Source organism: Streptomyces sp. NPDC001796, assembly GCF_042892355.1.
Classification (GTDB): domain Bacteria; phylum Actinomycetota; class Actinomycetes; order Streptomycetales; family Streptomycetaceae; genus Streptomyces.
The window spans coordinates 1-113471 of sequence record NZ_JBIAUC010000012.1; the positions used below are offsets into that span (position 1 = coordinate 1).

The window sequence follows — 113471 nt, forward strand, 5'->3', positions numbered from 1 at the left end:
AGCGTGAGGGAAACGCCCGGTTACATTCCGAACCCGGAAGCTAAGCCTTACAGCGCCGATGGTACTGCAGGGGGGACCCTGTGGGAGAGTAGGACGCCGCCGAACAATCTTTGGAGGACCCTTGGTCCCAGCGACATGCTGGGACCAAGGGTCCTTTTTCGTTTTCCCCGGGCGCGCCGGGTACCCGGCCGCGCGACAATGATTTTGCGGTACCGAAGACAGGAGTCACCCATGTCCACCAACTCTCCCGACGAGCGTCCTGAGCGCGACCAGCGCCGCCGGGACAGTGGTGACCGTGGCGGCTACCGCGGTGGCCCGCGCCGCGGCGACGACCGTGGCGGCTACGGCCGGCGCGACGACCGCCGTGGCGACGACCGGCGGGTCGGCGACCGGGGCGAGCGCGGCGACCGAGGCGGATTCCGTGGCCGTGACGACCGCGAGCGTGGTGGACGTCCTTCCTTCCGCGGGGACGACCGTTCATCCGGCCCGCGCCGCGACGACCGCGACCGGGGCTTCCGGCGCGACGGCGACCGCCCCTCCTTCCGTCGTGATGACGACCGGGGCGCATATGGCCGTCGGGACGACGACCGTGGTGGCTACGGCCGTCGGGACGACGACCGCGGTGGATCCCCCCGCCGTGATGACGATCGAGGCGGTTACGGCCGCCGCGACGACCGCGGCTTCCGTCGTGACGACCAGCGCGGTGGCCACCGAGACGACCAGCGCGGTGGCCACGGACGTCGTGACGACCGCGGCGGTTACGGCCGCCGTGACGACCGGCGCGACGATCGCCGTGATGGCGACCGCGGCGGCTTCCGTCGGGATGACCGCCGTGACGACCGGCCGTCCGGCCCGCGGCGTGACGACAGTCGCGAGGACCGTGGCTACCGCCGTGACGACCGGCCGTCCGGCCCCCGGCGTGACGACAGCCGCGACGACCGTGGCTACCGCCGTGACGACAGCCGTTCCGACCGCGGCTACCGCCGTGACGACAGCCGCGAGGATCGTGGTTACCGCCGTGACGACCGGCCGTCCGGCCCGCGGCGTGACGACAGTCGCGAGGATCGTGGCTACCGCCGTGACGACAGTCGCCAGGATCGTGGCTACCGCCGTGACGACCGGCCGTCCGGCCCGCGCCGTGACGACAGCCGCGACGACCGTGGCTACCGCCGTGACGACAGCCGTTCCGACCGCGGCGGTTTCCGTGGGCGTGACGACCGCGGTGGGCGTCCCGGTGGCTTCCGTGGGCGTGACGACCGCGGCGGTCGCCCCGGAGGCTTCCGTGGCCGTGACGACCGGCGTGGCGACGACCGGCGCGGTGGCGGCCGGTTCCGCGAGGAGCGGGACCGGGACCGGGACCGCGAGCCGATCAAGCGGCTGCCGATCCCCGAGGACGTCACCGGGGAGGAGATCGACAAGGACGTACGGCAGGAGCTTCAGAGCCTGCCCAAGACGCTCGCCGAGGACGTCGCCAAGAACCTGGTGATGGTCGCCCGGCTCATCGACGAGGACCCGGAGGGCGCATACGCGTACTCGAAGGTGGCGCTGCGCCTCGCGTCCCGCGTCGCCGCCGTGCGCGAGGCGGCCGGCTTCGCCGCGTACGCCAGCCAGAAGTACGGTGAGGCACTCGCCGAGTTCCGGGCCGCCCGGCGTATGACGGGCAGCGTCGACCTGTGGCCCGTCATGGCGGACTGCGAGCGTGGTCTCGGCCGGCCCGAAAAGGCGCTGGACATGGCCGGTGCGCCCGAGGTGCACAAGCTCGACAAGGCCGGTCAGGTCGAGATGCGGCTGGTGGCGGCCGGTGCGCGCCGCGACATGGGGCAGCTCGAAGCGGCGATCGTGACGCTGCAGAGCCCCGAGCTGGCGTCCAACTCCGTCCAGCCGTGGACCGCGAGGCTGCGGTACGCGTACGCCGACGCGCTGCTGGCCGCCGGTCGGGAGGGCGAGGCACGCGAGTGGTTCGCCAAGGCCGTCGAGGCCGACAGGGACGGCAGCACGGACGCCTCCGACCGGCTCGCCGAGCTGGACGGTGTGGAGTTCGTCGACGCCCTGGACGAGGACGAGAGCGAGCCCGACGCAGCCGGGGACGGCGGCGACGACGGCGGCGACGACGACTGACGCCGGTAGGCGGCACTGGGACGAGACAGGGCGGGACCCCAGCGGGTCCCGCCCTGTTGCATGTCAGAGCTCCAACGCTCGCAGCACCAGCCCCGACGCCGGTTTCGGGCCGAACGACGTCGACTTGCGCGGCATCGTCACGCCCTGGCGGGCCAGTTCGCGGACGACCTCCTCGCGGACCGGGTGCATCAGGACCGCCGTGCCGCCGTCGCGCTCCGCCTTCTCGACCGTGGCGGCCGCGTCGTGGATGTAGGCGATGTGTTGCTGCGAGTCCTCGGGGATACGCCAGACGTGTTCCAGGAGCGCGGCGTGCAGGACCGTCGCGTCCAGCGTGCGCCAGGCCGGGGGGCGGTCCGCCGGGACCGTGCGGGCCAGGAGGTCCGGGGACGGCCGGTCGACCAGGTGGAAGGCGCCGTCGCCGGCGAGGAGGTAGGCGTTGCCGGCGCAGGCGGCGTCGGCCAGCACCTCCAGGGCCTCGGGCAGCGGCAGACGCAGGTCGCGTACGCGGAACAATCCCTCGAGGGCGGACAGCGCCTCGGCGACCGGGAGCCGGTGCAGGAGGCGGTGGATCGCCCGGACCCGCAGCGGGTAGCGGACGGTGTCCACCAGCAGGACCAGGCCGTAGTCCCACGGGCTGGGGGAGGGGTGCTCCGCGCGTAGACGCACGTAGGTCGCCCAGCGGTGGTGGCCGTCGGCGATCAGGGCCTGGTGCCGGGCCAGGTCCGCCCGGATCTCCGCCAGGGCGTCGGGATCCGTCACCGACCACAGGCGGTGGCTGAAACCGTCCTCCGTGGTGGTGGCCAGCAATGGCAGGCGTTCGACGGTGCGTTCGACGACGGCCGTCGCTCCGGTCTCGGAGCCGCTGCCGCGGTAGGTGAGCAGCAAGGGTTCGAGGTTGGCGCAGGTGGCGCGCATCAGGGCCGCACGGTCCGCGATGACGTGCGGCATGACGTCCTCGTGGGGCAGCACCACGCCCTCCGAGGGCTCCGAGACGCGCAGCGCCCCTATGAGGCCGCGCTGGAGCACCCCGCCGCCCCGCTGCTCGTAGACGTAAAGGCCGGGCTCGGTGTCGGTCCTCAGGACGCCCTCGGCGAGCCAGCGGCGCAGGGTCTCCGCCGCCTGCTTGGTGCGTGCCGCCGGGGTGGCCGCCTGGGGCAGTATGAGGCGCACGATGTTGTGCGGGTCGGCCGACTCCAGATGGAGGAGTCCGTCCGGGCGCACGACGACGTCGTACGGCGGTGAGGTGACCGCGGCGAGGCTGCCGACGCGGTCAGGGTCGTAGCGCAGGCCCCGGAAGGGGGCCAGGTCAAGGCCCGTGTGCGCCGGTACGTCCCCGCGACCTGCAGTGTTCATTGATGCATCGTAAGTGTGTCAGTGCCGTGCGGGATGATCGGGGGAAGGCGATCGAGCGAGGAGCGATGCGTAATGAGCCAGACCGTCAGGATGCGGCCGGAGGGCAGTGACGTGCCCCTGAGCGAGGCGTACGACACGGCGCTGCTCGACCTGGACGGCGTGGTGTACGCGGGCGGGAGCGCGATCGCGCACGCCGTGGAGTCGCTGGGCGCGGCGAGCCGGGGCGGGATGCATCTGGCGTACGTGACGAACAACGCGCTGCGTACGCCGGACGTGGTGGCCGAGCATCTGACGGAGCTGGGGATACCGACGGGTGCCTCGGACGTCGTCACGTCGGCGCAGGCGGTGGCCCGGCTGATCAGTGAGCAGGTGCCCGCCGGGGCGCGGGTGCTGGTGATCGGTGGCGAGGGGCTGCGGGTCGCGCTGCGGGAGCGGGGGCTCGTGCCGGTCGAGTCGGCCGACGACGACCCGGTGGCCGTGGTGCAGGGCTATGGCGGGCCGCAGCTGCCGTGGGGGCGGTTCGCGGAGGCGTGTTACGCCATCGCGCGCGGGGTTCCGTGGTTCGCGTCCAACACGGATCTGACGATCCCGAGCGCCCGAGGTATCGCGCCGGGGAACGGGGCGGCCGTCGAGGTCGTACGGATCGCGACCGGCGCGGAGCCGCAGGTGGCGGGCAAGCCGCTGCCGCCGATGCATCGCGAGACGATTCTGCGCACGGGCGCGGAGCGGCCGCTGGTGGTGGGGGACCGGCTGGACACGGACATCGAGGGCGCGTTCAACGGCGGAGTCGACTCGCTGCTGGTCCTGACGGGCGTGACGGACGGCGCGCAGCTGCTGGCGGCGCCTCCGCAGCACCGGCCGACGTACGTGGACGCGGATCTGCGCGGGCTGCTGACGGGGCAGCCGGAGGTGGTCGCGGCGGGCGGCGGTTTCCGCTGCGGCGGCTGGACGGCGACAGCGCAGGAGGAGAGGTTGCAGCTGGAGGGTGACGGGGAGGCTCTGGACGGGCTGCGGGCGCTGTGTGCGGCTGCCTGGGCGGCAGCCGGGGAGGGTTCCTGCGGGCTGGACGGGGGGAAGGCGCTGGCGCGGCTGGGGCTGTGAGCGGAGGGGACGACCGGTCGAAACGCAAAGCGAGGGTAGGCTAACCTAACCGGGTGTTGGTCGACAGCCCTCCCGAACCGCGTGCGGACGCCGTCCCCGCACCCCCGACCCGCCGGGCGATACGGTCCCTCGGGCTCCTCGTCTCGGTCGTGATCCTGGCGTTCATCGCGCTGGCGAGCATCGCGATCGGGGCCAAAGGGCTCTCGCCGGCGCAGGTCTGGCACGGCCTGTTCCACGACTCCGGAACGTATGCCGACGTCGTGGTCGGCGACCGGCTGTCGCGCACGGTGCTCGGCCTGCTCGCCGGCGCCGCGCTCGGTCTCGCCGGTGCCGTCCTGCAGGCGCTCACCCGCAACCCGCTGGCCGATCCGGGCCTGCTCGGCATCAACGCGGGCGCGTCCGCGGCGGTCGTCACCGCCATCACGTACTTCGGTGTCACCAGCCTGAGCGGCTATGTGTGGTTCGCCTTCCTCGGCGCGGCCGCCGTCGGGGCCCTGGTGTGGTTCCTCGGCGGCAGCCGGGGCGCCACACCGGTGCGGCTGGCGCTCGCCGGAACCGCGATCAGCGCCGCGCTCTACGGCTACCTCCAGGCCGTGATGATCATGGACGACGCGGCGCTCGGCAAGATGCGCTTCTGGACGGTCGGTTCCCTGGCCTCGGCGACGGACGCGACCATCCGGCAGGTCCTGCCGTTCCTGCTGGCCGGTACGGTCCTCGCACTCGCGCTCGCCCGCCCGCTGAACGCCGTGGCCATGGGCGACGACACGGCCCGTGCACTCGGCGCGCACCTGGGCCGCACCCGCGCCCTGTCCATGGCCGCCGCCACCGTGCTCTGCGGGGCCGCGACCGCCGCCTGCGGGCCGATCGTGTTCGTCGGGTTGATGGTGCCGCACGCCGTACGGTCCTTCACCGGCCCCGACCTGCGCTGGATCCTGCCGTACGCGACCGTCCTGTCGCCGGTGCTGCTGCTCGGCGCCGACGTCGTCGGCCGAGTCGTCGCCCGGCCCGCCGAACTCCAGGTCGGCATCGTGACCGCGCTGCTCGGCGGCCCGGTCTTCATCTTCCTCGTACGGCGACGCAGGACGGCCCGACTGTGAAGTCCCAGCATGTCCTCAGGGCCCCCGGCGGGCTGTCCCTCCGACTGGACGTCCGGGCGCTCGTCGTCGTCGCCCTGCTCCTGCTCGTCGCGCTCACCGGGAGCGTGCTGCTGATCGGCACCGGCGACTTCCCGATCCCGGCCGGGGACGTCCTCAGAACACTGGCCGGCGACGGCAAACCGGGTCAGGAGTTCATCGTCACCGAGCTGCGGCTGCCGCGCGTGCTCGTCGGCCTGCTGGTCGGCGCCTCGCTCGGGCTCGGCGGTGCCCTGTTCCAGTCCCTCTCCCGCAATCCGCTGGGCAGCCCGGACGTGCTCGGCCTCAATCAGGGGGCGACGGCAGGGGCGCTGGTGATGATCGTGCTGTTCTCCGGCAGTGCCACCCAGGTCGCCCTGGGCGCGCTCGCCGGCGGCCTGGTGACCGGAGCCGCCATCTATCTGCTCGCCTGGAAGCAGGGCGTGCACGGTTACCGGCTCGTCCTGGTCGGCATCGGCGTGTCCGCGATCATGACGGCGGTCAACGGGTTTCTGCTCACCAAGGCCGACATGGTCGACGCGGCCCGCGCGGTCGTCTGGATGACGGGCTCGCTCAATGGCCGCGACTGGGACCAGGTCCGGCCGCTGTTCGCCCTCTGCGCCGTCCTCGTACCGCTGGTCCTCGGCAACGCGCGCGGGCTGCGGATGATGGAGATGGGCGACGACGTCTCGTGCGCCCTCGGGGTACGGGTGGAGCGCGTACGGCTGCTGCTGATGGTGTCCGCGGTGCTGCTCACCGCCGGTGCCACGGCCGCCGCGGGCCCGGTCGGATTCGTGGCGCTGACCGCGCCGCAGCTCGCCCGCAGGCTCACCCGGTCGGGGCCGAACCTGGTGCCCTCCATGGTCATGGGCGCCACCCTGCTGATCGTCGCCGACTGGGCCTCGCAGCGTCTCTTCGGCGCGGACCAGCTTCCTGTGGGCGTGGTGACCGGAGTCCTCGGCGGCGCCTATCTGCTCTGGCTGCTGGTCACCGAGCGCAGGGCGGGACGGATATGAGCCCGCGGAAGGGCCGGACATGGCGGAAGGGCCGGACATGAAGGCCGCGGGCGGACCGGACACGAACGACACCAGGACCACGAGGAGCACTGTGAACCGCCTCTGCGCCGACGACGTCACCCTCGCCTACGACCAGCGCGTGATCGCCGAGCGGTTGTCCGTGGAGATCCCCGACAACTCCTTCACCGTGATCGTCGGCCCGAACGCCTGCGGCAAGTCCACGCTGCTGCGCGCCCTGTCCCGGATGCTCAAGCCCGCGCAGGGGCGGGTACTGCTGGACGGGCAGGTCATCCAGTCGATGCCGGCGAAGAAGGTCGCGCGCACCCTGGGCCTGCTCCCGCAGTCCTCCATCGCACCCGACGGGATCACCGTCGCGGATCTGGTCGGGCGCGGCCGGTACCCGCACCAGGGACTCCTGCGCCAGTGGTCCGGCGAGGACGAGCGGGTCGTGAAGGAGTCCATGGCACGGACCGGCGTCGCGGAACTGGCCGACCGCTGTGTCGACGAGCTCTCCGGCGGCCAGCGGCAGCGCGTGTGGATCGCCATGGCGCTCGCCCAGCAGACCCCGCTGCTGCTGCTGGACGAGCCGACCACCTACCTCGACATCCAGCACCAGATCGACGTGCTCGACCTGTGCGCCGAACTGCACGAGGAGCAGGGGCGCACGATGGTCGCGGTCCTGCACGACCTCAACCACGCCGCCCGGTACGCCACCCACCTCATCGCCCTGCGCGGCGGCAGGGTCGTCGCCGAGGGCGCCCCGAACGACATCGTCACGGCCGAGCTGGTGGAGGAGGTCTTCGGCCTGCGCTGCCAGGTCGTCCCCGACCCGGAGACGGGAACACCGCTGGTGGTCCCGGCGGCCCGCAGGGCACGGGGAAAGGCGGCCGCCGCTGCCGCTAGAGAAGCTTCCTGAGGCGGAACAGGTCCCGCAGCCCGGCCTCCAGCCTGACCCGGCCCGAGCCCCACGCCTTGGCGAAGTGCAGTTCCCCGTCGACCATCGCCACCAGATCGTCCCCGGCCATGGCGAGTCTGATCTGGGCCTTCTCGCGTGGCGGCCCCTGGAGCGTGTCCAGCACCTCGATCCGGCCGTCCTCGAGGCGGCCGACGAAGGTGACGTCCAGGTCGGTGATGTGACAGCTCAGCGAGCGGTCCAGGGCCGTGGCATCCCGCACGTCCCCTTCGGCGCCCGCCAGGTTGTCCGAGAACTTCTCGAGTGCGCTGCGGCACTCCTCAATCGTCGCCATCGTGAGCGACGGTACCTCAGAGCCTGTCAGCGCTTCGCGATAGCGTCGTGGCATGAGCGACTCTGTGACGGAGACCGGGGCCCGGGCCCCGGCGCAAGCAGCGGTACCGGGGCCGGAAGCTCCCGCGGACTCCCCGTCCGGGCCGGCGGACGACCCCTCCGCGCCCGCCCCGCTGAACGTGCCCCGGACCCCCACCGGCGACGCCGATGTGGACGCGGCCTTGGAGCGCCTCGCCGACGCCGACCACCTCGCCACGGACGGGCACATCGAGGTGTACGAGGATGTGCATCGGGGGCTGCGTGACGCGCTCACCGCGCTCGACGCCCGTCCAGGGCCTCCGGCTCCCACCGGTCACCGGACCACCACCCCTCGATGAGACCCTTCGGGTCGTACCTTTTGAATGACGTACGGGAACAGGAGCTGAACCGAACGTGGCAGGAGTCGCACGCCGCCGTCTCGACGCGGAGCTGGTCCGCCGGAAGCTCGCGCGCTCACGCGAGCACGCCGGCCAGCTGATCGCCGCCGGGCGGGTCACCGTCGGCAAGACCGTCGCGACGAAACCCGCCACGCAGGTCGAGACCGCTGCCGCGATCGTGGTGGCGCAGGACGACAGCGACCCCGACTACGTCTCGCGCGGCGGCCACAAGCTCGCCGGCGCCCTGAAGGTCTTCGTCCCCCGGGGCCTGGCCGTCGAGGGACGGCGGGCGCTGGACGCCGGCGCGTCCACCGGCGGCTTCACCGACGTCCTGCTGCGCGCGGGCGCCGCCCATGTCGTCGCCGTCGACGTGGGATACGGACAACTCGCCTGGTCTCTCCGGAGTGATGAACGCGTCACCGTCAAGGACCGTACGAACGTACGCGAGTTGACGCTCGAAGCGATCGATGGGGAGCCAGTGGATCTTGTCGTGGGGGATCTGTCGTTCATCCCGCTCGGACTGGTGCTGCCCGCCCTGGTGCGGTGCGTGAAGCCGGACGCCGATCTGGTGATGATGGTCAAGCCGCAGTTCGAGGTGGGGAAGGAACGGCTCGGCAGCGGCGGCGTGGTGCGCAGCCCGCAGCTGCGCGCCGAGGCCGTGCGCGGGGTGGCCGAGCGGGCCGCGGAACTGGGACTCGGGGTGAAGGGCGTGACAGCCAGCCCGCTTCCCGGGCCGTCGGGCAATGTCGAGTACTTTCTGTGGCTGCGAGCCGGAGCACCCGCGCTGGACCCGGCCGACGTTGACCGTGCTGTGGCGGAGGGGCCGCGTTGACAACGAACCGAGCTCGGACTGTTTTCCTGCTGGCCCACACCGGTCGGTCCGCCGCCATCCGCAGTGCCGAGCTGGTGGTCAAGGGCCTGCTGCGCTCCGGGATCGGTGTGCGTGCTCTGGAGGACGAGGCGGCCGACCTTCCGCTGCCGGACGATGTGCAGCTGGTCAAGGAGGCCACCCCGCAGTGCCTCGACGGGTGCGAGCTGCTCATCGTGCTCGGCGGTGACGGCACCCTGCTGCGCGGCGCCGAGTTCGCCCGCGCCTCCGGGGTGCCGATGCTGGGCGTCAACCTCGGCCGGGTCGGCTTCCTCGCCGAGGCCGAGCGCGACGACCTCGACCGGGTCGTCGACCGGGTGGTCATGAAGGCGTACGAGGTCGAGGAGCGCATGACGGTCGACGTCGTCGTCCACAGGAACGGCGACATCGTGCACACCGACTGGGCGCTGAACGAGGCGGCCGTGCAGAAGGTCTCCGCCGAGAAGCTGCTCGAGGTCGTCCTGGAGATCGACGGGCGGCCGGTGACGGGCTTCGGCTGCGACGGCATCGTGTGCGCCACCCCCACCGGGTCCACCGCGTACGCCTTCTCCGCGGGTGGGCCCGTGGTGTGGCCGGAGGTGGAGGCGCTGTTGATGGTGCCGATCAGCGCGCACGCGCTGTTCGCCAAGCCGCTGGTGACCTCGCCGGACTCCGTGCTCGCCGTGGAGGTGCAGCCGGACACGTCGCACGGGGTGCTGTGGTGCGACGGGCGGCGGATGGTGGAGCTTCCGCAGGGGGCCCGGGTCGAGGTGCGGCGGGGCGCTGTGCCGGTGCGGCTGGCCCGGCTGCACCACGCTTCTTTCACCGACCGACTTGTGGCCAAGTTCGCGTTGCCCGTGTCCGGCTGGCGGGGGCGGCCGCAGTAGGAAAGTTCCGCACCGCGCCCCTTTCGGGGTGGGGTGTACCTCCCGCGAGTGACACGGGCCGCTCGCACTTCCCCAGCCGGACCTCGTAAGGTCTTCCCCGTGTTGGAGGAGATGCGGATACGGTCGCTCGGAGTCATCGACGACGCGGTCGTCGAGCTGTCGCCCGGCTTCACCGCCGTGACGGGTGAGACGGGTGCGGGCAAGACCATGGTCGTCACCAGTCTCGGACTGCTGCTCGGCGGGCGCGCCGACCCCGCACTCGTGCGGATCGGGGCGAAGAACGCGGTCGTCGAGGGCCGGATCGCCCTGCCCGAGGACGCCTCAGTCGCCGTACGTGCCGAAGAGGCCGGGGCCGAGCTCGACGACGGCTCCCTGATCGTCAGCCGTACCGTTTCCGCCGAGGGACGCTCGCGGGCGCACCTGGGCGGGCGTTCCGTGCCCGTCGGCGTGCTGGCGGAGCTGGCCGACGAACTGGTCGCCGTGCACGGGCAGACCGACCAGCAGGGCCTGCTCAAGCAGTCCCGGCAGCGGCAGGCGCTGGACCGGTACGCCGGGGACGCCGTCGCCGTACCGCTCGCCAAGTACCAGGAGGCCTACCGGCGGCTGCGCGCGGTCTCCGCCGAGCTCGACGAGATCACCACGCGCGCCCGTGAGCGCGCCCAGGAAGCCGACATGCTGCGCTTCGGGCTCGAGGAGATCGCGGCCGTGGAGCCGCGGCCCGGCGAGGACGTGGAGCTGGCCGAGGAGGCCGAGCGGCTCGGGCACGCCGAGGCGCTGGCATCGGCGGCGACGGCCGCGCACACGGCGCTCGCGGGCAACCCCGAGGATCCCGAGGGCGTCGACGCCTCCACCCTGGTCGCGGGCGCCCACCGGGCGCTGGAGGCGGTGCGGTCGCACGACCCGGCCCTTGCGGGGCTCGCCGACCGGATCGGGGAGATCGGCATCCTGCTGGGCGATGTGGCCGGTGAGCTGGCCGGGTACGCCGACGACCTGGACGCCGACCCGCTGCGGCTCGCGGCCGTGGAGGAGCGGCGGGCCGCACTCACGGCACTGACCCGGAAGTACGGCGAGGACATCAATGCCGTTCTCGCCTGGGCGGAGCAGAGCGCCGGCCGGCTGACCGAACTCGACGGCGACGACGAGCGGATCGAGGAGCTGGCCGCCGAGCGTGACGCCCTGCGGACCGAGCTGGGCGGTCTGGCACAGGAGTTGACGGACGCGCGGGCGGAGGCCGCCGAGCGGTTCGCCGCCGCCGTCACCGCCGAGCTCGCCTCACTCGCCATGCCGCACGCGCGCGTGTCGTTCGAGATCCGGCAGACCGATGATCCGGACGGGGTCGAGGTCGGGGGGCGTACGGTCGCCTACGGGCCGTCGGGCGTCGACGACGTCGAACTGCTGCTCGCCCCGCACCCCGGCGCGCCGCCGCGGCCCATCGCCAAGGGCGCCTCGGGTGGTGAGCTGTCCCGCGTGATGCTCGCCGTGGAGGTCGTCTTCGCGGGCACCGACCCCGTGCCGACGTACCTCTTCGACGAGGTCGACGCGGGTGTCGGCGGCAAGGCGGCGGTCGAGATCGGGCGCCGGCTCGCGAAGCTCGCGAAGACCGCGCAGGTCGTGGTCGTCACCCATCTGCCGCAGGTGGCGGCGTTCGCCGACCGGCAGCTGCTGGTGGAGAAGACCAACGACGGCTCGGTCACACGCTCCGGGGTGAAGGTCCTGGAGGGCGAGGACCGGATCCGTGAGCTGTCCCGGATGCTGGCGGGCCAGGAGGACTCGGAGACCGCCCGCGCCCACGCCGAGGAGCTGCTGGCCACGGCACGGGCGGACGTGTAGGACACGGTTCGGCCGCCCGCTCGCTTAGGGTGGCGGGATGATGATCGGGCGTTCCCGCAGGACCGTTTCGTTCGCGCTCGCCGCGGCCGTCACCCGTGCCGCGACCGCCGCCCTGCGTGCCGCGGCACCGGGCGGGCGGCGGCGTTGGGAGCGGACGAACCACGCCGGGCGGACCGTCGTGCTGTACCCGGGGCCCGCTGTGGCCGCGGCGGCCACGGCCGGGGCCTGGCGGGTCCACCCGGCGGCCGGGTTCGCGGTGCTGGCCGCCGGTGCCTGCGGGGCCTACGACGACATCGCCGGCGCGGGCGACGCGCGGCGGGGGTTCCGGGCGCATCTGTCGGCCCTGCGGGACGGTGACGTCACCACCGGTGCCGTGAAGCTGTTCGGGATCTCGTCCGCCGCCCTCACCGCGGGGGCCTTGCTCAAGGAGCGGCCCCTGGACAAGGTGCTCGCGGGTGTGGTCATCGCCGGAGCCGCGCACTTCGTGAACCTCGTGGATGTACGGCCCGGGCGCGCCGCCGGGGCCGTTCTCGCGCTGGCCGCCCCCGGGCTGCTGCGCAAGGGCGCCTGCGGGGAACTGGCCGCCGTCGCGATCGGGGCCGCGGCCGCCGCTCTCCCCGACGACCTGGGCGAGCGCGCGATGCTCGGCGACACCGGGGCGCACGCCCTGGGCGCCGCGCTCGGCGCCGCCGCCGTAGCGGGCAACGGGCGAGCCGGAGTTCTGGCCCACGCGGTCGCGTTCGTGGCCGCGGCGGTGTGCGGGGACAAGGTGAGCGAAGCGGCGAGGTCGTGGCGGATCGGGCAGTTGCCCGTGGCCCCCCTCCCGCCGGCCACTGTCTCACCCGTGTGAGTGACCGCGGCGCGCCCCCGGGCGCCCGCTGCACCGACCTCGCCCGCGCCCGCCCGTGCCGCAACACCCGCGCGCCCTGGCATCCTTGAGTCAACCGCGGTCCACCTCGCGCGGTCCATGCCCACCGCGCGATCCTTCTGTACGTTTCTTCGTGACCGTCCGACGCCGAACCAGGAGCCCCGGCCACGTGAGCCTCGCCAGCAGCCCCTCACCGCACGGCCGGTCGCCGCTGCGCACCGTGCAGGTGCTCGGCGGGGGCAGCGCGGGCAGCAGCGCGCACGTGCGCACACTGGCGGCGGGCCTGGTCGCCAGGGGCGTGCGCGTGACCGTGTGCGCCCCCTTCGAGGCCGAGCGCACCTACGATTTCACCGGCGCCGGCGCGCAGCACGTACCCGTGCCCCGCAGCACGGACCCCGCCTCCCTGGCCGCGCTCCGCATCGCCTGCGGCGACGCCGACCTGGTGCATGCGCACGGGCTGCACGCGGGCCTGCGTGCCGCGCTCGCCCTCGGCGGACGCCGCACCCCGCTCGTCGTCACCTGGCACACCCGGGCGCACGCCGAGGGCGCCCGCGCCCATCTGCTGCGCCTGCTGGAGCGGCGCGTGGCCCGGGCCGCGTCCGTCGTGCTCGGCACATCGTCCGACCTGGTCGAACGGGCCCGCCGACGAGGCGCCCGCGACGCCCGCCTCGCCGCCGCCGCGTTCCCCGCACCCCGCAAGCCCACCGAGTACGGGGACCCAGACCGGCTGCGCCCCAAGCTCCGCGCGGAGCTCGGCGCCACCGGCCGGCCGTTGCTCATGGCCGTCGGCGCCCTCGACCGGCACCGCGGCCACGACGTGCTGCTGGACGCCTCCCGCGCTTGGCGCGGCATCGACCCGGCGCCGCTGGTCGTGATCGCGGGGGAGGGACCGCTGCGCACGGTGCTGCAGCGGCGCATCGAGGACGAGGGGCTCCCGGTTCGGCTGCTGGGGCGGCGCGAGGACGTGGCGGAGCTGCTGGCCGCCGCCGACATCGCGCTGCTGCCCAGCAGTTGGGAGTCCCGGTCCGTCCTCGCCCAGGAGGCCCTGCACGCGCGTGTGCCGCTCGTCGCCACCGACGTCGGCGGCATTCGCGAACTCGTCGGTGACGCCGCCGAACTCGTCCCTTACGGGGACGCGGACGCGCTCGCCACCGCCGTCGTACGCCTCCTCGATGACACGGCCCGCCGCGAGGCGCTGAAGGAGAAGGGCACGAGGCAGGCCGCGACCTGGCCCACCGAGGACGAGACCGTCGCCCAGGTCCTCAGCGTCTACGACGAGTTGACCCAGGTGCGGCCCTACCCCTGAGGACGGTCAGGGCACGTGGCGGCGTGCCCGCAGCGCCAGGCTCAGCGTCAGGACCGTCTGCGGGTCGTCCAGGTCCGCGCCCAGCAACTCCCCGATCCTCGCCAGCCGGTTGTAGAGCGTCTGCCGGTTCAGATGCAGCTCGCGGGCCGTCTCCGCCTTGCGGCCGGCATGCGCCAGATACGTCTCAAGCGTCGGCAGCAGCGGCGGCTTGGAACGGTCGTCGTGCTCCCGCAGCGGGCCGATCGCGCGGTCCACGAACGCCGCCAGGTCCGGATGGTCGCGCAGCCGCCACAGCAGCAGGTCGATGTCCAGACGGCGGGCGTCGTACCAGGGCAGCTCCGGCAGCCCCTGCGCCGCCGTCGCGGTCTCCGCCGCGTGCCGCAGCCCCGCCGACGCCGAGGCCCAGCCACCCGCCGCCCCGACCACCACCACCGGCGGCCTGGCGCCCGGCCGCCGCATGCCCGCCCGCTCCACGCCCACCCGCAGCGTCGCGGCCACCCGGTCGGCGATCGCGGCCCGCTCCGACTCCGAGCGCAGCCCCAGCAGCAGCGGCACCCGCCCCTCCACCGGCCGCACGCCCAGCAGCACCGGCACCCCGAGCGACGCCAGCTCCTCCGCGACCGCCCGCGCCAGCACCGCCCAGCCCCCACCGCCCGGCGTCGGCCCGTCCGCGAGGCGCATCACCACCGGCAGCAGCGGGCCGCGGCCCGGCTTGAAGCCCAGCACCCGGGCCTGCGTCGGCGCGTCCTCGGCGGTGATCCGGCCCTCGGCCAGGTCGGTGAGGAAGTCGCCGCGCCCGCGCGCCGCCAGCTCCTCCTCCTGCCGGGCCTGCATCAGCACCACGGCGAGGCTGCTCGCCGCTCGCTCGGCGGCGATCCGGTGCACCGGCGCCACCGGCCCGCTCACCGGGAGCAGCACCAGCCGGGCCCGTACGGACCCCGCGCCGGGCCCGCCGCCCGGCACGTCCACGATCACCGTCCCGGCCGGCGGCGCGTCCTTGTGGTGGCCTCGCAACCCCTCCCACACCTGCAAGGGGTCAGTGTCCGCAGGGCCGGTCCCGGCGGCGTAGAGCAGCTGACCGTCGGCGGTCTCCAGGAACACCGGGTTGCCGCCGAAGTCGGCCAGGATGCCCAGGACCTGCGGCACCCCGCCCCCGCCGAGCAGCGCCTCGGTGCAGCGGCGGTGCACCTCCTCGGCCCGCTGGAGCAGCGCGTAGTGCCCGTTGACGATCTCGGTGTGGATCTCCTCGGTGACCGTCACGAACGGCACCTCGCGGTGCAGCTGCACCAGCGGCAGCCCGGCGGCCTTCGCCGACTCGACGAGGGTGGCGGGCAGCCGGGTGAACCGGGTGCCCAGCTCCACCACCAGGGCCGCGATACCGCGCTCGGCCAGCGTGCGCACGAACGCCCGCTGGTCGGCGGGGCGGGTGCCGAGCCCGTACCCGGTGGTCAGCAGCAGCTCACCGCCCTTGAGCAGCGAGGCGATGTTCGGCACCTCGCCCGCGTGCACCCAGCGCACCGTGCGGCCCAGCCGGTCGGCGCCCGCCAGCACCTCCGGCAGCCCGCTGCGCAGCCCGGGCAGCTCCAGCGCCCGCCGCACCGTGATACCGGCGCCCTCGGTGCCCGGGAGGTCGAAACGGCTGTCCATGCGGCGACGCTACCTGCGCGGACGCCGTGGGCGCAGCGCCGCGGGCCGGTCAGGCGGGCGGGATGTTGTGGTTGTAGCGGAACACGTTGTCCGGGTCGTACTGCCGCTTGACCTGCGCCAGCCGGTTGAGGTTCTCGGTGCCGAGGCCGGCCACCACCCGGTCCCTGCCCTCGTCCCCGACCAGGCTGAGGTGCACCGCGCCGGTGCGCCAGGGCCGGACGTCGGTGCGCGCCTGCTCGACCCACCGGCAGACCCGCTCGTCGTCCGCCGGGTCCTCCCAGATGCCGAACGCGTCCACGGCCCAGGGCGCGTCCCGGAAGGGCACGGGGTACTCGGCGGGCCCGGAGGCCACCGCCCCGCCGAGCGGGACCAGCATGTGCCGGCAGCCGGTGGGGGCGGGCATGGCGCGGGCACGGGCGCAGAACAGGTCGACCAGCTCGTCGGGCAGACCCGTCACGTGCTCGGCCGACCAGTGGTGGCGCAGTCCGGATGGCACATCGAACATGCACTGGACGTCGGCGTACGGCATCGAGGCCACGCGTGCGGAATCGTGCGGCAGCGCCAGCAGCGGACGGGCGAGCTCCCGCACATCCTCCACGGGGCCGGCGCAGGTGATCAGCACGATGCACACGAGCGTGCCCACCAGGTGCCCGGGGACGTACGGCGCGGGCGGCCCGGACCGGAACAGTACGGCGCCGCCCGCCTTCGGCGGCCCGCAGACGAAGACGTCGCCGAAGCGCCGGACCACCTCGGGGCCGTTCTCCGGCCGGAACACGACCAGGGCGACCGAGAACGCCGGCAGCTCGTGCAGCCGGAGCGTGAGCGCGGTGGCGACACCGAAGTTGCCGCCGCCGCCGTGCAACGCCCAGAACAGCTCCGGGTTCTCCCGGGCGGTGGCGAGCACCGTGGAGCCGTCCGCGGTCACCAGTTCGACGCCGAGCAGGTTGTCGACGGCGAGGCCGAAGGCCCGGTCCAGCCAGCCGCTGCCGCCGCCGAGCACGAAGCCGCCGACGCCGGTGCTGGAGACCCGGCCGCCTGTGGTCGCGAGCCCGTGGAGCTGGGTGGCACGGTCCAGGTGGCTCATCACGGCTCCGCCCTCAACCCGCACCGACGCCGATCCGGGATGGACCGTCACCTCGTGCATCCGGCGCAGGTCCACCACCAGACCGTTGTCGTTGAGCGCCATGCCCGCGACGCTGTGCCCGCCGCCCCGAACCGCGATCTTCAGATCCAGCTCCCGGGCGAAGCGCACCGACCGAACGACGTCGGCCTTCCCCTCGCACTGCGCGATCACGGCCGGATGGCGGTCGATCATCGCGTTGAAGACCGTCCGGGCCCCGTCGTAGCCCGCATCACCAGGGGCGAAGACCTGGCCGGCCAGGTCCGCGCGGAGCGCGTCGAGCGCCGTGCGCGCCTTCGAAAGGGGAGCCATCGCAGCCGCCCCCTTCCGGCGGGGGGACAGGTCTGCCTTCAGCGTAGGCAGGCACGGCGCATCGGTCCTGTCCGGCGGAGAGCTCAGCCCCCGTACGCCCCGGACGCCGTCAGCCGCAGTGCCGTGTCGATCAGTGGCACGTGGCTGAACGCCTGCGGGAAGTTGCCGACCTGGCGCTTCAGGCGCGGGTCCCACTCCTCCGCGAGCAGCCCCACGTCGTTGCGCAGCGCCAGCAGCTTCTCGAACAGCTTGCGGGCCTCGTCCACGCGGCCGATCATCGCCAGGTCGTCGGCCATCCAGAACGAGCAGGCGAGGAACGCGCCCTCGTCGCCCGGCAGGCCGTCCACGCCCTCCTCGTCGCCCGAGGTCGGGTAGCGCAGGATGAAGCCGTCCGACGTGGACAGCTCCCGCTGGATCGCCTCGATCGTGCCGATCACCCGCTTGTCGTCCGGCGGCAGGAAGCCCATCTGCGGGATCAGCAGCAGCGAGGCGTCCAGCTCCTTGGAGCCGTAGGACTGCGTGAAGGTGTTGCGCTCCTTGTCGTAGCCCTTCTCGCACACGTCCCGGTGGATGTCGTCGCGCAGCTCGCGCCACTTCTCCAGCGGGCCGTCCGCCTCCCCGGACTCGAGCAGCTTGATCGTGCGGTCCACCGCCACCCAGGCCATCACCTTGGAGTGCACGAAGTGCCGACGGGGGCCGCGCACCTCCCAGATGCCCTCGTCCGGCTCGTCCCAGTGCTGCTCGAGGTAGCGGATCAGCTTCAGCTGGAGCAGGGAGGCGTAGTCGTTGCGGGCGAGCCCGGTCATGTGGGCCAGGTGCAGGGCCTCGGTGACCTCTCCGTACACGTCCAGCTGCAGCTGGTGCGCGGCGCCGTTGCCGACGCGCACCGGGGCGGAGTTCTCGTAGCCGGGCAGCCAGTCCAGCTCGGCCTCGCCCAGCTCCCGCTCGCCCGCGATGCCGTACATGATCTGCAGGTTCTCCGGGTCACCGGCCACGGCCCGCAGCAGCCACTCGCGCCAGGCGCGTGCCTCCTCGCGGTAGCCGGTGCGCAGCAGCGACGACAGGGTGATCGCCGCGTCCCGCAGCCAGGTGTAGCGGTAGTCCCAGTTGCGCACGCCGCCGATCTCCTCCGGCAGGGACGTCGTGGGCGCCGCCACGATGCCGCCGGTCGGCGCGTACGTCAGGGCCTTCAGGGTGATCAGCGAGCGGATGACGGCCTCGCGGTAGGGGCCGTGGTACGTACAGTGCTCGACCCACTCGCGCCAGAAGTCCTCGGTCGCCTCCAGCGACTGCTCGGGCTCCGGCAGCGGCGGCGGCTCCTTGTGCGAGGGCTGCCAGGAGATCGTGAACGCGAACCGGTCACCCGGTGCGACCGTGAAGTCCGCGTACGTGGTCAGACCCTTGCCGTAGGTCTCGGCCTCGGTGTCGAACCACACGGAGTCCGGTCCCGCGACGGCCACCGTGCGGCCCTCGTGCTTGTGCACCCAGGGCACGATGCGCCCGTAGGAGAAGCGCATGCGCAGCGCCGACCGCATCGGCACCCGGCCCGTGACGCCCTCGACGATCCGGATCAGCTGGGGGGCGCCGTCACGCGGCGGCATGAGGTCGATGACCCGGACCGTGCCGCGCGGGGTGTCCCACTCGGACTCCAGGATCAGCGACTCGCCGCGGTACGTGCGCCGGGTCGCCCGCGGCGGCTCGGCGTCCGACGCGTGGGCCGGGCCCAGTCGCCAGAAGCCGTGTTCCTCCGTGCCGAGCAGTCCCGCGAAGACGGCATGGGAATCGAAGCGGGGCAGGCACAGCCAGTCCACGGTGCCGTCCCGGCAGACCAGCGCCGCGGTCTGCATGTCTCCGATGAGTGCGTAGTCTTCGATGCGCCCGGCCAATGCAACTCCAGTCGAACGGCCACGTCGCCCCGAGGGGCGGTCGCTCTGTGCGGTCATGGGGGTCATGAGAAACGCGTTGTTCACCGACCCATTCGAAAATGATGCAGTCGATGTTCAACGAACTGACGAGCTCTTGTTGTTCCGGTGACCGGCGGGGGTGGTGCCGCTTTCCGGGAGTGCTCGGCAGCGAGTGTCCGAGCAGGATACGACGCACGCGCATGATCCGCGTGCCCCGCCGGGCAACCGGGCTGCCCCGAACGAGTGAGCCGTGGGTGAAACACCGGTGAAAACCTCTTAAGGTCCGCGCGTCCGTGGTGACACATGCGCGGAGCGTGGCCGGAAGCAGTCACCTCGCGGCGCTGATACGCTGGTAGCCCGTGGACCGGTGGGCTCGAAACCCCCGAACCGCAGCGACGGCACCCTCGAAAAAAATACTTCGGGGACCAGCCGTACCGCACCCCAGACCGCGACCACGGGAGCCCCCTCTTGGCCATGCCGCCCGCTGCTTTTCGAAACAGCAAAGCCACGACGACTAAGCACATCTTTGTCACCGGGGGTGTCGCCTCCTCGCTCGGCAAGGGTCTGACCGCCTCCAGCCTCGGCATGCTGCTCAAGGCCCGGGGCCTGCGCGTCGTGATGCAGAAGCTCGACCCGTACCTGAACGTCGACCCGGGCACGATGAACCCTTTCCAGCACGGTGAGGTGTTCGTCACCAACGACGGCGCCGAGACCGACCTGGACATCGGGCACTACGAGCGCTTCCTCGACCGGGACCTGGACGGCTCGGCGAACGTCACCACCGGGCAGGTCTACTCGACGGTGATCGCCAAGGAGCGGCGCGGCGAGTACCTGGGCGACACCGTGCAGGTCATCCCGCACATCACCAACGAGATCAAGCACCGCATCCGCCGCATGGCCACCGACGAGGTGGACGTCGTCATCACCGAGGTGGGCGGCACGGTCGGCGACATCGAGTCGCTGCCGTTCCTGGAGACCGTCCGCCAGGTCCGCCACGAGGTCGGCCGCGACAACGTCTTCGTGGTGCACATCTCGCTGCTGCCCTACATCGGTCCCTCCGGCGAGCTGAAGACCAAGCCCACCCAGCACTCCGTGGCCGCGCTGCGCAACATCGGTATCCAGCCGGACGCGATCGTCCTGCGCTGCGACCGCGAGGTCCCCACCGCGATCAAGCGCAAGATCTCCCTGATGTGCGACGTCGACGAGGCCGCCGTCGTCGCCTGCCCGGACGCCCGCTCGATCTACGACATCCCGAAGGTCGTGCACTCCGAGGGCCTCGACGCCTACGTCGTCCGCAAGCTGGACCTGCCCTTCCGCGACGTGGACTGGACGACCTGGGACGACCTGCTCGACCGGGTCCACAACCCCGAGAACGAGGTCACCCTCGCCCTGGTCGGCAAGTACATCGACCTGCCCGACGCCTACCTCTCGGTGACCGAGGCGCTGCGCGCGGGCGGCTTCGCCAACAAGGCCCGGGTGAAGATCAAGTGGGTCACCTCCGACGACTGCAAGACCCCGGCGGGCGCCAAGAAGCAGCTGTCCGACGTGGACGCGATCTGCATCCCGGGCGGCTTCGGCGACCGGGGCGTGTCCGGCAAGGTCGGCGCCATCCAGTACGCCCGTGAGAACAAGATCCCGCTGCTCGGCCTCTGCCTCGGCCTGCAGTGCATCGTGATCGAGGCCGCGCGCAACCTGGCCGGCATCCCCGACGCGAACTCCACCGAGTTCGACGCCGCCACCGCCCACCCGGTCATCTCCACCATGGCCGAGCAGCTCGACATCGTCGCGGGCGAGGGGGACATGGGCGGAACGATGCGGCTCGGCATGTACCCGGCCAAGCTCGCCGAGGGCTCGATCGTGCGCGAGGTCCACGATGGCAAGGAATACGTCGAGGAGCGCCATCGGCACCGCTACGAGGTGAACAACGCCTACCGCGCGGAGCTGGAGAAGAAGGCGGGCATCGTGTTCTCCGGGACGTCGCCCGACGGCAAGCTCGTGGAGTACGTGGAGTACCCGCGCGAAGTGCACCCTTACCTGGTGGCGACCCAGGCGCACCCCGAGCTGCGCTCCCGCCCGACCCGCCCGCACCCGCTGTTCGCGGGCCTGGTGAAGGCGGCCGTGGAACGCAAGAACGGGAAGAACGGCAAGTAACACAGGGCCTGTACGGTGGCCGGGGTACGCGTCCTCACGGAGGCGTACCCCGGTTTCGTGCAAGGCGTGGGAGGAACAGGGCGACATGGCGACGATCAAGGACACCGCCGAGGAGTGGGAGATCCGGGCGAGCGAGACCCCCTTCGTCGGCAACAAGACCTCCGTCCGCACCGACGACGTGGTCATGCCGGACGGCTCGGTGGCGCGCCGCGACTACCAGGTCCACCCCGGCTCGGTGGCCGTCCTCGCCCTGGACGACCAGGACCGGGTGCTGGTCATCCGGCAGTACCGCCACCCGGTGCGCCAGAAGCTGTGGGAGATCCCGGCCGGCCTGCTCGACGTCCCCGGTGAGAACCCGCTGCACGCCGCCCAGCGCGAGCTGTACGAGGAGGCGCACGTCAAGGCCGAGGACTGGCGCGTGCTGGCCGACGTCTACACCACGCCCGGCGGCTGCGACGAGGCCGTGCGCATCTTCCTCGCCCGCGACCTGTCCGAGGCCGACGGGCAGCGCTTCGAGGTGGAGGACGAGGAGGCCGACATGGAGCTGGGCCGGGTCCCGGTGGCGGACCTGGTGCGGGGCGTCCTGGCGGGCGACCTCCACAACAACTGCCTCGTCGTCGGCGTGCTGTCGCTGGTCGCCGCGCGGACCGGCGAAGGCCTGGACGCCCTGCGCCCGGCCGAGGCTCCGTGGCCGGCCCGGCCGTTCCAGGCGTGACGCCTCCGGCCGGGACGCCGTCCTCGGGACTGCGCCCCTTCGCCCCCGGAGCGTCCGGTCGTACCATCGCCTGATCCGATCGAGGGACCTGTCCGCCGTGCTCCGCCGCGATCGTCGCAGAGCGTCAACTAGGCTCTGACAGCGACCCGCCCAAGGCTGCGGCGGGCCCGTGTGCGCAGTGGACGGGAGCGTGGCCCGTGACGGATCAGGCGGTGGACACAGACGGCGGCGTGCGGTCGGACAGCGATCCGCGTCCCGTCGTCGGCCACGGTCGGTTCCTCGGTCGCACACGGGAGTTGAAGGAGCTCCGTGCCGACATCGAGCGCGCGGGCCTGGACACCCTCTCCGGACGCAAGACACCCCGCGCCCGCGTGCTGCTCGTCGCGGGCCGCCCCGGTTACGGCCGCACCGCGCTCGCCGAGGAACTGGTGCGCCAGGTCGCGGACGCCTACCCGGACGGCGTGCTGCGCACCCGCCTCAGCGAGCCCGACGGCACCCCCGTCCCCACCGAGCGCACCGCCCGCGAGCTGCTGAGCGCCCTCGGCGTGCCCACCCCGCCCGGGGCCGACGAGGACGAGCTGGGCCAGGCGGTGCGTGAGGCCCTCACCGGGCGCCGCGCGCTGCTGCTGCTCGACGACGCGGTGTCCGCCGAGCAGGTGGACGCGGTGTTGCCGGACGCGCCCGACTGCCTCGTCGTCGCCGTCGCCCAGGGCCCGCTGACCGGCATCGCGGACGTGCGCCCCTGCACCCTCGGCGGCCTCGACACCAAGGCCGCCCTGGAGCTGCTCACCCGGTACGCCGGCTCCGTGCGCGTCACCGTCGACCCGCGTGCCGCCGAGGGGCTCGTCGAGGAGTGCGCGGGACAGCCCGCCGCACTCGTCCTCGCCGGGGGCTGGCTGGCCGCCCAGCCCCAGGCCGCCGTCGCCGACCTCGTCCGGCACCTGCGTACCGGCGCCGAGGACGGGCCGCCCCTGGCCCGCGCCTTCCGGCTCTCCTACGAGGCGCTGCCGGGGCCCGCCCAGCGGATGCTGCGGCTGCTGTGCCTGGCTCCCGCCGGTCTGCCGGATCCGCACACCGCCTCCGCGCTGGCCGGCTGCCCGGTGGACACCGCCCGCACCGCCCTCGACGACTTCGCGGACCGCGGCTTCCTGCGGCGCCTTGCGACACCCCTGCCGCAGTACGAGGTCCCGAGCTGCCTGCTGCCCCTGCTGCGCGCGCTCGCCGAGCGTCACGACCGTCCGGCCGAGCTGCAGCTGGCCCGCGCCCGAATGCTGGAGCGGACGGTACGGCTACTGCAGTCCTGCCGGGCGATCACCGAGACCGACAGCCCCCAGGTCCGCGAGAAGCTCGCCGGGCTGCCCCGCGAGTTGCGCTTCGCGAGCCCCCGAGCGGCCGAGGACTGGCTGCGCCTGCGGCAGCCCGCACTGCTGGCCTCGGCCCGGCTCGCGGTGGCCGACGGCGAGCTGGACACCCTCGCCCGGCGCCTGATGGCCGCGCTGGTGCGGGCCCTGGTCGCCCACTTCGGCACCCGGGCCGCCGCGCCCGAGCTGTACGGCATCCACCGGCTCGTCCTCGATGTCGCCGAGCGCCGCGGCCTGCACCGCGAGAAGGCGGCGGCCCTGCTGAACCTCGCCGACGTGGACGCGCGGACCGGCCGCACGAGGGAGGCACTGGCCCGCTACCGGGACGCGCTGGACGCCGGACGAGCCGGCAACGACCCCTATGCGACCGGCCGCGCGATGGAATCCGTAGGCGGCGCCCACCAGGAGCTCGGGGACTTCGACCGGGCGGCCGACTGGTACGGCAGAGCCCTGGCCCATCGCCTCGCCCGCGACGAGCGCGCGGAGGCAGCCCGTCTGTACGGCCGCCTCGCCACCGTCCTGACCTATGCCGGCCGCTACGGCGAGGCGCAGCGCAACTGGCGCGCGGCTGTCGCTCTGCACCGAAGGAGCGGCGATGTGGCCGCGCACGCCCGGGCGTTGAGCGAACTGGCCCGCGTCCAGGAGTACGCCGGACGCCCCGAGGAATCGCTGCGCACCTGCGAGGAGGCCGTCGAGTGGGCGCGGCAGGCCGACGACACCCGGCTGCAGGCGGCGCTCAGGCTCCGGGTCGCCGACACCCTGGAACGTCTCGGCGACCCGGCGGCCGCCGCCCTGCACCGGTCGGCGGCCGAGCGCATGCTGGTAGACGGTGCGCAGGAGGACCCGCCGGTCCCGGAACACACCGCTAACGCCTGCGAAATCCGTAGTACACCCGCTGAAGATTGATGCAATGAAAGGCTAGACAGCGGGAACACCTTCATTAAACTGGCTACGCCGCACGTTCTCCTGCGGTGTCTCCCGGTGTGCTCCTGTGCGTCCGGGTATGTCTTGCAATGCCCCCACATTCCCTGAGCCAAGGACCGTGATCGACGTGAAGGTCGGCATCCCCCGCGAGGTCAAGAACAACGAGTTCCGGGTGGCCATCACCCCCGCCGGCGTGCACGAGTTGGTGCGCCACGGCCACCAGGTGGTCGTCGAGCGGAACGCCGGTGTCGGCTCCTCGATCCCGGACGAGGAGTACATCGCCGCAGGCGCACAGATCCTGGACACCGCCGACGAGGTGTGGGCCACCGCCGACCTGCTGCTGAAGGTCAAGGAGCCCATCGCCGAGGAGTACCACCGCCTCCGCAAGGACCAGACGCTCTTCACCTACCTGCACCTGGCCGCCTCCAAGGAGTGCACGGACGCGCTGCTCGAGTCCGGCACCACGGCGATCGCCTACGAGACGGTCGAGCTGTCGAACCGGGCGCTTCCGCTGCTCGCCCCCATGTCCGAGGTCGCGGGCCGGCTCGCCCCGCAGGTCGGCGCGTACCACCTCATGGCCGCCAACGGCGGCCGCGGTGTGCTGCCCGGCGGCGTCCCGGGCGTGCCCGCCGCCAAGGCCGTCGTCATCGGCGGCGGCGTGTCGGGCTGGAACGCCGCGCAGATCGCCATCGGCATGGGCTTCCACGTCACCCTGCTCGACAAGGACATCAACAAGCTCAAGGAAGCCGACAAGATCTTCGGCACGAAGATCCAGACCGTCGTCTCCAACGCCTTCGAGCTGGAGAAGGCCTGCCTGGACGCCGACCTCGTCATCGGCGCCGTCCTCATCCCGGGTGCCAAGGCCCCGAAGCTGGTCACCAACGAGCTGGTGTCCCGGATGAAGCCCGGAAGTGTCCTTGTCGACATCGCGATCGACCAGGGCGGCTGCTTCGAGGACTCCCGCCCGACCACGCACGCCGAGCCGGCCTTCCGGGTCCACGAGTCGGTCTTCTACTGCGTCGCCAACATGCCCGGTGCCGTCCCCAACACCTCCACCTACGCGCTGACCAACGCCACCCTGCCCTACATCGTCGAACTCGCCGACCGCGGCTGGGTCGAGGCCCTGCGCCGCGACGCCGCGCTGGCCAAGGGGCTCAACACCCATGACGGCAAGGTGGTTTACAAGGAGGTCGCCGAGGCACACGGCCTGGAGCACGTCGAGCTCGAGTCCCTGCTCGGCTAGTTCGTCACCACGTCGGCCGCGGGCGCGGGTTCGATCTGCCGTGCCCACAAGGCGATAGGTCAACACGCCTCGTCAACACCGCTCATCCGGCCGGACCTTGCCCGACAAGGTCCGGCCGGGTGTGTGTATGGTCACTTTGCGACACTCGTTCAAGTCGCCTCGAACGCAACCCTTCCACCGTTTCGCACACCGGTGAAACCGGGCGAATGACGCCCGGACGCCCTTGACAGCGGGATGTTTCATTGCCGACACATCGATCCGGGTCCGGCGGATTGTGTTGCTGCGGACCGCCGACACGCCATAGAGTCGCCAACCGTCGGCATGGTGCCACGCTGACCTATCTAGAAGTTTCCTGGTCACCAAGGAGGTAAGACGACTTGTGAATGAGTCGACATTTACTCCCGGGGGTGGTCAACCAGGAATGCCTGCGCGGGGCACGGGCCCCACGGGGCTCGAGGCTGTCGGCTCCGTCGCTGTCCGTACCTTCGCAGCCCACCAGAGCCAGAGCCCCCACATGGCTCAGACAGCACACCAGAGCATGGATGGCCAACACGTGAACGCCATGTCCGGCGACGGAAGTGGCGGAGTCCACAACCACTTCGCCGACTACGAAGAGCTGCCCGAGGGGCACTTCTACGACCCCGACGCCGAATACGAGCCCGATCCCGAGTACGCGGCCACGCTCGCGCCCGACGCGGCCCGGCAGCGCCGTGAGCGCATCGGCCCCACCGGCCGCCCGCTGCCGTACTTCCCGATCCCCGGACCGCTGACCGACCACGGCCCGGCCACGATCATCGCGATGTGCAACCAGAAGGGCGGCGTCGGCAAGACCACGTCGACCATCAACCTGGGTGCCGCGCTCGCGGAGTACGGGCGTCGGGTGCTGCTCGTCGACTTCGACCCGCAGGGCGCGTTGTCCGTGGGACTCGGCGTGAACCCCATGGAGCTGGACCTCACCGTTTACAACCTGCTCATGGAGCGGGGCATGTCGGCGGACGAGGTCCTGCTGAAGACCGCGGTCCCCAACATGGACCTGCTGCCGAGCAACATCGACCTCTCGGCCGCCGAGGTGCAGCTGGTGTCGGAGGTCGCGCGCGAGTCCACGCTCCAGCGGGCGCTCAAGCCGCTGCTGCCGGACTACGACTACATCGTGATCGACTGCCAGCCCTCGCTCGGTCTGCTCACCGTGAACGCGCTCACCGCGGCGCACAAGGTGATCGTGCCGCTGGAGTGCGAGTTCTTCGCGCTGCGCGGTGTCGCGCTGCTCACCGAGACCATCGAGAAGGTCCAGGAGCGGCTCAACCCCGACCTCGAGCTCGACGGCATCCTCGCCACGATGTACGACTCCCGGACCGTGCACAGCCGTGAGGTCCTCGCACGGGTCGTCGAGGCGTTCGACGACCACGTCTACCACACGGTGATCGGCCGGACCGTGCGCTTCCCGGAAACCACGGTCGCCGGTGAACCGATCACCACGTACGCCTCCAACTCCGTCGGTGCCGCCGCCTACCGCCAGCTCGCCAGGGAGGTGCTCGCCCGGTGTCACGCCGAGTGAGTCTGCCGGGGGCCGACGAACTGTTCCGTACCACCGGGGGAACGGCGCTCCAGGCGTCCACTCCCAGGCGTCAGGCCAACGGCGAGGCCCGGGTGCCGGCTCCCGCGGGCGAGAGCGACCCGGCGGCCCCGGCGGAGGACGCACCGCCGTCGGTGCCCGTGCAGGGCGGCGACGGGGAGGGTGACGAGCACGTCGCGGCGGACGTCGTGGAGGCGGAGACCGGGGAGTCCCGCGCACGGTCCGCCGCCGCGGAGCGGACCGCGCGGCGCGGCGCGGCGGCGGCGCAGGAAGGTTCTGCCGGTTCACCCGCGGCCTCATCCGCGGCCCAGCAGCGCAAGCGGGGGCGTGCGGCCGGGCGGCGGCCCAGCGGCCGCGAGCGGCACGACGAGAAGATCACCGTGTACGTGTCCGCGGAGGAGCTGATGGACCTCGAGCACGCGCGGCTGGTGCTCCGGGGCGAGCACGGGCTCGCGGTCGACCGCGGGCGGATCGTGCGGGAGGCCGTCGCCGTGGTGCTGGCGGATCTGGAGTCCCGGGGGGACGCGAGCATTCTCGTACGCCGGCTCCGGGGGCGGTAAGAGGTAGCCTGCGACGGCTATGACCTCGAACGACGGCTCCGCTTCCGCTACCGGTTCCTCCGGCTTCGGCGGGCGTCGGCGTGCGCTGGGGCGGGGCCCCGGAGCGGCACCGGTCGTACCGGCGGCGCCTGCCCGGGAGGCGGAGCCGCTCGAAGAGGTACCGCCGGCCGCCGAGCCCGAACCTCGGCCCGATCTCGATCCGCGACCCGGACCTGAGCCTCGGCCCGAGCCCGAACTTCGGCCCGAGCCTCAGCACGAGCCAGAATCCCCGCCTAAGCCCGAGCCTCAGCCCGAGCCTCAGCCCGAGCCTCGGCCCGAGCCCGATTCCCCGCCCCAGCCCCGACCGGGGGCCGCGGACGAGGAGCCCCTGGCCCCCGCACCCGCCGTCGACGAGACCGAACCCGGCGACGGTGTCTTCAAGGTCCGGCTCGACAACTTCGAGGGGCCCTTCGATCTGCTCCTGCAGCTGATCTCCAAGCACAAGCTCGACGTGACCGAGGTCGCCCTGTCCAAGGTGACCGACGAGTTCATGGCGCACATCCGGGCCATGGGGCCGGACTGGGACCTGGACCAGACGACCGAGTTCCTCGTCGTCGCCGCCACGCTGCTCGACCTCAAGGCCGCGCGGCTGCTGCCCGCCGCCGAGGTGGAGGACGAGGCCGACCTCGCGCTGCTCGAAGCCAGGGACCTGCTGTTCGCCCGGTTGCTGCAGTACCGCGCGTACAAACAGATCGCCGAGATCTTCAACCGGCGCACCGACGACGAGGCCCGGCGGTATCCCCGTACCGTCGGCCTCGAGCCCCACCATGCCGAGCTGCTGCCCGAGGTCGTCATCAGCATCGGGCCCGAAGGGTTCGCCAAGCTGGCCGTCAAGGCGATGCAACCCAAGCCCAAGCCGCAGGTGTACGTCGAGCACATCCACGCCCCGCTCGTCAGCGTGCAGGAGCAGGCCGGGATCGTCGTGGCCCGGCTGAGAGAACTCGGGGAGGCCAGCTTCCGGGCGCTGATCGAGGACACCGACGACACCCTCACCGTCGTCGCCCGCTTCCTCGCCCTGCTGGAGCTGTACCGGGAGAAGGCCGTGGCGCTGGAGCAGGAGGCCGCCCTCGGGGAGCTGGTCGTGCGCTGGACCGGTGGAGACGGGGACGCCGACGTCATGGTCACCGACGAGTTCGACCGGCCGCCCGAGGAGCCCGAGCCGGCCAAGGAGGAGGAGAAGGCGTGAGCGAGGACACCATCGACGCACCGGCAGGGCTGAACGCAGTCGCCGACCTCGACCTCAAGCCCGCTCTCGAGGCCGTCCTCATGGTCGTGGACGAGCCCGCCACCGAGGAGCACCTGGCGAAGATCCTGGAGCGGCCCCGCCGGCAGATCGCGGACGCGCTGCGCGAGCTGGCGGACGAGTACACCGTGCAGGGCCGCGGCTTCGAGCTGCGGTTCGTCGCGGGCGGCTGGCGCTTCTACACCCGCGCCCAGTACGCCGCCGCCGTGGAACGGTTCGTGCTCGACGGGCAGCAGGCCCGCCTCACCCAGGCCGCCCTCGAGACCCTCGCCGTGGTGGCGTACCGCCAGCCGGTCAGCCGCAGCCGCGTCTCGGCGGTGCGCGGAGTGAACTGCGACGGGGTCATGCGCACCCTTCTCCAGCGCGGTCTGGTCGAGGAGGCGGGCACGGAACCCGAAACAGGTGCGATCCTGTACAGGACGACGAACTACTTCCTGGAGCGGATGGGCCTGCGCGGCCTGGACGAGCTTCCGGAGCTCGCGCCCTTCCTCCCGGAGGCGGAGGCGATCGAGGCCGAGACCCAGGAGGGCGTACCGTCGTTCGACCCGGACGCTCCCGATGCTCCGGACGCAGACGACGATCACACGACGAAGACGACGACGGAACTTTGATGCGAAGCAGCGGCAGCGGCAAGAGCGGCGGGCGCGGTAACTACCGCGGTGCCGGCAACAACAGGGACCAGAAGCAGGGGCAGGGCCGCCCCCGCAAGCCCCGCCCCGAGGAGCGCCGCTACGACGTCGGCCCGGGCGCAACGCAGGACGGCCCGAAGTCCGGGCGCGGCGGCGCGGCCCGCGGCGGCGCCAAGGGCGGCCCGAAGCAGCCCCAGCAGTCCCAGCAGCGGGGCGGGCGCGGTCGTACGGCCCCGGCGCGTCCGCGCGAGTACGAGGCGCAGATCGAGGAGCGCAACCGCGAGCGGTACGCGGGCAAGAAGGACCTCAAGCTGCCCAAGACCTTCCCGGGCGCCGAGCAGGAGGGCGAGCGACTGCAGAAGGTGCTCGCGCGCGCGGGCTACGGCTCCCGGCGCGCCTGCGAGGAGCTGATCGAGCAGGCCAGGGTCGAGGTCAACGGCGCGATCGTCACCGAGCAGGGCCTGCGGGTCGACCCCGAGAAGGACGAGATCAAGGTCGACGGGCTGACCGTGGCCACGCAGTCGTACCAGTTCTTCTCGCTCAACAAGCCGGCCGGTGTCGTCTCCACCATGGAGGACCCGGAGGGCCGCCAGTGCCTCGGTGACTACGTCACCAACCGCGAGACCCGGCTCTTCCACGTCGGCCGGCTCGACACCGAGACCGAGGGCGTCATCCTGCTCACCAACCACGGTGAGCTGGCGCACCGGCTGACCCACCCCAAGTACGGCGTGAAGAAGACCTACCTCGCGCACATCGTGGGCCCGATCCCGCGGGACCTGGGCAAGCGCCTGAAGGACGGCATCCAGCTCGAGGACGGGTACGCGCGCGCGGACCACTTCCGGGTGGTCGAGCAGACCGGCAAGAACTACCTCGTCGAGGTGACCCTGCACGAGGGGCGCAAGCACATCGTGCGGCGCATGCTGGCCGAGGCCGGGTTCCCCGTGGACAAGCTGGTGCGGACGGCCTTCGGCCCGATCACGCTGGGGGACCAGAAGTCGGGGTGGCTGCGGCGGTTGTCGAACACCGAGGTCGGCATGCTGATGAAGGAAGTCGATCTTTAAGATCTGAGAACTCGGGTCCTGCTGCCGGTCGGCGACTGCGGCTTCGTCGTGGTCGATCGCGCAGTCGGGCCCGCGCCCCGTCGTGGGCGCGGGCCCGACTACGCTGGTGACCGGACGTTTTCCGTAGATCAGCGAGGAGCAACACCGTGGCGGTACGAGCGGTCCGTGGCGCCGTTCAGCTCGAGCGGGACGAGGCCGGGCACATGGACGAGCAGGTCGGTGCCCTGCTAACCGCCATCCTGGAGCGCAACGGGCTGACCACGGACGACCTGATCAGCATCTGGTTCACGGCCACGCCCGATCTGCACAGCGACTTCCCGGCGGCCGCCGCGCGCAAGCTGGGCATCGTCGACGTGCCGCTGATCTGCGCCCAGGAACTGGACATCGAGGGCGCGATGCCCCGGGTCGTCCGCATCCTCGCCCACATCGAGTCCGACAAGCCGCGCGCGGAGATCGCGCATGTCTACCTCGGTGCCGCCGCCGCTCTGCGCAAGGACATCGCCCAGTGAGGACCGCACTCGTCATCGGCACGGGGCTGATCGGCACGTCCGCCGCCCTGGCGCTCGCCGCCCGCGGGGTCACCGTGCACCTCGCCGACCACGACCCTGAGCAGGCGCGTACGGCCGCCGCGCTCGGAGCCGGGACCGACGAGGCGCCCGAGGGCCCCGTCGACCTGGTGATCGTCGCCGCCCCGCCCGCCCATGTGGCCGACGCGCTCGCCGACGCCATGCGGCGCGGCCTCGGGCGCGGCTACCTCGACGTGGCCAGCGTCAAGGGGGGACCGCGCCGCGAGCTGGAGGCGCTCGGCCTCGACCTGACCTCGTACATCGGCACACACCCGATGTCGGGCCGCGAGAAGTCGGGCCCGCTGGCGGCCAGCGGGGACCTCTTCGAGGGGCGGCCGTGGGTGCTCACTCCGACCCGGGACACCGACACCGAGGTGCTCAACCTCGCCCTGGAGCTGGTCTCGCACTGCCGTGCCGTGCCCGTCGTCATGGACGCCGACGCCCACGACCGGGCCGTCGCACTCGTCTCGCACATGCCGCACCTGGTCTCCAGCATGGTCGCCGCGCGCCTGGAGCACGCCGAGGACGCGGCCGTACGGCTGTGCGGGCAGGGCATCCGGGACGTGACCCGGATCGCGGCCTCCGACCCCCGGATGTGGATCGACATCCTGTCCGCCAACCCGGGCCCGGTCGCCGACCTGCTCTCCGAGATCGCCGCCGACCTCGACGAGACCGTCCGGGCCCTGCGGGCCCTGCAGTCCTCCGACGAGGCCAAGCGGCGCGAGGGCACCGAGGGCATCGAGGACGTGCTGCGCCGCGGCAACGCCGGGCAGGTCCGGGTGCCCGGCAAGCACGGCAGCGCCCCGCGGGCGTACGAGACCGTGGCCGTGCTCATCGACGACCAGCCCGGCCAGCTGGCCCGTATCTTCGCGGACGCGGGTAGGGCCGGGATCAACATCGAGGACGTCCGCATCGAGCACGCGACGGGGCAGCAGGCCGGCCTGGTCCAGCTGATGGTGGAGCAGACCGCCGCCCCGGTGCTGAGCGCCGCGCTGCGGGAGCGTGGCTGGGTGATCAGGCAGTAGTGCGGCCGCAGGACCGCTCACGGGTCCGCGCCGGGCGCTGCGGCAACCGGGTGGCGAGCGGGCCCGGCATACCGGGCCCGGCGAGCCAGTAACCTTGTGCGGGGCGCCCTCGCGTCCCGCCCGTCCACCCACCCGCCACACCGCACCAGGAAGGTGTCCCCACCGTGGAAAACGGCGCCGCCCGGACCGCCCCGGCAGTGATTGTCGCCATCGACGGCCCCGCCGGCACGGGCAAGTCGAGCACGTCGAAGGCCGTGGCCGCACAGCTCGGGCTCAGCTACCTGGACACCGGCGCCCAGTACCGGGCGATCACCTGGTGGATGGTGAACAACGGCATCGACATAGCGGACCCGACGGCCGTCGCGGCGGTGGCCGGCAAGCCGGAGATCGTCTCCGGCACCGACCCCAAGGCCCCCACCATCACCGTGGACGGCACGGACGTCTCCGGGCCGATCCGCTCCCCGGAGGTCTCCTCCAAGGTCAGCGCGGTCAGCGCGGTGCCCGAGGTGCGGGCCCGGATCACCGAGCTGCAGCGCTCGCTGGCCGCCTCCGCCGAGAACGGCATCGTCGTCGAGGGCCGTGACATCGGCACGACCGTGCTGCCCGACGCCGACCTGAAGATCTTCCTCACCGCCTCCCCGGAGGCACGCGCCGCCCGCCGCAACGGCGAGCTGAAGGGTGCGGACCTGCACGCCACCCGTGAGGCGCTGATCAAGCGGGACACGGCCGACTCCAGCCGCAAGACCTCCCCGCTCGCCAAGGCGGACGACGCGGTCGAGGTGGACACCACCGACCTCACCCTCCAGCAGGTCATCGAGTGCGTCGTCACCCTCGTCGAGGAGAAGCGGGCCGGGAAGTGACCGAGGTTCCTTCCGTGCGCAGCGCCGAAGTCGGGCGGCGCATCGGCGTCCCGCTGATGTACGGGCTGTGGAAGCCGCGCGTGCTCGGCGCGTGGAGGGTGCCCGCGAGCGGCCCGGTGATCCTCGCCGTGAACCACTCCCACAACATCGACGGGCCCATGGTCATGGGCGTGGCGCCCAGGCCGACGCATTTCCTGATCAAGAAGGAGGCGTTCGTCGGCCTCCTGGACCCCTTCCTGCGCGGCATCGGCCAGCTGAAGGTGGACCGCACGTCCACCGACCGAACGGCCGTCACCCAGGCGCTCGGCGTGCTCCAGAACGGGGGAGTCCTCGGCATCTTCCCCGAGGGCACCCGCGGCGGGGGCGACTTCACCTCGCTGCGCGCCGGGCTCGCCTACTTCGCGGTCCGCAGCGGGGCGCCGATCGTCCCGGTCGCGGTGCTGGGAAGTTCCGAGCGGCGGGGACGGTTGATAAAGGGGCTGCCCCCGCTGCGCAGCCGCATCGACGTCGTCTTCGGCGATCCGTTCCAGGCGGGCGACGGAAGCGGGCGGCGTACGCGCAGGGCGCTGGACGAGGCGACCCTGCGCATCCAGAAGCAGCTCACCGAGCACCTGGAAAACGCCAGGCGTTCGACCGGGTGCTAGGCGACACTCGAGTAGTGGATCACTGTAGGCGCGGTGCTCCACCGATCACCACGATGAACGAGGTACGGACTTCATGAACGACCAGATCCAGCCCGACGGCTCGGCCGAGCACGAGTACGAGCACGGGGCGCTCGGCGACGCCGAGTACGCGGAGTTCATGGAGCTCGCCGCGGAGGAGGGCTTCGACCTCGAGGACGTCGAGGGCGCCATCGAGGAGGCCGGACACGGCCCGCTCCCGGTGCTCGCCGTCGTCGGCCGCCCCAATGTCGGCAAGTCGACCCTGGTGAACCGCATCATCGGCCGCCGTGAGGCCGTCGTCGAGGACAAGCCCGGCGTCACCCGCGACCGCGTCACCTACGAGGCCGAGTGGGCGGGCCGCCGCTTCAAGGTCGTCGACACCGGCGGCTGGGAGCAGGACGTCCTCGGCATCGACGCCTCCGTGGCCGCACAGGCCGAGTACGCGATCGAGGCCGCCGACGCGGTCGTGTTCGTCGTCGACGCCAAGGTCGGCGCCACCGACACCGACGAGGCGGTCGTCCGGCTGCTGCGCAAGGCGGGCAAGCCCGTGGTGCTGGCCGCCAACAAGGTCGACGGCCCGAGCGGAGAGGCCGACGCGGCGTACCTCTGGAACCTCGGCCTCGGCGAGCCGTACCCGGTCTCGGCGCTGCACGGCCGTGGCACCGGCGACATGCTGGACGCCGTCCTCGAGGCCCTGCCCGAGGCGCCCGCCCAGACCTTCGGCGCCGCCGGGGTCGGCGGACCGCGCCGCGTCGCCCTGATCGGCCGCCCGAACGTCGGCAAGTCCTCACTGCTGAACAAGGTCGCCGGCGAGGAGCGCGTCGTCGTCAACGAGCTCGCGGGCACCACCCGCGACCCGGTCGACGAGCTGATCGAACTCGGTGGCAAGACCTGGAAGTTCGTCGACACGGCCGGCATCCGCAAGCGGGTGCACCTCCAGCAGGGCGCCGACTACTACGCCTCGCTGCGCACCGCCGCCGCCGTCGAGAAGGCGGAGGTCGCGGTCGTCCTCATCGACGCCGCCGAGTCCATCTCCGTCCAGGACCAGCGCATCGTCACCATGGCGGTGGAGGCGGGCCGTGCGCTCGTCCTCGCCTTCAACAAGTGGGACACCCTCGACGAGGAGCGCCGCTACTACCTGGAGCGGGAGATCGAGACCGAGCTGGGCCAGGTGGCGTGGGCGCCGCGCGTGAACGTCTCGGCGCGCACCGGCCGCCACATGGAGAAGCTGGTCCCGGCGATCGAGACCGCCCTGGAGGGCTGGGAGACCCGGGTGCCGACGGGCCGCCTCAACGCGTTCCTCGGCGAGCTGGTGTCCGCGCACCCGCACCCGGTCCGGGGCGGCAAGCAGCCGCGCATCCTCTTCGGCACCCAGGCGGGCACCAAGCCCCCGCGGTTCGTGCTCTTCGCCTCCGGCTTCATCGAGGCGGGCTACCGCCGGTTCATCGAGCGGCGGCTGCGCGAGGAGTTCGGCTTCGAGGGGACGCCGATCCATATCTCGGTCCGCGTGCGCGAGAAGCGCGGCAAGAAGAAGTGACATCGTGAAGTGCGCAAAGGGCCGGCCTCCGACGGAGGCCGGCCCTTTGCGTGTTCCGCGTCCTCAGCCGCCCCGCTCACAGTCCCCTGCGTGGTGCGGGCGGCAGCGCCGGGACGTGGTGCGTGCCGCGTGCGTGCCGCGCCACCTGCTGCCAGACGCTGGCCGCCGAGGCCGTGTGGCCGTGCTGGACGGCCAGGTGCCCGGTCCCGTGCTGGGGGGAGGCGGAGAAGGCGGTGAAGCCCAGCTCCTCCTCGCCGCTGCGGTCGCCCGGGCACGCCCGGAAGGCCCTGAGGTACTCGGCGTAGAGCGCGTCGTAGATCGGCGTGGCGGAGGGGGCCTGGGCCGCTGCCCCGGAGCGGATCGGCTGATAGGACTGGCGGCGGGGGACGTCGTATGCGTGCACGTAGGTGCCAACGACCCCGCCGCTCAAGGGATGCGCACGATTAGTCCGCTTCGTCGGCAGCGGCGGTGCCCTGAACAGGGTCCGTCCAGGCCTCAGATGCCCGCCAGCGGCAACGCCGCGGCCACGAGCCTGCCGTGCGCCGCCGCCCTGTCCAGCGCCTCACGCAGCAGGTCCTCGCGCGGCTGACGCCCGATCGATCCCACCGGCGCGGCGAACATCAGCACCTGCTGGTGCTTGTTGGCGGCCGCCCGCCACCCGTCCGTCACCTGCAGGGGCTGGTGGGCCTGCCACCATGCCACCGGCTGCCCGCCGTTCGCCCCGGGCTGCAGCACCGCGTGCAGCTGGCCCACGGCGAGCAGCACCGACCAGCCGTGCAGCACCGGCGGCACCGACTCGATCGCCGTCAGCGGCATGAAGCCCTGCTCGATGAGCAGCGGCAGGAAGTCGTCGCCGATCCCGGTCGTGCCCGGGCGCGCGATCGGCGCGGTCGGCTCCACGACGAGCGCCGGGTGCAGCTCTCCGGCGATCAGGACGAGACCGCTGGTGACACCGAGCACCGCCTGCTCGGGGACGACCGTGCCGGGCCCCTGCTCGGCGGTGATGGATCGGACGGCGCCCTGGAGCTGTTCCTCGGTGACCTGGACGACCTGGGAGGGCAGGCAGGTGGCGTGGGCGAAGGCGAGGACGGCCGTCTCCTCGCCGATGAACAGGACGGTGCTGGTGCGCTCCTGGTCGGAATCGCCCGGGGTGCGGCAGGAGGTGCAGTCGTAACTGCCCGGGGTGTTGTCTCCGGCGAGCAGCCGGTCGGCTTCTTCGTCGCCGATCTCGGCGCGTACGGCGTCGCTGACGTCGAGCATGCGCGGCACGGGTGGCTCCCTCGGGATTCGGTACGTGACGGTGCCGGGTGGCTCCCGGCCCATGAGCCCGGGGGTCCCCGGCTCATGAAGATGACAACGGACGATCTGTGGCCGGAGTCACGCCCGAAGGCGGACGCAATCGAACCGACGAGCGCGCAGGGTGAGGCTCGCCGCGGAATCGGTTACTCCATGTCAACTTCTTTCGGTCTCCCGCGAGTTGGTTCCGTGAACTGACTCACAGACCATCGCGTCCGCTGGTCGACAAATCCGGAAATCAGCGAATGAAGTGGGTGGCCTAAAATCGACGATACTCGCGGTAACAGCCAACTGGCCTGGAATGACATGGAGTTGGTTGATTCCGGGCCGTCGGCCTCCTTACATTCCTCCGCCGTGTGCAACGAGCACCGCCCGGGTACGTCCACCGGCCGCGCCGCACAGCCGGCGCGCAGCACCACCTCCGGCGGACGGGGCGGAGTGCGACGACCGCGTTCCATGCGCGGCACGGCGCGCCTCGCCTTGGGGGATCCGGGTCTGTGGAGAGGGAATTACATGTCCGAATGTGCCGATAACGCCCGTAAGACTCGTACGACCCGTAACTCGGCGGTCCTCGCCGGCGCGGCCCTGCTCGCCCCGCTCGGACTGCTCGCCGCGACCGGCAACGCCGCCGCGGCCGACGGTGGAGTGTGGGACCGCATCGCCCAGTGCGAAAGCGGCGGGAACTGGCACATCAACACCGGCAACGGCTACTACGGAGGACTGCAGTTCTCCGCCGGCACCTGGCGTGCGTACGGCGGCACGGCCTACGCCCCGACCGCCGACCAGGCCTCCCGGCAGGCGCAGATCGCCGTCGCCACCAAGGTCCAGCAGGCCCAGGGCTGGGGCGCCTGGCCGGTCTGCTCGCAGCGCGCCGGAGCCTACGGCAGCGCGCCCGCCGCGTCGGGCGCAGAGGTGAGCACCCGCTCCTCCTCGAAGGCGGCCACCACCGAGTCCGCCCCCGCGAAGCAGTCGTGGAAGGCGCCGCAGCGCTCGACGGGCCACGTCAACCGCAGCGCGTCCCGCGGTGACTACACCGTGCGCCAGGGCGACACGCTCAGCGGCATCGCCGAGCGGCACGGCACCACCTGGCAGCGGCTGTACGAGCGCAACAAGGCGGTCATCGGCGGCGACCCCGACCTGATCGTTCCCGGGCAGCGACTCGAACTCTGACCGCGCCCGCCCCTCGGGCCCCGACGTCACAGCGGGACGTCGGGGCCCGACGCGTTCGTGCACGGCCGACGGGCCGCCGCTCACCGTGGCCGGGAGCAGCCGGCCCCGCTTCCGACGACGCGCACGGGCCGCCCGTCCGTGGGAGGCTGAGAGGAGGCGGAGGGCCGGCTCGGCCGGGGCGGTGTGCACGCCACCTGTCGCGGTGTACCGCATTCACCGGCCCCGCCCCCGCCCCGTCCGGCTGCGCGGCTCGGTCCACCGCATCCGGGCGGCGCCGCTCGGTGGCGCCCGGACAGTTCGGGAGGCCGGGTGCACGCACTGAGAAGGGGGCGCCCCGCATGATGACCGAGGCCCCAGGCGCCGCCCTGCCCGTGTCAGCCGACTGCGTCGCCGACACAGCGGGGGGACTGACCTTCGACATCGGCGGCACCGCCGAGGCGGGCCCCGCCCATCTGGTGCTGCGCCGCCGCGACGGCGAGGAGTGCGCGCTGCCGCTGGCTCCCGCCGAGGGCGGCCGGCTGCGCGCCGCCCTGCCCAGCAGCGTCGATCTGCCCGAGGGCCGCTGGGACGCCTACGCACGGTTCGCGGAGGACGAGCCCCACCCCCTCGTTCCGGGCGTCAACGACCTGCGGTCCCTCGTCGACCGCGTGCCCGGTGAAACGGCCGCCCGGATCGCCGTCCGCATCCCGTACACCACCAGGCAGGGCACCCTGGCCGTCCGCAGCTGGCTGCGCGCCCCGCACGCCGAGGCGGAAGAACTGCGGATCGCGCAGGGCGCGTTGACGGTGAGCGGCCGGCTGTACGGCAGCGGGCTCGCGTCCGACGCCTACGCCGAGGTCCGCGAGCGGAGCGGCTCCAAGGAGATGCTCCGCGCGGACGTCACCGCCCGGGAGACGGAGTTCGGCTTCACCGTGCCCTACGCGCCGCTCGCCCCCGGCACCTGGGACCTGTGGCTGCGCCCGGCGGGGGAGGAGGGGCCGCGGGTGCGGATCGCGCGGCTGCTGGACGACGTCGTGGACAAGAAGCCGGTCTTCCGCTACCCGAGGGCGGCGGTGCGGGCGCGGCACGGCGAGGTGTGGGCCTGGCCGTACTACACCGTCGACAACGACCTGTCGGTGACCGTCAGTGCCGTGAGGTGACCTGCCTCCCGTACCTCGCGGACAGCAGCTGTCCGCGAGGGCTGGCAGACTCGGGCCCATGCTGGACACCTCGGCCCGACTGCTGCGTCTGCTGTCCCTGCTCCAGGCCCACCGCGAATGGTCCGGGGCCGACCTCGCGGAGCGGCTGGGCGTCAGCCCCCGCACCGTCCGCCGCGACGTGGAACGGCTGCGCGACCTCGGCTACCCCGTCAACGCCAGCCCCGGGACCGGCGGCGGTTACCAGCTCGGCGCGGGGGCCGAGCTGCCGCCGCTGCTGCTGGACGACGACGAGGCGGTCGCCGTGGCCGTGGGGCTGCGCACGGCCGCCGGACAGGGCATCGAGGGCATCGGCGAGAGCTCCGTCCGCGCCCTCGCCAAGCTGGAGCAGGTGCTCCCCGACCGACTGCGCCGCCGCGTCGGCGCCCTGAACGCCTTCACCGTGCCGATGCTGCGCGGGCCCGCGCCGTCCCCCGTCGACCCGGGCGTCCTCACGGAGCTGGCCCACCTGTGCCGGGACGCGGAGCGGCTTCGCTTCGAGTACCGCGATCACGACGGCGTCGCAACCCGCCGTACGGTCGAGCCGCACCGCCTGGTGTGCACCGAGCGCCGCTGGTACCTGGTCGCCTGGGACCTCGACCGCGACGGCTGGCGCACCTTCCGCGTCGACCGCATAACCCCCAAGCCGCCGCACGGCCCCCGCTTCACCCCGCGCACACCGCCGGCCGACGACTTGGCCGCGTGGGTGTCGCGCGGCGTCTCCACGCGCGCGTACGCCGCGCGGGCCGTCCTACGGCTGCTGGTGCCGCTGCATGAGGCGGCCGAGCGCGTCTCCCCGTCGGCCGGCACCCTGGAGGCGGAGAGCGAGGTCAGCTGTCTGCTGCGCACCGGGGCCCCGAGCCTCGAGGCGATGGTGGTTCATGTGATGACGACCGGCTTCCCCTTCGAGATCCTGGAGCCCGCCGAGCTCACCGAGACCATCAGGACGGTTCGGGACCGGCTTGATGCCGCTCTGGCTCGGGCTGGGGGGCCTGACCGGCGTACAGCGGATGGTGCAGGTCGAACGCCGGGGACTCCGAGCGGATCCGGGGCAGCGTGACGAAGTTGTGCCGCGGCGGCGGGCACGAGGTCGCCCACTCCAGGGAGCGGCCGAAGCCCCACGGGTCGTCGGACTCCACCTTCGGCGCGTACTGGGCGGTGCGCCACACGTTGTAGAGAAACGGCAGCGTCGACACGCCGAGCAGCAGCGCGCCGATCGTCGAGACGGTGTTGAGCGCGGTGAACCCGTCGGCGGCCAGATAGTCGGCGTACCGGCGCGGCATCCCCTCCGCGCCCAGCCAGTGCTGCACCAGGAACGTGGTGTGGAAGCCGATGAACAGTGTCCAGAAGTGGATCTTGCCGAGCCGTTCGTCGAGCATCCTGCCGGTGAACTTGGGCCACCAGAAGTAGAAGCCGCCGAAGGTCGCGAAGACGACGGTGCCGAAGACGACGTAGTGGAAGTGGGCGACCACGAAGTACGAGTCGGTGACGTGGAAGTCCAGCGGCGGCGACGCCAGGATCACCCCGGTCAGCCCGCCGAACAGAAACGACACCAGAAAGCCGGTCGCCCACAGCATCGGCGTCTCGAACGACAGCGAGCCCCGGAGCATCGTGCCGCTCCAGTTGAAGAACTTCACCCCCGTCGGTACCGCGATCATGAAGGACATGAACGAGAAATACGGCAGCAGCACCGCCTGCGTGGCGAACATGTGGTGCGCCCAGACGACGATCGACAGGCCGGTGATCGCCATGGTGGCGCCGACCAGCGTCAGATAGCCGAAGATCGGCTTGCGGCTGAAGACCGGGATGATCTCCGTGATGATCCCGAAGAACGGCAGCGCGATGATGTAGACCTCGGGATGGCCGAAGAACCAGAACAGGTGCTGCCACAGGATGGCGCCGCCGTCCGCGGCCTCGAACACCTGCGAGCCGAACCGCCGGTCCGCCTCCAGCACCAGCAGCGCCGCGGCCAGCACCGGGAACGCCATCAGGACGAGGATCGACGTGAACAGCGTGTTCCAGGTGAAGATCGGCATCCGGAACATCGTCATCCCCGGCGCGCGCATCCCGACGATCGTCGTCAGGAAGTTCACCGCGCCGAGGATCGTGCCGAAGCCGGCCAGCGCGAGCCCCAGGATCCACAGGTCGGCGCCGATGCCCGGTGTGTGCTCGTGGCTGTTGAGCGGGGCGTAGGCGAACCAGCCGAAGTCGGCGGCGCCGTCCGGCGTGAGCAGCGACCCCAGTACGATCAGCCCGCCGAACAGGAACAGCCAGTACGACAGCATGTTCAGCCGCGGGAACGCCACATCGGGGGCGCCGATCTGCAGTGGCATGATCTCGTTCGCGAAGCCCGCGAAGCTCGGGGTCGCGAACAGCAGCAGCATGATCGTGCCGTGCAGGGTGAACAGCTGGTTGTACTGGGTGTTGCTCATGATCTGCAGGCCGGGCCGGGCCAGTTCCGCGCGCATCAGCAGCGCCATGACGCCGCCGATCAGGAAGAAGCCGAACGACGTGATCAGATAGAGGTGGCCGATCTTCTTGTGGTCGGTGGTCGTCAGCCAGTCGACGACCAGCCTTCCGGCCCGCCTCCTCGGTACGGGCCCCGCGATCGCCCGCGCCGTGTCCGTGCCCATGCTTGCCTCTCGCTCGTCGCGCCCTGGGCCTGCCGGCGCCCGCGGCTCGGCACTCCCGCGGGCTCACGTCATGCTGCGCGCGCCGCCGACGGCTCCGACCGCAGACATACGGGGATTCTGTGCTGAAGCCGTGTGTTTCTCATGCGGAGTCAGGCGGCGCGGACTCTCCCGGAATCGGAATGGAAAGAGCAGTGGTGAACTGCGTGCCTGCGCTTTCTGCGGGGTTATTCCAAACCCCTTCCGACCGTGGTCAAGCTAGCCACGAATTGCGTTCGGCGGTGTGCGCGGCGCGACCGGAACCGCCCGTACGTGTGACGCCGTTGGGGCGAAACGGGTGTCGTGATCCTGTGACAGAAGCGTGATCGGAGAGGTATCAGGGCCCCCTGTGGCGTTCCGGGCTTCCGCCTCGGGAGCCCGCGGCCTACGGTGGCGGCATGGCACCCCATCCCACACCTGACGCCGAACCCGAGGACTCCCCGGAGCGTTACGTCGGCCTGGAGGCCGGGCAGGCCGAGCGGCTCGCCCGCGAGCGCGGCTGGCGCACGGTCCGCTCGCTGCCGCCGGGCTCGATCATCACCATGGAGTACCTCTTCGGACGGATCAACTTCGAGGTCGAGGACGGCAGGGTCAAGCGCTCCTGGAAGGGCTGACGGAACCGCACGCACCCATGACGAAGGCCCCGGCTCCTGCGAGCCGGGGCCTTCGTCATGGGGGGAGGCGGGTGTGCGTACCGGTCCCCGCGAGGTGCGTCGCTGTCGCTCAGCCGCCCGCCAGGGGCCGGGCCGAGGCGGTGCCGCGCGAGGCGCGGTCCGAGTGCGGCGGGCGGCGGCTGCCCACCGGGGTGACCGGAGTGCGTTCCGCCCGGGTCATGTGCGGTCCCGGTGCCAGGTACGCCGGTGAGCGGGACGCCCGGCCGGCGGTCACCGGCTCCAACACGGGCGCCGGCTCCCCGGCGGCGCGCGGGGGCACGACCAGCGAGGGGGCGCCGACCGGGGCCGGAGCGGGCGCCGGGGCGGCACGGCGGGTGCGCAGGCGGTCCCTCAGCGCCAGGATGCGGACCTCGGCGGTCGCGATCGGCGACTCGAACCAGGGCAGCGCCAGCAGGATCAGCAGGCCCGCGGCCCAGCCGAGGAGCACGTCGCTCAGCCAGTGCGTGCCGAGGTAGACGGTGGTCATGCCGACCCCCAGGGAGGTCACCGCGGAGAGCGCGGACAGCCAGCGTCTGGCTCGCGGCGTGGAGGCCAGATAGGCGAGGATGCCCCAGGTCACCACGGCGTTCGCGGTGTGACCGGAGGGGAATATATCGCCGCCGCGCCACATCTCGTTCGACCCGATCATGGTCGCGTAGTGCGGTCCGAGACGGCCCATGCCGTACTTGGCGGCACCGACCGTGATGTTGAGCAGCAGCAGCGCCGTGGCCAGGGTGAGCAGCGGGCGCAGGGTGTGCTGCCGCCAGGAGCGCCAGCCGAGCCAGGCCGCGACCATCACCGCGGTGGGGCCGCGCTGGCCGAGCACCACGTAGTAGTCGAGGAACGCGTGGATCTGCGGCCACTGCTGGTACGGCCGGAAGAACATGACCTGCCAGTCGAGCCGGACCAGCCAGGAGGAGACGACGACGGCCCACACGATCGCCAAGTAGAAGGCCAGAGTTGCCGAGAAGAGAACCACTCGGTGCCGGCTCATCCTGGGCACGTCAATGTGGGCCGGTCGGCTCGGCTCACGGTCCAACCGGGCGAAGACCCGCTCCCAACGGCTCAGCTTTCGTTCGGTACGCACTCAATCGACGTTACAGCGGGTGAGCGGTGAACCCGCCCGAATCACTGGGGTTGTGATGACGATGTGATGTGGGATTCCTCTCAACAGGGCGTTTATTTCAACGGATTCCGCAATGAGCTGCGAGGAGTGGCCTTCAATTCCATTGATCTTCGGGGGTCCGCGTTTATGGCCCTTATCTATTCGTTCACCGAATGCTGGGGCTCAATTCCCCGGCCGATCACCGTCGGTCGCGGAGTGGATCACAGGGGACCGGAGCCGTTCAGCCACCACGCTCCGTAGACGGCCGATGCCACCGCGACACCGCCGAGCACCGACACCGACGTCCATGTCCGTCCCCGGGCGAGAGCGCGGGCGAGGGGCAGCAGCAGGGGGAAGGCGGGCATCAGGAGGCGCGGTTTCGACCCGAAGTAGCTTGCCGCGCCGAGCGCTAGCGCCGTGACCACGCCCGTGTACACGAGCAACGGCAGTGGCTGGCCCTGCCGTACGCACACCACGTACAACCAGACGATCAACGCGACCCCGGCCACCAGACCCACGCCGGCCGGCACCGCGGCCGGGGACGTGAACTTGGCGGCGGCGAAGCGCGCGAAGGCGTAGCCGCCGTCGAAGCCGTTGCGCCAGCCCGCCTGGACGTCGAGATAGCCGAGCGGGCCCCGGCCGGTGCGATGACCGACCCAGAGGACGTACCCGGCGGCGCCGAGCGGGGCGAGGAACATCCCCGGCGCCCGGCGGACCGGGCCGTCGGACCGCCCGTCCACCGCCGGCACGCCCCGGTCGCGCACGTACGAACGGATCGCCGCCACCCACACGGCCGCCACCACGGCCACACCGACCGGACGGGTCAGGCCCGCCAGCGACGCGAGCACGCCCGCACTCACCCAGCGGTCCGTCAGCACCGCGTACAGCGCCCAGGCGGCCAGCGCCGTGAACAAGGACTCGCTGTAGGCCGTCGACTGCACGATTCCGACCGGCAGCACCGCCCACACCAGCACCGCGCAGACCCCGACGCGGCGCCCGTGCACATGGTCCGCGACGGCGAAGATCCCCCAGGCCGCGGCGAGCGAGGCGAGCGTCGAGACGGCCAGGCCCGCGTCGGCGTAGGACAGCGGGGTGAGTGCCGCGCCGAGCCGCTCCAGCCAGGGCAGCAGCGGGAAGAACGCGAGGTTCGAGTGCACGTCGCCGTTCGGCAGACGGACCTCGTAGCCGTAACCGAGCGCGGCGACCCGGGTGTACCACAGCGAGTCCCAACGGGCGCTGAGCAGTGTGTGCGGGCTCGTGCCGCGCGCCGCGCTCCACACGGCGAGCACGACCAGCCCCAGGGCGCGCACGGCGGCGTACCCCGCGAGGGCGGGGGCGGCCCGGCGCACGGTGCCGGTGGGCGGCGGCACCGGGCGCGTTGCAAGATCGGTCACGCGCTCGATTATCGGTGCCGTACGGAACCGGAGCGGTCATCCGCGCGTGGTGGACCGGGGGAGGCGTGGCCCATACCACACTCTCCCCCAGGAGAACGTGAGAGGTCTGCCACGCGACGGCCGGGGGAACTCGCGTACGCTGACCACTCACTCGCTCGCTTCGTTGCGTGGGCCCGGAGTACCGCTCCTCCCGGCCGCTACCGCGGGGACCTCCCCACCCCGTGGATCCGCCGAAGCGAGGGACCATCTGGGAGGTACGTACATGTCCGGGACGACCACGGCCGCCGCTCGGCTGCGCCGTAGGACGGCCGGGGCGGGTGCCAACCGCTGGGTCGTGCTCGTCGTCCTCTGTGTGAGCCTGCTGCTCGTCGCCCTCGACGCGACCGTGCTGCACGTGGCGATGCCCGCTGTCACCGAGGACCTCAAGCCCGGCGCGATCGAACTGCTCTGGATCGTCGACATCTATCCGCTCGTCTGTGCCTCGCTGCTGATTCTCTTCGGCACGCTGGGTGACCGGATCGGCCGCAGACGCGTCCTGCTGCTCGGCTACGCACTCTTCGGTGTCGCCTCCGGCGTCGCCGCCCTCGCCCACGACGCCCAGGTACTGATCGGGGCCCGGGCGCTGCTCGGCGTGGGCGGCGCGATGATCATGCCGGCGACGCTGTCCATCCTGCGCCAGGTGTTCCCCGACCGGCGCGAGCGGGCGCTGGCGATCGGCATCTGGAGCGCGGTGGCCGCCGTGGGCGCGGCGGTCGGTCCGCTGCTCGGCGGCTTCCTGCTCGAGCACTTCTGGTGGGGCTCGGTCTTCCTGATCAACATCCCGCTGATGCTGGTCAGTCTGCCGGTCGGACGGCTGCTGCTGCCCGAGTCGAGGGGCGAGCGGGACGGCCCGTGGGACGTCGTGGGTGCGCTCATGGCGGCGGGCGGTCTCTTCGGGCTGGTGCTCGGAGTTAAGCGGCTCGGCGGCGGTGAGCCGCCGTTCGGCCCGGTCACACTGCTGCCGCTGCTGGTGGGAGCGGTCCTGCTGGTGGGTTTCGTACGGCGGCAGCGACGCCGGGCACACCCCCTGGTGGACCTGAGGATGTTCGCGCGTCCGGCGTTCAGCACATCGGTGGGGTGCATCGTGCTGGCGATGCTCGCGCTGGTCGGTCTGGAGCTGATCGCGGCGCAGTACCTGCAACTGGTGCTGCGTCTGTCGCCGCTGCAGACGGGCCTCAGGCTGCTGCCGCTGACGTTCGCGGCGATGGCGGCGGGCCTGGTGGGCGCCCAGCTGCTGCACCGGTTCGGCCCGCGCCGGATGGTCGCCGTCGGCTTCTGCCTCACGGCCGGGGCGGTGCTCCTGCTGACGGCGATGGGCGCGGAGGACGACCCGGCACTGCTGCTGTCCGGTTTCGTCCTGCTGGGCTTCGGACTGGAGACCACGCTGTTCGCGGCGTACGAGTCGATGCTGAGCGAGGCGCCGCAGGAGCAGTCCGGTGGCGCGGCGGCGATCGGCGAGACGTCGTACCAGCTGGGCGCGGGCATCGGCATCGCGCTGCTGGGCAGCGTGATGAACGCGGCGTACGCGCCCGGGCTGTCCTCGGTGCCAGGAGTCCCGGCGGGGGCGTCACGGGCGGCGGGGCACTCGCTGGGGGAGGCGTACGAAGTGGCGGACCGGCTGGGCGGTGCGCGGGGGGCCGCACTGCGCCACGCCGCGCGGGACTCCTTCGTGCACGGTCTGCATGTGACGCTGCTGGTGAGCGCGGGGCTGTTGCTGCTGGGGGCGTTGATGGCGGTGAGGCTCCCGAGGGTGATGCACTGTGAGGCGTCTCCGGTCGGGGTGCCGACATCGCGCGAGGCCGCCGACACCCGCGTCTCGGCGTAACCGGTGCGCTGCCCACCCCTGGGCGACGAGGTGCCCGGGGGTGTCCGGCCCGGTACTGGACGTGGAGCGCACCGCGACGTAGCGTCGGCCCCGTCCAACCCTGGCTAGCGCTGTTAGTTTTCAGTGTCACGGAGGCTGCCCCCATGACCGCGTCCTCGACGTTGCCGCCCTTCGACCCGGCCGACCCGCTGGGGATCGACGACCTGCTGGACGCCGAGGACCGCGCCATCCGCGACACCGTACGGACCTGGGCGGCGGACCGCGTGCTGCCCCACGTCGCCGACTGGTACGAGAAGGGGGAGCTGCCCGGCATCCGCGAGCTCGCCCGTGAGCTGGGCGGCATCGGCGCCCTCGGTATGTCCCTCAGCGGCTACGGGTGTGCGGGAGCCGGCGCCGTGCAGTACGGGCTCGCCTGCCTGGAACTGGAGGCCGCGGACTCCGGCATCCGGTCCCTGGTCTCCGTGCAGGGCTCCCTCGCCATGTACGCCATCCACCGCTACGGCAGCGAGGAGCAGAAGCAGCAGTGGCTGCCGCGCATGGCCGCCGGGGAGGTCATCGGCTGCTTCGGGCTCACCGAACCCGACCACGGCTCCGACCCGGCCTCGATGCGGACGTACGCCAAGCGCGACGGCACCGACTGGGTCCTGAGCGGCCGCAAGATGTGGATCACCAACGGCTCCGTCGCCGGTGTCGCCGTCGTGTGGGCGCGCACCGACGACGGCATCCGCGGGTTCGTCGTCCCCACCGACAGCCCGGGCTTCTCCGCCCCGGAGATCAAGCACAAGTGGTCCCTGCGCGCTTCCGTCACCAGCGAGCTGGTCCTGGACGACGTACGGCTTCCCGCCGACGCCGTACTCCCCGGTGTCGCCGGACTCAAGGGACCGCTCAGCTGTCTCTCCCACGCCCGCTACGGGATCGTGTGGGGTGCCATGGGGGCCGCCCGGTCGTGTTTCGAGGCCGCCGTGGAGTACGCGAAGAGCAGGGAACAGTTCGGCAGGCCCATCGGAGGGTTCCAGCTCACCCAGGCCAAGCTCGCCGACATGGCGGTGGAACTGCACAAGGGGATTCTGCTCGCCCACCATCTGGGGCGGCGCATGGACGCCGGCCGGCTGCGTCCCGAACAGGTCAGCTTCGGCAAGCTCAACAACGTCCGCGAGGCCATCGAGATCTGCCGCACCGCGCGCACGATCCTCGGCGCCAACGGGATCTCGCTCGAGTACCCCGTGATGCGGCACGCCACCAACCTGGAGTCGGTGCTCACCTACGAGGGCACCGTCGAAATGCACCAGCTCGTGCTGGGCAAGGCGCTCACCGGGCTCGACGCCTTCCGGTGACCCGGAGCCCGGGAGCGGGCAGGGCCGGTGGGGCGGCCCTGCCTCAGCTCTGGTTGAAGAAGCCGTCGGCGCTCCGGCTCGCGGCGTCGCCGCTGACGATCTCCGTGTGCGCCGGGGTCAGCAGGAAGACCCTGCTGGAGACACGGTCGATCGAGCCGCGCAGACCGAAGATCAGCCCGGCCGCGAAGTCCACCACGCGCTTGGCGTCGCCCGGCTCCATGTTCGTGAGGTTCATGATGACCGGGACCCCGTCCCGGAACAGCTCGCCGATGACCCGGGCGTCCCGGAAGCTGTCCGGGGTGACCGTGCCGATCCGGCGGCCCTTCTCCTCCGCCGTGTCGGAGGCGACCTTGACGCGCGGGTCGGTCACCCAGGCGTCGCCGTGCTCCTGGTCCTCGGCGTAGTCGTCGTCGTAGTAACGCTCGTCATCGTTGTCGTCGACGAGGCCGAGCCAGGCACTCGCCTTGCGCACCGATCCCATGGACGCCTCCTCTCACAGCGGTCTTTTTCATGCCTTCCGCAACCCCATGGTCGTCCATGATGCGGATGTGGCGCCAAGGGGATAGACGCCGCGCGGGGGTTTCGTGACGGTACTGGTGCACAGCGGATCCGTCGAGAGGCCGTGTGCCCCAAGAGTTCGGGCTCAGACGCCTGCTGACTATGAGTGAAATACGATTTGTCGCGGCGTCCGGGTGACGACGGGTGCGTACGGGTGAACGGAGTGGCGGATAATCTGCCGCAGCTCGACATCGTACGAGCCACGGGGGAACGGGGGAGTGTCGTGTTCGGAATGGTCCGGCCCTGTCGTCACCGGCTGAGTGAGGGCCTGAGGGCCCAGTGGACGGCCCACTTGTGCGGGCTGTGTCTCGCGCTGCGCCGGGACCACGGGCAGCTCGCGCGCGTCGTCACCAACTACGACGGCCTGCTGATCTCCGTTCTGACGGAGGCTCAGGCCGAGCGGACCGCCGGCCGGCGGCGCACCGCCGGTCCCTGCCCGCTGCGCGGCATGCGCACCGCGTCCGTCGCGCGGGGCGAGGGGGCACGGCTCGCGGCCGCCGTGTCGCTGGCGCTCGCCTCCGCCAAGGTGCGCGACCACATGGCCGACCGGGACGGGCTGCGGGCGCGCGCGCCGGTGGCGTTCGCCGCGCGCCGGTTGGCCGCGAACTGGGGCAGGGCAGGGGCCCGTACCGGCTCCGACATCGGCTTCGACACAGCCGTGCTGGTGGACGCCGTGGACCGGCAGGTGGGCATCGAGGCGCTCGCCGGGCCCGGCACCCCCCTCCTGGCCGTCACCGAACCGACCGAGACCGCCACCGCCGCCGCCTTCGCGCACACGGCGGTCCTCGCCGGGCGCCCCGGCAACGCCGCACCGCTCGCCGAGGCCGGCCGGCTCTTCGGGCGGCTCGCGCACCTGCTGGACGCCGTGGAGGACCGGGAGGCGGACGCCGCCTCGGGCGCCTGGAACCCGCTGACGGCCACGGGTACCTCACTGGAGGAGGCCCGTCGCCTCGCCGACGACGCGTTGCACGGGATACGGCTCGCGCTGCGCGACGTCGCCTGGCGATCCGGGGTCTGCACGGAAGGACACAGCGCCGATGGGCGGCTCGCGCACGTCCTGCTCGTCCACGAACTGCGGCGCTCGGTGGACCGGGCCTTCGGCACCGAGTCCTGCGGGCACGACCCCCAGGGCGCCTTCGGGCCACCGCGGCAGGACGGCCCGCACACCACGGAGGACCTCTCGAAGCCCGGCAAGCGGGGCTTCCTGGCCGGCTGCGCGGTCGCCGCGGGACTGTGCTGCACCTGCCAGGCGTGCTGCGCCGACGAGTTCGAAGGACCGTGGTCGCGGAAGAGGCGAGAGGGATGGTGCAACAACTGCGACTGCGATTGCGGCGATTGCGGCGACTGCTGTGAGTGCTGCGGCAACTGCTGCTCCTGCGGCGACGGATGTGACTGCGGCTGCGACTGCTGACGTCCATTACGTAAAACAGGCACGTGATCCGGTGACCGGTGTGCCGTGGAGATCGTTGGCCGGGAGCAGAACGATTTTCTGCCCCTCCGACCATTCGTCCTCCATATAAGGCACTTAAGGCACTTCATCAGTGGACGTCACACCCCCCACCACCCGCGCCAGGCTGCTGAGGTTTCTCGTCCTCGCCCTCGCCGTCCTGCTCGCCCTGCTCGGCGCGGCCGCCGCCCAGCAGATCTCCGACCACCGCGACGCGGCCGCCACCGCCGACCACGCCCGGCTCGAGAGCGCCCTCCAGGGGCTCGTCCACGAGCTGCAGAAGGAACGCGGGCTGACCACCGGATACGTCGGCGGCGTACGGCAGTTCGGCGCGAAGCTGCCCGCGCAGCGCAGAGCCACCGACACCGCCCTCGCCCGGCTCGAACGAGAGCTGCGGGGCCGTGACGATGCCGCCGCCGCCTCTGTGCGCGAGTCCCTGGGACGGCTCGGCGGGCTCACCGCGATCCGCCGGCACGCCGGCGACGGCACCGGGACCTTCCAGAAGACCTTCGCCTTCTTCAGCACCGGCATCACCGTCCTCGACCGGCTCGAGCTCGGCCTCGACGACGTGCACGACGTGCGGCTCCGGGCCGCCTGCCAGGCGCTCGACATCCTCGGCGACGCCAAGGAGTCCGCCGACGAGGAGCGCGCCATCGTCCTGGGCTCGGTGCGCGCCGGACGGTTCCGCGGCGACGACTACAACCGCTTCCTTCAGCTCCGCGCGGCCAGGCTCGCCGCCCTGGAGAGCTTTCCGCGCTCGGCCACCGCGGCCCAGCGACGGCGCCTCGACGCTGCGCTCGGCACCCCCGAGGCCCAACGCGCCCTCGCCTACGAGAGCGTCGCCGTGCACGCGGACGGCCGCCTCGCCACGGCCGCCATTCCCCCGATGGGCTGGTGGGAGTCCATGACCTCCACCGACGACGGACTGCGCGCGGTGCAGGTCTCGCTCGGCAAGGACGTCGAGGAGCGCGCCGCCGCACTTCAAAGCGCCGCCCAGCGCGATCTGCTGCTGTTCGTGCTGTTCGCGTTCGGCACCGTCGCCGCGCTCGGCCACCTCGCCCTCGACTGCGTCCGATCCGTCTCGACTCCGCTCGCCGTCCTGGCTCAGCAGGCACTGGAGGTGGCCGCCACACAGCTGCCGCGCGCCGTCGCCGCCGGGCGGCGCGGCACGTGGGTCGAGCACCCCGGCCCGCCCGCACCGCTCGCGGTGCCCGGCCGGGCCGGGGCCGAGGTGCTCCATGTCGCCGAGGCGTTCGACCGCGTGCAGCGCGTCGCCTTCGACCTCGCCACCGAGCAGGTACTGCTGCGCCCCGCGCCCCTTGGCGACGGGGCGGAACCCGTCAGTTCCTCAGCTCCGGAGGCGAGACCCGCGACGTGCTGATCGCCGAGTCCGTCGTCCCCCACTTCTTCAGGATCTTCTCGTACGTTCCGTCGGCGATCAGATGGTTCACCGCGGCCTGGAACGCCGCTGCCAGCTCCGTGCCCTTCTTGAAGGCGAAGCCGACGTCGAGGCGGTGATATTCGTTCAGGAACTTCAGACCCGGTTGCTGGGCGACCGCGTACCGCAGGCCGTTGATCGTCGACATCACCACATCGCTGCGGCCCTGCTGCAGGGACGACCACAGCGCGCCCGAATCGCTGTACGTCTGCACGCCGTAGGCATTCTTGCCCGCGTCCGTGCAGACGTGCTTGTTCTCCTCCAGCGTTGCCTCGAAGGTCGTGCCGGCGCCGGTCGCCACGTTCAGCCCGCACAGCTGCTTCAGATCGGTGATCTTCGTGAGGTCGCTGTCCTTGCGGGCGGCGAAGCCCTGGCCGTCGTTGATGTAGGTGACGAAGTCGATCGTCTTGCGCCGCTCGTCGGTGACACCGAAGTTGCTCGCCCCGAAGTCGTACTTGCCGCTGCCGAGCGCCGGCAGGATCGCCTCGAAGCTCGCCGGTTCGAGCTTCAGCTTGATCCCGAGCGCCTTGGCGACGGCGTTCGAGAAGTCGACGTCCTGCCCGACGAGCGTCTTGCCGTCGTCCAGATAACTGGTGCCCGGCAACTGGCCGGAGACGGCGACCCCGACGGTGAGCTCGTGCACGCCCGCAGGCAGCAGCTTGGCGGCGGGCTCGTACGCCTTGACGGCCGACACGACGTCCGCGGCCGGGATCTTCCCGGTCCCGGCCGCGGCCCGGGCATCGGCACCTCCGGATCCGGACGTGTCGCCGGAACCGCACGCGGTGAGCGACAGAGCTGCCGAGACAGCAAGGGCGAAGGGGGTGAAAAGCCTCTTGTTTGTACGTGTCAACGTACGCATGGGTCAGCGGTCTCCTGAGAGCGGAAGTGACAGCGCGCGAGGGAACGCGAAGAGGGGAGGGCGCGTGTGAAGGCGTGGAAAGCGCGTGGGCGAACGCGGAAGAGGCCCTGCGGATCAGGGCGTACAGGGCGTCAAGGCGTGCAGGGCGTCAGCTCAACAGGAACAGGACCACACACGACCGAAGTCGATGTGGGAGCGGGTGACCAGCCGCTGCTGTGGGCGCATGTGTCAAGTGGAACAGGCATCCGTTTCCCCGTCAACCGACTTGAGACGCATGGCTCACAGTGTGGACGGCCTTGACAGCGCGGGGAAACGGCCACGTACGCTCAGGGCACGGTCCTGCTGAGGGGCTCGACCGTACAGCGCCTGTGTGAAGGCACCCACCCGTGTTCGACTCGACGTATCACGGAGCCTTCGCATGTCCTCCGAGACCCTCGCCAAACCGGCCGCGGCAGCCGAAGAAGCCGCACCCCCGCGTCTCGTCCCGCGACGCCACCTCGGTCAGTGGGCCGCGGCCCTCGTGGTCCTGGTCCTGCTCGGTTTCGCGCTCACCTCCATCGTGCGCAACGAGGCGTTCCAGTGGGACGTCGTCGGCGCCTACTTCACCTCCACCGCCGTCCTGCGCGGCCTGTGGCTGACCCTCTGGCTGACCGCGGTCGTCATGGGCCTCGGCTTCGCCCTGGGCGCCCTGCTCGCCGCGGCCCGGCTTTCCGCCAACCCCGTGCTCAAAAGCGTCAGTTGGGGTTACGTCTGGCTGTTCCGCTCGGTGCCGATCCTGGTGCAGCTGCTGTTCTGGTTCAACATCGGCGCCCTGTACCCGCACATCCTCGGCGTGAAGACCGTGAACCTGTTCGACCCGGTCACCGTCGCCGTCGTCGGCCTGACGCTGCACGAGGCCGCGTACGCCGCGGAGGTGGTGCGCGGTGGCATCCTCTCGGTCGACCGGGGGCAGATCGAGGCCGCGCAGGCGCTCGGACTGGGCCGGTGGCAGCGCTGGTGGCGGATCGTGCTCCCGCAGGCGATGCGGTCCATCGTCCCGCCGGCCGCGAACATGCTGATCGGCACCCTCAAGGGCACGTCCATCGTCAGCGTCATCGCCGTCCAGGACCTGCTCTACTCGGCGCAGCTCATCTACCACCGCACCTACCAGGTCATCCCGCTGCTGATGGTGGCCACGCTCTGGTACGTCGTCGTCACCTCGGTGCTCAGCGTCGGCCAGTACTACGTGGAGAAGCACTACGCGCGCGGTGCGGAGCGCACACGATGAGCGGTGACCGACCTTCGCTGGTGATCGTGGGGGCCGGACCGCGGGGGACCGGTTTCCTGGAGCGGATCGCCGCCAACGCGCCCGCCCTCTACGCCGGTTCCGAGCTGGACGTGCACCTGGTGGACCCGTATCCGCCCGGCGGCGGACGCATCTGGCGCGAGGCGCAGTCACCGCTGCTGTGGATGAACTCGCACGCCGAGGACGTCACCATGTTCACCGACGAGACGGTGACCATGGCGGGCCCGGTGCGCGAGGGCCCCACCCTGCACGAGTGGGCGGGCGTCGACGGGCGTGTGTTCGCCGACCGGCAGCGGCAGGGCGCGTACCTGCGCTGGGTCTACGAGCAGACGGTCGCCGCGCTGCCGCCCGGTGTCCGCGTCCACCACCACCCCCGCCTCGCCGTCCGGGTCGACGGCCCGCGCGACGGTCGGCAGCGGGTCTGGCTGGAAGGGCGGGCCGAGCCGCTGACCGCCGACCTCGTGGTCCTCACGCTCGGCCACCTCGACGCCGAACTCGACGACGAACAGCGCGTGTTGGCGTCGTACGCCCGCACGCACGGCCTCGTCCATCTGCCACCCGACTTCACGGCCGACAGCGACCTGTCACCGCTGAAGGCCGGCGAGCCGGTCCTCGTCCGCGGGTTCGGGCTCGCCTTCGTCGACCTCATGGTGCTGCTCACAGAAGGGCGCGGCGGACGGTACGAGGGGGACGCGTACGTGCCTTCGGGACGCGAACCGGTCCTGTACGTCGGCTCCCGGCGCGGCGTGCCCTACCACTCCAAGATCGGATACGACTGGACGGGAGAGCGGCCGCCGCTGCCCCGGTTCTGCGGGCCCGCCGAGGTCGACGCGCTGCTCGCGCGCCCCGAGGGCTTCGACTTCCGGCGCGACGTGTGGCCGTCGGTCGAGAAGGAGCTGGGCTTCGCCCACTACCACCGGCTGTTCACCGCCCATCCCGAGCGCACCACGGTCGCCTGGAGGGACTTCGAGGAGAAGTACGCCGTGGCGGACGCGGCCTCGCTGCCCGCGCTCGTGGCCTCCGCCGTCCCCGACCCCGCCGACCGGCTCGACCTGCGCGCCCTCGACCGTCCGCTGGACGGGGTGCGCCACGCCTCCTTCGACGACCTCCAGGACGGTCTGCGCCGCCACATCGAGGCCGACCTGGCCCGGCGCCACGACCCCGCCCACAGTCCGGACCTCGCGGTCTTCCTCGGGCTTCTCTCCGTCTACGGCCAGCTGGTGCGGCTCGGCGACATCGGACCCTGGTGGCACGGCTTCTTCAGCTATCTGGCCTCCGGTCCGCCCGGGCCACGACTGCGGCAGATGCTCGCGCTGTCACGCGCGGGCGTGCTGAAGTTCCTCGGCGCCGACATGACCGTCACCGCCGAGGACGGCGTCTTCCGGGCGTCGAGCGGCACCGTGCCCGGCGCGTTCGTCGAGGCCCGCGCGCTGGTCGAGGCGCGGCTGCCGCACCCCACGGTCGAGCGCACCCGCGACCGGCTGCTGCGGGAGCTGCACGCGGACGGCGCGGCCGCCACCGCCGAGGGACTGCTCGCCGTGGACCCCGCCGACGGGCGCGTCCTGGACCGCTCCGGCCGCCCGCATCCCCGGCGCTTCGCGCTCGGCCCACATACCGACGCCCGGGGTTCCGGCGCGTTCACCAGGCCCCGCACGGGCGGGCCCGCGTTCCGGCAGAACGACGCGGCGGCACGGGCGGCACTCACCTTCCTGCGCGACCCGTCGACGGCGCTGTGACGCCCCATCAGCCACAGAAAGGTTTCACTCGAGATGACCCCATCGCACGGCCGGGGGCTGTTGCACCTGGCCGCCGCCGTCGACCAGCGGGAGGCCCGTAATGTCGACCGCCATGTCGAGGCGGTACGGCTCGCGGAGCGCGGCGCGCTCGACTTCGTCACGCTCGGCGAGCACTCCGCCCGGCCCGGCCCCCACGGTCCCGCGGCTCCGGGCCCCGATGCGCTCGCCGTGCTGCACCGCGCCGCGCCCGCAACCCGCCGTATCGGCCTGGTGCCCAGCACGTCCGCGGAGCCGTCCCGTGTCCGGGCGGCTCTCGCGACCCTGGACCGGGACAGCGGCGGGCGGGCGGGCTGGTACCTCGACCCGGCGGTGACCGAGGCGGACACCCGGCTCCGGGACGGGTGGGAGGACTCCGGGTCGCCGCAGGGCCACCCGGTCCGCGTCGCCGACGCCACCGACCCGGGCACCCGTACCGACGTCGCCCGTCGCGCCGACGTGGCCCTCGCCCGCGTCACGAGCCCCGCGCAGGCCGCTGCCGTACGCGACGAACTGCGGGACGCGGCGCGCGAGTCCGGCCGCGAACCGGACGCCCTTCGCCTCCTGGCGAGCCTCGTCGTCGACCTCGGCGACGGCGAACACGTGGCCGAACCGGGATGGGGGTCCCCGCTGTTCGAGCGAAGCCGAGAACTCGGGGGAGGCGGGGGCGGACCCCGGCAGACCGCGCACGGCCCCTTCTACCGCGGCGGGCCCGTCGACCTGGCCGAACTGATCGCCCACTGGCACACGGCCGGTGTCGTCGACGGCTTCCACCTCACGCCCGCCGAGCCGGGCCGTGACCTGGAGCGGCTCGTCAACGGCACGGTCGCGCTGCTCCAGCACCGCGGTTTGTTCCGCACCTTCTATCCGGGCAGCACGCTCAGGGAGCACCTGGGCCTGCCGCGGCCCGCCCACCGGTACGTCGTGACAGGGGGAACGTCATGACGCCGCGCTCCGGGCGAGGTTCCTCCGAGCAGGGGGTTCCTCCGATCGGGCGCCGCCGATGGGTTCTTCCTCGTACCGCATCCCACCACGCTGCGCTCGCACCCCGGGCGCACGTGTCCCATATGGAAGGGTTGACCACATGACGACGGACGCATCCGACGAGTGGAAGCAGTGGCACGAGCACCGCACCGCGCAGGTGTCGGAGCCGTACGGGCCGCTCGCGTTGACCGGTACCTACTGGCTGGAGGATTATCCGGACGGTCAAATTCCGGACATTCCCGGGCGGTGGACGGACGACGGAGACGCGGTGGCACTGACGGCCGGCGAGGCCGACGGACTGACGGTCGACGGGCGGCCCTTCACCGGTGAGGTCCGCCTGGACGCCGATGCCGGGCCGGTGAGCGCGGCCCGCGTCGCGGCCGGCGAGCGCCGCCTGGTCGTCCTCGCCCGCGAGGGTGTGTGGGGCCTGCGCGACTACGACCCGGCCGCCCCGGCACGCCGGGACTTCCGGGGCATCGACGCCACGCCCCACGATCCGCGCTGGTCCGTCGAGGGGCACTTCACCCCGTACGGGGAGAGCCGCACCGTACGCGTCGAGAACGCCGACGGACGTCACCGCGGGCTCGGCCTCGGCGGGGTGCTCGCCTTCACCCTCGACGGACAGGACCTGACCCTCCAGGTGTCGGTCGAGGGCGACGGCTCGCTGTGGGCCGTGTTCGCCGACGCCACCAGCGGGGACACCAGTTTCCGCTTCCGGTTCCTGCGGCCGCCCGCGCCCGACGCCGAGGGGCGCACGACCGTGGACTTCAACCGCGCGCTGCTGCCGCCCTGTGCCTTCGCGGACCACTTCGTCTGCCCCTTCCCGCCGCCGGGCAACACGCTGGGCGTCGCGATCGAGGCGGGGGAGCGTGCCCTGCTGTAGACACAAGGCGTCACCAGGCCGCTGTCAATCCCTGTGGGCCCTGGAGAGGTTAAAGACTTCACGGCCGAAAGGCGCCCTTGCGTCCTTCGGCCAGGCGGCCGAATACTCCCCCACAGCGCTTGTCAGGGGCACGGCGTATTCGGAATCCGGATGACCGGCCCCCGGCTGCGACTCACGGGCCCCATCCCCACGTGGGCCCCCGACTTCCCTTGGAGGGGAACGACAAGTGAGGTTCAAGCGCACCAACCCCACGAGCGGCCTCGCGAGACGGACCCGGCTGATCGCCGTGGCCACCGGACTCCTGGCCGCGGCCGCGTTCACGGTCCCCAGCGCGAACGCGAGCAACGCACCGACCTTCAGTGCGAACCAACTCACCAAGGCGAGCGACTCGGTGCTCAAGGCCGACGTCCCGGGCACCGCCTGGGCCGTCGACCCGAACACGAACCGCGTCGTCGTCACCGTCGACAGCACGGTCTCGAACGCCGAGATCGCCAAGATCAAGCAGGAGGCCGGCGGCGACGCCGCCGCCCTCACGATCAAGCACACCCCGGGCAGGTTCAACAAGCTGATCTCCGGCGGCGACGCCATCTATGCGAGTAGCTGGCGCTGCTCGCTCGGCTTCAACGTGCAGGACAACAGCGGGAACTACTACTTCCTGACCGCCGGTCACTGCACCGACGGCGCGGGCACCTGGTGGTCGAACTCCTCGCACTCCACCACTCTCGGCACCACGGCCGGCTCCAGCTTCCCCGGCAACGACTACGGCATCGTGCGCTACACCAACAGCTCGGTGACCAAGTCGGGCACCGTGGGCAGCGTGGACATCACGAGCGCGGCCACGCCCTCCGTCGGCACCACCGTCTACCGCCGAGGCTCCACCACCGGCATCCACAGCGGCCGCGTCACCGCGCTCAACGCGACGGTCAACTACGGCAACGGTGACGTCGTCTACGGCCTCATCCAGACCACGGTGTGCGCCGAGCCCGGCGACTCCGGCGGCCCGCTCTACTCCAACAGCGGTGTCGCCTACGGTCTGACCTCCGGTGGCAGCGGCGACTGCACCTCCGGCGGCACGACCTTCTTCCAGCCGGTCACCGAGGCCCTGAGCGCCTACGGCGTCCACGTCTACTGACGCCGAGGACCTCCATGCCGGCACACCCGCACGGCTGACCTGCATCCGGCAGCAGGCGAGCCCTCGCACGCAACCCGCGTGCGGGGGCTCGCGCTTGCCGCGTCCCGGGTCTACCGTCGAGACAGGCACCGAGCACGCACCTGATGCGCCCACTTCGGACCCTGGGGGCCGGCATGGTCGAGGAGCTGGTGGCGGCGGGGGCGGCACTCGCGTCCGCCGGGGCCGTCTACGCGATGGCGGCGGTCCGGGTCGTCAAGCAGTACGAGCGGGGAGTGGTGTTCCGCCTCGGGCGGCTCAGGCCCGAGGTGCGGGGACCCGGGCTGACGCTGGTCGTGCCGCTCGTCGACCGGCTCCGCCGGGTCAACATGCAGATCGTGACGATGCCGGTGCCCGCGCAGGAGGGCATCACCCGGGACAACGTCACGGTCCGGGTGGACGCCGTGGTGTACTTCCGGGTGACCTCCCCGGCCGACGCGATCGTCCGGGTCGAGGACTACCGGTTCGCCGTCTCCCAGATGGCGCAGACCTCGCTCAGGTCCATCATCGGCAAGAGCGAGCTGGACGACCTGCTCTCCAACCGGGAGAAGCTCAACCAGGGGCTGGAGTTGATGATCGACAGCCCGGCCGTGGAGTGGGGCGTCACCATCGACCGCGTCGACATCAAGGACGTGTCGCTGCCGGAGACCATGAAACGGTCCATGGCCCGGCAGGCCGAGGCCGACCGCGAGCGGAGGGCCCGCGTCATCAACGCCGACGCGGAACTCCAGGCGTCGAAGAAGCTGGCGGAGGCGGCGCAGCAGATGGCCGAGACGCCCGCCGCGCTGCAACTGCGGCTGCTGCAGACGGTGGTGGCGGTGGCCGCCGAGAAGAACTCGACGCTGGTCCTGCCCTTCCCGGTGGAGTTGCTGCGGTTTCTGGAGCGGGCACAGCAGCCGGTGGCGGGCGTACCGCAGCAGGCGCCGGCGGCACCGGAGACGGCCGAGTCATCGATGCAGGAGCAAATCCCGTCCGCGGTCACCGGCTTGAACCAGAAGCCCCAGGGGGCGAAATCCAGCCAGGACCAGACCTCGCGGCCCGGGGGCTTCCGGCAGTGAGCCGTGAGACCTGCGATCACCTCTCTCGGGTCACCGGGGAGTGATCCGGCAAGGGGGGACGATGGATTTCCTGATCGGCATTCTCCTGATCGTGTTCGGCGCACCGCTTGTCGGGATCGTCGGCCGATGGATCGAGGGAGCCGGCCGCGAGGGCCTGGGCAGGACCATCTCCGTCGGCGGGTACCTGGGGGTGCTCGGCGTCGCGGCGTGGCTGATCATCGGGAGTTTCTGAGCCGCGTTCACGCCGTTGCGGTCGGGGTGTCTCTCTCCCGGCGGGCTCGCGATTCGTAGGCGGGTGACCGTATCTTCGCAAGCTCGCGCGGGTATTTTGTCCATGTTTGTACCGAGGCGCGCGCCCGAAAGGTTGTCGTACGGCAGTTCGAAAATTGGTCTATGGTGGTGGTGAGGGAGATGGGAACGGACGTTCGAGAGCTGTGTGGGTGGCTCACGGGTACAGGAGGTGCGTGTGCCGGGTTTCACGCATCTGCACACCGCCTCCGGGTTCTCCCTGCGGTACGGCGCCTCGCACCCGGAGCGGCTGGCCGAGCGCGCCGGTGAGCTGGGCATGGACGCCCTCGCGCTCACCGACCGGGACACCCTCGCGGGCACGGTCCGGTTCGCCAAGGTCTGCGCGGCGGCGGGGGTCCGGCCGCTGTTCGGGGCGGACCTGGCGGTGGCCCAGTACGAGCCCGTACGGCGCGAGAGGCGCCGTACCCCCGTGCGCGGCGGTGCCTTCATCGACGAGTCGACACCCCGCGCGGTCTTCCTCGCCCGGGACGGCGCCCGCGGCTGGGCCGACCTGTGCCGTCTCGTCTCCGCCGCCCATACCCAGGAGGGCACCCCGCTGCTGTCCTGGGCCGACAACCACGCCGACGGCCTGACCGTCCTGCTCGGCCCCGACTCCGACGTGGGTCGCGCCCTCGCCGCCGGACGCCCGGACCGCGCGGCGAAGCTGCTCGCACCCTGGCGTGAGGTCTACGGCGACGCCCTGCGCCTGGAAGCCGTCTGGCACGGCCGCGCCGGCACCGGCCCCGGCTCCCTGCGTCTGGCCGCGCGCACCGTCGGCTTCGCCGCCGAGCAGCGCGTCCGGCCCGTGCTCAGCAACGCCGTCCGGTACGCCGACCCCGGTCTCGGCCCCGTCGCCGACGTCCTGGACGCCGCCCGCCGCCTGGTCCCCATCGACCCCACCAAGGAGCTGGACTCCGGTGAGGCCTGGCTCAAGGACGCGGGCGCCATGTTCGAGATCGCCGAGCGGGTGGTGGAGGCGGCCGGCTTCCGCCGCGACACCGCCCACCGTCTGCTGGAGCAGACCCGGGCCACGGCCGCCGAGTGCCTGGTCGACCCCGAGGACGACCTGGGCATCGGCACCGTCCACTTCCCCGAACCGCATCTCGTCGGCGCCGGCCGCCGCACCGCCCAGCGCGCGCTCGCCTCGCGGGCGGCGGCGGGCATGGTGCTGCGCGGCTACGCCGGCCGCCGGGACTACTGGGAGCGGATGCACGAGGAACTGGACATCATCGCCCACCACGGCTTCGCCTCCTACTTCCTCACCGTCGCCCAGGTCGTGGACGACGTGCGGAAGATGGGCATCCGGGTCGCCGCGCGCGGTTCCGGCGCGGGCTCCCTCGTCAACCACCTCCTCGGTATCGCGCACGCCGACCCCATCGAGCACGGGCTGCTGATGGAGCGCTTCCTGTCCAAGCGGCGCATCGCCCTGCCCGACATCGACATCGACGTGGAGTCCGCGCGCCGCCTCGAGGTCTACCGGGCGATCATCGACCGGTTCGGCACCGAGCGGGTCGCCACGGTCGCCATGCCGGAGACGTACCGGGTGCGGCACGCCATCCGCGACGTGGGCGCCGCCCTGTCCATGGACCCGGCCGAGATCGACCGCATCGCCAAGTCCTTCCCGCACATCCGCGCCCGCGACGCCCGCGCGGCGCTGGCGGAGCTGCCCGAGCTGAGGCAGCTGGCGGGGGAGAAGGAGCGGTACGGCCCGCTGTGGGAGCTGGTCGAGGCGCTCGACGCCCTCCCGCGCGGGGTCGCCATGCACCCGTGCGGGGTCCTGCTCTCCGACGCCTCCCTCCTGTCCCGTACGCCGGTCATGCCGACCAGCGGCGAGGGCTTCCCCATGTCGCAGTTCGACAAGGACGACGTGGAGGAGCTGGGGCTGCTCAAGCTCGATGTGCTCGGGGTGCGGATGCAGTCCGCGATGGCGCACGCCGTCGCGGAGGTGAAGCGGACCTCCGGCAGGCGGATCGACCTGGACTCCCTCGCGCCGGGCGACCCGGCGACGTACCGGCTCATCCGCTCCGCCGAGACCCTGGGTTGCTTCCAGATCGAGTCGCCGGGCCAGCGGGACCTGGTCGGGCGGCTCCAGCCGGACGGCTTCCACGACCTGGTCGTCGACATCTCCCTGTTCCGGCCGGGGCCGGTCGCGGCGGACATGGTGCGGCCGTTCATCGAGGCGCGGCACGGGCGCGCACCCATCCGCTATCCGCACCCCGACCTGGAGGAGCCGCTGAAGGAGACGTACGGCGTCGTCGTCTTCCACGAGCAGATCATCCACATCGTCGACATCATGACCGGCTGCGGGCGCGGCGAGGCGGACCAGGTGCGGCGCGGGCTGTCCGACCCTCAGGCGCAGGGGCGGATCCGGGTGTGGTTCGCACAGCGGGCGGCGGCGAACGGATACGACGCGGAAACGATCCAGCGGACCTGGGAGATCGTCGAGGCTTTCGGCTCCTACGGCTTCTGCAAGGCGCACGCGGTCGCCTTCGCCGTGCCGACGTACCAGTCCGCGTGGCTGAAGGCCCATCACCCGGCCGCCTTCTACGCGGGACTGCTCACCCACGACCCCGGGATGTACCCGAAGCGGCTGCTGCTGGCGGACGCGCGGCGCCGGGGTGTGCCGATCCTGCCGTTGGACGTGAACAAGTCGGGCGCCGCCCACCGTATCGAACTGGTGTCTGAATCACCTGATTCCGGCGGGCGTTGGGGCCTCCGCCTCGCCCTCTCCGACGTGCACGGCATCAGCGAGGCCGAGGCCGGGCGGATCGAGGCCGGGCAGCCGTACGCCTCCCTCCTCGACTTCTGGGAGCGGGCCCGGCCGAGCCGTCCCCTCGCCCAGCGGCTCGCGCAGGTCGGCGCGTTGGACGCGTTCGGCGCCAACCGCCGCGATCTCCAACTGCACCTGACCGAGCTGCACCGGGGCTCCCGGGGCGCGGGCGGCGGCCAGCTCCCCCTGGCCGGCGGACGCAGGACCGCCCCGGCCGGACTGCCCGACCTCACCGCTCAGGAGCGGCTCAGCGCCGAGCTGGGCGTGCTGTCCATGGACGCCTCGCGCAACCTGATGGACGACTACCGCACGTTCCTCGACGAGCTGGGCGTGATCTCGGCACGACGGTTGCGTGACGCCCGGCACGGCGAGACGGTGCTGGTCGCGGGCGCCAAGGCGGCCACCCAGACCCCGCCGATCCGCTCCGGCAAGCGGGTCATCTTCACCACGCTCGACGACGGCACGGGCCTGGTCGACCTAGCCTTCTTCGACGACTCCCACGACACCTGCGCCCACACCGTCTTCCACTCCTGGCTGCTGCTGGTGCGCGGAGTGGTGCAGCGGCGCGGACCGCGCAGCCTCAGTGTGGTCGGCTCGGCCGCCTGGAACCTCGCCGAACTGGTCGAACTGCGCGCCGAGGGCGGTCTCGACGTGGTGGCGGAGCGGCTGGCGGAGCCCGCGGCGCACCGGCCGGACGGTGACGGGGACGCGGCGAGGGGCCGGCGCATCCGGATGTCCACGGGGTACGAGATGAACCCCTGGGCCGACATGCGTCCCGCGGGCGAGGGCCCGGCGGGCGGAAGGAAGTTGTGGCACCAGAGTCCGGGGAGTGCGGGATGACCATCCTCTGCGTACGTTTCCAGCTGCCCGAGATGTACGAGGCGGCCCTGCCGGGGCTGCTCGGCCTCCTCGAGGAGTTCACGCCCGTCGTCGAGGCGCTGCCGCCCGATGCCGCGCTCGCCGACCTCGGGGGAGCGGAGCGGTACTTCGGACGGGACGCCGTCGAGCTGGCCAGGCTGATCCGGGTACGGGCCCTCGCGCACCACGGGGTCGACTGCGCGATCGGGGCAGGGCCGGGGCCGATGCTGGCCCGTATGGCCCTCGGGGAGGCCGCGCCCGGGGACATCCGGATGGTGCCCGGCGACCCGGACGCCATCACGGAGTTCCTGGCCGACCGTCCGGTCCGCGCGCTGCCCGGAGTCGGCGGGACGACCGCCCGCACTCTGTGCGAGTACGGGCTCGACACCATCGGCGGACTCGCCGCCGCGCCCCTGTCGACGGTGCAGCGCCTCGTCGGCGCCCGGGCCGGCCGGGAACTGCACGAGAAGGCGCAGGGCATCGACCGCGGCCGGGTCGTGCCCAACGCCGCCACGCGCTCCCTGGCCACCGAACGCACCTTCCAGCGCGACGAACTGGACCCGGACCGGCACCGCCGCGCCCTGCTGTCGGCCACCGAGGAACTGGGCGCCCGGCTGCGCGCCGTGGAGCGGGTGTGCGGCAGGCTCACCCTCACCGTGCGCTACGCCGACCGCTCCGCGACGACCCGCACCCGCACCCTCGCCGAGCCGACCGCGCACTCCGCGGCGCTCACCGCCGAGGCGTACCGCGTGTACGAGGCGCTCGGCCTTCAGCGCGCCCGCGTCCGTGCGATCGCCCTGCGCGCCGAGGACCTGAGCTCCGCCGACCACGCGGCTCACCAGCTCACCTTCGACCCGGTGGACGAGAAGGTCCGCCGCATCGAGGAGGTCGCGGACCGCGCGCGGGCGAAGTTCGGGCCCCGGGCGGTGATACGGGGGTCGCTGGCCGCATAGGGCGTCAACTCGCCCACGGGGGCGACGGGGTTGTCGCGCGCGGCTTCGAGGGGCTGCGCCCCGCGCACGGGTTCGCCTTCGCGCGACTGGCCCCGGACGGCGCGACGGTCACCGAGTTGGCCGCCCACCTGGGCGTGACCAAGCAGGCCGCGAGTCAGCTCGTCGAGGAGATCGTGCGCAAGGGGTACGCCGAGCGGCGGCCGCATCCCGGCGACGCGCGGGCGCGGCTGATCGTGCTCACCGACCGCGGATGGACCTGTACGCGGGCTGCCGAGGAGGCCGCGGCGGACGCTGTGCGGCCATGGGCGGAGCTGCTCGGGGAGCGTGAAATCGGTTCGCTGCAGCGCCAGTTGCTGCTTATCGCGCCCTATGGACCGGTCAGGCCCGTCTGGTGACGAGTCGCCGCATACGTTCAGGGCATTACCAGGAATCGCTGCTGCGGTCGGCTATCACTGGAAGTTTTTACTGACGCGTAACTTCACTTGTTCCTTACTCGTTCGTAACTTGACGAGTGAACAGCATCCCGTGATCCGGATCACAGGGCGCAAGGTCATCGCTTCTCCCCGAGCCGCAAGGAGATCACCCGATGCTGCCCTGGAAACGCCTGCTCAGACCGCTTGCAGCCCTGGCGCTGACCGCCGCGGTCGCCTTCGTCCCCGCCGCGACCGCCGAGGCCGCCGCCCCCAGCACCGGCTGGAACGACTACTCCTGCAAGCCGTCCGCCGCCCACCCCCGCCCGGTCGTTCTCGTCCACGGAACCTTCGCGAACTCGGTCGACAACTGGCTGGCCTTCGCCCCCTACCTGGAGGACCGCGGCTACTGCGTCTTCTCGCTCGACTACGGCCAACTCCCGGGTGTCCCGCTCTTCTACGGCCTCGGCCCCATCGACCAGTCCGCGCAGCAACTGTCCGTCTTCGTCGACAAGGTGCTCGCCGCGACCGGCGCCGCCAAGGCCGACATCGTCGGCCACTCCCAGGGCGGCATGATGCCCCGCTACTACCTCAAGTTCCTCGGCGGCGCCGCCAAGGTGAACGCCCTCGTCGGTATCGCGCCCGACAACCACGGCACCACCCTGGACGGACTCACCAACCTGCTGCCGTACTTCCCCGGCGCGCAGGATCTCCTCTCCGCGGCCACGCCCGGGCTCGCCGACCAGGTCGCCGGATCCGCCTTCCTCACCAAGCTCAATGCGGGAGGCGACACCGTGGCCGGCGTCCACTACACGGTCATCGCCACCAAGTACGACGAGGTGGTCACGCCGTACCGCTCCCAGTTCCTGAGCGGATCCGACGTCCACAACGTGCTGTTGCAGGACCTGTGCGCGGTGGACCTCTCGGAGCACGTGACGATCGGGCTGTCCGACCGGATCGCCTTCCATGAGGCGGCCAACGCCCTCGACCCGGCCCACGCCACCGCCACCACCTGCGCGTCGGTGTTCAGCTGAAGCGCCGCCGGGGCCTGTCCGGCCTGAGCCGCCGGACAGGTCCCGGAGTGAGGGGCGAACAGCAAGCTAGCCGCAGGAAGCCATGAAATCGCCTGCTCGGGGCCGGTGGTGGAGATCCTTATGGTCCCGTTAAGGAGGTGCTGAACCTGCGATCAGGTAAGTACCGTTCGGCCCATGACAGATGCCACGGAAGACGCCGGTACCACCGAGGGGGTCAGGCCGGCCCACGCCGCCGATGTACCGGCCGTACGGGCCGTGACGGATGCCGCGTACCGCCACTACGTCGCGCGTATCGGAGTGGTGCCCAAGCCCATGGAGGCGGACCACGCGGAGGACGTGGCCGCGGGGCGGGTGTTCGTGACGGGAGAGCCCGTGAACGGCCTTGTGGTGGTGGAGGCGTTCGAGGACCATCTCTTCCTCGACAGCATCGCCGTGCACCCCGGAGCCCGCGGCCAGGGCGTGGGGCGCCGACTGCTCGCCTTCGTGGACGCCCACGCGCGTGCGCTCGGCCTGCCCGAGGTCAGGCTCTACACGAACGCGTTGATGTGGGAGAACCAGACGATCTACCCGAAGTACGGATACGAGGTCGTCGAGCGCCGTGTCGACGGGCCGTACGACCGGGTCCACTACCGCAAGCGGCTGGGCCGAGGGCATCAGCGCCCGGTCTCACGGGTGGGTCCGGCGAAGCCGCCGTTGGATTCAGGTGCGGCTCCAGCCCGGTGGCCCGCTGGTGGAACGCCGTCGGCGCCGACGGGCCGGAGCAGTCGAGCGTGATCGCTGTCAGTGTCATCCGCGGGGGCACCGCACCTGCGTGACGGGCTGTAGGCGCCGGGTCAGCCGTCCGGCCACCAGATGCGGGCGATGTCCTTGCGGACCTCCGGGCGCTCCGTGGGGCGCTCGTCGGCGTCCTCGCGCGTCCGGCGGGAGTCGGTCCTCTTCAGGGGCTTGTGCACGGTCACTCGGCGCATGGCGGCCTCCTTGTGCCTACCGGGTTCCGCTTTTGCGCGGAGGTAGACCCTTTCGGCGAGGGTTCCTCATCGGTCGAGGTATGTCTGTGGCGGCTGTCACGATTCGACTGTCAGTGGCGGCTGTCACCCTGGCGTCATGAAGCGGGACATCAACACGGACATGACCAGGAACATGGCCCAGAACAGCGGACCCCAAACCTCCGCGGGCACAGGCCCCGGCGTGGACTGGGACGCCGAGGCCGCCACCTTCGACGCCGAAGCGGACCACGGACTGCGCGACCCCGCGGTGCGCGAGGCATGGACCACCCGGCTGGGTACGTGGCTGCCGCGGCGGGCCGGCGACGTCCTGGACCTCGGCTGCGGCACCGGCAGCCTGTCACTGCTCGCCGCCGAACAGGGACACCGGGTGACAGGGGTCGACCTGTCTCCGGCCATGGTCGCGCGTGCCCGGGCCAAGCTCGCCGGACGCGACGCGGTGTTCCTCGTCGGCGACGCGGCGACGCCGCCGGTCGGCGAACAGCTCTTCGACGCCGTCCTCGTCCGCCATGTGCTGTGGACCCTGCCCGACCCCGGCCGCGTCCTGCGCCACTGGCGGGGACTGCTGCGCCCCGCCGGCCGCCTGGTGCTGGTGGAGGGCGTGTGGGGGACGGTGAGCCCGGTCGGCATACCCGCCGACCGCCTGACCGCTCTCCTCGCGCCCCTCGCCCGGGACGTACGCCTCGAGCGGCTGTCGGACGACGCGCGGCTGTGGGGGAGGGAGGTGGACGACGAGCGGTATGCGGTGGTGGCGGTCGTCTGACGGGCGGCTCGGCGCGGGCGGCTCGATGCGGGCCGGCGCATGCGGTCAGTCCAGCAGAGCCGCGAAGTTCCCCTCCCTGGCCAGGAGTTCGAGCTCGTCCAGGGCGCTCACGGCGGCCGCCGCGGCCTCCGGGTCCCTGGTCGCCAGGCCGCTCGCCGCGAACTCGTCCTCGTCCAGGCGCAGCACGGCCGTGCCGTCCGCCGAGCGCCACAGGTCCAGGTCGAGGTCCTCCACGACGAGTTCGCGGCCGGAGACCGCGGCGGGGCGGGTGATGTCGCAGTACCAGCCCTTGAGCGTGCCCTGCGCGTCCCTGACCTCCTTCACCGCGTACCACCGGTCGCGCCAGTAGTACTCGGTGAAGACGTCACCGGGCTCGAACCGTACGAAGCCGAAGTCGCGGACGCCGTCGCCCGCCCAGGGAGCGCGTACGGCGATCCGGTTGCCGTCGTCGGCCACGAGCTCGCCCTCGTAACGGATCTTCGTACGGCCCGCCTTGACCAGGACGACGTCCACCGGGGCCGCCGTCTCAGCCGAGTTCGCGGACATAGCGCACCTCCGTGCCGCAGATCTCGTAGCCGAACCACTTGTTGATCGCGATCATCGGCCCGTTGCCCGCATCGTTGCCCGTGAACGCCTCCGTGCACCCGGCGGCGCGGGCGCGGTGCAGGGAGTGGTTCTTGGCGAGCTTGGCGAGGCCCCGGCCGCGGAAGGCGCGGGCCGCGCCGGTCATCACGGTGCCGTAGCGAGTGCCGCCGTCGGTGCGGGCCGCGCTGAACGCGGCGGGGCGGCCGTCGACCACCGCCACCGAGGTCAGCTCGGGACTGAAGAGGGGGTGGCGCCAGGTCTCCACGAGCCAGGCCTCGTAGTCGGTGAACTCGTATGCGATGTCGCTCGGCTCGTCGGACATCGTCTCCGCGTCCAGTGCGAACAGGGGGCGAGGGTCGTCCGCGAAGTCGGCGCCGGTGCGCAGTTCGACGCCCGGAGGGGGGTCCTGGAGCGGGGGCAGGGTGCCGTTCGCCAGGTCCAGGCGGAGGAAGTGGGCGGAGCGGCTGCTCCTGTAGCCGTGCCGTTCCGCGAAGGCGCGGTTGCCGGGCTCGTCCAGGACCCAGGCGAAGAGTCTGGTGGCGCCCACGGAGGCCAGGTGCTCCTCGGCGGCGCGGACGAGGCGCGAGCCGGCGCCGCGGCGGGTGCGTCCCGGGTGCACGTAGACGTTGAGGTTGCCCTGGCCGGGCTCCCGGCTCTCGTGGGCGAGGTGAACCTGGGCCGTGCCGATGATCTCGCCGTCCTCCTCGGCCACGAGCGGGCGGTAGTGGGCGTCGGGATGCATGTGGGCGGCGTCGTAGGCGATGGACTCCGGGGTGAACAGGATGAAGGGGAGGGCGAGTCGCCGGACCCGGGCGAAGCCCTCGGTGTCGGCTCGTACGTCGGGGCGGAGGTCGCGCACGATCACTGTCATGGGGGCGCACGGTATCCGGGCCGGGCGCGGGGGTGCCTCTCATTTTCCGGTGGGTGCGGGACAATCGGGCCGTGACCTTGAAGATCCACATCGATGGGAGCGCGCCGCCGTACGAACAGGTGCGGGCGCAGATCTCCGAGCAGGCCCGGGCGGGGGTGCTGCCGGTCGGGTACCGGCTGCCGACCGTACGAGGGCTGGCCGAGTCCCTCGGCCTCGCGGCGAACACGGTGGCGAAGGCGTACCGGGCGCTGGAGGAGGACGGGGTGATCGAGACACGGGGGCGCAACGGAACGTTCGTGGCTGCCGCCGGCTCGGCCGCGGAGCGAGAGGCTGCTGCTGCCGCCTCCGCCTACGCCGAGAGGGCGCGACGGCTGGGGCTGGACGAGGACGCGGCGTTGGCCGCCGTGCGGCATGCCCTGCGGGCGGCCTACGGGAGTTGAGCAGTGCGGTCGGCTGCCTGCCGGGTCCGCAGGGTGGCGGGGGAGAGGCCGGCACAGCCGGTCTCCGCCGTCATGGCTGATCGCCGTTGCGGCGAAAGAGGGGACGCGCCGCTGCGGCAGGAGAGGGTCACGCCGCCGTACTGGTGGATGGGGCGGGCAGCTTTCGAGGCGTGCGTGTCACCCGCATGCCCGCCGTGGTCGCCAACCGCGCGAAGACCGTCGCGTCCAGGACCGCCGCCGCGTGCGGGTCGTTGTTGAAGTAGGCGTAGACGTCCACCTCCTCCGGCCACGCCGCCCCGATCCGCTGGACCCATGTGGTCAGGGACCGGCGGCCGTAGCGGGGCCACGGGCGCGCCCGCCCCGTGTGGAAGCGGATGTAGCCCCAGCCCGTGGTGCGCCACAGCGGGGTGACCGGGCGGGACAGGACGTCGGCCCAGCACAGGGCGGCGCCCCGCGCCTCCAGCACGGCGCGCACCTGGGGTGTCCACCAGGAGTCGTGGCGCGGCTCGACCGCGACCCGCGTGCCGGGCGGGAAGCAGGCGAGGCAGTCGTCCAGGAGCGCCGGATCCGCGCGCAGGGTGGGCGGGAGCTGGAGCAGGACCGGGCCCAGGCGGTTGCCGAGCCCGGCCGCGTGGCTCATCAGACGGTGCACCGGCTCCTCGGGCTCCTTGAGCCGCTTGATGTGCGTCAGATAGCGGCTCGCCTTCACCGCCACCACGAAGTCCTCCGGCACCCGCTCCCGCCAGGCCTCGAACGTCTCCCGCGACGGCAGCCGGTAGAACGCGTTGTTGATCTCGACCGTGGCGAACCGCGTCGCATACTCCTCCAGCCACAGCCGCATGGGGACGTCCGCCGGGTAGAGGACGTCCCGCCAGTCCCGGTACTGCCACCCCGACGTGCCGACGAACAGGGTCATATGTCCATCAAAGCACCGGTGGCCGTCGCGACGCCGGTCGTGACCCGCTCCAGGTGTCGTGCCCGCGACGGGCTTCCTGCCCCTACAGGTACAGCCCCGCGCCCGCCACCGCCCGCTGGTCCGGCACCGACGCCGGGGACGTGCCCCGTCGCAGCGCGTACAGCTCCGCCAGCGTCGCTCCCTCACGGCCCACCCCCTCCTCGCGGCCCAGCCAGCCCACCGCCTCCGTGCGGGTGAGCGGGCCGACCTCGATACGGGCCAGGCAGCGGCCGGGCCGGACGACGGCCGGGTGCAGGCGCTCCAGGTCCTCGTTCGTCGTCACGCCCACCAGCACGTTGCGGCCCTGTCCGAGCAGTCCGTCCGTCAGGTTCAGCAGGCGGGACAGCGCCTGGCCCGCCGTGTGCTTCGCCTCGCCGCGGATCAGTTCGTCGCAGTCCTCCAGCAGGAGCAGCCGCCAGCGGCCCTTGCCCGCCGTGTCCTCCTCGCCGATCGCGATGTCCATCAAATAGCCGACGTCACTGAAGAGCCGCTCCGGGTCCAGGACGCAGTCCACCTGGCACCAGTCCCGCCACGAGCGGGCCAGAGTCCGCAGCGCCGAGGTCTTTCCCGTGCCCGGCGGGCCGTGGAGCAGCAGCAGACGGCCCGCGATGTCCTCAGGCGTCGTCTTCATCAGCCGGTCCATGGCGTCCGCCACCGGCGCCGTGTAGTTAGGGCGGACCTCCTCCCAGGTGCCCGCAGAGATCTGCCGTGTCGTACGGTGCGGGCCGCGCCGCGGCGACACGTACCAGAACCCCATCGTCACGTTCTCCGGCTGCGGCTCCGGCTCGTCGGCCGCGCCGTCCGTGGCCTCGCCCAGCACCTTCTCCGCCAGCTCGGCGCTGGTCGCGGTCACCGTGACGTCCGCGCCGCGGTTCCAGCGGGACACCAGCAGCGTCCAGCCGTCGCCCTCGGCGAGCGTCGCGCTGCGGTCGTCGTCGCGGGCGACCCGCACCACCCGGGCGCCCGGCGGCAGGAGCGTGGCCCCGGACCGTACCCGGTCGATGTTCGCGGCATGGGAGTAGGGCTGCTCGCCCGTCGCGAAGCGGCCGAGGAACAGCGCGTCGACGACGTCGGAGGGGGAGTCGCTGTCGTCGACGTTGAGCCGGACCGGCAGAGCGTCGTATGGGTTCGCGGACATGCCGCCATGATCCGTCACGGGGCCGCCTGGTGCATCCGCTTTCCGTGGTCCGCCGGATGTGTCGTCTTTGCCTGATGTATACCCAGCGGATCAGACCCTTCCGGTACGTGCTGTTACCTGGCCGTCGCACACCGAAACCTGTCCGCGGCCCAAGGAGCCCCGTTAGTGTGGCCCATGATGGGACGTCATGGGTGGAATTCGGGGGAACGGCGGTGGCGACTCACCGCACTGCTCGGCGTGGCCGTGGCCGCTCTGGCCCTGGTGGTCACCCTGATCGGCACACTGCCCGGGAACGGCGCGAGCACCACAGGCACGACACGCGACGGCGACAAGGTGCACGGCACCCCCGCCACCCCGCCCGAGGTGACGAAACCGGACGTCGGCTGGGGCTTCACCCATACCCAGTACAGCGCAGACCAGGGCAGCGGCGCCGCCACCGAGCGCGTCGAGGGGCTGCTGTCCGGGGCCGGGCTGCCGCAGAACCAGGCCATCATGGGGTGGGGCGCCGACAACCCGGAACCGGTCAAGGGCCGTTACGACTTCGCGGCGATGGACCGCCGTATCGACTTCGTCCGCAGGACCGGCGGCACCCCGGTCGTCACCCTGTGCTGCGCCCCGGACTGGATGAAGGGCGGCAAGGCGGGCGCGGACAACACCGACTGGAGCCGGACCGCCCTCGAGACCGCCCCGAGGCCCGACCACTTCAAGGACTACGCCGCCCTCGCCGCGACCGTCGCCAGGCGCTACCCGGACGTGCGCCACTTCATCGTCTGGAACGAGTTCAAGGGCTTCTGGAACGACTCCGAGGCCCGCTGGGACTACGAGGGCTACACCGAGCTGTACAACCTGGTCTACAAGGCGCTCAAGCAGGTCGACCCCAAGATCATGGTCGGCGGCCCCTACCTCGTCATGGACAGCGTCGACCCGCGGCAGAAGGAGAACGCCTCCACCGCCCTGCGCGGCCCCTGGGGCGCCATGGACCAGCGGATCATCGACGCCTTCGGCTACTGGAACACGCACAAGGCGGGTGCCGACTTCGTCGTGGTGGACGGCTCCAGCTACACCAACGACGACGAGCTGCTCCCGAACGAGTTCGCCGCGACCGACAAGTTCACCGCCGTCGGCGCGTGGGTGCGCCGGCAGACCCACGACCTGCCGCTGTGGTGGGCCGAGTACTACGTCGAGCCCGCCGACGGCAATGACGAGCGCAGGGGCTGGAGCGAGGACCGCCGCGTCGCCGTCCAGGCCGCCGGAATGATCGCCCTGGTCAAGGGCGGCGCGTCCTCGGGCTTCTACTGGAACCCGGAGGACGAGAAGGGCAGCGACTGCCCCGGCTGTCTGTGGACGCCCACCGACACCGCCGCGGGCGGCCGGGCACTGCCGATGTACGGTCTGGTGTCCCGGTTCTCCAAGGAGTTCCCGCCCGGCACCGCGTACCGGACGGTGACGGTGGCCCCGGACGACGTCCCGAACGTCCGCGTCCTCGCCACCGACAAGGTCGTGCTGGTGGTGAACACCTCGGGCCGCGCGATCAGCGCCCAGGTCGACGGCAGGCGGTTCGACATGAAGGCGTACGAGGTGAAGTGGCTCCCGCGCTGAGCCGCTTCACCCCGACACGCTCCCGTACACCCCTGTGGGCCGTGTGAGCCTCAGCCCTTCCCCATGGTCAGGAACCGCTGCACCAGGGAGGCGAGCAGCACCGCCAGCAGCGGCAGCGAGAACCAGAAGCTCGACTGCAGCACCCGCAGCTGCCGTACGCCCGGCCGTACCGCGACCCGCACCAGCTCCCGAGCCGTCAGCATCAGCACCAGCGCCACGGCCGCGAGCCCCCCGACCACCGACCACGGCGTCCAGGTCACCCGCGGGCCGATCGGGCCCGGACGCGGCTGCGGAACCTCGCCGGCGGGCTGCTTGCGCAGCGCGTACAGGGTCACGTCCTCGTTGACCAGGACCTTCTTCAGCTCCTGGCGTTCGTCCAGGTTCCTGATGAGCCGGGACTCCCAGGTCGCCGAGTAGCCCACGTCCATCTGGAGATACGTCACCTGGCTGCGGTTGATCATGAGGTACGAGTTGGGGCCCGCGTCCTTGAGCGACTTGACCAGGCCCGACACCAGGACCGGATCGGTGGGCGCCAGGGTCGGCACATAGTTCACCTTCTCCATGTCCTTGGCGCCCCACGGCATCGCCGGAGTCACGTCGTTGACCGTGTCGTTGCTCAGCCACAGCAGCCGTACCGTCGGCTTGTCGTGCGCGTACACATAGTCCATGGCCGCGACCTCGCCCGGGCGGATCCGCTCGAACGGCTCATTGCCCCAGCGGGCCACCAGGAAGCCGCCCATCAGCAGCAGGCCCGCCATCAGGGCGGCGAGCGGGGCGAGGCTCACCCGGTCCTTGTCCCGCTCCTCGGCCGTCACGCCGGTGCGCGGGAACAGGGCCAGGGCGCAGAGCAGGGCCGCGCCCGGCACCGCGAACATGAACACGCGCAGCGCCATCTCGCCGCCGTAGGACTGCATGCCGAAGCCCAGGAACGGCACGAAGGTGAGCACCAGCAGCGACCGCTCCCGGTACTTGTGCTCGCGCCGTCGCCACCAGCCCCAGCAGGCGAACGCCATCACGACGCCGGCGAGCAGCACCCGCGTGTACAGCACCAGCTTGTGCGTCGAGTCGCCGCCCTGGATACGGCCGGAGACGGACGTCGACACATTGCTGCCGACGCCGCCGACGCCGCCGAAGAGTTCGTCGAAGTGCCCGGACCAGTACGGCTCCGCCATGAAGCCCAGCCAGAACATGACCAGCACCGCGAACAGGACCGGCAGACCGCGCAGTTCGGAGCGGCCCACCAGGACGAGCACCGCGAGCACGCCCAGCATCATGAACGGGGTGAGCTGGTGGGCCGGGACGCTCGCCGCGTACAGGGCGATCAGCACCATGAGCAGCACGGCCCGCTGCCCGCGGCTGGTGGGCTCCACCTCGGCCTCGCCGGGGCGCCGCCTGGTCCACAGCAGGCGCGGGGCGCGGAACCAGACCAGCAGGATCGCCACGAAGGCGAGATAGAACAGATACGTGAAGCCCTGCGGGGAGAAGTAGTCCTGGCCCACCCAGCCGCTGAGCACGAAGATCCAGATGCCGGTCCACTTGGCGCGCCAGCTCGCCCGCATCGAGCGGACCAGCAGGAACATCGGCGCCAGGTAGAGCAGCTCGATGGTCAGCGGCCACCAGCGGATGACCTCGGTGAGGTCGGTGACCCCGCAGGCCTTGGCGACGAACGCGGCCACCGCGAAGAATCCGGGCCAGCTCCAGCGGGCGTCCAGGAACGGCACGGCCGACCCGGTGCGGTCGATGTAGTCCAGGAAGCCGAGGTGCTGCCAGGCCGTCGGGAACCGCGGCTCGCTCTCGATCACGGCCGGCAGCGCGTGCAGTGACACGACGGTGGCGAGCAGCGTGGCAAGGAGCAGGACCTTGTGCTCGCGGCCGCGCCACAGCAGAGCGGCGAACACCACGACGAGGAGTGCCGCGCCGAGCAGGGTGGGCAGCGGCAGCACGGAGATCAGCCCGAGGCCGCCCATCCGGTCCAGGGAGGCGTCGCCCAGTCCCAGCGCCGGTACCCAGTACAGCAGGAGCGCGAGGAGGAGCAGACAGCCCAGCCCGATCGGCCCCAGCGGAGAGCCGGAGACGCGCGAGTCGCCCGTGGCCGGCCGCGCCCCCGCGGCCGACCCGCCCGATGTAGCCTCCCGCGCCCCTTCCGGGGTGCTGTGCGGCACCGGTACCGGTGATCCCGTGGGAGGGGTGCCCGGCCCCGGCCGCACGTCCGGCCTGCGTTCCTGGTGGTCGAAGTCCACGTGGACGCCGAGCGCCAGGGTGTCCGCGTCCAGCTTCCTCGCCCAGGACGGGCCGTTCCTCGGTTCGGGGACCTCGAGGTCGGCGAGGTCCCCGTCCGGTGCCGCGTCCTCGGGCACCGCGTCCGCCGGGGCCGTGCGCACGATCTCGAGCAGCTTCGGTGCGGCGATCGCCACGATCACCGCCAGGCTGGAGATCTCCGCGACGCCCGCCCCGGTCAGTCCCATCCGGGGCAGGAGCAGGACGGTCAGTCCGAGCACCAGCACGCACAGCAGGCCCTGGAGGTAGGCGAGCCCGGAGGTGCGGCTCTGGGCGCGCAGCACCGCGAAGTACGTCTCCATCACGACCCGCAGCAGGGCGCCGACCGCGAACCAGCGCAGCAGCGGGGTCGCCGCGTGCGCGTAGCCGTCGCCGAAGACGTGCAGGATGACGGGCGCGCCCAGGAACAGCAGCCCGCACACCGGAAGCATGATCCGGGCCATGCGCTTCAGCGCCGCCCGGGTGTTGGCGGCGAGCCGTGCCGGGTCGTGCGAGCCCTCGACGGTGAGTGAGGCGCCCATGTTGATGGCCAGCAGGTTGGTCGTGCCGCCGATGGTGGTGGTGATGTAGAAGTACGCGTTGTCCGCGGCGCTGACCTGCGAGGCCACGATCACCGGCACCAGGTAGACCACGGCCAGCGAGAACAGCGAGCCGGTGTAGTCGCCGGCCAGGAACCGCCCGATCTCCTTCAGGGACGGCGGACTGGCGTGGTCCTCGGTCGCCTTGACGTGCCGCGGCACCAGGCGCCGGAACACCAGCCAGGCCAGCGGCACCACGGACGTGGCGATGGCCGCGACCCAGGAGACGAAGACGCCCAGCATCGGGACCGCCGCCGCGAAACCGGCCAGCAGCAGCAGTTTCACCGCGGAGAAGACGGTGTTGCCCACCGGCACCCACAGCGCGCTGCGCAGCCCGGTGAGCACACCGTCCTGGAGCGTGAGCAGGTTCCAGGAGACCACGGCCACCACGAAGACCAGGGCGGGGCCGGGACCGTGCAGGAAGCGGTACGACGGCCCCCACAGGTCCAGCGTCAGCAGGAACACGCCCGCGGCGATCGCCACGACGAGCGAACTGCCCGCGTACGTACGGAGGATGAGGCGCCCGGTGGCTCGCCCCGCGACCGGGATGAAGCGGGCCAGGGCGCCCGTCAGCGTCACCGCGGTGAGCCCGGCGAGCAGCTTCATCGCGGCGATGGCGGCCGAACCCTGGCCGACCGCGGCGTCGGAGTAATAGCGGGCCGCGACCAGCCAGTAGCCGAGGCCCAGCACCGCGGAGATCCCGGTGTTGAGCATCAGCGCGTAGGCGTTGCGGAACAGCTGGTTGCCGCCTCCTGGGACGCCGCCCCTTTTGGGCAGGCGGAGGCGGCGGCCCGACGGCTGCCCGGTTTCCGCGGTCGTGGCCTCACCGGCCTGGGTTGTGGTGGTCGTGTCAGACACGGGAACGGATGGCCTTCCGGCGGACCTGGCGTGCTCTTCGGACCACGGCGTACCCCTTGGTCAGGGCGCGGTCCCTGGCGAAGGTGCGGGTGATCGCACGGCCCTGGACGAGCCGCTCGAACTCCTCGACACCGGTGGTGCGGCGCACGGTGACCCGCTGCAGCGCGTACGGGCCCTGACGGCGGCGCGCGAGGGCGTTGCCCACGGCGAGCGACTGACCGAAGCCCGCCTCGCGCACGATGCGGCGCACCCGGCGGCTGGAGTAGCCGTACGGGTAGGCGAACGACTCCGGGCGGGCGCCGAGTTCGTCGGCGATGATCTCCTTGCAGCGCAGCAGCTCCAGCCAGAGCGCGTCGTCGGGGAGCTGGTCGAGCTGCGGGTGTGTGTGGCTGTGCCCGCCGATCTCGACCCCGGCGCCCACGAGGTCGCGGACCTGGTGCCAGTCGAGCATCGTGTCCAGGCCGCCGCCGGTGTCGTGGGCGCCCCGGATCCAGCCGGTGGAGACGAACAGCGTGGAGGCGAAGCCGTGCCGCGCGAGCACGGGCAGCGCGTGCCGGTGCACGCCCTCGTAGCCGTCGTCGAAGGTGATGAGGACGGGCCGCTCGGGCAGCGGGCCGCCCTCCCGCCAGCTCCTCGCCAGGTCGGCCGTGGTCACGGGCGTGAACTTGAGGTCGGCGAGCAGGGCCATCTGCTCGCGGAACGCCTCCGGCGCCACCGACAGCGCACGCGTCGCCTCGTTGGGCGCCGTCGCCACCGAGTGGTACATGAGGATCGGGACGGGCTGGTCGCTCATGCGGCCGCCCCCTCACCGTCCGGGATGCCGGCCACGGCGAAGGTCGCGTCACCCCTGCGCGCCCGGACGCTCCCGACCAGGTATCCGCCGGCCGCCGTCAGCACCCCGGCGACGATCGCACCCGCCCGGCCCGCGCCCCCCGGGCGGGCCAGCAGCGCGTCGCGCAGGCCGCGGCCCACCCCGGCGGGCAACACCCGGATGGTGTAGCGGCGTTCGGACTCCAGGCCCTTGTCGGCACCGACGCTGCGCGCCACGAGCGCCTTGGACAGGCCCTCGGCGTACGTGCGGGTGCGGAAGTACGCGAAGTGCTCGCGTGGTTCCGGCACCCGGTGGTGGATCACCGCCCGGTCGTCGATCAGCAGGATCGCGTCGGGTCTGGCCCGCGTGAGGCGGATGCACAGCTCCGTCTCCTCGCAGCCGAGGGGACGCTTGTCGCCGTCGCGTCCGATGCCCGCCGCGAAGCCGCCCGCCGCGTGGAACGCGCTGCGGCGGAAGGAGGCGTTGCCGCCGAGGACGTTGCGCACCCGGACCCGGCCGGGCGGCAGCCCCCTGTACGTACAGCCCACCACCCAGTCGAACTCCTCCGGGAACCAGGCCGGGCGGCGGCCCGACGCCCAGATCGGCATCGTACGGCCGCCGACGGCCATGACCCGCGGGTCCTCGTATCCTTCGGCGAAGTGCTTCAGCCAGTCCCGCTCGGCCACCGCGTCGTCGTCGAGGAAGGCGATGACCTCCCCGTGCGACGCGGCGATCCCGGTGTTGCGGCCCGCGGACAGGCCGCGGGGGCCCGCGTTGGCGAGTACCCGGACCGATCCGTCCTCCCGGGCCTCCTTGTATTCCCCGGTCAGTCTCTCCAGCAGGGTCTCGTTGTGGTCCACGACCAGCAGCGTCTCGCGCGCCGGCCGGGACTGCGCCCGCACCGAGGCGACCGCCGCGAGGATGTCCTCCCAGCGGTCCTCGGTGTAGACGCAGATGACCACGGAGATGTCCGGATCGCTCAAGACAGCTCTCCCTGACCGGAGTTGAGCGCGACGGCGCGCGGGCGGCGGCGCAGCGCGCGCCGGTTCGAGCGCTCCTTGAGGATCACCTTCAGCACCCGGAGCCCGTCGCGCACCGCGCTCAGATTGCTGGTGCCGTGGATGCGGAGGTACTCGTGGCTGGGTATCTCCTGCACCTTCAGGCCGGCCTTGACCACCCGGATGTTCATCAGGGTCTCGACCTCGAAGCCGGTGCAGTCCAGGTCGATCTTGTCCAGGCAGTGCCGCCAGAACGCGTTGTAGCCGTAGCACAGGTCGGTGTAGCGGGCGCCGAACTTGGCGTTGACGATCGCGCACAGGACCCGGTTGCCCAGCTTGCGGATCGGCGTCATGTCGGAGGTGCCGCCACCGTTCGCGAACCGCGAGCCCTTCGCGAAGTCGGCCCCGGACACCAGTGCGGAGACATAGCTGACGATCTCCTGACCGTCCGCCGAGCCGTCCGCGTCGACCATCACGATGATGTCGCCGGTGCACTCCGCGAAGCCGGTGATCAGGGCGTCACCCTTGCCCTTGCCCCGCTGCTCGACGACCTTCACGTCAGGCCACAGCTCGCGGGCCACCTCCACGGTGTTGTCGGTGGAATTGCCGTCCACAAGCACCACTTCGTGGATCCAGTCCGGAAGGGTCTTGAAGACGTAGGGGAGATTCTCCGCCTCGTTCATGGCGGGGATCACCACGCTCACCGGCGGCGCGATGGCCAGGTGAGAGGAGATCGGCCGGTACTTCCCCTGCGCTAACGGACCTTGGTCCGAAAAGGCAGGGCGCAGAACGGAACTCATGAGTCTTGTCCCTCTCGTCCGGTCGGACCGTCCGCCCCTGGACGGCCCGGCTCTGTGTCCGGTTCGAAAGGGGGGTTCTCACCGACGGCATGCGGCACGGATCTCCGTGCATGCCGGGTGAGCTGGCAAAGTGGCCGTCCGCCGGGAAATCGGCAGCCGGTCGCGCGGCACGACTCGTACGACCTTTCGGATCGCCGAGCACGGCACCCCCCTACCGCGCCCCGCGCCGGAACCATCGCGGTACCTGAGCCCTCCCCTGGACCGCATGATGATGGACCGATGCGGGTTGATGTATGACGGTATTGACGATTGCGACGATATGGCAAGACCTACGACAAGGTCCGCGTTTTTGTTGGTATGGCCGTAACTCAACCACTCGAACGGATTTGTCCGATCCGCTTGAGTGTCCGAACGGCCGGTTCGAAGGGTTCCGGCCGCGACAGCACCGCATCGCGCGGTGCCCGGACCGGGGCGCGACGGGCCCCGTGTCCGAACGCGACAGGGTGACAAGGTGTCACCCGTCCTTCCGGCGCGGAACGTTTCCGTGCCTTCGGGGAGTCCTTGTGTTCCGCTCGGGGCGCGGACTTCGGCGTCGGCGGCGGAGCCGTCCGCGCTGCCCGGCCGGCCTGCGTGGGCTCGCCGGGGCGTTGCCCGCCCACGTCCTCAGCTCCGATCTCGTGCCGCGCGACCGCGGTGGCGCCGTGCCAGGACCGGCAGGAGGACCAGGGCGCTGATCAGGGTCACCGCCACGATCCCGCCGGTGACGGACCACCGGTGCACCGCCAGCATGCCCTGGGCGACCAGCAGGTCGATCGCGATCGCTCCCGCCACGGACACCACCGTGCGGGGACCGGGTTTCAGCCCCCTCAGGGCGGATCCCACGGCCGTCGCCGGCGCGGCGAGCAGGAAGAACAGGGTGAACGGTCCGCGCAGCGGTGAGTCGGAGCCGCACAGCGCGAGGATGGCGCCGACCGCCGCGACCGTGACGGCCGCGCCCACGAGCAGCGGAAGCAGGTCCCTCCCCGGACCCTGCCCCGGCCACCCGTCTCTCTCCGGTGAAGGTGGCTTGATACCTAAGGTCTGCATTGGCGACTTTGCCCCCCGAAGCGCCGGATGCCGGGCTTCAATGTCGCGCAGTGAGCGGGAGGGCGTCAAGATGCGAAAACCGCCCGCGCAGGTTCTCGGCCCGCTTCAAACATCCGTTCTGTGGGGGTGAATCGGGCTGACCCGAAAAGTCTTGGCATGGACACTTCCTGTCAACACGCGTAGCTGCTATGCCGGTTGTGGCAGAGATCCTGCTAAAGGGAGGTTCCATGAGACGTTCCCGATATGCGTCCTTTATGAGTTCGCTCCTCCTCGCCCTCGGCCTCGTCCTCACCGGGGCCGCCGCGGCGCAGGCGTCCCCCCTCGCCGCGGCCACCGGGTATGTGGCACTCGGCGACTCCTACTCCTCGGGCGTCGGAGCCGGCAGCTACATCAGCTCCAGCGGCGACTGCGACCGCAGCACGAAGGCCTATCCGTATCTGTGGCAGGCCGCCCACGCACCCGCATCGTTCAGCTTCATGGCCTGCTCCGGTGCCAAGACCACCGATGTGCTGAACAATCAGCTCGGCACCCTCAACGCCTCCACCGGGCTCGTCTCGATCACCATCGGCGGCAATGACGCGGGCTTCTCCGACGTCATGACGACCTGTGTGCTCCAGTCCGACAGCGCCTGTCTCTCCCGGATCGCCACGGCGAAGGCGTACGTCGACTCGACCCTGCCCGGCCGACTGGACGCCGTCTACTCGGCGATCCGCACCAAGGCCCCCTCGGCCCATGTGGTCGTGCTGGGCTACCCCCGCTTCTACCAGCTCGGCACGACCTGCCTCGGACTCTCCGGAACCAAGCGGTCGGCGATCAACGGCGCCGCCGACTACATCGACGCCGCCATCGCCAAGCGCGCCGCCGACCACGGCTTCACCTTCGGCGACGTCCGCCCCACCTTCAGCGCCCACGAGATCTGCTCGGGCGACTCCTGGCTGCACAGCGTCGACTGGCTGAACATCGGCCAGTCGTACCACCCGACCGCGGCCGGCCAGTCAGGCGGCTATCTGCCGGTGCTCACCGGCGCGGCCTGACGGCCACGAACCTCACGAAGAACCCGACGGCCACGAACCTCACGAAGAAGAGGGGGAGGCCCCGCCCGATGGGGTCTCCGCCTCACAGGTCACCGAGAACGGCACCGACTCGGACGTGACCCCGACCGGACTGCGCACCTCCACGCCGATCGCGTTCCGCACGGAACCGCCCTCCTCGTACGTGGTGACGATGACCTGCCGCTGCTTGGTCTTCGCGTCACCCGCCGCGAACGACAGCGTCTTCCAGCCCGGGTCAGAGACCTGCCCCGTCTTCGTGACCCAGCGGTAGGACACATCGACCGGAACGCTGCCCACGGTGAACGTCGCCGTGAACGCGGGCGCCTCGGCGTCCGGCGGCGGACAGGCCCCCGCGTAGTCGGTGTGCGTGCCCCTGACCGTCACCTGGACCGACTGGGTGGCCGGACTCGTCGTACGGCTGCCCCCGCTGCCGCCGCCGGCCGAGGTCCCACGGGTCGGGGAAGCGGCCCGCGACGTGCTCACCTCCGGGCTGCTCGTGGGCCCGCTGCTGACCGTGCCGCCCTGCGTGGCCCCGCTGTTGGTACCGCTCGTGCCGTTCCGGTTCACCAGCGCGTACGTCAGCCCCGCAACCGCCAGGACGAGCGCGGCCAGTCCCGCGGCCAGCACGATGCCGGTCCGGCGGTTGCGGGGCGGCGGCTCGGACGGAGCGGCGTACGCGGGTGCGGGCGCGGGCCGGGTGGCGGCCGGCGGCGGGAGCGGGGCGGTGGGCGGCTCCGCCGTACCCGGGAACGCCGCGACCGTCGGCGTGTAAGCGGCGGCACCCGTGCGCGGGGTGCCGCCCGCCGCGATGATCCGCAGGTCCCGCTCGGCCCGGTCGGCCGGGATCCGCTCGGCCGGGTCCTTGCGCAGCAGTCCCTCGATCACCGGAGCCAGCGGGCCCGCGCGGCGCGGCGGCGGCAGCTCCTCGTCGACGACCGCGCGGAGCGTGCTCAGCGGAGTGTCGTGCCGGAACGGCGAGTTGCCCTCGACCGCCGCGTACAACAGCACACCGAGCGACCACAGATCGGACTCCGGTCCGGGAGTGCGCCCGAGCGCCCGCTCCGGAGCGAGGAACTCGGGGGAGCCGATGACCTCGCCGGTCATGGTCAGCGCGGAACTGCCCTCGACCATGGCGATACCGAAGTCCGTGAGCACCACGCGGCCGTCGTTCGCCAGCAGTACGTTGGCCGGTTTCACATCGCGGTGCAGCACCCCGGCGGCGTGCGCGGCGCGCAGGGCCGCCAGCACCTCGGCGCCGATGTGCGCGGTGCGCTGCGGGGAGAGGGGGCCCTCCGCGTCCAGCAGGTCCGACAGGGCGATGCCGCGGACCAGTTCCATCACGATCCAGGGGCGGCCGTCCTGGTGGGCCACGTCGTAGACCGTCACCACGTTCCGGTTCGCCACCCGGGCCGCCGCCCAGGCCTCCCGCTCCAGCCGGGTGTACATGCGCTGGACCTCGGGCGAGGGGAGCCCGGCCGGTGCGCGCACCTCCTTGACGGCGACCTCGCGGTGCAGGACCTCGTCACGGGCCCGCCAGACCGTCCCCATGCCGCCCTGGCCCAGGGGGGACAGCAGACGGTAGCGCCCGGCGATCACACGTTCACTGCCCGGTTCTTCGGACACGGGCCGTCCCCCATTCGCATCCGCGCGATGTATCCACGTATCCACTCCGCGTGATTTCTCCCCAAAAGTAGCTCAACCGAGTGCGGATGCCGCCCCCTTGAACACCAGTCCGGCGCCCAGGGCGAGGACCACGAAGGCGGATCCGAGGGGTGCGGTCCTGCGCACCAGGGCGGCCGCGGGGTTCCGGGTCCAGCGCGGGCGCCGGTCCAGGAGGCGGTTCATCCCGCTGCCCAGCTTGACCACGGCGAACCCCGCCGCGGTCAGCGTCAGGGCGAGCCCGACGCCGTACGCGACGACGAGCAGCAGCCCGAACCAGGCCTGGCCGAGCGCGGCGGCACCGACGAGGACGACGACGGCGGAGGGACTGGGGACCAGCCCGCCGGCGAAGCCGAGGAGGATCGTGCCGCGGAGGGTGGGGGCGGTGGGGTGGGTGTGGGGGATGCCGCCGTGGGAGTGGGTGGGGAGGTGTTCGTGACTGTGACCGTGATCGTGGCCGTGTGCGGGATGTTCGTGCTCGTGGTCGTGCTCGTGCTCATCGGGGTGTCCGTCGTCGTGTGCATGCGCGTGCCCGTGGCCGTGCGCGTGTCCGTGGTCGTGCGTGTGCCCGTGCCCGTGCCCGTGGGTGTGGCCACGGTTGCGCCAGGCCCGGCGTACGAGGGACGCGCCCGCCAGGGTGACCAGGACTCCGCTCGCCATCCCCAGCCAGGCGATCACCGACGGAGCCGCCGCCGAACCGGCCGTGACCAGCAGGCCGAGGGCGACCACGCCCAGGGTGTGGGTGACCGTCACCGACGCGGCCAGCGGAAGCACGTCCCGGAGCCCGGCCCGGCCCCCGCGGGCGGCCGCCGTCGCCGCCATCAGGGTCTTGCCGTGGCCCGGCGCGAGAGCGTGCATCGCGCCGAGGCCGATGGCGACGACCAGGGCGAGGGCGGCGAATCCGAGCGTGAGGTGGTGGCGGGCGACCAGGTTGTCCAGGGCGCGCGTCCAGCGGTCCGCGCCGCGCGGAAGGATCGAGGCGGCGGGCGCGTCCCGCTGGTCCCCGGCCAGGGCGGGGCCTCCCGGGCGCACCCGGAGCGAGGCCTCGACCGTGTCGGCCGGTGAGGAGAGCAACTCCTTGGGATAGCTGGTCAGTTCGTGGGACACGGACGTCTTCGGCACGTCGGACGCGGTCAGGGTCATACGGTCGCCGCGCGCGGTGACCTCGCTCCAGCCGGGCCCGGTGGCGACGCCCGCGCTGTGGAAGCCGACGGCGAGGGCGTCGCCCTTGGGCAGCGGTGCGGTCAGCCGGCACTCCAGGCGCAGGGTGTTGAGCCCCGCCTGCCCGGGCCGCAGCTGGGCGCGGCTGGTTCGGACGCTCAGCGGGGCCGGGTGTCCGCCGACGGTGAGCGTGCTGCCCTCGGCGGCCTTCGCGCAGCGCTGACGGGCCCATGCGGTCAGGCCGAGCCTGGTGATGTCGGGCCTTGCCTGGGTCGCTGGGATCTCGGCGAGGTCCTCGACGTGGTCGACGCGCATCTGCCCGGGCGCGGCGACCAGGCCGTCGTAGCGGTTGACGGTGAAGTTGCCGAGCGGGTGGGCGCTCGCGGCGGAGGCGGGGCCGAGGACGAGCGCGCACAGGGCCGTGAGGAGGGCCGCGCCACAGGCGGCGGTACGACGGGTGTTCACCGCATCGCCTCCAGGGCCTTACGGGCCTCGCGCGCGCCCAGCGGGGAGAAGCCGGGGTTCAGCTCGAGCGCGGCGGTGAGGGAGGCGCGGGCCTGGCCGGTGTCACCGGTGGCGCGCTCGATCATGCCGCGGTGGTAGAGGAAGGCCGCGTTGCGGTAGCCGGTGGCCGTGGCCTGACGGGCGTACGGAAGGGCTTCCTGGTCGCGGCCGTTGACGTGCAGGGCCCAGGCGAGGGCGTCGGCGGTGTGCACGGTGTGGCGGCGTGCCCACTCGGCACGGGCGGCCTTCAGCGCGGCCGCGCGGTCGCCGTGGTCGGCGGCGGCGAGAGCGGTGTCGAGGTCGGCGTCGACCCCGTTGGCGCGGGCCAGGGAGACCCAGGCGTCGACGAGGGCGTACTGGTCGCGGGCCTTGGCCGGGTCACCGGACGTGCCGCGCGCCTCGTACAACTCTCCCAGCTCCACGAGCGGCTGGGGCAGCGGATAGCGCTCCACGACCTGCTCCATGCCGCGCACCGCACCGGCCGTGTCGCCCCGGGCGGCCTGGGCACGGGCGCGGCCCTCGAGGGCGGGGAGGTAGGTGTCGTCGGCGGCGAGGGCGCGGGCGTAGAAGTCGAGGGCGGTCTCGTACTGGCCCTGGCTCCAGGCGAGCTGACCGAGCGCGGTGGCGACGTACGCGGTGTCGCCACGAGAGGTGGCCGTGTCCAGTGCCTGCTCCAGGACGCGGCGGGCGGTGCCCACGTCGCCGCGCAGCTCGTGGACGTAGGCGTAGCGGGTGAAGACGGGGACGCCCGGGTGGCGGGAGTCGGCCAGGTCGGCGGCCTTCGAGGCGTCGCCGTAGCGGCCGAGTTCGACGAGGGCGTCGATACGGGAGCACAGGGCGCGCTCGCTGTAGGGGTTCTGCCGCAGGGCCTGCTCCGCGTAGTCCAGGGCGCCGGTGAAGTCGTGCCGGGCGGCCGCGAGGGCGGCGCGGCCGGCGAGCGCGGCGTCGTTGCCGGGCCGGACCCGCAGCGATCGCTCCAGCGCGCGCTCGGCCTGCGGATAGCGGGAGGGGTCGCCCTTGGTCCGGGCCTGCTCGACGTAGGCGAGGCCGAGGGTGGCCCAGCTGCCGTAGTCGCGGGGCTGGGCGCGGAGGTGAGCCTGCAGCGCCCGGATGCCGCCGTCGAGATCGCCGCCGGCCAGGAGCTCGGGCGACACCCCGCCGGGCGTCGAGGCGACAGGCACGGTACCGCTGTCCCGCAGTGCCCCGACGACCACGGCCCCGGCGGTGAGCGCGACGGCCAGGGAGGCGGCACAGACCGCGAGCTGCACACCCCGCCACCGCCGCCCGGCGGCGGAGAACCGCCGCACAGCGGCGACCCGCTCATCGGCTGGGCCGGGGGACTCCGCTGTCGCGGCAACCGGTGCATCGGTCGCCTCACCGTCAGCCTCAGTCGCATCGGCCTCGGTGACCTCGGTGATCTCGGTGACCTCGACCTCGGTGGCCCGGGTGACCTCCGTGACCTTGGTGGCCTCGCCGGCCTCCGGCCCCTCGGCCGGCGGCGAAGGTGCCGTCCGTCCGCCGCCCTGCGTGTCGGCCGATGCCTGCTCCTCGGGTGTCGGCTCGGCCGAACGGGCCCCGCAGGCCGCCTCCTCGGCCTTCGGCGTGGCCGACCCGGTGACCGCAGCGCCGTCCCGGGCGGAGTCGGCCGCCGGGGTCCGAGCCGGGTGCGGGGCGTCGGCGCGTTCGTCCGGCGCGTCGGCGCCCCCGGCGCCGAAGGCACGCTCCCAGGCCTCCCTGACGGCCTTCTCGGACCCGGTCTCCGCGGTGCGGAGCGTCGGCCTCCCGGGGGCCGCCTCTTCACGGTCGCCGTGGCCGGTCTCCGGGGCGTTGTCGTTCGTACGCGGGGACATGCCCTCTCCTCGATCTGCTGGGCGGAAAACGGGGTGGCGCGGCCCGCGCCGTGGGGGACGGGGAAGTGCGGGCCGCGCCGGTTCGGGGGACGGCGACCGGCCGTCAGTACGCGCGGTAGCGGGTGCGGCGGCGCCACCACATCAGGGCCGTGCCGATCAGCAGGACCCCCACGACGCCACCGGCGGCGGACGTCGCGACCAGCGTGGTGTTCGTGCCGGCACCCGTCGCCTGCAGTCCGTCACCCAGCTGGTTGCGCACGTTGTTGCCGGTGCCCTTCGCCAGCGGGCCGCGCGACCCGGACGTCGGCTGGGCGAGGTACGGGAAGGAGTGCCCGAACTTCTGGTCGTTCTCGTCGACACCGTCGCCCAGGTCGTTCTTGGAGCCGACCAGCTCGCCCTCCACGACCTGCAGCGCCTCGTCGATCACGTCGTCGGTGAGCCGGCGCCCGTTCGGGAAGCCCGCGTTGTCGCCGTCCAGCACGCCCAGCCGCTTAGGGCTGGCGCTCGGTTTGATCGAGGTGTTGAGCCGCAGCTCCTCCGCCGGCCGCACGTACGGCGGCTGGTTGAGGCCCTTCACGCCCTTGAGGAACACGTCCACGAGGTCGTTGCGCGGCTCCGACGGCGCCTTGATCTTGTAGATCGCCTCGATGAGCTTCGGCAGCTCCGGGTTCGTCACGTTCTTCAGGAACTGCGCGTCGTCGTACGGCGAGGACGCGTTGAACTTGTCCTTGTCCTTCTGCGGGTTGACCACCTCGTTGACCAGCGGGTTGCCGAGGCGCGAGACCTGCGACCAGTGCCCGCGCGCGTCCTTGCGCTGGACGGTTCCCCAGATTCCGACGACCGGCTGGTACGACGACTCGCGGATCAGGTGGTTCGGCACCTGCAGCGCCAGGGAGTTGACGTTGTAGCCCTTGAGGGTGTCGTTCCCGACCTCCGAGAGGTTCCCGCCGTACAGCAGGTCGAAGACCCGCAGGTCCGCGAAGAACGGGTCGTCGGCCTGCCCGGCGAAGGTCGTCGCCCCGCCCGCGAGCTTGTACACCGCCTCGTCGCGCAGCTTGCCGTAGTCCGGCATCGACGCCTTGCCGACGTTCGACGGGGCGACCGGCACGTTGTCCGCGATCCTCGTCTTCGACACGAGCTTCTGCTTGTGCAGCTTGACCAGATCGATGTCGTAGGTCTGAGTGACGTTCAGGTCGGGGTCCTTGAGGCTGTCGACCGGACCTGTGTTGTAGAGGAAGGTGTTCTTGTTCTTGACGTGCGTCTTGAACGTGTAGCGGAAGATCAGGTCGCTCTGCGCGTCACCGTTGTTGTCGACGTGGAGGTCGTACTGCGCGTCCTCCGCGAACGTGTAGAAGTTCGGACCGCCCGCCGGTTCCTCGAACGGGACGAAGTTCGCGATGATCGTCGTCGTGTCCGGCTTGTCCGGGCTGACGAACGCGTACAGGTCGGTGTTGTCGTACTGCGGCTGCCCCGAGATCAGCGGGGCCTCCCGGTGGGAGGAGGCGGAGGCCGCCCCCGGTTCCAGCGCGGTCACGCCGGCGGCTGCGAGCCCGCCGGCGGCCAGCGCACCACAGATGAGGGTCGCGATCCCCCTACGACCCACGCCGCTCCTGGAGATAGGTGTCATGCCGTCCGTCCTCAGTGCCAACTTGCCTGACGCACAGGGATACGGAGCGATCGCCCGGACGGCTTGGTCGGATCCCGAAAAACTTTTCCTGCCTGCTCGACCCGCGTTTCGGACCCGCTGATCCGTATCCCTTCCGAAGGGGAGTCAGCAGCGAACGCCCAGTGGAGCGAGCATGCCGTGCACGGCGTCGGTGAGGGGGGTACGAGTGGAGGCGGACGAACTTCTGGTGCTCGTGGCCGGAGGCGACCAGAAGGCCTTCGAGGAGCTGTACGGACTGGTGTCAGGGCCGGTGTTCGGACTGGTCCGCCGGGTCCTGCGGGATCCGGCGCAGTCGGAGGAGGTGGCGCAGGAGGTGCTGCTCGAACTGTGGCGCTCCGCCCCCAAGTTCGACCCCCGTCGCGGCAGTGCCCTGTCGTGGATCCTCACCCTCACCCACCGCCGTGCCGTCGACCGGGTGCGCAGCGCCCGTGCGGCCGGCGAGCGCGAGCAGCGCGAGGCCCGGCGCGCCCACCATCCCGCCTTCGACCAGGTCGCCGAGGAGGTGGAGGCCGGTCTGGAACGCGAGTGGGTGCGCCGCTGCCTGGACCGCCTCACCGCGCTGCAACGCCAGTCGGTCACGCTCGCCTACTACGACGGTTACACATACCGTGAGGTGGCCGAGCGGCTCTCACTGCCGCTCGGCACGGTCAAGACGCGGATGCGCGACGGACTCACCCGGCTGCGCCAGTGCCTGGGAGGGGTCGCATGAGCATCCTCGGCCGACTGCTGCGCCGTGAGGACCTCCACTCCCTGGCCGCGCCCTATGCCCTGGACGCCCTCGAGCCCGCCGAACGCCTCCGCTTCGAGAGGCATCTGAAGGGCTGTGACCGCTGCGCCGCCGAGGTGCGGGACCTGTCCGAGGACGCGGTGCGGCTCGCCTGGTCGACCACGGCCCTGGCCCCGCCCGGCCTGCGCGACCGGGTCCTGACCGCCGTACGGAACACCCCGCAGGACCCCGCGCCCGCGCAGGGAGCGTCCGGCGTCCACGAACCGCATCTGCCGCCGCACGTCTGGGGCACGGCGCCACCGCCGCCGCGCACCCGTGCGCCGCGGCTGCGCCCCCTGTTCGCCCCGCTGGCCACCGCCACGGCCGCGGCGGCCCTCGTCGTCGCAGCGCTCTTCGCCGTGCAGGCCGCGCGGACGCAGGACCGACTCGACGCCGAGCGCGCCGAGGCACGTGAGATCGCACACGTTCTCGCCGCACCGGACGCCCGTGCCACCAGCGACCGGGATGCCAGGGGCCGAGGAATCGGAGTGATCGCCTCCGCATCCGAGGGGCGCGCCGTCGTCACCCTCCGCGGACTGGGTGCACCGCCCAGCGGCCGTGTGCACCAGCTCTGGCTGATGCGCCCGGGCGTGCAACCGCGCTCCCTCGGGCTCTTCGACGGCGACACGCCCCTGATCGCGAGCGGCCTGACCAAGTCGGCGACGTCACTCGCCGTGACCGTCGAACCCGACGGAGGGTCACCTCAGCCCACCGGCCAGCCGGTTGTCCAACTCGCCCTGCACTCCATCGGTTTCGGAGGGTAGTCGTCAACGGTTCGTCAACGCCCTTATGGGGAAGGTGAATCCTGTGCCCGCGATACACGCGTGCCACGAGAGAGCGATAGGGTTACTCTGCCCGGGCCGGGTGGACTCGTACGGGTGGGGAGTGACATGGAACAGATAACAGTGCGCAGCAGGGCCAGGATCCCTGCGATCACCTGCGGGAGCAGCGCGACCAGTTCGCGCCTCGACCGCCATCTCTCGGTGCTGGCCGGCCCCGCCGTCCCGCAGCGCGAGGCGGCCGAGGCGACCTCGCTGATGCGTGAGCTCACCGCGCGTGACGCCGCGCACGGCCGTAGCGGCAGGGGCGGACGCATGAGCGGTGTGTCGCTCTTCGCACCGCTGCGCCGGCTGCGTCGTTCGCTGTTCGGCGGGCGCTGAGCGTCACCCGCGTTCCCTCAAGGCCCGCGCTCAGGCCGTCACACCGTCCCGGCGCAGCGCTGCGATCTCCTCGTCCGTCATCCCCACGGCATGCAGCAGCGCCTCGGTGTGCTCCCCGAGCGCGGGCACGTCCCCCATCCGCGCCTCCGTACCGCCCGGCAGCGTGATCGGCGGCAGCAGTGCCCGCAGCGGCCCCACCGGTGTCCCCACTTCCCGCCACCGCTCCCGGGCCGCCAGCTGAGGGTGCTCCGCCACCTCGTACAGGTCCCTCAAGCGGGCGCAGGCGATGCCCGCGCCCTCCAGCCGGGTCATCGCCTCGTCGGCGTCCAGCGCGCCCAGCGCCTTGCCGACGAGCGCGTCCGTGCGGTCCCGGTGAGTGACCCGCGCCGCGTTCGTGGCGTACGCCGGATCGTCCGCCAGCTCCGGCTGCCCGAGCACCTGTTCGGCGAGCCGCCGCCACTCCCGGTCGTTCTGCACGGACAGCAGCACGCGCCCGCCGTCCGCCGTCGGATAGGCGTCGTAGGGCGCGATGACCGCGTGCGCGAGGCCGGTACGCGCCGGGGGAGTGCCGTCGTGCATCGCGTGGTGCAGCGGATGCCCCATCCACTCCGCGAGAGCCTCCAGCATCGAGACCTCCACCGGCCCACCGCGCCCGGTGGTGCCCCGCCGCACGAGCGCCGCGAGCACCCCCGAGAACGCGTACATGGCCGCCGCGATGTCGGCCGCCGGGATCCCCGCCTTGACCGGCTGCTCCGGCGTGCCGGTCACCGACACCAGTCCCGCCTCGCACTGCACGAGCATGTCGTAGGCCCGCTTGTCCGCGTACGGCCCCGACGCCCCGTATCCCGAGATGTCCACGGCGACCAGTCGTGGATGTGCGGCGCACAGTGTGGCCGCGTCCAGGCCGAGCCGGGCCGCCGCCCCCTGTGCGAGGTTCTGCACGAACACGTCCGCGTCCGCGATCAGCCGCCGTACGACGTCCAGTCCGCGCGGGTCCTTCAGATCCAGGACGATCGACTCCTTGCCGCGGTTGCACCACACGAAGTGGGAGGCGAGGCCGCGGGCGGCGGTGTCGTAGCCGCGCGCGAAGTCGCCGCCGTCGACCCGCTCGACCTTGATGACCCGGGCACCGAGATCGGCGAGCTGGCGGGTCGCGAAGGGCGCCGAGACGGCCTGTTCGACGGCGACGACGGTGATGCCCTCAAGGGGCAGCGGCAGACGGTCCATGGGCGGGATCATGACCCGCCGGCGGCGTCCTTGTCAGCAGGCGGTCACCGGGGCCGCGCGTACCGGCGGACGGCGAGCGGCGCGAACACCACGATCAGCACCGCGCACCAGGCGAGCGCTCCGGCGACGGGATGCGCCACCGGCCAGGCAGCGTCCCGGGGCACGGGCGCGTTCCCGAAGAGGTCCCGCAAGGCCGTGGTGACCGCGCTGATCGGGTTCCACTCGACCAGGGTGCGCAGCCAGCCGGGCATGCCCTCGGCGGGGATGTACGCGGTGGACAGCAGCGGCAGCACGAAGGTCGTGCTGGCCAGCTGGCCGGCCGCCTCCTCGTTCCGGGGCAGCAGCCCGAGGAGGATCCCGGCCCAGGTACAGGCGAACCGGAACAGCAGCAGCAGGGCGAGCGCGCCCGCCGCCCGGGCCGCCGATCCCTCGACGCGCCAGCCCACCGCGAGGCCGACCAGCAGCAGCGGCACCGTGCCGACCGCCGAGACGACCAGGTCCGCGACCGCCTGCCCGAGCGGTACGGCCGCCCGGCTCACCGGCAGCGTGCGCAGACGGTCCATCACGCCCCGGTGCGCGTCCTGGGAGGCCTGGAGCATCCCCGTGGTCACCCCGCCCGCGGCCGTGGCCGTCAGCAGCCCCGGGACCAGGAAGGACCGGTACTGCCCGCCGGGCATCGCGACCGCGCTGCCGAAGACGTACCCGAAGAACAGCAGCATGGTGATCGGCATCGTCTGGGTGAGGACCACCAGGCCCGGGTTGTTGCGGATCCGCTTCAGCTGACGTCCCAGCATCGCGGTGCCGTCGTACGCCAGTGTGCTCATGCCGCCGGCTCCTTGCTGTTCGTGAGGCGGAGGAAGACGTCGTCGAGGGTCGGCGGCCTCAGGCTCGCGTCGAGCAGCGGCACGCCCGCCGTGTCGAGTGCGCGCACCAGGCGGGGCAGGGTGAGCGTCGGGTCCCGGGTGACGGCGCCGACGGCGCCTCGCTCGCGGTCCAGCGACGGCTCGGCCCCGGTCAGCCGGTCGAGGACGCCCGCCGCCTTCTCGATCAGGTCCGTGTCCATGACGACGACCTCCGCGTACACCCCGATGAGCGCCTTGAGCTCGGCCGGTGAGCCGGTGTGAGCGACCTGCCCCCGGTCCACCAGGGCGATGCTGTCGGCGAGTTGGTCGGCCTCCTCCAGGTACTGCGTGGTGAGCAGGACCGTCGTGCCCTCGGCGGTGAGAGCGCGCACGGCGTCCCAGATGCGGTTGCGGCTGGCGGGGTCCAGGCCCGTGGTGGGCTCGTCCAGGAAGAGCACGTCGGGTCGGCGCACCAGGCTCGCCGCCAGGTCCAGTCGCCGCCGCATGCCGCCCGAGTAGCCGGACGCCGGCCGGTCGGCGGCCTCGGTGAGCCCGAACCGCTCCAGCAGCTCGTCGGCCCGCGCCGTCGCGTCCCGGACCCGGTGCAGCCGGGCGAACAGCCGCAGGTTCTGCCGCCCGGTCAGGTCCCCGTCGACCGAGGTGTCCTGCCCGGTCACGCCGATCCTTCGGCGTACGGCCGCGGGCTCGCGCACCAGGTCGTGCCCCGCCACCCGGGCCGACCCGGCGTCCGGGTGCAGCAGTGTGGTCAGCAGCCGTACGGCCGTCGTCTTGCCCGCCCCGTTCGGCCCCAGCACCCCGCAGACCGTCCCCTCGGGGACCGCGAGGTCGAGGCCGCGCAGGGCGTGCACCTGCCCGAACCGCTTCCTCAGGCCCTCACTAAGTACAGTGTACGTAGTAGTCATGCTTCGACCATAGCGCACTACGTACGCCGTACGTAACTACGATGGTGGACGAGGTGATGAACGATGGCGGGCCGAGCGGCCGAACCCGAAGTGATCTGGGCGCGCCCCGAGCGCACGGGCCGAGGTCCCAAGCCCGGGTACAGCCGGGCCGACATCGCGGCCGCCGCCGTGCGGATCGCGGACGCCGAGGGGCTGGACGCGGTCTCGATGCGGCGCGTCGCAGCGGAGCTGGGCTGCGGCACGATGTCGCTGTACAACTACGTCCCCCGCAAGGAGGACCTGTACGAGCTGATGATGGACGCCGTCAGCGGTGAGCACGAGCTGTGGGAGCCGTCGGGGGACTGGCGCGCGGACATGCTGAGGGTCGCCCACCAGACCCGTGCGCTGATGCACCGCCATCCCTGGCTGCCGGGCCTGCTGTCCCCGGTGTACGGGTTCAGTCCGAACGCCCTGCGCTACCTGGAACACTGCCTTGCCTGCCTGGACCCGGTAGCGGTGCCCTCCGGCACGAAGATGGAACTGATCGCGATGATCAACGCCGTCGTGGCCATGCACGCGGCGACCGAGCTGTCCACCGCGGAACGCACCCGGTCACTGCCGTGGTCCGCGGATCAGGAGCATGCGGTAAGGACCGCTTATCTCGGGGAGCAGTTGGCGAGCGGCGCCTATCCGCGGATGGCGGCGGCCCTCGCCGAGTATTCCGGGCCCGTTGACCTGGAGGCCGCGTTCGAACGGACGCTGGGAAGGGTTCTCGACGCCTTCGATCCGGCCTGATCCAAACGAAAGACCCTGGTGCCGGAGCACTGAAGCAGCACTAGATCAGCGCGAACTGCCCCTCCGGGCCCTCCTCGTGGTGGTCCAGCACGGAGGCCGTGCGGCGTGCCGCCTCCGGTACCGGCAGGAGCCCCGCCTCGCGCAGTTCGGTGGCCGTGATGGGCGCCGTGATGTTCAACTGCTCCTGCTGCGGCCGTACTTCCGCCAGCAGGGCCAGGATCGTGATCAGCTCCAGCAGCTCCGACGTCCAGTTCTGCGGCCAGGTCGCGGGGCGGATCGCCGTCAGCGCGCCCGGCACTCCCTCCGCCGTACGGGCGGCGAACCACTGTTCCAGCACCCGGACACCGGCCACCTCGAAGTCCCACGCCTCCGGCGGTACCGGGGAGATGCGGCCCTCGTCGACGTGCAGGGTCTCCTCGTCACGGTCGTAGTGGAGGCTCAGGGGCCGAGAGGGGAGCGGGGCGCGGACGTAGGGGCGACGACCGCCCGGGAGTTTCGGGCGGTCGCCGTCGCGGCGCATCAGCCACAGCATGCGGTGGCCCAGCTCGACGCCCCGGATCCAGAGGCCGGGGTCCGCGGTGAGGGGGACGGTGAGACCGGGGCGCACGGTCGCGACGATCCAGGCCAGGACGTCCACAGGGGCGGGGGAGCGGCCCAGGCGGGACGCCAGGTGCTCCAGGAGGCCGGGGGTGAGGTTGGGTTCCCCGGCCCCGGGGCGGCGGTACAGCGGGCGGATGCGGCCGGGTCGGACCAGCGGCAGGAGCGACGTCGCGAGCAGGAGGGGGCCGCCCGCGTCCGTGGCCGTCTCCACGGCGAAGATCTGGTGCTCGTCCGCCACCCGCCACAGTTCCGGCCGGGCGGCGTCGATCAGCCGGTGGTCGGGGATCAGCCACTGCTCGTCGAAGGGGGCCAGCAGGACGCGTATCGGCTCCGAACAGGGTCCCGATGCGCGCGACAGCTTCTCCGTGCCGCTCGTCTGGCCGGGCAGCCGGCCGACCGCCGAGTGCAGGGTGCGCGAGCGCGTCGGCTCGAACAGAGCCTCCCGGTCGGGACCGTCGGCCTTCATCAGGGCGTCCCAGCGGGCCTTGAGGGACGCCGCGTCGGGCGCCGAGGGCCAGGCACGGCCCGGCCGCGGGGATGCGACGGACCACGGCATGAGGTCCGCGAGCAGCGGAGCGTCGTCGTGCGTCACGCTGGGCATCGTACGACGTGGTCAGGTGGCCTCGAGGGTGACCGTGAAGGAGAAACGGTCCCCCCGGTAGTGGATGACGGCCACGTCCAGCGCGCGCCCGTCGCCGTCGTAGGTCACTCCCGTGTAGTGCAGGATCGGGCTGAGCAGCGGGACCTGGAGGAGCTGGGCCGTCTCCGGGTCGGCGAGCCGGGCCTCCACGGTGTCCGTGATGCGGCTGATGTCGGCGCCCACGACGTCCCGCAGCACCTTGGTCATAGGCCAGCGCACCAGGTCGTCCAGGTCGATGCGCTCGGCCAGTTCGGGGCGTACGTAGTTGCGGGCGTGGTTGGTGGGCTCACCCGTCTTCTCGTCGCTGCGCAGCCGGTGGTACGTCGCGACCTCGGCCAGATCCGGGAAGTGCTCGGCGAGTTCGCCGGGCACCGGGCGCGCGCCGTGGTCGAGCAGTTCCGTCGTCATGCCGGACTGCTGGGCGACGATCGCGTCCACCGAGCCCAGCAGCCGCACGGGGGCTCCCCTTTGCGCGCTGGGCTCGATGAACGTGCCGCGCCGGCGGTGGCGCGTGATCAGTCCCTCGTCCTCCAGCTCCTTCAACGCCTGCCGCATGGTCAGCACGCTGACCCCGTAGTGCCCCGCCAGCTGCTCCTCGGTGGGCAGGCGCAGCGGATCCCCGGGCGAGCGGCCGAGTATCGAGGCACGCAGCGACTGCGACACCTGGTACCAGAGCGGCAGCTTGCGGTTCAGGACGATCGAGTCGGGCGCGAAGGAGGTCACGGGCCATCCGTACCGGTAGGGAATCCTCAGGGCAAGGGGTGGAAGTGGCGTTCGAGGCCCTGCCACACGTCGTCATACCCGCGTTGCAGGTGCTCCGCCCGGGCGGCCTGCGGGGTGAGGGTCACCGGCCAGCGCGTCTCGAACATGAACGCCAGCCCGTCGTCGATCTTCTGCGGCTTGAGCTCGGCCGCGCTCGCCCTCTCGAACGTCTCGCGGTCCGGGCCGTGCGCCGACATCATGTTGTGCAGCGAGCCGCCGCCCGGCACGAAGCCCTCCGCTTTCGCGTCGTAGGCGCCCTCGACCAGGCCCATGTACTCGCTCATCACGTTCCGGTGGAAGTACGGCGGCCGGAACGTGTCCTCGCCCACCAGCCAGCGCGGCGCGAAGACCACGAAGTCGACGCCCGCCAGTCCGGGGGTGTCGGACGGGGACGTGAGCACCGTGAAGATGGACGGGTCCGGGTGGTCGTACGAGATGGTCCCGAGCACATTGAAACGGCGCAGGTCGTAGATGTACGGCACATGGTTGCCGTGCCAGGCGACGACGTCGAGCGGTGAGTGGTCGTAGGTGGCCGTCCAGAGGTTTCCGCAGAACTTGTTCACCACCTCCACCGGACCCTCGACGTCCTCGTACGCGGCGACCGGCGCCCGGAAGTCCCTCGCGTTCGCGAGGCCGTTGGCGCCGATCGGGCCGAGGTCGGGGAGGCGGAAGGGTGCGCCGTAGTTCTCGCACACATAGCCGCGCGCCGACTCATCAAGCAACTCCACACGGAATCGCACCCCGCGCGGGATCAGCGCCACATGACCGGGCTCCCCGTGCATCATCCCGAACTCGGTGTGCAGCAGCAGCCCACCGCGTTCCGGAACGATCAGGAGTTCGCCGTCCGCGTCGCTGAACACCCGTTCCATGGAGGCGTTGGCGTGGTAGAGGTGCACGGCCATGCCGGTGCGCTGGGTGGCGTCGCCGTTGCCGCCGAGGGTCCACAGGCCCGCGAGGAAGTCGGTCCCCGCCGGGGGCTCCGGCAGCGGGTTCCAGCGCAGCCGGTTGGGGTCGGGCACCGACTCGGTGAACGGGGCCGTGCGGATCGTGCCGTTGTCCGTGCGGGTGAACGCCGGGTGCGCCGCCGAGGGGCGGATCCGGTACAGCCACGAGCGGCGGTTGTGCGCCCTCGGCTCGGTGAACGCCGTACCGCTCAGCTGCTCCGCGTACAGCCCGAGTGGGGCGCGCTGCGGCGAGTTGCGGCCCTCGGGCAGGGCGCCCGGGACCGCCTCCGAGCTGTGCTCGTTGCCGAACCCGGAGAGATAGGACAACCCCTCCGCGATCTTCCTCGCGTCCCCGCTCATCACCGCTCCCTCGTCGCTGATTCCTATGCTTCACCGTAGGATTCGGTGGACGGGTGCGCAAGGGGGAGGGGCGGAGCGGAGGCGGAGATGAGGGCGGAGGCCGAGTGCAACTGGCGGGGGACGCGAGAACCCGACTTCAGGGGGATCCGGCCGGCCGGGAGGGCGCAATACGCTCTCCGGCATGTCGTGGACGCGCGGACTGCTCGTCGCGCTCGCGGTGGGTGCCCTGCTCGGCGGCTCGGCGGGCTGCGCCTCCAGCGAGGCGCACGAGCGGAAGGGTGAGGTGCCGGCCTCACCGGTGGGCAAGGTACTGGACGGCACGGACGAGGGAGGGCGGCACTACCGTGAGATCGACAAGAAGAGCGCGCCCCAGGTGGCGGTCGAGGTGCAGCCGGCCTCGGGTGGCGCCTGGGACGTGCGGCTGACGGTCCGTCACTTCCGCTTCTCCCCTCCCGGTGTGCGCCCGGTGGCCGTGGCCGGCCGCGGTACGGCGCGGCTCTACCTGGACGGCCACGCCCTCACCCGGCTGCGCACCCCCGACTACCACCTGCCCGGCCGGCTGGTCCCGCGCGGCACGCACCACGTCACGGTCCGGCTGTACGCGGACGACCAGACGGTGTGGGCGGTGCACGGCAAGCCGGTGGAGAGCACGGCGGACATCACGGTGTCCGGGACGGAGGAGGCGCCGAGCCCGGCGTCCGGGACGGCGCAGACGCCGAGCCCGGCGTCCGGCGCGGAGGGGTAGGCGCCGGGCTCCGCGAGCAGCGGATGGACTCCGCGCACGCCCGATGAGTGCAGAGGTCACCGATTCCCGTACAGAGAAGCGAGGTTCACCTGCACCCGGCGGAAAGGCATGATGAGGCCCGTGCCCCAAGCGACATCGCTGCGCCGCGCGCCCGTCCAGCGCCGTAGCGCCGAACGACTGACCAGAATCCTCGACGCCTGCGCCGACCTGCTCGACGAGGTCGGTTACGACGCCCTCAGCACCCGGGCCGTGGCCCTGCGCGCGGGAGTCCCCATAGGCTCCGTCTACCGCTTCTTCGGCAACAAGCGGGCCATGGTCGACGCCCTGGCCGAACGCAACCTCGAGCGCTACACCGAGCGCGTCACCCACCGCCTGGCCGAGGCGAAGGGCGAGGGCGGCTGGCGCGCCGCCATGGACGCCATGCTCGACGAGTACCTCGACATGAAGCGCACGGCGCCCGGCTTCTCCCTCGTCGACTTCGGCAACCAGATCCCGGTCGGCGCCCGCTACGCCGAACCGAACCACCGCGTCGCCGACCGCCTGACCGAACTGCTGTCGGCGTACCTCGGCCGAGAACCGGACGAAGCCCTGCGCCGCACGCTGCTGATCGCGGTGGAAACCGCGGACACCCTGGTCCACCTGGCCTTCCGGGTGTCTCCCGAAGGAGACGAGGAGATCATCGCGGAGATGCGGGAGCTGCTGCGGGCGTACCTGGGGAGGGCGCTCGACTAGCCAGGACCGTGGCGCGCTGTGGTGGGCGTCACCGTGCGGCCCGCGGGCTCCCCAGCGTGCATACCGGTCGGTATGCTCGCCCCGTTCGTGCGTCATCGCCGTCGTCGCCCACCGGGAGGACCCGTGTCCCGCACCGCTCTGCGTATCTGCCCCCTCTGCGAGGCCACCTGCGGGCTGACGCTCACCATCGAGGACACCCGGGTCACCGGCGTGCGCGGCGACCGGGAGGACGTGTTCAGCAAGGGGTTCATCTGCCCGAAGGGCGCCTCGTTCGGGGCCGCCGACTCCGACCCGGACCGGCTGCGCGGGCCCCTGGTGCGCCGGGACGGGGAGTTGCGGGAAGCCACCTGGGAGGAGGCGTTCGACGCCGTCGCAGCGGGGCTGCGGCCGGTCGTCGAACAGTACGGGCCGCACGCGGTCGGCGTCGTCCTGGGCAACCCCAACGTGCACACGATGGCCGGCGGCCTCTACCCGCCCGTCCTGCTCGCCGGTCTCGGCACCCGCAGCGTCTTCACCGCCTCCACGCTGGACCAGATGCCCAAGCACGTCTCCAGCGGGCTCCTGTACGGCGACGCGAACGCCATCCCCGTGCCCGACCTCGACCGCACCGACCACCTGCTGCTCATCGGCGCCAACCCCCTGGAGTCCAACGGCAGTCTGTGCACCGCCCCCGACTTCCCCGGCCGGCTCAAGGCCCTCAAGGCCCGCGGCGGCACCCTCACCGTGATCGATCCGCGCCGCACCCGCACCGCCCGGCTCGCCGACCGGCACGTCGCCGTCCGCCCCGGCACCGACGCGCTGCTGCTCGCGGCGATGGCGCGCGTCCTGTTCGACGAAGAGCTCGTCGACCTCCGGGAGCTCGCTCCGCACGTCCAGGGAGTCGACGACCTGGCTGCGGCAATACGCGTCTTCACCCCCGAGGCCGTCGCGGCGGCGTGCGATGTCGACGCGGGCACCATCCGCACTCTCGCCCGGGAGCTCGCCGCCGCCCCCGCCGCCGCCGTCTACGGCCGCATCGGCAGCTGCACCGTCCCGCACGGCACCCTCGCCAGCTGGCTCGTCGACGTCCTGAACATCCTCACCGGCAACCTCGACCGGCCCGGCGGCGCCCTCTTCCCGCTGTCGGCCACCGACAGGACGCCCCGTCCCGCCGGACCCGGCCGCGGCTTCGCGCTCGGCCGCTGGCACTCGCGGGTGCGCCGGCACCCCGAGGCCAAGGGCGAGCTGCCGATCTCCGCGCTCGCCGAGGAGATGGACACCGTCACGGACGAGGGCGTCCCGATCCGCGCCGTCGTGGCGATCGCCGCCAACCCCGTGCTCTCCGCCCCGGACGGCGACCGCCTCGACAAGGCGCTCGGCTCACTCGACTTCATGGTCAGCGTGGACCCGTATCTGAACGAGACCTCGCGCCACGCGCACGTCGTGCTGCCGCCGCCCCCGCCCTCCCAGGCACCGCACTTCGACTTCGCCTTCAACACCCTCGCCGTGCGCAACCAGGTCCGCTACACCCGCGCGGCCGTCCCGCTGGAGCCCGGCCGCATGGCGGAGACCGAGATCCTCGCGCGGCTGATCCTCGCCGCGACCGGCATGCACGGTGCCGACCCGTCCGCCGTCGACGACCTCGTCATCGGCCAGACCCTCGGCAAGGCCGTCACCGAGGCCCACTCGCCCGTCTGCGGCCGGGACCCCAAGGAGCTTGCCGGGCAGCTCAGCGGCGACAGCGGCCCCGAGCGGCGGCTCGACATGATGCTGCGCCTCGGCCCCTACGGCGACGGGTTCGGCGCCCGGCCCGACGGGCTCTGTCTCGAGAAGCTGCTCGCCCACCCGCACGGCATCGACCTCGGCCCCCTCCAGCCCCGGCTGCCGCAGCCGCTGAAGACGGTCAGCGGCAAGGTCGAGCTGCTGCCGGAGCCCATCGCGGACGACCTGCCGCGCCTTGAGCAGGCACTGAGCGAGCGCGCCGAGGGGCTCGTCCTCGTGGGGCGGCGCCATCTGCGGTCCAACAACAGCTGGCTGCACAACGTGCCCGCCCTCACCGGCGGCTCCAACCGCTGCACCCTGCACATCCACCCCGAGGACGCCGAGCGGCTCGGACTCCTCGACGGCGATCCCGTACGGGTCAAGGGCGCCGGGGGAGCGGTCACCGCGCCCGTGGAGATCACCGACGGCATCCGGCCCGGTGTCGTCAGCCTTCCGCACGGCTGGGGCCACGACCGGCCCGGCACCCGGATGAGCCACGCCGCCCTGGACCCCGGCGTGAACGTCAACCAGCTCCTCGACGGCAGTCTGCTCGACCCGCTGTCGGGCAACGCGGTGCTCAACGGCGTGCCCGTCGAGCTCGCGCCGCTCCCCGCACCACGCTGACCTGGAATTTTGCGCTTATTGCTCGCACGTCAACTACTTGTTAACCGTTCTTTACGCGACCTAACGTCAACGCACCCCCGGCCCCCGTGGGGGTGTTCAAGGGCGAACGTTAGGTATCCACTCATGCTGACCATCCTCGGCTTCGCCATGATCGCGACCTTCCTGGTCCTGATCATGATGAAGAAGATGTCGCCGATCGCGGCGCTCGTGCTGATCCCCGCGCTGTTCTGCGTGTTCGTCGGCAAGGGCGCCAAGCTCGGTGACTACGTCATCGACGGCGTCACCGGCCTCGCGCCCACCGCCGCGATGCTGATGTTCGCGATCGTCTACTTCGGTGTGATGATCGACGTCGGCCTCTTCGACCCGATCGTGCGGGGCATCCTGCGCTTCTGCAAGGCCGACCCGCTCCGCATCGTCGTCGGCACGGCGGTCCTCGCCGCGATCGTCTCCCTCGACGGCGACGGCTCGACCACCTTCATGATCACGGTCTCGGCGATGTACCCGCTGTACAAGCGCCTGAAGATGAGCCTGGTCGTGATGACCGGTGTCGCCGCGATGGCCAACGGCGTGATGAACACCCTGCCGTGGGGCGGTCCCACCGCCCGCGCCGCGACCGCGCTGAAGCTGGACGCAAGCGACATCTTCGTGCCGATGATCCCCGCCCTCGCCGTCGGCCTGCTGGGCGTCTTCGCCCTCGCGTACGTCCTCGGCCGGCGCGAGCGCAAGCGCCTCGGCACGCTGACGCTGGACGAGGTCCTCGAGCCGCAGGAGGCCGAGACCGTGCTCGTCGGGGCGGGCCGCTTTGGCGGCGACACCGGCAAGGGACGCACGGCCACCGGCGCCTCCGGCTCCGGCACGGACACCGACGCTCCCGAGCCCGCCGCCGAGGACGGCTTCCAGGGCCTCGACCCCAACCGGCCCACCCTGCGCCCCAAGCTGTACTGGTTCAACGCGTTGCTCACGGTCGCCCTGCTCACCGCCATGATCATGGAGTGGCTGCCGATCCCGGTCCTGTTCCTGCTCGGCGCCGCGCTCGCGCTCACCGTCAACTTCCCGCACATGCCCGACCAGAAGGCCCGCATCGCCGCGCACGCCGAGAACGTCCTCAACGTCTCCGGCATGGTCTTCGCCGCCGCCGTCTTCACCGGCGTCCTGCAGGGTACCGGCATGGTCGAGCACATGGCCAAGTGGCTGGTGAACGACGTCCCGGACGGCATGGGCCCGCACATGGCCCTCGTCACCGGCGTGCTGAGCATCCCCCTCACGTACTTCATGTCCAACGACGGTTTCTACTTCGGCATCCTGCCGGTGCTCACCGAGGCGGGCCAGGCGCACGGCGTGTCCAGCCTGGAGATCGCCCGGGCCTCGCTGGTCGGGCAGCCGCTGCACATGTCCAGCCCGCTGGTGCCCGCCGTCTACGTCCTCGTCGGCATGGCCAAGGTGGAGTTCGGCGACCACACGCGGTTCGTCGTCAAGTGGGCCGCGCTGACATCACTGGTGGTCCTCGGGGCAGGAATCCTGTTCGGCATCATCTGATCACTCGTGGAGGACGTTCTCATGGGGCCCGGTGGGAACCGCGGCTGGCTGCTCCGCCTCGTCATCGCCTTCGGCTTCGCGCAGGGGGCGGTGTCGATGGCCCGGCCCGCCGTGTCCTACCGGGCCCTCGCGCTGGGCGCGGACGAGCGGGCGGTCGGTGTCATCGCCGGTGTGTACGCGCTGCTGCCGCTGTTCGCCGCCGTACCGCTGGGCCGCCGCACGGACCACGGCCGGTGCATGCCGCTGCTGGTGACCGGGGTGGTCCTGATCTCCGGCGGTTGCGCGCTCAGCGGGGCCGCGGGCTCCCTCGCGGCGATGGCCGCGTGGAGCGGTGTGATGGGCCTCGGCCACCTGTGCTTCGTCATCGGCGCCCAGTCGATCGTGGCCCGCCAGTCGGAGCCCCACGAACAGGACCGCAACTTCGGCCACTTCACCATCGGCGCCTCCCTCGGACAACTCGTCGGTCCGATCGCCGCCGGGGCCCTGATCCACGGTCCGGACCGGGCGGCCACCAGCGCGCTCGCCCTGCTGGTGGCGGGCGCGGGCGCCGCGGTCGCGTTCACCTCGCTGTGGCGCATCGAGCGCCGCACGGCCACGACGGCCCCCACCGCGCGCGGCGACCGCGTCCCGCTGCACCGCATCCTGCGCGCCCGCGGCGTACCGGCCGGCATCCTGATCAGCCTCGCCGTGCTGTCCGCCACGGACATCCTCACCGCGTACCTGCCGGTCGTCGGCGACCGTCGCGGCATCGCCCCGGCGGTCGTCGGCCTGCTGCTGAGCCTGCGCGCGGCGGCCACCATCGCCTGCCGTCTCGTCCTCACGCCGCTGCTGCGGCTGCTCGGCCGGGCCCTCCTGCTCGCCCTCACCTGCCTGGTGGCGGCGCTGCTGTGTGCCGGGATCGCGCTGCCGGTGCCGGTATGGGCGCTCGGCGCGATGCTCACCGTGCTCGGATTCTGCCTGGGTGTCGGGCAGCCGCTGTCCATGACGACCGTCGTGCAGGCCGCACCCGACGACGCCCGCTCCACCGCCCTCGCCCTGCGGCTGACCGGCAACCGCCTCGGCCAGGTCGCCGCGCCCGCCGCCGCGGGACTGGTCGCCGGAGTGGCAGGCGTGGCCGCGCCGTTCGTGATGCTGGGCGCGCTGCTGCTGCTCTCCTCCGGGATCGCGCTGCGCTCGCCCGCCGGAGAACCGTACAAGGCGAACCCGTCCGTGCGGCGGGGCGCGGCGGCCGGCCGGACCTGACACCGCCTCCGGACCGTCCCTCACGGCCGACCCGATCCGGGAGACAGGCTCTACGCTGACGTCCCGGAGCCCCCTGGCGCCACAAAACTACCGGCGCTAGTTTGGGGCGCGGACGACGCTGCCCCGCCCGGGAGGAAGACGATGAAGGCACATGACGGCATGTACATCGACGGCGCCTGGCGCCCCGCCGTCGGCGCGGACACCATCGAGGTCGTGAACCCGGCCGACGAGCAGGTCATCGGCCGGGTCCCGGCGGGCACCGCCGAGGACGTCGACGCCGCCGTACGCGCCGCCCGCGCCGCCTTCCCCGACTGGGCCGCCACCGCCCCGGACGAGCGGGCAGCCCGGCTCGCCGCCCTGCGCGACGTGCTCGTCGCCCGGAAGGACGAGATCGCCGAGACCGTGACGGCGGAGCTGGGCTCCCCGCTCCCGTTCTCGCAGAACGTGCAGGTCGGCCTGCCGATCGCGGTCGCGGGATCGTACGCCGAACTGGCCGCCACGCACTCCTTCGAGGAGAAGGTCGGCAACTCCACCGTCTACCAGGAGCCGGTCGGCGTCGTCGGCGCCATCACCCCCTGGAACTACCCCCTCCACCAGATCGTCGCCAAGGTCGCCCCGGCGCTGGCGGCGGGCTGCACGGTCGTCCTCAAGCCGGCCGAGGACACCCCGCTGACCGCCCAGCTCTTCGCGGAGGCCGTCCATGAGGCGGGCGTACCGGCCGGGGTCTTCAACCTGGTCACCGGCCTCGGCCCGGTCGCGGGCCAGGCGCTCGCCGAGCACCCGGGCGTCGACCTGGTCTCCTTCACCGGCTCCACGGCGGTCGGCCGGCGGATCGGCGCCACGGCGGGAGCGGCCGTGAAGAAGGTGGCCCTGGAACTGGGCGGCAAGTCCGCGAACGTCATCCTGCCGAGCGCGGACCTCGCCAAGGCGGTCAACGTGGGCGTCGCGAACGTGATGTCCAACTCCGGCCAGACGTGCAGCGCGTGGACGCGGATGCTGGTGCACCGGGACCGGTACGAGGAGGCGGTCGAGCTCGCCGCGACGGCGGCGGCGAAGTACGGGGACCGCATCGGCCCGGTGGTGAACGCCAGGCAGCAGGCGCGGGTGCGCGATTACATCGAGAAGGGCCTAGCGGAGGGCGCCCGCCTGGTCGCGGGCGGCCCCGAATCCCCCCGGGAACGCGGCTACTTCGTGCAGCCCACCGTCTTCGCCGACGTCACCCCCGAGATGGCGATCGCGCAGGAGGAGATCTTCGGCCCCGTACTGGCGATCCTCCCCTACGAGGACGAGCAGGACGCCCTGCGGATCGCCAACGGCACGGTGTACGGACTGGCCGGCGCGGTATGGGCCGGGGACGACGCGGAAGCGGCCGCGTTCGCGCGGCGCATGGAGACCGGGCAGGTCGACATCAACGGCGGACGCTTCAACCCGCTCGCCCCCTTCGGCGGTTACAAGCAGTCCGGGGTCGGCCGCGAGCTGGGCGCGCACGGCCTCGCCGAGTACCTGCAGACCAAGTCCCTCCAGTTCCAGGAGCGTTGAGCCAGATGGTCGTCCGTGCCGCTGTCCTGCCCGCCGTCGGTGCCCCGCTGGAGGTCACCGGGATCGAACTGCCCGAGCCCGGCCCCGGCCAGGTCCGGATCCGCCTCGCCGCCGCCGGGGTCTGCCACTCCGACCTGTCCCTGTCCAACGGCACCATGCGGGTGCCGGTGCCCGCCGTCCTCGGCCACGAGGGCGCCGGCACGGTGGTGTCGGTGGGGGAGGGCGTCACCCATGTCGCCGCCGGTGACGGAGTGGTCCTCAACTGGGCGCCGTCCTGCGGGAGCTGCCATGCCTGCGCACGGGGCGAGGTGTGGCTGTGCGCCGACGCGCTCACCGGCGCCGGTGCCGTCCATGCCCGCCGCACGGACGACGGCACGGATCTGCACCCCGGTCTGAACGTCGCCGCGTTCGCGGAGGAGACCGTGGTCGCGGCGTCCTGCGTCCTCCCGGCCCCGGACGGCGTGCCGCTGACCGACGCGGCCCTGCTGGGCTGCGCCGTCCTCACCGGATACGGGGCCGTGCACCATGCGGCGAAGGTACGGCCGGGGGAGACGGTCGCGGTGTTCGGCGTCGGCGGGGTGGGACTCGCGACCCTTCAGGCGGCGCGGATCGCGGGGGCCGAGAGGATCGTCGCGGTGGACGTGTCCCCCGTGAAGGAGGAGTTGGCGCGAGGGGCGGGAGCGACGGACTTCCTGCTCGCCTCCGACACCACGCCCCGCGAGATCCGCGGTCTCACCGGCAAGCAGGGCGTCGACGTGGCGGTGGAGTGCGTGGGCCGGGCGGCCACCATCCGCGCCGCCTGGGACTCCACCCGCCGTGGCGGCCGTACGACGGTCGTCGGCATCGGCGGCAAGGACCAGCAGGTCACCTTCAACGCCCTGGAGATCTTCCACTGGGGCCGCACGCTGACGGGCTGCGTCTACGGCAACTCGAACCCGGCCGAGGACCTGCCGGTCCTGGCCGAGCACGTCCGGGCGGGCCGCCTGGACCTGGGCGCGCTGGTGACGGAACGGATCGCGCTGGAGGGCATCCCGGCCGCCTTCGAGAACATGCTGGCGGGCAAGGGCGGCCGGGCGCTGGTGGTGTTCTGAAGCCCTGTGTTCGTCCTGTGCCCTAGGACTCGGCGGCCGGTACCTGCTCGGCCGTGGTGTGCGGTTGCGGGGCCGGAGGCGGCGTGCGGGGACGCGACCGCGACACCGCCACTCCGGCCAGGCACAGGGCACCACCCCCGAGCGTCACCGGCCCCGGCACCTCCTGGAGGAAGAGCCAGGACATCAGGACCACCAGCGCGGGCACCGCGTACGTCGTCGCCCCCATGCGGCTCGCGGTCGTACGGGCCAGGGCGTACGCCCAGGTGGTGAAGGCGAGCGCGGTCGGAAAGACACCCAGGTACACCATGTTGAGCGTGGCGGACACCGGCGCGCGGGCCGCGTCGTGCACCAGCTGTCCGGCGAACGGCAGACAGGCGACCGCGCCCACCAGACACCCGAACGTCGTCGCCTGCAGCGCGCTCGCCGCACCCAGTGCGGGTTTCTGCGCGACGACACCGGCCGCGTAGGCGCCCGCGGCGAGCAGGCACAGCACCACCCCGAGCACCGAGGAACCCCCGTCACCCGACATCGACAGGCCCACGGTCACGGCACCGGCGAACGACACCGCCATGCCCGCGAGCAGGCGCGGCGGCATGGCGTCCCCCAGCAGCCGCGCACTCAGCAGCGCGATCAGGATCGGCCCGATGTTCACCACCAGCGCGGCGGTCCCGGCATCGACCTGTTGCTCGCCCCAGTTGAGCACGACCATGTAGAAGCCGAACCACAGCAGGCCGGATATCGCGATTCCGCGCCACGCCGCACGCGGCGGCAACCCCTCCCGCCGCAGGAGGCAGATCACTCCCAGCGCCAGTGCCCCGGCCAGCAGCCGGCCGAGCGCCAGCGCGCCCGGCGCGTACGCGGCGCCCGCGCTGCGGATCGAGACGAAGGCGGAGGCCCACAGCAGCACGGTGACGGTGGCCGCGCCGGCGGCCAGACGGGAGGGGGAGGCGTTCATCATTCTCCAGAGGCTAGGAGGGCAGGGGGCGGGATGGCTGGCGGATTTCGGACGTGACGTGGCTCAGCGCAGCGCCACCACCTCGATCCCGAGCAGCCGCGACAGCGCGTGCTCGCCCTCGGCCGTGACCTTCACGGCACGCTCGGATCCGATGCGGACGCACCAACCCGTGTCCAGGGCGTGCCGGCACAGCGCGGCGCCCGCGACCCCCGCGAGATGGGGGCGACGCTCGGTCCAGTCGAGGCAGGCGCGGGCCAGCGGGCGGCGGCCTTTGCGGTCCAGGAGGATGCCGACGGTGTCGAACCAGGCCAGGCCCGCGTAGGTCAGCGCGAACCCGGCGTCCTGACGCAACAGCCCGCGCGCGGTCAACGCGTCGGTGACGGCGATGCCCAGCCGTCCGGCGAGGTGGTCGTAGCAGGTGCGGCCGCGGGCCATCGCGGACCCGGCGCTCGCCTCCCGAAGCGTGCGCGGACGCCCGCCCCCGGCATCCGGTGCCACCTGCGCGGCGAGGTCCTCGACGAGCTGGGCCACCCGCGCGTCGGCGAGCCGCACATACCGGTGCCGTCCCTGCCGTTCCTCGGCGAGCAGCCCGCCCGCGACGAGCTTGCCCAGGTGCTCGCTCAGCGTCGAGGCGGCGACCCCCGCGTGCCGAGCCAGCTCACCGGCGGTCCACGCCCGGCCGTCGAGCAGCGCCAGCAGACAGGCGGCCCGCGTCTCGTCGGCGATCAGCCCGGCGAGCCCCGCGAGCCCGGCCGCCGCACCGTCCTTCCTCCTCGTCATGCGCCCAGCATCGGCCACGGACGCTTCGGCGCCCACCGAAGGGTGCCCCGCCCGTCCTACAGGGGGCCCCTCACCTGCTCGTACTGCCGCTCCAGTCCGTCCAGCAGGGCCGCCAGCCCCGTCTCGAAGGCCCGTTCGTCGATCTTCTCCTGCTGCTCGGCGAGGAGGTGGGCCTGCCCGAGGTGGGGATAGTCGGCCGGGTCGTACGCCGTCGCGTCGTCGACGAAGCCGCCCGCGAACGAGCCGAGCGCCGAGCCCATCACGAAGTAGCGCATCAGCGCGCCGATGGAGGTGGCCTGCGCGGGCGGCCAGCCCGCCTCGACCATCGCCCCGTAGACCGCGTCCGCGAGGCGCAGCGCGGCCGGGCGCCGGCCGGGCCCGCGGGCCAGGACGGGCACGATGTTCGGGTGGTCACGCAGTGCGGCCCGGTAGGAGACCGCCCAGTCGTGCAGCGCGGTCCGCCAGGGCCGGCCGTCCGCGAACATCGACAGATCGACCTGCGCGCTCACCGAGTCGGCGACCGCCTCCAGGATCTCGTCCTTGGTGCGGAAGTGGTTGTACAGCGACGGGCCGCTGACCCCGAGTTCGGCGGCGAGCCGGCGCGTGGAGACGGCCGCGAGGCCTTCCGCGTCCACCAGCGCCCGCGCCGTGGCGACGATGCGGTCGGTGCTGAGGAGGGGCTTGCGCGGTCGGGCCATGGCGCACATAGTAGGGCTGCGCTGGAAAACTAGCAGCGCTAATTTAAATGTGCCGCATTCAATGATCTGCCCGAGGGGTGACGTGTCGTGAACCTGGAGCTGAGCGAGGAGCAGGTGGCCGTGCGACGGCTGGCCGAGGAGTTCGTGACCCGCGAGATCGCCCCGCACGCCGTCGCCTGGGACCGGGCCGAGGAAGTGGACCGCTCGATCGTCAAGAAGCTCGGCGAGGTCGGCTTCCTGGGGCTGACCATCGACGAGGAGTACGGCGGCTCGGGCGGCGACCACCTCGCGTACTGCCTGGTGACGGAGGAACTGGGCCGCGGCGACTCGTCCGTGCGCGGAATCGTGTCCGTCTCGCTCGGCCTGGTCGCCAAGACGATCGCCGCCTGGGGGAGCGAGGAGCAGAAGCGCCGCTGGCTGCCGGGGCTGACGTCCGGGGAGTACGTCGGCTGCTTCGGGCTCACCGAACCGGGCACCGGATCCGACGCGGGCAACCTCGCCACCAGGGCGGTACGCGACGGCGACCACTACGTGATCAACGGCACCAAGATGTTCATCACCAACGGCACCTGGGCCGACGTCGTACTCCTCTTCGCCCGCTCCACGGACGCCCCCGGCCACCGGGGCGTCTCCGCCTTCCTCGTCCCCGCCGACACCCCCGGCCTGACCCGCCGCGCCGTCCACGGCAAGCTCGGCCTGCGCGGCCAGGCGACCGCCGAACTGGTCCTCGAGGACGTCCGCGTACCCGCCTCCGCGATGCTGGCCCCGGAGGGCAAGGGGTTCTCCGTCGCCATGTCCGCGCTCGCCAAGGGCCGGATGTCGGTGGCGGCGGGCTGTGTCGGCATAGCCCGGGCCGCGCTGGAGGCGGCGGTGACGTACGCCGGTGAACGGGAGCAGTTCGGCAGGACGATCGCCCATCACCAGCTCGTCCAGGAACTCCTCAGCGACATCGCCGTCGACGTGGACGCCGCGCGGCTGCTGACCTGGCGTGTCGCCGACCTGATCGACCGCGGCCTGCCCTTCGCCGTCGAGTCCTCCAAGGCAAAGCTGTTCGCCTCCGAGGCCGCCGTCCGCGCCGCGAACAACGCCCTGCAGGTCTTCGGCGGCTACGGCTACATCGACGAGTACCCGGTGGGCAAACTGCTGCGCGACGCCCGGGTGATGACCCTCTACGAGGGCACGAGCCAGATCCAGAAACTGGTCATCGGGCGGGCGCTGACGGGGGTTTCGGCGTTCTGAGTACCGCTTTGAGTACGCGTGCGGATGTGCCGGCGCCGCCGTCCGCGGACCCTGGTGCACATGAGTGAGACTCCGGTCAGACAGCAGAACACGGCCGCCTTCTACGGGCAGGCCGTGGCGTCCTTCGCCATCGCCCTGGTGGCCACCGCCGTCGGTATCTTCCGGCTGCACGCCGACGCCTGGGTGCGGGCCTTCCTCGGGATCGCCGTCCTGTACCTGGTGACCTCCGCCTTCACCCTCGCCAAGGTGATCCGGGACCGCCAGGAGGCCGGGCAGATCGTCAGCCGGGTCGACCAGGCCAGGCTGGAGAAGCTGCTCGCCGAGCACGACCCCTTCGAGAAGCTCTGAGCGGGCACGCTAAGCGCCCGCTCACCTTCGGAGGTATGGTGTTCGTCCTGCCAGCGGAAGGGGCGAGCGATGAGTACGGCGGAGGAGACAGCCGGCGGCGAGGTCGAGCCGTGGGCCGAGGTGACCCCGGACGCGGCCCGGCGGCTGCTGGTCGCCGCGGTCGAGGCCTTCGCCGAGCGCGGCTACCACGCCACGACGACCCGTGACATCGCGGGACGCGCCGGTATGAGCCCGGCCGCGCTCTACATCCACTACAAGACCAAGGAAGAACTGCTTCACCGCATCAGCCGAATCGGCCACGACAAGGCCCTGGAGATCCTGCGCACGGCGGCCCGGCGCGAGGGCAGCGCGACCGAGCGGCTCGCCGACGCCGTGAGCTCCTTCGTCCGCTGGCACGCCGGGCGGCGCACCACCGCGCGGGTCGTGCAGTACGAACTGGACGCGCTCGGCCCGGACGCCCGCGCCGAGATCCTGGCCCTGCGCCGCCAGGTGGACGCCGAGGTGCGCGGGATCGTTGAGGACGGCGTGGCGGCGGGCGAGTTCGACGTGCTGGACGTGAAGGGGACGACGCTGGCCATCCTCTCCCTGTGCATCGACGTCGCCCGCTGGTTCAACGTCAACGGGTCCCGGACACCCGAGGAGGTCGGCACGCTCTACGCCGACCTCGTGCTGCGGATGGTGGGGGCGCGGAAGTAGGCGCCCCCACCCGGTCCGGGGTCAGAGGTAGTAGCGCGCGACCGACTCGGCGACGCACACCGGCTTGTCGCCGCCCTCGCGCTCCACGGTGAAGGCGACGGTCACCTGCATGCCGCCCTGCACCTCCTCGACTCCGGAGATCGTCGCGGTGGCGCGCACCCGGGAGCCGACCGGGACCGGGGCGGGGAAACGGACCTTGTTGGTGCCGTAGTTGACGCCCATCTTCACGCCCTCCACCTTGATCAGCTGCGGCCCGAACAGCGGGAGCAGCGACAGCGTGAGGTAGCCGTGCGCGATGGTGGTCCCGAACGGGCCCTGGGTCGCCTTCTCCGGATCCACATGGATCCACTGGTGGTCGCCGGTCGCCTCCGCGAACAGGTCGATCCGCTTCTGGTCGATCTCCAGCCAGTCGGTGTACCCCAGCTGCTCGCCCACCGCCGCCTTCAGCTCGTCGGCGGATGTGAAGGTCCTCGGCTCTGCCATGTTCCCGGCCTCTCGCGTCACGAAGTCACCATGTCTAAGCAACTGCTTAGCATGGTCGGGTGCGGCACCGGTGTCAACGGACGGCGCCCGTGCCGCCGTGGGTAGGCTCTGGAAGGTGCCCCAGATCCCGGAGAAGATCCACGAGCTGACCGTCGGCCAGTTGTCCGCCCGCAGCGGCGCCGCCGTCTCCACCCTGCACTTCTACGAGTCCAAGGGCCTGATCAGCAGTCGCCGCACCGCGGGCAACCAGCGCCGCTACTCCCGGGACGCACTGCGCAGGGTCGCCTTCGTACGAGCGGCCCAACGGGTGGGCATCCCGCTGGCCACGATCCGCGAGGCGCTGGCGCAGCTCCCCGAGGAGCGCACACCCACCCGCGAGGACTGGGCCCGCCTCTCTGCGGCCTGGCGCTCCGAACTGGACGAACGCATCAAGCAGCTGAGCCGCCTGCGCGACCACCTGACCGACTGCATCGGCTGCGGGTGCCTGTCCCTGGAGACGTGCGTACTGTCCAACCCGGACGATGTGTTCGGCGAACGGCAGTCAGGCTCCCGCCTGCTGGTGGAGCGCCGCAAGCGGTAGCCGCCTTGCGGGCACGTCATGCCTCCCCGGAGCCTTGACGGCCCGGGGCCGCCGGGGCGGCATGAGCGGGCGCTGGGGGTACTCCCCGCTCGAAGAGCTTGGGGGAGGCGCCCAGCAGGCGCCGGGCTGCGCACATCCCCGGCTCGCCTCTGTGCCCCTCCCGATGGGTCGAGAGCCCCTGACAACGGGGGTGCGGCATCCCCCGGCGCACCCCCACGATCCGGAACTAGGCCGACACGAGCAGCCGCGCGCGCCTGGTGCGTGCCAGGGTCCCGGGTGTCAGCACGTGAGACGGCACCAGGATGCCGCAGTCCGTGCAGACAGGGCCCGACGACGGCTCATGGGCCAGGTCGTATCTCCACGTGAGGCGCTCACCGGCGCACACCGGACACGATGAGCCCGGCTCGCGCTCCAGTGCGGCGATGAGCCGGCGCAGCACCTCCGCCAGCGGTTCATGAGGGTGGACCCGCGGGTCGTCGCACCACGCGACCCCGAAACCGCCCCACGTCAGCCGGTGCCAGTCGTCCACACTGCCCGGCCGGCGCAGCCCGTCGTGCTTCTCCTTCTTGCGGCGCTCCGTGAACTCGGCCTCGTAGGTGAGCCACACGGACCGCGCCTCCTCCAGTTCCTCCAGTGCGGCCACGAGCCGCGCCGGATCGGGGGAGCGGTCCTCGGGGCCGAACCCGGCCCGGGAGCACAGATGGTCCCAGGTCGCCCGATGCCCGTAGGGGGCGAACTTCTCAAGGCACTTGCGCAGTGAGTAGCGCCGTAGTGCCAGATCGCACCTCGGATCACGGACCTGTCTCGCCAGACTCCGGAAACCGGCCATCGCCCTGCACCTCCGTCACAACTGCACCTGTACTTCGGTCACTTCGGCGTCGTCCTGAGGACGTCGCCGAATAGACGTATCGACACGCGATTCGGCTCCATCGGATTTCCGATGACCTCCATAAGCACTTGCCGGACGGTTGAAAAACTGACGCATGTTCATCTTCAATCGCGGGGATACCGGCGGTAACGTCCGCCCGCCCATACCCCGTCGGGAGGAGCTGCCATGCCACGGCGCACCCCACGCACCGCCCTCGACAGACTGAGAACTCCTCGCAGAACCACCAAGTTCCTCAAGGCCGCAT

101 protein-coding genes, 1 rRNA gene and 1 pseudogene (1 of these 103 running past the window's edge) are annotated in these 113471 nt (G+C 72.1%); 66 read left to right on the forward strand and 37 right to left on the reverse strand.

The genetic code is table 11. The features are described from left to right. A 5S ribosomal RNA gene (gene rrf / locus ACFYZE_RS23315) occupies window positions 1-105 on the forward strand; the annotation flags it as partial. Between the two features lie 1272 nt (window positions 106-1377). After that, complete coding sequence (locus ACFYZE_RS23320; protein WP_388997710.1) at window positions 1378-2118, forward strand: hypothetical protein; 741 nt, start codon at window positions 1378-1380, stop codon at window positions 2116-2118. 63 nt (window positions 2119-2181) lie between these two features. On the opposite strand, the gene ACFYZE_RS23325 is transcribed toward ACFYZE_RS23320, so the two are convergent. Beyond that, on the reverse strand, window positions 2182-3471 hold the full coding sequence (locus ACFYZE_RS23325) for a DUF1015 domain-containing protein (protein ID WP_388997289.1): 1290 nt from the start codon (window positions 3469-3471) through the stop codon (window positions 2182-2184). A gap of 72 nt (window positions 3472-3543) precedes the next feature. Here ACFYZE_RS23325 and ACFYZE_RS23330 point away from each other — a divergent pair, with 72 nt between their 5' ends. From ACFYZE_RS23330 to ACFYZE_RS23345, 4 genes are read left to right on the forward strand one after another with little or no spacing between them, the layout of a single operon-like run. After that, entirely contained in the window at window positions 3544-4572 is a 1029-nt protein-coding gene (locus tag ACFYZE_RS23330; protein ID WP_388997292.1) for an HAD hydrolase-like protein, read from the forward strand. A 53-nt stretch (window positions 4573-4625) separates the two neighbouring features. Further along, window positions 4626-5669: a FecCD family ABC transporter permease gene (locus ACFYZE_RS23335; RefSeq protein WP_388997295.1), complete on the forward strand. Its 1044-nt coding sequence runs from the start codon at window positions 4626-4628 to the stop codon at window positions 5667-5669. Beyond that, window positions 5666-6700, forward strand: a complete 1035-nt coding sequence (locus tag ACFYZE_RS23340) for a FecCD family ABC transporter permease (protein WP_388997297.1) — start codon at window positions 5666-5668, stop codon at window positions 6698-6700. Before ACFYZE_RS23335 ends, ACFYZE_RS23340 begins: the two co-directional genes overlap by 4 nt. A gap of 37 nt (window positions 6701-6737) precedes the next feature. Further along, window positions 6738-7616: an ABC transporter ATP-binding protein gene (locus ACFYZE_RS23345; protein ID WP_388997713.1), complete on the forward strand. Its 879-nt coding sequence runs from the start codon at window positions 6738-6740 to the stop codon at window positions 7614-7616. On the opposite strand, the gene ACFYZE_RS23350 is transcribed toward ACFYZE_RS23345, so the two are convergent. Further along, window positions 7600-7947: a sterol-binding protein gene (locus ACFYZE_RS23350; protein WP_388997300.1), complete on the reverse strand. Its 348-nt coding sequence runs from the start codon at window positions 7945-7947 to the stop codon at window positions 7600-7602. The genes ACFYZE_RS23345 and ACFYZE_RS23350 overlap by 17 nt on opposite strands. Before the next feature lie 52 nt (window positions 7948-7999). On the opposite strand from ACFYZE_RS23350, the gene ACFYZE_RS23355 reads away from it, so the two are divergent. The 6 genes from ACFYZE_RS23355 to ACFYZE_RS23380 all read left to right on the forward strand — a co-directional run bounded on the left by ACFYZE_RS23355 (window position 8000) and on the right by ACFYZE_RS23380 (window position 14100). Beyond that, complete coding sequence (locus ACFYZE_RS23355) at window positions 8000-8323, forward strand: hypothetical protein (RefSeq protein WP_388997303.1); 324 nt, start codon at window positions 8000-8002, stop codon at window positions 8321-8323. 55 nt (window positions 8324-8378) lie between these two features. Then, window positions 8379-9194, forward strand: coding sequence for a TlyA family RNA methyltransferase (locus ACFYZE_RS23360; protein ID WP_388997306.1), 816 nt, complete (start codon window positions 8379-8381; stop codon window positions 9192-9194). Further along, entirely contained in the window at window positions 9191-10096 is a 906-nt protein-coding gene (locus tag ACFYZE_RS23365) for an NAD kinase (RefSeq protein ID WP_388997309.1), read from the forward strand. Before ACFYZE_RS23360 ends, ACFYZE_RS23365 begins: the two co-directional genes overlap by 4 nt. Window positions 10097-10207: 111 nt before the next feature. Beyond that, the gene (gene recN, locus ACFYZE_RS23370; RefSeq protein ID WP_388997716.1) at window positions 10208-11926 is read left to right on the forward strand and encodes a DNA repair protein RecN; all 1719 of its coding nucleotides are present in this window, start codon (window positions 10208-10210) and stop codon (window positions 11924-11926) included. 40 nt (window positions 11927-11966) lie between these two features. Then, window positions 11967-12776, forward strand: coding sequence for a hypothetical protein (locus tag ACFYZE_RS23375; protein WP_388997719.1), 810 nt, complete (start codon window positions 11967-11969; stop codon window positions 12774-12776). Window positions 12777-12963: 187 nt separating this feature from the next. Continuing rightward, complete coding sequence (locus tag ACFYZE_RS23380) at window positions 12964-14100, forward strand: glycosyltransferase family 4 protein (RefSeq protein ID WP_388997312.1); 1137 nt, start codon at window positions 12964-12966, stop codon at window positions 14098-14100. A gap of 6 nt (window positions 14101-14106) precedes the next feature. Here the strand turns inward: ACFYZE_RS23380 and ACFYZE_RS23385 are convergent, their stop codons facing one another. The 3 genes from ACFYZE_RS23385 to ACFYZE_RS23395 all read right to left on the reverse strand — a co-directional run bounded on the left by ACFYZE_RS23385 (window position 14107) and on the right by ACFYZE_RS23395 (window position 19065). After that, window positions 14107-15747 carry a PucR family transcriptional regulator gene (locus ACFYZE_RS23385; RefSeq protein WP_388997315.1) on the reverse strand — a complete coding sequence of 547 codons (1641 nt, stop codon included), beginning with the start codon at window positions 15745-15747 and terminating at the stop codon, window positions 14107-14109. A 49-nt stretch (window positions 15748-15796) separates the two neighbouring features. Then, entirely contained in the window at window positions 15797-17179 is a 1383-nt protein-coding gene (locus ACFYZE_RS23390; protein WP_388997318.1) for an FAD-binding oxidoreductase, read from the reverse strand. An 83-nt stretch (window positions 17180-17262) separates the two neighbouring features. Next, window positions 17263-19065, reverse strand: coding sequence for a glycoside hydrolase family 15 protein (locus ACFYZE_RS23395; protein ID WP_388997321.1), 1803 nt, complete (start codon window positions 19063-19065; stop codon window positions 17263-17265). 492 nt (window positions 19066-19557) lie between these two features. On the opposite strand from ACFYZE_RS23395, the gene ACFYZE_RS23400 reads away from it, so the two are divergent. The 14 genes from ACFYZE_RS23400 to der all read left to right on the forward strand — a co-directional run bounded on the left by ACFYZE_RS23400 (window position 19558) and on the right by der (window position 35232). Continuing rightward, entirely contained in the window at window positions 19558-21234 is a 1677-nt protein-coding gene (locus ACFYZE_RS23400) for a CTP synthase (protein WP_388997722.1), read from the forward strand. Window positions 21235-21319: 85 nt separating this feature from the next. Then, the gene (locus ACFYZE_RS23405) at window positions 21320-21949 is read left to right on the forward strand and encodes an NUDIX domain-containing protein (protein ID WP_388997324.1); all 630 of its coding nucleotides are present in this window, start codon (window positions 21320-21322) and stop codon (window positions 21947-21949) included. 197 nt (window positions 21950-22146) lie between these two features. Further along, window positions 22147-24216, forward strand: coding sequence for a tetratricopeptide repeat protein (locus ACFYZE_RS23410; RefSeq protein ID WP_388997327.1), 2070 nt, complete (start codon window positions 22147-22149; stop codon window positions 24214-24216). Window positions 24217-24352: 136 nt separating this feature from the next. Next, window positions 24353-25477 carry an alanine dehydrogenase gene (gene ald / locus ACFYZE_RS23415; protein WP_200421460.1) on the forward strand — a complete coding sequence of 375 codons (1125 nt, stop codon included), beginning with the start codon at window positions 24353-24355 and terminating at the stop codon, window positions 25475-25477. A gap of 421 nt (window positions 25478-25898) precedes the next feature. Continuing rightward, window positions 25899-27032 (forward strand): ParA family protein, encoded by a 1134-nt coding sequence (locus tag ACFYZE_RS23420; protein WP_103840758.1) that lies wholly within the window; start codon window positions 25899-25901, stop codon window positions 27030-27032. Continuing rightward, the gene (locus ACFYZE_RS23425) at window positions 27017-27610 is read left to right on the forward strand and encodes a hypothetical protein (RefSeq protein WP_388997330.1); all 594 of its coding nucleotides are present in this window, start codon (window positions 27017-27019) and stop codon (window positions 27608-27610) included. The genes ACFYZE_RS23420 and ACFYZE_RS23425 overlap by 16 nt, the downstream gene beginning before the upstream one ends. A gap of 19 nt (window positions 27611-27629) precedes the next feature. Continuing rightward, on the forward strand, window positions 27630-28835 hold the full coding sequence (locus ACFYZE_RS23430; RefSeq protein WP_388997333.1) for a segregation and condensation protein A: 1206 nt from the start codon (window positions 27630-27632) through the stop codon (window positions 28833-28835). Continuing rightward, a complete protein-coding gene (scpB, locus tag ACFYZE_RS23435) occupies window positions 28832-29503 on the forward strand; it encodes an SMC-Scp complex subunit ScpB (RefSeq protein ID WP_388997336.1) in 672 nt (223 codons plus the stop codon). Before ACFYZE_RS23430 ends, scpB begins: the two co-directional genes overlap by 4 nt. Then, a complete protein-coding gene (locus ACFYZE_RS23440; RefSeq protein ID WP_388997339.1) occupies window positions 29503-30582 on the forward strand; it encodes a pseudouridine synthase in 1080 nt (359 codons plus the stop codon). Before scpB ends, ACFYZE_RS23440 begins: the two co-directional genes overlap by 1 nt. A 146-nt stretch (window positions 30583-30728) precedes the next feature. Then, entirely contained in the window at window positions 30729-31091 is a 363-nt protein-coding gene (gene aroH / locus ACFYZE_RS23445; protein ID WP_263229154.1) for a chorismate mutase, read from the forward strand. Beyond that, window positions 31088-32173: a prephenate dehydrogenase gene (locus ACFYZE_RS23450; RefSeq protein ID WP_388997342.1), complete on the forward strand. Its 1086-nt coding sequence runs from the start codon at window positions 31088-31090 to the stop codon at window positions 32171-32173. Before aroH ends, ACFYZE_RS23450 begins: the two co-directional genes overlap by 4 nt. Before the next feature lie 164 nt (window positions 32174-32337). Continuing rightward, window positions 32338-33033, forward strand: coding sequence for a (d)CMP kinase (gene cmk / locus ACFYZE_RS23455; RefSeq protein WP_388997345.1), 696 nt, complete (start codon window positions 32338-32340; stop codon window positions 33031-33033). Further along, on the forward strand, window positions 33030-33677 hold the full coding sequence (locus tag ACFYZE_RS23460) for a lysophospholipid acyltransferase family protein (protein ID WP_388997348.1): 648 nt from the start codon (window positions 33030-33032) through the stop codon (window positions 33675-33677). The genes cmk and ACFYZE_RS23460 overlap by 4 nt, the downstream gene beginning before the upstream one ends. 73 nt (window positions 33678-33750) lie before the next feature. Next, complete coding sequence (gene der, locus ACFYZE_RS23465) at window positions 33751-35232, forward strand: ribosome biogenesis GTPase Der (protein WP_388997351.1); 1482 nt, start codon at window positions 33751-33753, stop codon at window positions 35230-35232. 76 nt (window positions 35233-35308) lie between these two features. Here the strand turns inward: der and ACFYZE_RS23470 are convergent, their stop codons facing one another. Together ACFYZE_RS23470 and ACFYZE_RS23475 are read right to left on the reverse strand one after the other, a co-directional pair. Next, complete coding sequence (locus ACFYZE_RS23470; protein WP_388997725.1) at window positions 35309-35635, reverse strand: hypothetical protein; 327 nt, start codon at window positions 35633-35635, stop codon at window positions 35309-35311. Window positions 35636-35727: 92 nt separating this feature from the next. Continuing rightward, window positions 35728-36501 carry a hypothetical protein gene (locus ACFYZE_RS23475; protein ID WP_388997354.1) on the reverse strand — a complete coding sequence of 258 codons (774 nt, stop codon included), beginning with the start codon at window positions 36499-36501 and terminating at the stop codon, window positions 35728-35730. A gap of 540 nt (window positions 36502-37041) precedes the next feature. Between ACFYZE_RS23475 and ACFYZE_RS23480 the strand changes: the two genes are divergently transcribed. The 3 genes from ACFYZE_RS23480 to ACFYZE_RS23490 all read left to right on the forward strand — a co-directional run bounded on the left by ACFYZE_RS23480 (window position 37042) and on the right by ACFYZE_RS23490 (window position 39933). Then, complete coding sequence (locus ACFYZE_RS23480) at window positions 37042-37698, forward strand: transglycosylase family protein (RefSeq protein ID WP_388997357.1); 657 nt, start codon at window positions 37042-37044, stop codon at window positions 37696-37698. A 341-nt stretch (window positions 37699-38039) separates the two neighbouring features. Continuing rightward, entirely contained in the window at window positions 38040-38837 is a 798-nt protein-coding gene (locus ACFYZE_RS23485; protein ID WP_388997728.1) for a hypothetical protein, read from the forward strand. Between the two features lie 58 nt (window positions 38838-38895). Beyond that, window positions 38896-39933 (forward strand): helix-turn-helix transcriptional regulator, encoded by a 1038-nt coding sequence (locus ACFYZE_RS23490; RefSeq protein ID WP_388997360.1) that lies wholly within the window; start codon window positions 38896-38898, stop codon window positions 39931-39933. Here the strand turns inward: ACFYZE_RS23490 and ctaD are convergent. Beyond that, window positions 39815-41506 carry a cytochrome c oxidase subunit I gene (gene ctaD / locus ACFYZE_RS23495; RefSeq protein WP_388997363.1) on the reverse strand — a complete coding sequence of 564 codons (1692 nt, stop codon included), beginning with the start codon at window positions 41504-41506 and terminating at the stop codon, window positions 39815-39817. The genes ACFYZE_RS23490 and ctaD overlap by 119 nt on opposite strands. Window positions 41507-41940: 434 nt before the next feature. Here ctaD and ACFYZE_RS23500 point away from each other — a divergent pair, with 434 nt between their 5' ends. Further along, window positions 41941-42156: an I78 family peptidase inhibitor gene (locus ACFYZE_RS23500; RefSeq protein ID WP_388997366.1), complete on the forward strand. Its 216-nt coding sequence runs from the start codon at window positions 41941-41943 to the stop codon at window positions 42154-42156. A gap of 109 nt (window positions 42157-42265) precedes the next feature. Here the strand turns inward: ACFYZE_RS23500 and ACFYZE_RS23505 are convergent, their stop codons facing one another. Continuing rightward, window positions 42266-43282 carry a phosphatase PAP2 family protein gene (locus ACFYZE_RS23505; protein ID WP_388997369.1) on the reverse strand — a complete coding sequence of 339 codons (1017 nt, stop codon included), beginning with the start codon at window positions 43280-43282 and terminating at the stop codon, window positions 42266-42268. Between the two features lie 239 nt (window positions 43283-43521). Beyond that, a complete protein-coding gene (locus ACFYZE_RS23510) occupies window positions 43522-44694 on the reverse strand; it encodes a glycosyltransferase family 39 protein (protein WP_388997371.1) in 1173 nt (390 codons plus the stop codon). Between the two features lie 262 nt (window positions 44695-44956). Between ACFYZE_RS23510 and ACFYZE_RS23515 the strand changes: the two genes are divergently transcribed. Both ACFYZE_RS23515 and ACFYZE_RS23520 read left to right on the forward strand, forming a co-directional pair. Then, entirely contained in the window at window positions 44957-46558 is a 1602-nt protein-coding gene (locus ACFYZE_RS23515) for an MFS transporter (RefSeq protein ID WP_388997374.1), read from the forward strand. A 143-nt stretch (window positions 46559-46701) separates the two neighbouring features. After that, complete coding sequence (locus ACFYZE_RS23520) at window positions 46702-47892, forward strand: acyl-CoA dehydrogenase family protein (protein WP_388997377.1); 1191 nt, start codon at window positions 46702-46704, stop codon at window positions 47890-47892. A gap of 43 nt (window positions 47893-47935) precedes the next feature. Here the strand turns inward: ACFYZE_RS23520 and ACFYZE_RS23525 are convergent, their stop codons facing one another. Then, window positions 47936-48373 carry a cell division protein SepF gene (locus ACFYZE_RS23525; RefSeq protein WP_388997380.1) on the reverse strand — a complete coding sequence of 146 codons (438 nt, stop codon included), beginning with the start codon at window positions 48371-48373 and terminating at the stop codon, window positions 47936-47938. Between the two features lie 300 nt (window positions 48374-48673). Between ACFYZE_RS23525 and ACFYZE_RS23530 the strand changes: the two genes are divergently transcribed. Together ACFYZE_RS23530 and ACFYZE_RS23535 are read left to right on the forward strand one after the other, a co-directional pair. Continuing rightward, entirely contained in the window at window positions 48674-49861 is a 1188-nt protein-coding gene (locus tag ACFYZE_RS23530; RefSeq protein WP_388997383.1) for a DUF5685 family protein, read from the forward strand. Window positions 49862-49991: 130 nt separating this feature from the next. Then, on the forward strand, window positions 49992-51278 hold the full coding sequence (locus ACFYZE_RS23535; RefSeq protein WP_388997386.1) for a nitrate- and nitrite sensing domain-containing protein: 1287 nt from the start codon (window positions 49992-49994) through the stop codon (window positions 51276-51278). Here ACFYZE_RS23535 and ACFYZE_RS23540 read toward each other — a convergent pair. Beyond that, on the reverse strand, window positions 51238-52194 hold the full coding sequence (locus tag ACFYZE_RS23540) for an ABC transporter substrate-binding protein (RefSeq protein ID WP_388997389.1): 957 nt from the start codon (window positions 52192-52194) through the stop codon (window positions 51238-51240). The two genes, ACFYZE_RS23535 and ACFYZE_RS23540, sit on opposite strands and share 41 nt — an antisense overlap. A gap of 418 nt (window positions 52195-52612) precedes the next feature. Between ACFYZE_RS23540 and ACFYZE_RS23545 the strand changes: the two genes are divergently transcribed. From ACFYZE_RS23545 to ACFYZE_RS23600, 12 genes and pseudogenes are all read left to right on the forward strand, one after another. Next, window positions 52613-53461: an amino acid ABC transporter permease gene (locus ACFYZE_RS23545; RefSeq protein WP_388997392.1), complete on the forward strand. Its 849-nt coding sequence runs from the start codon at window positions 52613-52615 to the stop codon at window positions 53459-53461. Beyond that, complete coding sequence (locus ACFYZE_RS23550) at window positions 53458-55215, forward strand: FAD/NAD(P)-binding protein (RefSeq protein WP_388997395.1); 1758 nt, start codon at window positions 53458-53460, stop codon at window positions 55213-55215. The genes ACFYZE_RS23545 and ACFYZE_RS23550 overlap by 4 nt, the downstream gene beginning before the upstream one ends. A 33-nt stretch (window positions 55216-55248) precedes the next feature. Further along, a complete protein-coding gene (locus ACFYZE_RS23555) occupies window positions 55249-56196 on the forward strand; it encodes an LLM class flavin-dependent oxidoreductase (RefSeq protein WP_388997398.1) in 948 nt (315 codons plus the stop codon). Between the two features lie 139 nt (window positions 56197-56335). Further along, window positions 56336-57118 carry a DUF1684 domain-containing protein gene (locus ACFYZE_RS23560; RefSeq protein WP_388997401.1) on the forward strand — a complete coding sequence of 261 codons (783 nt, stop codon included), beginning with the start codon at window positions 56336-56338 and terminating at the stop codon, window positions 57116-57118. Window positions 57119-57344: 226 nt separating this feature from the next. Next, window positions 57345-58250, forward strand: a complete 906-nt coding sequence (locus tag ACFYZE_RS23565) for a S1 family peptidase (RefSeq protein ID WP_388997404.1) — start codon at window positions 57345-57347, stop codon at window positions 58248-58250. 173 nt (window positions 58251-58423) lie between these two features. Further along, window positions 58424-59344, forward strand: coding sequence for a slipin family protein (locus ACFYZE_RS23570; RefSeq protein ID WP_388997731.1), 921 nt, complete (start codon window positions 58424-58426; stop codon window positions 59342-59344). A 61-nt stretch (window positions 59345-59405) separates the two neighbouring features. After that, complete coding sequence (locus ACFYZE_RS23575; protein WP_388997407.1) at window positions 59406-59576, forward strand: hypothetical protein; 171 nt, start codon at window positions 59406-59408, stop codon at window positions 59574-59576. Between the two features lie 234 nt (window positions 59577-59810). After that, window positions 59811-63242, forward strand: coding sequence for a DNA polymerase III subunit alpha (locus tag ACFYZE_RS23580; RefSeq protein WP_388997410.1), 3432 nt, complete (start codon window positions 59811-59813; stop codon window positions 63240-63242). Then, entirely contained in the window at window positions 63239-64213 is a 975-nt protein-coding gene (locus ACFYZE_RS23585; RefSeq protein WP_388997413.1) for a hypothetical protein, read from the forward strand. Before ACFYZE_RS23580 ends, ACFYZE_RS23585 begins: the two co-directional genes overlap by 4 nt. Continuing rightward, on the forward strand, window positions 64210-64608 hold the full coding sequence (locus ACFYZE_RS23590; protein WP_388997734.1) for a MarR family winged helix-turn-helix transcriptional regulator: 399 nt from the start codon (window positions 64210-64212) through the stop codon (window positions 64606-64608). Before ACFYZE_RS23585 ends, ACFYZE_RS23590 begins: the two co-directional genes overlap by 4 nt. A 191-nt stretch (window positions 64609-64799) precedes the next feature. After that, complete coding sequence (locus tag ACFYZE_RS23595; protein WP_388997416.1) at window positions 64800-65657, forward strand: esterase/lipase family protein; 858 nt, start codon at window positions 64800-64802, stop codon at window positions 65655-65657. Between the two features lie 174 nt (window positions 65658-65831). Further along, a pseudogene (locus ACFYZE_RS23600) lies at window positions 65832-66299 on the forward strand (GNAT family N-acetyltransferase); the annotation flags it as partial. Window positions 66300-66490: 191 nt separating this feature from the next. Here the strand turns inward: ACFYZE_RS23600 and ACFYZE_RS23605 are convergent. Next, entirely contained in the window at window positions 66491-66625 is a 135-nt protein-coding gene (locus tag ACFYZE_RS23605; RefSeq protein ID WP_388997419.1) for a hypothetical protein, read from the reverse strand. A gap of 172 nt (window positions 66626-66797) precedes the next feature. Here ACFYZE_RS23605 and ACFYZE_RS23610 point away from each other — a divergent pair, with 172 nt between their 5' ends. Beyond that, on the forward strand, window positions 66798-67424 hold the full coding sequence (locus ACFYZE_RS23610; RefSeq protein ID WP_388997737.1) for a class I SAM-dependent methyltransferase: 627 nt from the start codon (window positions 66798-66800) through the stop codon (window positions 67422-67424). A gap of 45 nt (window positions 67425-67469) precedes the next feature. Here the strand turns inward: ACFYZE_RS23610 and ACFYZE_RS23615 are convergent, their stop codons facing one another. After that, entirely contained in the window at window positions 67470-67970 is a 501-nt protein-coding gene (locus ACFYZE_RS23615) for a DUF402 domain-containing protein (protein WP_388997421.1), read from the reverse strand. Then, a complete protein-coding gene (locus tag ACFYZE_RS23620; RefSeq protein WP_388997424.1) occupies window positions 67951-68880 on the reverse strand; it encodes a GNAT family N-acetyltransferase in 930 nt (309 codons plus the stop codon). The genes ACFYZE_RS23615 and ACFYZE_RS23620 overlap by 20 nt, the downstream gene beginning before the upstream one ends. A gap of 71 nt (window positions 68881-68951) precedes the next feature. On the opposite strand from ACFYZE_RS23620, the gene ACFYZE_RS23625 reads away from it, so the two are divergent. Continuing rightward, window positions 68952-69320 (forward strand): GntR family transcriptional regulator, encoded by a 369-nt coding sequence (locus tag ACFYZE_RS23625; RefSeq protein WP_388997427.1) that lies wholly within the window; start codon window positions 68952-68954, stop codon window positions 69318-69320. A gap of 127 nt (window positions 69321-69447) precedes the next feature. Here ACFYZE_RS23625 and ACFYZE_RS23630 read toward each other — a convergent pair whose 3' ends face one another. Both ACFYZE_RS23630 and ACFYZE_RS23635 read right to left on the reverse strand, forming a co-directional pair. Further along, window positions 69448-70236: a DUF72 domain-containing protein gene (locus tag ACFYZE_RS23630; RefSeq protein ID WP_388997430.1), complete on the reverse strand. Its 789-nt coding sequence runs from the start codon at window positions 70234-70236 to the stop codon at window positions 69448-69450. An 82-nt stretch (window positions 70237-70318) separates the two neighbouring features. Continuing rightward, window positions 70319-71413 carry a DUF5925 domain-containing protein gene (locus ACFYZE_RS23635; RefSeq protein WP_388997433.1) on the reverse strand — a complete coding sequence of 365 codons (1095 nt, stop codon included), beginning with the start codon at window positions 71411-71413 and terminating at the stop codon, window positions 70319-70321. 177 nt (window positions 71414-71590) lie between these two features. Between ACFYZE_RS23635 and ACFYZE_RS23640 the strand changes: the two genes are divergently transcribed. Next, window positions 71591-73012, forward strand: coding sequence for a xylan 1,4-beta-xylosidase (locus ACFYZE_RS23640; protein ID WP_388997740.1), 1422 nt, complete (start codon window positions 71591-71593; stop codon window positions 73010-73012). Window positions 73013-73062: 50 nt separating this feature from the next. Here ACFYZE_RS23640 and ACFYZE_RS23645 read toward each other — a convergent pair whose 3' ends face one another. From ACFYZE_RS23645 to ACFYZE_RS23665, 5 genes are all read right to left on the reverse strand, one after another. Next, window positions 73063-76725 (reverse strand): lipopolysaccharide biosynthesis protein, encoded by a 3663-nt coding sequence (locus ACFYZE_RS23645; protein ID WP_388997436.1) that lies wholly within the window; start codon window positions 76723-76725, stop codon window positions 73063-73065. Further along, window positions 76718-77518: a polysaccharide deacetylase family protein gene (locus ACFYZE_RS23650; RefSeq protein WP_388997439.1), complete on the reverse strand. Its 801-nt coding sequence runs from the start codon at window positions 77516-77518 to the stop codon at window positions 76718-76720. The genes ACFYZE_RS23645 and ACFYZE_RS23650 overlap by 8 nt, the downstream gene beginning before the upstream one ends. After that, complete coding sequence (locus ACFYZE_RS23655; protein WP_388997442.1) at window positions 77515-78519, reverse strand: glycosyltransferase family 2 protein; 1005 nt, start codon at window positions 78517-78519, stop codon at window positions 77515-77517. The genes ACFYZE_RS23650 and ACFYZE_RS23655 overlap by 4 nt, the downstream gene beginning before the upstream one ends. Beyond that, entirely contained in the window at window positions 78516-79334 is an 819-nt protein-coding gene (locus ACFYZE_RS23660; protein WP_388997445.1) for a glycosyltransferase family 2 protein, read from the reverse strand. The genes ACFYZE_RS23655 and ACFYZE_RS23660 overlap by 4 nt, the downstream gene beginning before the upstream one ends. A 663-nt stretch (window positions 79335-79997) precedes the next feature. Then, window positions 79998-80333 carry a hypothetical protein gene (locus ACFYZE_RS23665; protein ID WP_388997448.1) on the reverse strand — a complete coding sequence of 112 codons (336 nt, stop codon included), beginning with the start codon at window positions 80331-80333 and terminating at the stop codon, window positions 79998-80000. A 314-nt stretch (window positions 80334-80647) separates the two neighbouring features. Here ACFYZE_RS23665 and ACFYZE_RS23670 point away from each other — a divergent pair, with 314 nt between their 5' ends. Then, window positions 80648-81454, forward strand: coding sequence for an SGNH/GDSL hydrolase family protein (locus tag ACFYZE_RS23670; protein WP_388997450.1), 807 nt, complete (start codon window positions 80648-80650; stop codon window positions 81452-81454). Window positions 81455-81493: 39 nt separating this feature from the next. Here the strand turns inward: ACFYZE_RS23670 and ACFYZE_RS23675 are convergent, their stop codons facing one another. From ACFYZE_RS23675 to ACFYZE_RS23690, 4 genes are all read right to left on the reverse strand, one after another. Then, window positions 81494-83095, reverse strand: coding sequence for a serine/threonine-protein kinase (locus ACFYZE_RS23675; RefSeq protein WP_388997452.1), 1602 nt, complete (start codon window positions 83093-83095; stop codon window positions 81494-81496). Between the two features lie 72 nt (window positions 83096-83167). Then, the gene (locus tag ACFYZE_RS23680; protein WP_388997454.1) at window positions 83168-84757 is read right to left on the reverse strand and encodes a sulfite exporter TauE/SafE family protein; all 1590 of its coding nucleotides are present in this window, start codon (window positions 84755-84757) and stop codon (window positions 83168-83170) included. Next, window positions 84754-86646 carry a tetratricopeptide repeat protein gene (locus tag ACFYZE_RS23685; RefSeq protein ID WP_388997456.1) on the reverse strand — a complete coding sequence of 631 codons (1893 nt, stop codon included), beginning with the start codon at window positions 86644-86646 and terminating at the stop codon, window positions 84754-84756. Before ACFYZE_RS23685 ends, ACFYZE_RS23680 begins: the two co-directional genes overlap by 4 nt. A 103-nt stretch (window positions 86647-86749) precedes the next feature. Next, window positions 86750-88273, reverse strand: a complete 1524-nt coding sequence (locus ACFYZE_RS23690; protein ID WP_388997458.1) for a DUF4331 domain-containing protein — start codon at window positions 88271-88273, stop codon at window positions 86750-86752. Between the two features lie 205 nt (window positions 88274-88478). On the opposite strand from ACFYZE_RS23690, the gene ACFYZE_RS23695 reads away from it, so the two are divergent. From ACFYZE_RS23695 to ACFYZE_RS23705, 3 genes are all read left to right on the forward strand, one after another. Further along, on the forward strand, window positions 88479-89021 hold the full coding sequence (locus ACFYZE_RS23695; protein ID WP_388997743.1) for a sigma-70 family RNA polymerase sigma factor: 543 nt from the start codon (window positions 88479-88481) through the stop codon (window positions 89019-89021). After that, a complete protein-coding gene (locus tag ACFYZE_RS23700) occupies window positions 89018-89842 on the forward strand; it encodes an anti-sigma factor domain-containing protein (RefSeq protein WP_388997460.1) in 825 nt (274 codons plus the stop codon). The genes ACFYZE_RS23695 and ACFYZE_RS23700 overlap by 4 nt, the downstream gene beginning before the upstream one ends. Window positions 89843-89968: 126 nt before the next feature. After that, window positions 89969-90238, forward strand: a complete 270-nt coding sequence (locus ACFYZE_RS23705; RefSeq protein WP_103845391.1) for a hypothetical protein — start codon at window positions 89969-89971, stop codon at window positions 90236-90238. A 30-nt stretch (window positions 90239-90268) separates the two neighbouring features. On the opposite strand, the gene ACFYZE_RS23710 is transcribed toward ACFYZE_RS23705, so the two are convergent. The 3 genes from ACFYZE_RS23710 to ACFYZE_RS23720 are packed head-to-tail and all read right to left on the reverse strand — an operon-like array spanning window position 90269 to window position 93230. After that, window positions 90269-91465 (reverse strand): CaiB/BaiF CoA transferase family protein, encoded by a 1197-nt coding sequence (locus tag ACFYZE_RS23710; RefSeq protein WP_388997463.1) that lies wholly within the window; start codon window positions 91463-91465, stop codon window positions 90269-90271. 44 nt (window positions 91466-91509) lie between these two features. Next, window positions 91510-92289, reverse strand: coding sequence for an ABC transporter permease (locus ACFYZE_RS23715; RefSeq protein WP_388997466.1), 780 nt, complete (start codon window positions 92287-92289; stop codon window positions 91510-91512). Next, complete coding sequence (locus ACFYZE_RS23720) at window positions 92286-93230, reverse strand: ATP-binding cassette domain-containing protein (RefSeq protein ID WP_388997468.1); 945 nt, start codon at window positions 93228-93230, stop codon at window positions 92286-92288. Before ACFYZE_RS23720 ends, ACFYZE_RS23715 begins: the two co-directional genes overlap by 4 nt. 63 nt (window positions 93231-93293) lie before the next feature. Here ACFYZE_RS23720 and ACFYZE_RS23725 point away from each other — a divergent pair, with 63 nt between their 5' ends. After that, window positions 93294-94004, forward strand: a complete 711-nt coding sequence (locus ACFYZE_RS23725; protein ID WP_388997471.1) for a TetR/AcrR family transcriptional regulator C-terminal domain-containing protein — start codon at window positions 93294-93296, stop codon at window positions 94002-94004. 40 nt (window positions 94005-94044) lie between these two features. Here ACFYZE_RS23725 and ACFYZE_RS23730 read toward each other — a convergent pair whose 3' ends face one another. The 3 genes from ACFYZE_RS23730 to hmgA are packed head-to-tail and all read right to left on the reverse strand — an operon-like array spanning window position 94045 to window position 97310. After that, entirely contained in the window at window positions 94045-95205 is a 1161-nt protein-coding gene (locus ACFYZE_RS23730) for a type ISP restriction/modification enzyme (protein ID WP_388997474.1), read from the reverse strand. 12 nt (window positions 95206-95217) lie between these two features. Continuing rightward, window positions 95218-95967, reverse strand: coding sequence for a GntR family transcriptional regulator (locus ACFYZE_RS23735; protein WP_388997477.1), 750 nt, complete (start codon window positions 95965-95967; stop codon window positions 95218-95220). Between the two features lie 26 nt (window positions 95968-95993). Further along, window positions 95994-97310 (reverse strand): homogentisate 1,2-dioxygenase, encoded by a 1317-nt coding sequence (hmgA, locus tag ACFYZE_RS23740; RefSeq protein ID WP_388997479.1) that lies wholly within the window; start codon window positions 97308-97310, stop codon window positions 95994-95996. Window positions 97311-97491: 181 nt separating this feature from the next. Here hmgA and ACFYZE_RS23745 point away from each other — a divergent pair, with 181 nt between their 5' ends. The 7 genes from ACFYZE_RS23745 (at window position 97492) to ACFYZE_RS23775 (ending at window position 106559) form a co-directional block, all read left to right on the forward strand. Further along, on the forward strand, window positions 97492-98055 hold the full coding sequence (locus ACFYZE_RS23745) for a hypothetical protein (RefSeq protein ID WP_388997481.1): 564 nt from the start codon (window positions 97492-97494) through the stop codon (window positions 98053-98055). A gap of 111 nt (window positions 98056-98166) precedes the next feature. Beyond that, entirely contained in the window at window positions 98167-98787 is a 621-nt protein-coding gene (locus ACFYZE_RS23750) for a TetR family transcriptional regulator (protein ID WP_388997745.1), read from the forward strand. 123 nt (window positions 98788-98910) lie between these two features. Next, complete coding sequence (locus ACFYZE_RS23755; RefSeq protein WP_388997484.1) at window positions 98911-101151, forward strand: molybdopterin oxidoreductase family protein; 2241 nt, start codon at window positions 98911-98913, stop codon at window positions 101149-101151. 123 nt (window positions 101152-101274) lie between these two features. Continuing rightward, window positions 101275-102687: a CitMHS family transporter gene (locus tag ACFYZE_RS23760; RefSeq protein ID WP_388997487.1), complete on the forward strand. Its 1413-nt coding sequence runs from the start codon at window positions 101275-101277 to the stop codon at window positions 102685-102687. A 21-nt stretch (window positions 102688-102708) separates the two neighbouring features. Continuing rightward, window positions 102709-103929: an MFS transporter gene (locus ACFYZE_RS23765; RefSeq protein WP_388997490.1), complete on the forward strand. Its 1221-nt coding sequence runs from the start codon at window positions 102709-102711 to the stop codon at window positions 103927-103929. 141 nt (window positions 103930-104070) lie between these two features. Next, complete coding sequence (locus ACFYZE_RS23770; protein ID WP_388997493.1) at window positions 104071-105468, forward strand: aldehyde dehydrogenase family protein; 1398 nt, start codon at window positions 104071-104073, stop codon at window positions 105466-105468. 5 nt (window positions 105469-105473) lie between these two features. Beyond that, the gene (locus ACFYZE_RS23775; RefSeq protein WP_388997748.1) at window positions 105474-106559 is read left to right on the forward strand and encodes a Zn-dependent alcohol dehydrogenase; all 1086 of its coding nucleotides are present in this window, start codon (window positions 105474-105476) and stop codon (window positions 106557-106559) included. Between the two features lie 22 nt (window positions 106560-106581). On the opposite strand, the gene ACFYZE_RS23780 is transcribed toward ACFYZE_RS23775, so the two are convergent. The 3 genes from ACFYZE_RS23780 to ACFYZE_RS23790 are packed head-to-tail and all read right to left on the reverse strand — an operon-like array spanning window position 106582 to window position 108992. Next, the gene (locus ACFYZE_RS23780; RefSeq protein ID WP_388997496.1) at window positions 106582-107517 is read right to left on the reverse strand and encodes a DMT family transporter; all 936 of its coding nucleotides are present in this window, start codon (window positions 107515-107517) and stop codon (window positions 106582-106584) included. A 60-nt stretch (window positions 107518-107577) separates the two neighbouring features. After that, window positions 107578-108294, reverse strand: a complete 717-nt coding sequence (locus tag ACFYZE_RS23785) for an ArsR/SmtB family transcription factor (protein WP_388997499.1) — start codon at window positions 108292-108294, stop codon at window positions 107578-107580. Window positions 108295-108350: 56 nt separating this feature from the next. After that, window positions 108351-108992 (reverse strand): TetR/AcrR family transcriptional regulator, encoded by a 642-nt coding sequence (locus ACFYZE_RS23790; protein WP_388997502.1) that lies wholly within the window; start codon window positions 108990-108992, stop codon window positions 108351-108353. 87 nt (window positions 108993-109079) lie between these two features. On the opposite strand from ACFYZE_RS23790, the gene ACFYZE_RS23795 reads away from it, so the two are divergent. The 3 genes from ACFYZE_RS23795 to ACFYZE_RS23805 all read left to right on the forward strand — a co-directional run bounded on the left by ACFYZE_RS23795 (window position 109080) and on the right by ACFYZE_RS23805 (window position 111275). Continuing rightward, window positions 109080-110231, forward strand: a complete 1152-nt coding sequence (locus ACFYZE_RS23795; protein ID WP_388997505.1) for an acyl-CoA dehydrogenase family protein — start codon at window positions 109080-109082, stop codon at window positions 110229-110231. Window positions 110232-110291: 60 nt separating this feature from the next. Further along, a complete protein-coding gene (locus ACFYZE_RS23800; protein WP_200421396.1) occupies window positions 110292-110579 on the forward strand; it encodes a YiaA/YiaB family inner membrane protein in 288 nt (95 codons plus the stop codon). Window positions 110580-110648: 69 nt separating this feature from the next. Beyond that, window positions 110649-111275: a TetR/AcrR family transcriptional regulator gene (locus ACFYZE_RS23805; RefSeq protein ID WP_388997508.1), complete on the forward strand. Its 627-nt coding sequence runs from the start codon at window positions 110649-110651 to the stop codon at window positions 111273-111275. 21 nt (window positions 111276-111296) lie between these two features. Here the strand turns inward: ACFYZE_RS23805 and ACFYZE_RS23810 are convergent, their stop codons facing one another. Then, window positions 111297-111758 (reverse strand): MaoC family dehydratase, encoded by a 462-nt coding sequence (locus ACFYZE_RS23810; RefSeq protein WP_388997511.1) that lies wholly within the window; start codon window positions 111756-111758, stop codon window positions 111297-111299. 115 nt (window positions 111759-111873) lie between these two features. On the opposite strand from ACFYZE_RS23810, the gene soxR reads away from it, so the two are divergent. Then, window positions 111874-112338, forward strand: coding sequence for a redox-sensitive transcriptional activator SoxR (soxR, locus tag ACFYZE_RS23815; protein ID WP_388997514.1), 465 nt, complete (start codon window positions 111874-111876; stop codon window positions 112336-112338). Window positions 112339-112564: 226 nt separating this feature from the next. Here soxR and ACFYZE_RS23820 read toward each other — a convergent pair whose 3' ends face one another. Continuing rightward, the gene (locus ACFYZE_RS23820) at window positions 112565-113167 is read right to left on the reverse strand and encodes a hypothetical protein (RefSeq protein ID WP_388997517.1); all 603 of its coding nucleotides are present in this window, start codon (window positions 113165-113167) and stop codon (window positions 112565-112567) included. 225 nt (window positions 113168-113392) lie between these two features. On the opposite strand from ACFYZE_RS23820, the gene ACFYZE_RS23825 reads away from it, so the two are divergent. After that, window positions 113393-113471 carry the beginning of a penicillin acylase family protein gene (locus tag ACFYZE_RS23825; RefSeq protein WP_388997520.1) on the forward strand. 2723 nt of this gene lie beyond the right edge of the window, so 79 of the gene's 2802 nt are visible here — the first part of the coding sequence; its start codon is at window positions 113393-113395; its stop codon lies beyond the right edge, outside the window.

What these genes read in the sequence shown, in the direction of transcription:
- ACFYZE_RS23700 (WP_388997460.1), top strand. Translation starts at nt 89,018, where the DNA reads ATGAGCATCCTCGGCCGACTGCTGCGCCGTGAGGACCTCCACTCCCTG.
- ACFYZE_RS23575 (WP_388997407.1), top strand. Translation starts at nt 59,406, where the DNA reads ATGGATTTCCTGATCGGCATTCTCCTGATCGTGTTCGGCGCACCGCTT.
- ACFYZE_RS23635 (WP_388997433.1), bottom strand. Translation starts at nt 71,413, where the DNA reads ATGTCCGCGAACCCATACGACGCTCTGCCGGTCCGGCTCAACGTCGAC.
- ACFYZE_RS23330 (WP_388997292.1), top strand. Translation starts at nt 3,544, where the DNA reads ATGAGCCAGACCGTCAGGATGCGGCCGGAGGGCAGTGACGTGCCCCTG.
- hmgA (WP_388997479.1), bottom strand. Translation starts at nt 97,310, where the DNA reads ATGAGCGGGGACGCGAGGAAGATCGCGGAGGGGTTGTCCTATCTCTCC.
- ACFYZE_RS23375 (WP_388997719.1), top strand. Translation starts at nt 11,967, where the DNA reads ATGATCGGGCGTTCCCGCAGGACCGTTTCGTTCGCGCTCGCCGCGGCC.
- ACFYZE_RS23420 (WP_103840758.1), top strand. Translation starts at nt 25,899, where the DNA reads ATGCCTGCGCGGGGCACGGGCCCCACGGGGCTCGAGGCTGTCGGCTCC.
- ACFYZE_RS23745 (WP_388997481.1), top strand. Translation starts at nt 97,492, where the DNA reads ATGTCGTGGACGCGCGGACTGCTCGTCGCGCTCGCGGTGGGTGCCCTG.
- ACFYZE_RS23685 (WP_388997456.1), bottom strand. Translation starts at nt 86,646, where the DNA reads ATGTCCCCGCGTACGAACGACAACGCCCCGGAGACCGGCCACGGCGAC.
- ACFYZE_RS23430 (WP_388997333.1), top strand. Translation starts at nt 27,630, where the DNA reads ATGACCTCGAACGACGGCTCCGCTTCCGCTACCGGTTCCTCCGGCTTC.
- ACFYZE_RS23770 (WP_388997493.1), top strand. Translation starts at nt 104,071, where the DNA reads ATGAAGGCACATGACGGCATGTACATCGACGGCGCCTGGCGCCCCGCC.
- ACFYZE_RS23650 (WP_388997439.1), bottom strand. Translation starts at nt 77,518, where the DNA reads ATGAGCGACCAGCCCGTCCCGATCCTCATGTACCACTCGGTGGCGACG.
- ACFYZE_RS23540 (WP_388997389.1), bottom strand. Translation starts at nt 52,194, where the DNA reads ATGCGTACGTTGACACGTACAAACAAGAGGCTTTTCACCCCCTTCGCC.
- ACFYZE_RS23545 (WP_388997392.1), top strand. Translation starts at nt 52,613, where the DNA reads ATGTCCTCCGAGACCCTCGCCAAACCGGCCGCGGCAGCCGAAGAAGCC.
- ACFYZE_RS23810 (WP_388997511.1), bottom strand. Translation starts at nt 111,758, where the DNA reads ATGGCAGAGCCGAGGACCTTCACATCCGCCGACGAGCTGAAGGCGGCG.
- ACFYZE_RS23805 (WP_388997508.1), top strand. Translation starts at nt 110,649, where the DNA reads ATGAGTACGGCGGAGGAGACAGCCGGCGGCGAGGTCGAGCCGTGGGCC.
- ACFYZE_RS23610 (WP_388997737.1), top strand. Translation starts at nt 66,798, where the DNA reads ATGGCCCAGAACAGCGGACCCCAAACCTCCGCGGGCACAGGCCCCGGC.
- ACFYZE_RS23630 (WP_388997430.1), bottom strand. Translation starts at nt 70,236, where the DNA reads ATGACCCTGTTCGTCGGCACGTCGGGGTGGCAGTACCGGGACTGGCGG.
- ACFYZE_RS23760 (WP_388997487.1), top strand. Translation starts at nt 101,275, where the DNA reads ATGCTGACCATCCTCGGCTTCGCCATGATCGCGACCTTCCTGGTCCTG.
- ACFYZE_RS23710 (WP_388997463.1), bottom strand. Translation starts at nt 91,465, where the DNA reads ATGGACCGTCTGCCGCTGCCCCTTGAGGGCATCACCGTCGTCGCCGTC.
- ACFYZE_RS23555 (WP_388997398.1), top strand. Translation starts at nt 55,249, where the DNA reads ATGACCCCATCGCACGGCCGGGGGCTGTTGCACCTGGCCGCCGCCGTC.
- der (WP_388997351.1), top strand. Translation starts at nt 33,751, where the DNA reads ATGAACGACCAGATCCAGCCCGACGGCTCGGCCGAGCACGAGTACGAG.
- ACFYZE_RS23570 (WP_388997731.1), top strand. Translation starts at nt 58,424, where the DNA reads ATGGTCGAGGAGCTGGTGGCGGCGGGGGCGGCACTCGCGTCCGCCGGG.
- ACFYZE_RS23515 (WP_388997374.1), top strand. Translation starts at nt 44,957, where the DNA reads ATGTCCGGGACGACCACGGCCGCCGCTCGGCTGCGCCGTAGGACGGCC.
- ACFYZE_RS23670 (WP_388997450.1), top strand. Translation starts at nt 80,648, where the DNA reads ATGAGACGTTCCCGATATGCGTCCTTTATGAGTTCGCTCCTCCTCGCC.
- ACFYZE_RS23595 (WP_388997416.1), top strand. Translation starts at nt 64,800, where the DNA reads ATGCTGCCCTGGAAACGCCTGCTCAGACCGCTTGCAGCCCTGGCGCTG.
- ACFYZE_RS23520 (WP_388997377.1), top strand. Translation starts at nt 46,702, where the DNA reads ATGACCGCGTCCTCGACGTTGCCGCCCTTCGACCCGGCCGACCCGCTG.
- ACFYZE_RS23775 (WP_388997748.1), top strand. Translation starts at nt 105,474, where the DNA reads ATGGTCGTCCGTGCCGCTGTCCTGCCCGCCGTCGGTGCCCCGCTGGAG.
- ACFYZE_RS23390 (WP_388997318.1), bottom strand. Translation starts at nt 17,179, where the DNA reads ATGGCTCCCCTTTCGAAGGCGCGCACGGCGCTCGACGCGCTCCGCGCG.
- ACFYZE_RS23715 (WP_388997466.1), bottom strand. Translation starts at nt 92,289, where the DNA reads ATGAGCACACTGGCGTACGACGGCACCGCGATGCTGGGACGTCAGCTG.
- ACFYZE_RS23550 (WP_388997395.1), top strand. Translation starts at nt 53,458, where the DNA reads ATGAGCGGTGACCGACCTTCGCTGGTGATCGTGGGGGCCGGACCGCGG.
- ACFYZE_RS23605 (WP_388997419.1), bottom strand. Translation starts at nt 66,625, where the DNA reads ATGCGCCGAGTGACCGTGCACAAGCCCCTGAAGAGGACCGACTCCCGC.
- ACFYZE_RS23705 (WP_103845391.1), top strand. Translation starts at nt 89,969, where the DNA reads ATGGAACAGATAACAGTGCGCAGCAGGGCCAGGATCCCTGCGATCACC.
- ACFYZE_RS23345 (WP_388997713.1), top strand. Translation starts at nt 6,738, where the DNA reads ATGAAGGCCGCGGGCGGACCGGACACGAACGACACCAGGACCACGAGG.
- ACFYZE_RS23490 (WP_388997360.1), top strand. Translation starts at nt 38,896, where the DNA reads ATGCTGGACACCTCGGCCCGACTGCTGCGTCTGCTGTCCCTGCTCCAG.
- ACFYZE_RS23485 (WP_388997728.1), top strand. Translation starts at nt 38,040, where the DNA reads ATGACCGAGGCCCCAGGCGCCGCCCTGCCCGTGTCAGCCGACTGCGTC.
- ACFYZE_RS23400 (WP_388997722.1), top strand. Translation starts at nt 19,558, where the DNA reads ATGCCGCCCGCTGCTTTTCGAAACAGCAAAGCCACGACGACTAAGCAC.
- ACFYZE_RS23560 (WP_388997401.1), top strand. Translation starts at nt 56,336, where the DNA reads ATGACGACGGACGCATCCGACGAGTGGAAGCAGTGGCACGAGCACCGC.
- ACFYZE_RS23620 (WP_388997424.1), bottom strand. Translation starts at nt 68,880, where the DNA reads ATGACAGTGATCGTGCGCGACCTCCGCCCCGACGTACGAGCCGACACC.
- ACFYZE_RS23660 (WP_388997445.1), bottom strand. Translation starts at nt 79,334, where the DNA reads ATGAGTTCCGTTCTGCGCCCTGCCTTTTCGGACCAAGGTCCGTTAGCG.
- ACFYZE_RS23325 (WP_388997289.1), bottom strand. Translation starts at nt 3,471, where the DNA reads ATGAACACTGCAGGTCGCGGGGACGTACCGGCGCACACGGGCCTTGAC.
- ACFYZE_RS23750 (WP_388997745.1), top strand. Translation starts at nt 98,167, where the DNA reads ATGAGGCCCGTGCCCCAAGCGACATCGCTGCGCCGCGCGCCCGTCCAG.
- ACFYZE_RS23350 (WP_388997300.1), bottom strand. Translation starts at nt 7,947, where the DNA reads ATGGCGACGATTGAGGAGTGCCGCAGCGCACTCGAGAAGTTCTCGGAC.
- recN (WP_388997716.1), top strand. Translation starts at nt 10,208, where the DNA reads ATGCGGATACGGTCGCTCGGAGTCATCGACGACGCGGTCGTCGAGCTG.
- ACFYZE_RS23800 (WP_200421396.1), top strand. Translation starts at nt 110,292, where the DNA reads ATGAGTGAGACTCCGGTCAGACAGCAGAACACGGCCGCCTTCTACGGG.
- ACFYZE_RS23785 (WP_388997499.1), bottom strand. Translation starts at nt 108,294, where the DNA reads ATGACGAGGAGGAAGGACGGTGCGGCGGCCGGGCTCGCGGGGCTCGCC.
- ACFYZE_RS23525 (WP_388997380.1), bottom strand. Translation starts at nt 48,373, where the DNA reads ATGGGATCGGTGCGCAAGGCGAGTGCCTGGCTCGGCCTCGTCGACGAC.
- ACFYZE_RS23585 (WP_388997413.1), top strand. Translation starts at nt 63,239, where the DNA reads ATGACCATCCTCTGCGTACGTTTCCAGCTGCCCGAGATGTACGAGGCG.
- ACFYZE_RS23725 (WP_388997471.1), top strand. Translation starts at nt 93,294, where the DNA reads ATGGCGGGCCGAGCGGCCGAACCCGAAGTGATCTGGGCGCGCCCCGAG.
- ACFYZE_RS23640 (WP_388997740.1), top strand. Translation starts at nt 71,591, where the DNA reads ATGGGACGTCATGGGTGGAATTCGGGGGAACGGCGGTGGCGACTCACC.
- ACFYZE_RS23820 (WP_388997517.1), bottom strand. Translation starts at nt 113,167, where the DNA reads ATGGCCGGTTTCCGGAGTCTGGCGAGACAGGTCCGTGATCCGAGGTGC.
- ctaD (WP_388997363.1), bottom strand. Translation starts at nt 41,506, where the DNA reads ATGGGCACGGACACGGCGCGGGCGATCGCGGGGCCCGTACCGAGGAGG.
- ACFYZE_RS23720 (WP_388997468.1), bottom strand. Translation starts at nt 93,230, where the DNA reads ATGACTACTACGTACACTGTACTTAGTGAGGGCCTGAGGAAGCGGTTC.
- ACFYZE_RS23480 (WP_388997357.1), top strand. Translation starts at nt 37,042, where the DNA reads ATGTCCGAATGTGCCGATAACGCCCGTAAGACTCGTACGACCCGTAAC.
- ACFYZE_RS23730 (WP_388997474.1), bottom strand. Translation starts at nt 95,205, where the DNA reads ATGCCCAGCGTGACGCACGACGACGCTCCGCTGCTCGCGGACCTCATG.
- ACFYZE_RS23690 (WP_388997458.1), bottom strand. Translation starts at nt 88,273, where the DNA reads ATGACACCTATCTCCAGGAGCGGCGTGGGTCGTAGGGGGATCGCGACC.
- ACFYZE_RS23355 (WP_388997303.1), top strand. Translation starts at nt 8,000, where the DNA reads ATGAGCGACTCTGTGACGGAGACCGGGGCCCGGGCCCCGGCGCAAGCA.
- ACFYZE_RS23615 (WP_388997421.1), bottom strand. Translation starts at nt 67,970, where the DNA reads ATGTCCGCGAACTCGGCTGAGACGGCGGCCCCGGTGGACGTCGTCCTG.
- ACFYZE_RS23385 (WP_388997315.1), bottom strand. Translation starts at nt 15,747, where the DNA reads ATGGACAGCCGTTTCGACCTCCCGGGCACCGAGGGCGCCGGTATCACG.
- ACFYZE_RS23765 (WP_388997490.1), top strand. Translation starts at nt 102,709, where the DNA reads ATGGGGCCCGGTGGGAACCGCGGCTGGCTGCTCCGCCTCGTCATCGCC.
- ACFYZE_RS23405 (WP_388997324.1), top strand. Translation starts at nt 21,320, where the DNA reads ATGGCGACGATCAAGGACACCGCCGAGGAGTGGGAGATCCGGGCGAGC.
- ACFYZE_RS23440 (WP_388997339.1), top strand. Translation starts at nt 29,503, where the DNA reads ATGCGAAGCAGCGGCAGCGGCAAGAGCGGCGGGCGCGGTAACTACCGC.
- ACFYZE_RS23790 (WP_388997502.1), bottom strand. Translation starts at nt 108,992, where the DNA reads ATGGCCCGACCGCGCAAGCCCCTCCTCAGCACCGACCGCATCGTCGCC.
- ACFYZE_RS23780 (WP_388997496.1), bottom strand. Translation starts at nt 107,517, where the DNA reads ATGATGAACGCCTCCCCCTCCCGTCTGGCCGCCGGCGCGGCCACCGTC.
- ACFYZE_RS23500 (WP_388997366.1), top strand. Translation starts at nt 41,941, where the DNA reads ATGGCACCCCATCCCACACCTGACGCCGAACCCGAGGACTCCCCGGAG.